We start from the raw sequence: 115,343 nt of genomic DNA on the forward strand, positions 1-115,343 counted from the left end.
TAACATAGCCAATAAAGGAGACACCAAGACAATTCATTTTAAAATTACACCGCCGGACAATGAAGATGAGGAAACCATGACACCTGTTATTAAAGTCAATGGTAAAGATTATAACAAAGAGCTTGTTACCATAGCATACGACCATATTCCAACACAATCGGTACTGCTTTCCGACAGTTTCAAAGTAGTGAGACTGAATATTAAAAAAATAGGAGAAAACATAGCTTATATAGCTGGTGCCGGTGATGCGGTTCCCGAAAGTTTACGGCAGATAGGCTACAATGTTACCGTTATTCAACCTGAAAACATAAACAGTGCTTATTTAAAAATTTTTGATGCCGTCGTGGTAGGCATCCGTGCATATAACATTCACGAATCGCTAAAATTTAAGCAACATATTCTTTTAGACTATGTAAAAAACGGGGGGAACCTTGTTGTTCAATACAATACCGCCGGAAGAGGTGGCTTGAACATAGATAATTTGGCACCTTATTTGTTGGAACTATCGCGAGACCGTGTTACGGACGAAAATGCCGAAGTAACCTTTAACGCACCTTCAAATGCATTATTGAATACTCCCAACAAAATTACCCAAAACGATTTTAACGGCTGGGTGCAGGAAAGAGGGCTTTATTTTCCTGATAAATGGGGAAAGGAATTTACGTCTGTTCTTTCCATGCACGACAAAGGGGAAAGCAAAAAAGACGGAAGCCTTTTAATAGCACCATATGGAAAAGGTTATTATATTTACACGGGTTTGAGTTTTTTTAGGGAACTCCCAGCCGGTGTCCCGGGAGCATATAAAATCTTTGCCAATATGCTCTCGGTAGGTAAAACAGCTAAAAATGATGCCAATTATATAAAAGGGTGATAACATGTTGAATAAGTTTGTTTGGAAAAGGGAATACACTATTGTATTGATACTAAATGCAATATACATTTTTGTATTTTACCTTATTATGATTTCTAATAAGTAAATAGCATTTATGGAAGTAATCGATTGGATCGTTCTCGCTAGCACTTTGCTATTTATTGTTGGTTATGGTTACTGGAGAACCAAGGGCAGTAAAGATGTAAGCGATTATATTCTTGCCGGGAAAGAAGCCAAATGGTATACGGTAGGTTTATCGGTTATGGCCACACAAGCCAGTGCCATTACTTTTCTCTCCACGCCAGGGCAAGCATTCCACGACGGTATGGGCTTTGTTCAGTTTTATTTTGGTTTACCGTTGGCTATGGTTATTATCTGCATTGTTTTTGTCCCTATTTACCATAAATTAAAAGTTTACACAGCTTATGAATTCCTTGAGAACAGGTTTGATATTAAAACGCGTTCTTTGGCCGCTATTTTATTTCTTATCCAACGGGGCCTTGCGGCGGGAATTACCATCTATGCCCCTTCCATTATCCTGTCGGCAGTATTGGGTATCGAGGTAAAAACCTTAAACATCATTATTGGAATTTTGGTAATTATCTACACTGTTTCTGGGGGGACCAAAGCAGTTAGCGTAACACAAAAACAACAAATGTTTGTTATTATGACGGGGATGTTCATTGCCTTTTATTTGGTAATGAGCTATTTGCCAAACGATATTACCTTTAGCAAAGCATTAAAAATTGCCGGCGCCAACGATAAACTAAACATTCTCGATTTTTCTTTAAACCCTAAAAGCAGGTATACTTTTTGGAGCGGAATTACAGGCGGGCTTTTTTTAGCATTAGCTTATTTTGGAACCGACCAAAGTCAGGTGCAACGCTATTTATCGGGCAAATCGGTTCGGGAAAGCCAACTGGGGCTTATTTTTAATGGGCTGTTAAAAGTTCCCATGCAATTTTTTATCCTCTTGGTAGGCGTAATGGTTTTTGTTTTTTATCAATACAACCATTCGCCTTTAAATTTTAACCCTGTTGCAGTTGAAGCTGTGGAGCAATCGGTTTATGCCGATGAATACCACGAACTGGAAAGAGAGCACAAAGCATTGGAAAAAGACAAAAAAATGGCTCAGGAACACTTTTCTGCCGTTTTGGACGTAAAAGATTATCATTTAATAGTTTCAGCAAAAAAACAGATACAGGAAATCAATAAAAAAGAAAGGGAAAGCCGTGAAGAAGCCAGGGCCCTTATTCAAAAGGTGGACAAAGATCTGGAAACAAACGACAAAGACTATGTTTTTATCCATTTTATATTGAACAACATTCCAACAGGATTGATGGGGCTCCTCTTTGCCGTTATTTTCTCGGCGGCCATGTCGTCTACTGCTTCCGAACTGAATGCCTTGGGAACCATTACCACTATTGACCTTTTTAGAAGAAGACAGAAAAAAGAAAGAGCAGATAAATATTATTTAAGCGCATCGCGCTGGTTTACATTGGCCTGGGGTATTATTGCCATCTTGTTTGCCAATTTTGCATCGCTTTTGGACAATTTAATCCAACTTGTAAATATTATCGGTTCTATTTTCTACGGAAATGTGCTGGGCATATTCCTTATTGCATTTTTTATAAAATTTATTCGGGGAAATGCCGTTTTTATCTCTGCAATTATTACGCAAATAGCCGTTATACTTATATATTATTTTGCCATTCACCGTTATGCCCCCGGACAGGAAAAACTGGGGTATTTATGGCTAAACTTTATAGGTTGCGCCATGGTGATAGCAATTGCCATTATTTTTGAAGCTATAAACAGAACAACCAATGTTATTAAAAAATAAAAAGATAAAATGGGGAATCTTGGCCCCCGGACACATTGCCAAAAAATTTGCCCATGACCTAAAAGCCGTAAAAGATGCCACATTATATGCCGTTGCTTCCCGGGACCTAAACCGAGCCGAAGAATTTAAAGAGGAATTTGGTGCCAAAAAAGCATATGGAAATTATATGGACCTTATAACCGATCCAAAAGTAGACGCCATTTATATTGCCACTCCACATACCTTCCATAAAACCTATACCATTGATTGCCTAAAACACAAAAAGGCCGTTCTTTGCGAAAAACCTTTAGCATTAAACAGTGCCGATGTGGCGTTAATGATACAAACAGCCAAAAATGAAGAAATCCTTCTTATGGAAGCTTTATGGACCTATTTTTTACCACATTACCAATATGTGCTCAATTTTTTAAAGGAAGGGCATTACGGAGCTGTAAAATCGCTAGAAGCCGATTTCGGGTTTTATCCAGAATTTAATGCATCATCAAGGTTGTTCAACAAGCAATTGGGCGGAGGGAGCCTGTTGGATATTGGCATATACCCTATTTTTGCAGCACTTTCAATTCTAGGTGTTCCAGATACCATCAATGCTAGTTGTACCTACTTTGAAACCGGTGCCGATTCTTCCTGCGATATGGTCTTTGGTTATAAAAACGGAGCAGAAGCCAAGCTTTCTTCAACCTTTTTAAAGAAAACCAATACCGAAGCGGTTATTTTATGCGAAAAAGGGACCATCCATATCCAAACACAGTTTCACAAGCCTACATCGGTTGTTTTTACAGATGCCAACGGAAATAGAAAGACCAAAAATTTTGAGGTCGCCACACACGGTTATAATTACGAAGCAGCACATTTTAACGATTTGCTGCACAAAGGAAAAACAGAAAGCCCCATAATGACTTTTAAATTTAGCCAACAACTTATGGAAACCATGGACAAGGTAAAAGAAGTAATTGGATTGAGTTATTATGAGTAAATCGGGGTTCGGGTTAATTTATTAGGATGGAAATAATTGGTGCATCAATTAATGACAATGAAATACTTACCGAATTGGTCATTAAATCTAAATTGCATTGGGGATATTCAAAAAAAGAAATGGATTACCTGTTAGCTTTTTATTTCATTCAAGCTTAAAAAGGTAAATCATCGTGTTCTTCTTCAACTTCTTCTGATGGTCTCGGTAATTTAATCTTGAAATAAGATTGTAAAAAAAGCCCGACTGTTGTAACTGCATTTACCACAAGATATGTGTATAGAGAATCAGTAATTAAATAATCTTCTTCAGTTTTTCCGTGAAAATAAGTTTTTTCGCTTCTCAATTTCTCTATTGATTGGCTTATTGATAATAGTGAACTTCCGATAGTTTTTATTTCTACAGGATGATTACTGTCCAAAAAATTAAACTCTTTTAAGATGATTGAGGTCAGTTTGTATAGAGTTTCTGTGCCTTTTATTTTGCTTTTTATTCTATCATCCTTCAGTATTTCCTTTACTATACTTTCCAAAGCGGAATTTGCTAAACCTATGGCGAGACTTGGGTCAGTTTCAATTTATTTATATGCTTTAGTAAAAGTGTTGTAAGCTGTTTTAAAGTCAGATTTCAATTCGTTTTTGAATATCGGAATGGAAGGAATGAAATCTGGCGTGTCAACTCCCATATCTATCGCTACTTTCAAAATATCACTTCCGTTCATTGAATGTAAAGTTCTCAATAAATCTATGTCTCCACTTTCTTTTTTTATAATTGAGAAATTCTCCCAATGATTATTCCAGTCTTCGTCTCCTTCGTGCCATTTGTCAATATATAGACTCACTTCCCTGTAAGTTTTATATTCTTCCCAAATAGCATCGTGAACAGATTTCACGAGTTTCATTTGGTATTTAGGAGAAATAAGTTCGTTCATATATTTTTAATTTTCCTTTTAAGTTAGGATTTTTTCAGTTTGCAGTCAACTACTAAACATCAACTATAAATACATAGAAACTTATGTTAATTATCTCTTAGGAGTTATTGTGTTCTATACTTTTATAAGAAGCGATAATCTCTTTTACCAATCGGTGACGGATTACATCCTTATCGTCCAGATATAAAATGCCTATGCCCTTAATATCCTTTAGCACCAAAATGGCTTCTTTTAATCCAGAGGTAATCCTACGCGGTAGATCGATTTGCCCGGGGTCTCCGGTAATCATAAATTTGGCATTTTTTCCCATACGGGTCAAAAACATCTTCATTTGGGCATGTGTGGTATTCTGTGCCTCGTCCAAAATAACAAAAGCATTGTCGAGCGTTCGGCCGCGCATAAAAGCCATTGGCGCAATTTGTATAATGCCCGTTTCTATATAATTCTGTAGTTTTTCGGGCGGTATCATATCGCGCAGGGCATCGTATAAAGGTTGCATGTATGGGTCGAGTTTTTCTTTTAAATCCCCGGGCAAAAAACCAAGGTTCTCCCCTGCTTCAACTGCTGGGCGGGTTAAAATAATGCGCCTTACCTGTTTTTCCTTTAAGGCTTTTACCGCCAGGGCAACCCCGGTATATGTTTTTCCGGTACCCGCCGGGCCAATGGCAAAAACCATATCGTTTTTTTTCATAAGTTCTACCAAACGCTGCTGATTGGCCGTCTGCGCCTTGATTAAACGTCCATTTGCGCCATGTACCAGTACTTCTCCGTTTATTTTGGCGTCTATTTCGTCCTGTCCGCCTTCACTTGTAAGAATACGCTCTATTGTATTTTCATCCAGCTTATTGTACTTCCCAAAATGCGTAACAAGCATATCCAGCCGTTTATCAAACTCTTCGAGCAGTTCTTCCTCGCCATATGCCTTTATCTTGTTACCCCGGGCCACAATTTTAAGCTTTGGGTAATACTTCTTTAAAAGCTCTATGTTGATGTTCTGGGTCCCAAAAAATTCCTTCGGATTGATTTCGGTGAGTTCTATTATAAGTTCGTTCAAAAGCTAATTTTTAAGTGAGTAATTTATCTTGATATACACGTATAAAAAGTACGTATTAAAATGGAAAAATCTATTACTTTTTAGTAGGTTTGTGCTAAACAAATACACAAACCTTAATTTGTTACCATTTCTAACAAACTTAAGCAAAAAAACACTTTCTTAAATTAAAAAAATATCAACATTTTAATAAATGGCTATAATTACATTAACTACAGATTTTGGTGAGCGGGATCACTTTGTAGGTGCCATTAAAGGTTTTATCCTTAGCGAAATAGATAATGCCACGATTGTTGATATCTCTCATCTGGTTAGCCCATTTAACATTATGGAGGCGGCTTTTATTTTAAAAAACGCCTATAAAACCTTCCCCAAGGGAAGTATTCATATTATTGGGGTCGACTCCGAGCTAACGCCCATTAACAAGCATATGGCCGTGCTTATTGACGGGCATTATTTTATTGGCGCCGATAACGGAATTTTATCTTTCCTTGCCTGTGAAATAAACCCCGAAAAAATGGTGGAAATAAATATTCACGACCGCATTGAAAGTGTTTTTCCCGTGCTGGACGTCTTTGTAAAGGTTGCAGGCCATATTTCCCGTGGCGGCACCTTGGAAGTTATAGGAAAGTCCATTACAAAGCTGAAAATGCTAAAAGACCTCTCCCCCATTATCAACAACGAAGAAACTCAAATTACGGGCAGCGTGATATATATAGACAATTACGGAAATGTAATTACCAACATTCCCATGCAATTGTTTGAAAGGTATAAAAGAGGTAGGAATTTTGAATTATGGGCACGCAACCATAAATTCACCAAAATATACACCAAATACAGTGAAGCGGTAAATTTCGACAAGAAAAAACCCAATAATAAAGATGGTGAAAAATTAGCTATTTTTAACTCGGCAAACTTAATAGAGCTTGCCATCTATAGAAGTAATTTGGATACGGTGGGCGGTGCTTCAACTTTATTGGGCCTAAAATATAGGGATACGGTAACCGTTAATTTTACGTAAAGTGAATGGTTAATGGTTAATGGTTAATGGTTAATGGTTAAATGTAAAAGAATAACGCTGAACAACAAACAATAAACAACGAAAAACGAGCAACGAAATAAATGACAGCAATAATAAAAAGGGAAATCAGCAGTTTTTTTTCATCTCCCATAGCCTATTTGGTAATAGGCCTATTTTTGGTGCTTAATGGTTTGTTTCTGTGGGTTTTTAAAGGCGATTTTAATATAATTGAAAGTGGTTTTGCAGATATGAATCCGTTTTTTCAATTAGCGCCATGGATTCTTTTGTTTTTAATTCCGGCAGTTACCATGAAAAGTTTTTCTGAAGAAAAAAAAGCCGGAACGTTGGAATTGTTGCTCACACGCCCCATAAGCAAAACACAAATTGTTATGGGCAAATTTATTGGCACATACCTGCTCGTTGTTATTGCCTTGGTGCCAACATTACTTTATGTGCTTACCATCTGGAACCTGGCAGATCCCGTGGGCAATATAGACATGGGAAGCATTGCGGGTTCTTACTTTGGACTTTTATTTTTAATTGCGAGCTACACCGCCATTGGCATTTTTATGTCTTCTCTTACCGATAACCAAATAGTGGCTTTTATTGCGGCCGTACTGGTTTGTTTTTTGTTTTTTTATGGTTTTTCTGGATTTTCGGGGCTGGGTAATCTTTCGTTTATGGAGAAATTCAGTTTAAAATATCATTTTGATAGCATTGGAAGGGGGGTAATAGACTTTCGGGACGTAATTTACTTCGTGAGCATTTCGTTCTTCTTTTTAGTAGTAACCATTTTTAAATTGAAGTAATTATTTTGATTTCAACTAAAAAAAACAGCGGAAAAATTATCTTAACAATTCTGGTTCTCATCGGAATTAATTTCTTGGCATCATTTATGGTTTTACGGTGGGATCTAACAAAAAATAAACGCTACACCTTATCTGATGCATCAAAGGAAACCGCAAAAAATGTCGATGAAGCAATAATTATAGATGTTTTGCTTAATGGCGATATGCCACCGGAATTTAAACGCCTACAAACAGAAACAAAACAGTTGCTGGAAGAATTTACGGCAGTTAACAACCATATCCGGATAAATTTTGTAAATCCAATGGATACCGGTGCCCCCAAAGAACAAACAATCCAATCGTTGCAAGAATTGGGCCTTACCCCGGCCACGGTAACCATTGAAGAAGGAAACAGCATGTCCCGCGAACTTATATTTCCCTGGGCTTTGGTAAACATGGGCAAAAAAACCGTAAAGGTATCGCTCCTTCAAAATAAATTGGGTGCCAACAGCGAACAGCGCATCAACAATTCGGTGCAACAACTTGAATATACATTTGCCGATGCCTTTAAACAATTGACCATTCAGCAAAAAAAGAAAATAGCAATATTAAAGGGCAATAATGAAATGCCCGACAAATATTTGGTAGACTATTTAATAAGCCTTCGTAATTATTACCAATTGGGTCAATTTAACCTGGACTCGCTTAAAAACCAGCCCCAGAAAGTACTGGAAAACCTTAATCGTTTTGATGCTGCCATTATTGCCAAGCCTACCGAAGCGTTTACCGATAACGAGAAATATATTTTAGATCAATATGTCATGAACGGCGGGAAGACCCTGTGGTTGCTCGATGCCGTTGTAGCCGATCTGGACAGCCTTCAGAATGAAAAATTTACATCGTTTGCCATTCCCCGTAACCTTAGGCTGGACGATATGCTCTTTCGCTATGGGGTACGTATTAACAAATCGCTGGTCCAAGACCTTATTTCAACACCGGTAACGGTTACCAACCAAAATGGTGAAATTCCCATAAACTGGTTTTACTCGCCAATGGTGGCACCGCCAAACAATCACCCCATAAACAAAAGCTTAAATGTAGTAAAGCTGGAATTTGCCAGCCCGATAGATACTTTGCCCAATGATATTAAAAAGACAATTCTTCTAAAAAGTTCTCCACAATCTAAAGTGGTCGGGGTTCCTACAATGTACAGTCTGGATGAATTTGACACGCAACAGCACATAGAAACTTTTAACGACGGAAACAAAACCTTAGGCGTTCTTCTCGAAGGAAAATTTGTTTCGGCATTTAAAAACAGGGTCAAACCTTTTAAACTTGCCCAAAACAGAGATGCTGATGCCAAAGAGAATAAAATAATCGTAATCTCGGATGGCGATATTGCAAACTACAATTATGTAAACAAAAAGCCATTAATTAACGGTGTGGATAAATGGACCAAACAGGTTTACGGAAATAAAGAATTCCTGCTAAATAGCATAAACTACCTTTTGGACGACAACGGACTTATAAACATTCGGTCCAAGGAGATTGCCCTCGCTTTTTTGAACAAACAAAAAACCTACGAACAAAAAACCTTCTGGAAAGCTATAAACATTGGTGTTCCCATAGTTTTAATCCTTTTGTTTGGTATTGCTTTTTATTATTTTAAAAGGAAAAAATACACGGTTTAAATGTTGATAAGTTATTTTCTGTAAAAAAATCAATTAAGATATCTTTGTAAGTGTTAGAAAATTGAGAATTCAATGAAATTTATAGTATCAAGTTCATATTTATTAAAACAACTTCAAGTATTGGGCGGCGTTATTAACAATAGCAACACACTGCCTATTCTTGATAATTTTTTATTTGAATTAAACAACAATAAACTTACCGTTTCGGCATCCGATCTGGAAACTACCATGAGCGCAGTTCTGGAAGTAGACTCAGAATCTGAAGGGAACGTTGCAGTTCCTGCAAAATTGTTGCTGGACACCTTAAAAACATTTCCCGAGCAGCCGCTTACATTTGTAATAGAAAACAACAATACCATTGAAATAAGCTCCAACCACGGTAAGTATGCCCTGGCGTATGCAGACGGGGCCGAGTTTCCCAATTCGGTAGAATTGGCAGACGCAAGCTCAACCACCATTCTTGGGGATATTTTGGCTACGGCCATCAGCAAGACTATTTTTGCATCGGGTAACGACGACCTCCGTCCGGTAATGAGCGGAATTTTCTTTCAATTTTCTCCGGAAAGCCTAACATTTGTAGCAACCGATGCCCATAAATTGGTAAAATACCAACGTAATGACGTTACAGCATCACAAGTTGCTGAATTTATCATGCCAAAAAAGCCGTTAAATCTTTTAAAAGGAATCCTAGCAGGAAGTGAAAGCGATGTTACAATTGATTATAACGAAAGTAACGCCAAGTTTACTTTTGACAACATAGAATTGGTTTGTAGGCTAATTGATGGAAAATACCCCAATTACGAAGCGGTAATCCCGAAGGAAAACCCAAACAAGTTAACCATAGGCCGTTCTCAATTTTTTGGTTCGGTAAGGAGGGTTTCCATTTTCTCAAACAAGACCACGCACCAAATACGGCTAAAAATTGCCGGGGCCGAATTGAATATTTCGGCAGAAGATATAGATTACAGCAATAAGGCAGAAGAACGTTTAACTTGCGATTATCAAGGAGACGATATGGAAATTGGTTTTAATTCCAGGTTCCTGAACGAAATGTTGAACAACTTAGCTTCAGACAATGTTTCGCTTGAAATGAGCCTGCCTAATAGAGCCGGAATTTTAACCCCCGTTGATGGGCTGGACGAAGGCGAACATGTTACCATGCTCGTAATGCCGGTAATGCTTAACAATTAAGCCTAGAAAAGCAACTAACTAATTATATATTTATAAACCCCGTCTAAATTGTGTGTTAATTTAGAACGGGGTTTTTATATTTTATGCCCTTTCCTTCTTTCTTTGCTATTTTAAAATAGACAGACTAAGTGGATAATTTGCTTCTTGCCCATTGGAAACACGGATCGCATTCACTATTGGAAAAACAAAAGCCATAATACCGATAACTATCAATGCCAATATCCCGAAGCCAAAAAACAATATAAGCGGAATGCTTAAAATCGAATAAATAAGGATGCTTAATTGAAAGTTAATAATAGATTTTCCATGATGGTCCATGTCTATTACGTTTTCCTTATTAACGAGCCATAAAATCAACGGAACGATAAGTCCGCCGAACCCGGTAACATAATCTAATAACTGACTTAAATGTGTAACGACTAATAATTGATTGTCTGATCTTTGCATAACTGATTTCTTGATTGATGGTTTATACAAATAAGACGAGCCAATTGTAGTTTTGTTACAAAAAATAACAGATTCCCCCATCCTATAAAAGAAAAAAGACCCACAATTGATTAATTCTTCAATTTATGAGTCTTTTTTGTATGTATTCCAACCCGCTTAAAACGGGATCGGTATATTATTTATGACAAAGAAGATTTTTTAACCCCCTCGCTTGTTTTCATCCTCCATGCATCCAACATCCAAGAAGTTTTTTCAAGTTCCCGTATGTAGGCGCCTATTAAATCTATGGTACCTTCGTCGTCCCCTGCTTCGGCAGTTTTAACAACTTTGCGCATTTGTTTAAGGATGGTTCCATGATCTTTCAATAAAATTTCGATCATTTCAATATCAGTCTTATCACTACTGGATTCCTTTAAATTTGAAATCTCAAGGTATTTCGATAAGTTGCTGACCGGTTGGTGCCTCAATGTCAAGATGCGCTCTGCAATTTCATCTACCTTAAGTTTGGCATCGTTGTATAGTTCTTCAAATTTTTCGTGCAGGTCAAAAAAGTTTTTTCCGAAGATATTCCAGTGAAAATTTCTTAATTTTTGATAATACACATGATAATCTGATAATAAAACATTCAGTTCAAAAACTGTTTTTTCGGTTTTACCGTTATCTAAATCTAAATAGCTCATTCTTTTTTTGATTTTTAATTTATATCCTAAATATACAAAAATGCTGGCCTAAAAAGGGCTTTTTAACAAGGTTTAACTCTCAATGTTAAGCATATTAATAAGTATATATTTACAACCCATCTTACTTTAAGTATTTGTATTTTTGTTCAAAATAAATGTATGAAGCTTCAGGACACAATTATAGCATTGGCTACCCCGGCCGGTGCAGGCGCCATTGCAGTTATTAGGATCTCGGGAAAAGATGCCATTGACATAACAACTCCTTTTTTTAAATCGGTAAACGGGAAAAAGCTTTCCGAACAAAAATCGCATACCATACATTTAGGCCATATTATCGAAGCTAAAAAAACGCTTGATGAAGTACTGGTCTCCATTTTTAAGGGGCCAAACTCGTATACAGGCGAAAATGTAATCGAGATTTCATGCCACGGCTCGCCTTTTATACAGCAGGAAATATTGCAGTTATTTTTAAGGAACGGATGCAGGATGGCCGATGCAGGCGAATTTACCTTGCGCGCCTTTTTAAACGGCAAATTGGATTTAAGCCAGGCCGAAGCAGTTGCCGATTTGATTGCCTCAGACAATGAGGCAAGCCACCAAATAGCCATGCAGCAAATGCGGGGAGGGTTTAGCGGTGAAATAAAAAAATTACGGGAAGAACTCCTCAACTTTGCTTCGTTGATTGAGCTGGAACTCGATTTTGCAGAAGAAGATGTAGAATTTGCCAACCGAACCGAATTTAAAGCCCTCCTGGATAAAATACAGCTTGTGTTAAAACGCCTGATCGATTCTTTTGCCGTGGGAAATGTAATTAAAAACGGAATCCCGGTAGCAATAGTCGGGGAACCCAATGTGGGAAAATCTACCCTGCTAAATGCCCTTCTCAACGAAGAACGCGCCATTGTAAGCGATATTGCCGGGACAACAAGAGATACCATTGAAGACGAGATAAGTATTGGCGGCATTGGGTTTCGCTTTATAGACACCGCAGGGATCAGGGACACCAAAGATGTGGTCGAGACCATTGGAATTAAAAAAACATTTGAAAAAATAGAACAATCGCAAGTAGTTGTATACTTAATAGACAGCTTAAAACTTGCCCAGGACAAATCTGAAATAAAAAACATCCGGGTTGAGCTTGAAAAAATAAAGAACAAATTCCCGCAAAAGCCATTGGTGATCATTGCCAATAAAACAGACCAAATACCCGATACGTTAAAACAATTTATTGAAAGTGAAATAAACGACATTGCCGGCCATAACGATAAAACAAAAGCTTTGCTCCTAGCTGCCAAGACCGGTTTGGGCGTAGAAGAACTAAAAACCATCCTCCTAAACTTTGTAAATACCGGGGCATTAAGGAACAATGAGACCATTATTACCAATTCCCGGCATTACGACTCTCTACTGAAGGCTTTGCAGGAAATAGACAAAGTTCAAGAAGGCGTTGCCCATGAAATTTCCAGCGACCTTTTGGCAATAGACATCCGTCAGGCAATCTATCATTTTGGCGAGATAACGGGCGAAATTACAACCGATGATTTATTAGGAAATATTTTTGCTAATTTCTGTATCGGGAAATAAGTCACTTCCAAAAATTAAATATTTTTAACATCAAAGGAAACGATTATAGATTGGTTGCCATTATTTCGTTCAATGCCAAAAAGGTTTACATAAGGTTTATAGGTACGCACTCGGAATATGACAAGATTAAGGACATTAAAAACATTTAGCAATGATACAAACAGAAAAAGAATATAATACCATTGTTGAACGAATAGAAGAACTTATACAAAACCCTGATAATATAGAAAACCAAGATGCTAAAGGATATGTGGAGTTAAATCTATTGTCCGACCTTGTTGCAGATTATGAAGTACGCCATTATCCGGTTAAAAAGCCCTCGTTGGTAGAGGTTGTTAAGTTGCGTATGGTAGAAATGGGATTGAACCAAAAGCGTTTATCCGAGCTTTTGGGCGTAAGCACGTCAAGGGTAAGCGAGTACCTCAACGGAAAAAGCGAACCCACTTTAAAAGTTGCAAGGGATATAAGCGTAAAGCTCGGTATCGATGCTTCAATAGTTCTTGGGGTATAAACCCTATAAGTAAATATTGATATAAGGCATACATTTCCGTATGCCTTTTTTTGTTTTCATATAAAATTATAGCTTGTTCGTACCTTTAAAATATAACTAATTTCTGTATCGGGAAATAAGTCTTACTTTTAGTGTAGCGTAAACGGCTTTCACAAACCAATTTTAATTTAAAAGCTATTTATAATGAATAGTAACAAAATCAACATTGTAGAATTCCCTTCAAACTTAGGCCTTAAAAAAAGAATTTTAGATGTCGAGCCGGGCGTGAAAATGCTTCCTGAATGGTTAAAAAAGCATCATTTCCAACGAGCTTGTCAAACCATGTAACACCTATAAATTACCACCGCCCGCATATACCATGGACCTGGACTCTACACTGCAAATGATGAACGTGGACAAGGTGGTTGTATATGCCAAGGAACAGGCTAGATTACTTGCCAATGTAATTAAGGACGATCATTTTCTAATTATTCTCGGGGGCGATTGCAGTATTTTAATAGGCAATGCCATTGCGCTTAAGCAAACCGGTACTTATGGCCTCTTTTTTCTTGATGGACATACCGACTATATACCACCCGAGCTTTCCCAGACTGCTGCAATTGCGGGAATGGACCTTGCCATAGTAACCGGGTTTGGACATGAAAAGCTGACCAATATCTATAACTTTGCTCCTTATTTTGATAAAAGCAACGTATTTTGTGTGGGCAACCGGGAGTACGGTCCCGATTATGTACAGCCTATTTTGGAGTCCGGAATACCTTATTACGACCTGGATAGGCTTCGTGCTAACGGACTAAAAAATACTGCGGACCTCTTTATTGACTTGGTTGAAAAAAACAACCTTGATGGCTTTTTTGTTCATTTGGACCTGGATGTTTTAAACGATACTATCATGCCTGCCGTTGACAGTAGGCAGCAAGACGGGCTTTCTTATAGCGAACTTTCTGCATTATTGGTGCCCTTGCTCCAACATAAAAAGGCTGTTGGTATTGAAATTACCATTCTTGACCCTAATCTGGACAAGGACGGAAAATATACCGCCGATTTTGTAAACAATTTTATGGGCATATTGAACACTTCAAGACGCTAAAGCCATACTGCCTGTCAAGACCACACCATAAAACCACTTGCCAAGGGTTATTGGCAGTAATTGGTTCCTGCTTTGTAACAATAAAGGCATGATTTTACCGTGGGAACACTTCCTTTTTTAAGCTCCTTTATTACTTTGTATGTTACTATGGCTTCTTGACCATGTGTATGTGTTATTTTTATTTTTGCAAGACCTATTTTACTACTTTCACCTATTACTTTGGTCTTTTCACGTTCTACTTTGATGCTTTCACTTCGTACTTTGGTCTATTCACGCTCTACTTTGACGCTTGCACTTCGTGCTTTGGTCTTTGAAGTAAGTACTTTCTCACTTTATCATAATACTTAACTATTTTCAGTACATACTTCAATAGACGTTTTCTATACTACAGGGCTTGTCATAGATAATGCTCAATGATAATTGTTTACTTTGGTAGATGTTTTCTATACTATGAGGCTTGTAATAGATACTACTCTATGATAAATGTTTATTTTGATAGGTAAAATCTATAATTTATCACTTATAATGCATATTTCTATTGCTGAAATGAATATTTCTTCACTTTGATTTTCTACTTTGATTGATGAAGTTGATACATTTTGATGAATAAATACATATTTTTCTTATTTATGGTGCATTTGTTCTGCAGGTTTTTTGGTTTAAATAAGTCTTCTGGATGGTTTATTTCCTACCTGTATTATTGAGTATAAATAGCTGTTTATTGCGCCTACATTTCCATATGCTATTTCCTCCTACATGGTTTTAGTTACCTATTGGTTTTCTATTGCATACGGATATATATCTGCTTGGCCCCAAAAACTATTTTAAAGGGATAGTACTTCTTTTTATAATGGAAAAATTACAATGCCCTGTAGCTTTTATAATTGTATTTCTATGGGTTGTATGCTATTTTTTAGGGGAATTAAAAAGGCTCCTTTATCTTTTTTAAATGGTAATTCAATTTTTTTGTTGGTCCTTATGTATGCATTGGGCGTATACTCATTTTTAGGGTTTAAGTAAATTATTACCTTTCTTTTTTCTTCATTATAAATTACTTTATCCATGCTCCCCGCATCCAACGTTATCAACAATGCTTCTGGTGCTATAAAAACTTTGTTCCTTGCTGCCGTTGTAAGGATCATTTCAACTTGTTTCTTTTCGGCTTTTATATTTCCTCCAAAAGAAACCCATCCAAAATTGGCTGTTTTGGTTAAATAGGAAGCCGAATTGACCGCATAGCCAAAAAACCCGGAGCCATAGTCGCCCGATAGGTAATCTATTGCTAATGTTTGTGGAAACGAATGAAAAGCTGCCGGACCAAAACCGTCTTCTGTAATATTTGCTATGCCTCCCATTAACCCACCGTACCCAACTTTTAACAGGTAAAAATCGTTTGGTGAGTTTTGGTATGCTTTTAGTACGGGAATGGCGTTTAATGCCGACCCGTAATGGTGTATTTGCCGTTCTACCCTAGATAGTTTCCCGCCGTAGAGAAAGTCCCAATAACGTCGTGCATTTCCATTATATGCCCAATGCGGTATGGTGGGCATATAGGCCAGTATTGCATTTAATGTAACGTTGGCTTTGCCGGTATATCCAAAATAATCTGACCACATAAAAACTTCTTCCTGCCCTGTGGAATCCCATGGCATTTCGCTCCCAAATGGATAGTTTAACGATTTCCAATGATCGGCACGTGCTTTCATTTTTTGTTCCAGGTCCAGGGCAAGTTCGTCCAGCCCTTCACGTTGTAGGTCTATTAAAACGCAAAGAAACACGGTTCCTTCCATTTGTCCGAACTGTGCATAATACGGTGCCAATTTTGTCATGGCAATTGCAGTATGGTATGCCTGCTTTAAATACCAGTTCCAAGGTTTCTCTGTAACCAGTTTGGTATGGTATCTTGCCAAGCGGTACATAACCCAGTAAGCCGCGGTTACATGGGGGTAGTTGTAAGACCTCCCGGGGTCGTTGGCATGTTTATGGTTCCAGGCGGCCCAGGTTTTATAGTTAACCGTATCATTATACGTATTCTTTGGCATGCTGTCGGGCTGGTAGTAAAACATACTTTTTTTAACGCCATACTTGTTTTTACCGTCGGCATATTGTATGCCGCCCCAAAGTGTTTTATGTACAAAGCCTGAAAGCTTTTCTATTTCTTCTTTATCGGGTTGTGCATACTGCTTCATCATGGCTGCCAGCCAACTTCCTGACCCTCCTTCATCGCTCAGGCCTGCTATCCATGCACGGCTGTCTTGTGTTACTTGTTGTTTTGCTTCATAGTCGTAAGAAATTACAGATGGAGCACGGTTAAAGGGGTCTTTCTCATTATCGAACCATTGTTTGGTGGTTAAAAAGTTTCCCAGATTGTCTATTACTTCTGCTTCGGGCTTGATTATTTTGTAATTGATTGTTTGCTGCTTTCCGTCTTTATACTCGATAACAATACGGGCACGCCCCCATTGTTGTCCTTTTACCATGTATTCTACGTAGCCGTTTTTCAATGTTTCTTTTTTACGAATTGAAACTGCTCCTGCTGGCTTTACCGTTATTTTTTTTACTTCCGAAGGACTTTTTACAAACAGGCGTCCGTCTACATCCTGCGGTAGTACATATCCGGGAATACCAACGGCTACCGGCATTTTATTTTTTAATACTGTTTGCTGGATTTCCCTGATATTTTTGGCCAGCACAAATTTTATGGCAAAATCTCTTTTTTCTCCCGGTTGCAACACGGTAGATGTGGGCGTGTTCCATTGTTTAACGCCCTTCCATTGGGTTTCTGCATAGGCTTTGCTCAATGGCATCCATTCATGGAAACCTTCAAAAACGATACTTCTTCGGGTTGGGTCGTTCAACAAGGGCCTATAGGCCTGAAAAGGCATGTTTTCTTGTGGAAGTACAAGTAATGCCGCGCCTTTTCCGTTTAAATGCTTTACCTCTAAATACCCTGCGTCCATGCCTATATAGGGGTCGAAGAACACATTGTCTGCATGTGCTTCGTCCAGCGATTTTCCTTCCAATATATTATTGAAAACCATAGGAATGCCCAATGCTCCTATTTCTACGCTTTCTTTTCCGGGATTTGTCAATACAAACCGTAATACCAAGTCTCCGTTATCATTTTCGTAATAACGTTTTATGCTTAACGGAATATCTTTTGGGAAGGTGTTTGCCATGTCTGAAGCTGCCAAAACGTTTCCTTCGGAAGAAATTTGGCTTACCGGCTTTCTTGTATATGCCGATGAATAATCTTTCCATTGACCTTGGCCCGTTTTGAGCATTAAATTGATATCGCCCAGGTGGTATAGGCTGTCTTTGTCCCTAATTTTTAACCGTTCCCCGGGTGTAAAGTTAAATGTGGTATCTTCTACGGGAGCCAATCCCGCCACTGTTTGTGATGCCTTTACCAATTTTAAATAAAACTGGGCAGTTTTTACTTCAACAAAACCTTTTTCGACCCCCAAAGTGGAAGGTCTGCCGGTAATGTTATCCCAATACTCTTGAGAGTGCCCTTTAAAAGCAAGTACCATAAATAGTATAAGAATAAGGCTTTTTTGTAACCGCTGGTTTATCATTGTTTTGTGGCTTAGGTGGTTAACTTTATAGTTTTATTGCTCTTTTAGGGAAACATCCAAATATACCGAGTAACGGCCATAGGTTTCGTAGAAAGGTTTGTAAAGAACTCCGTCTATGGTAAATTCCAGTTTTTCTGGATTTCCTTTAATGGCTTTGCCCATTTCTTCTACATTAAAAGTTACTTTACGCCATGCTGTACGGGGTTCTGTTTCTTGGGCCGCGAGCAAAACGGGTCCGTAAAACAAACTGGCAATATTTTGTTGGTCCATTACTGGTTCTAAATGAAACTGGAACGGCATGCGCAACTCGACGGTATCTCCATCCTTCCATTTGCGGTTTATGGAAAGATAGGTTCCCGGTACTGCCCGAACCTTTTCTTGTTTTCCGTTTATCTTAACAAAAAAGCCTTTGGTAGCCCAATGTGGCACACGGACATTTAAAGCAAAGCTTCCGTTGCCCTTTATTGTCAACTTGGTAAAATCTTCTTTTGGAAAGGCAGTTGTTTGTTGCACGGTTATGCTCTTTTCTGTCCATTTTAAAGTAGAAGGAACATACAGGTTAACGTACAAGGCATTGTTGTCTTTGCTTTTAAAGTAAATTGAATTTTGAAGTTTTGTACTGCTTTCAAGGGCTGTGCCGTTGCAGCACGTAAACCCGGTCATGTTGGGGTTTCCAAAGTGCTTTACCGAGCCTGGCCTTAACGGAACGTGGTATGTATTGGCAGGCGTGTTTTTTGCTACCGAAGCAAGGATGTGGTTATAGAGTCCGCGCTCGTAATAATCCATTAATTCTCCACGCTGGTCGAAAAGGAAAAGGTTTCTAGTTAATTTAAGCATGTTGTACGTGGCACAAGTTTCGTTTTGTCCACCTGCCGAGAACCCGTTTTGGTATAGGGTGGCCGGCTGGCTTGTAAAGCATTCGGCATTTGCCGGGTTGCGGGCGCCTGCCACACCCCCGATACTGTACATATAGTCGTTTGTGGTTTTATACCAAAAGTTATCGGCCACCCGATAGTATTCTGGGGCATGCGAATCGCGGTACATTTCAAGCGCCCCCATTATTTGTGGGATGTGCTGGTTGGCATGCAGGCCACGAAAAGTATCGACGTTTTTGGCCAATCCATGAGAATGCCCTGCATTGCCATAAAATACTTTGATATTGTCGAACAATTGGGCCGTTTTTAAATAATTATCGTCTTTTGTTATTCTGTACAAACGTGCCATAGCCTCGTTCATCCCTCCAAATTCCCCTGCTATGTACCTGTTCCACATGCTAATAAGGGTACTGGTTGGGAGTTTGCTCAATCTGGCATAGACCCAGTCTCCCATTCCCTTGGCTATCTCTAAAGCCTTTTCGTTGTTGCTTACTTCGTAAACATCCATCAACCCGGCAATGATTTTGTGCAGCGTATAATAAGGTGCCCATACTTGAGTATCCTGCCCACCATAGGTAGCCCCGTTCTCCAACATGATAAATTGGTCGGGCGGATAAGCACTGATATAGCCTTTTCCCCAATTCCAGTAATCGGTATGGATACCATCTATGCTTAAATTGGAATTATAGTCTGTTTTTCCCGGACCCGGTGGCACCGCTGTTGGATCTACTACATGCTCGCCCCCTGTTGTTTTAGGGTTGCCGGACATTTGCGATAATTGGTACAAGGTATTTACCATATACTGCATTTTATTGGCAAAGTTTTGCTGTAACTCTTTATTGTACCCCGTACTGGCGTATGCTTGGGCAATGGCCGTTAAATAATGCCCGGTTGCATGACCACGTAGTTTTGTTTCTTGAGAATCCCATACGCCCAATGGCTCTGCTCCTTTTGGTTGTTCCTGCCCAAAAGCATTACGGAACATGTACAAAAAGGCGTCTGGATTGGTATTGGCCAAAGTATTTATAAACTTGTCCCTGTTTTCAATAAATTTTGTGCTATGTCCATGAAGATCGGCATTTAATGTAACCTGATTTAAGTTAAAAGCCGCTAGTGTACGTTTTGGTGTGGCAAGATTTCCTGTTTCTTTTACCGTTACAATGGCTTTGGGCGTTATGGCGGTTCCTGCAATATGCCCTGTTACCGTATATTTACCTGCTTTTAGTACTTTATTGTTGTCTTTGGGTGCCGGCCAAAGAACCCGTGCCCTTTGTTCTTGAATCCCGTCTTGATAAACGGCCTTTACATAACGCGGTAGCCTTGGAAGGTACCCTACCGTAGTTTCTACTTGAATATCTGGGACAGTGGTTATGTACTTATTGTATAGTTGCGGGGTATCCTTGGAAAAAACCGGAAGGTTGTCTTCGGGCTCTTTCCTTTCGTTTACAACGGTTTCTTCGTTATGCAGGGCGTTGTTGTAAATTCTTTCAGCTTGTTGTTGGCTTAAAGGAATGCGGTACACCCTAAAATCATGCAATTTTGCTTCTAAAAGCGATTCCCCAATGTAAAGTGCGTTTTTTTTGGCCGAATTGCCATTGAAAACCTCTTGTAACTCTAGTGCTATGGTATTGGTTTGGCCGGCCAATTTCCCATTGACATAGGTGCGCAAGGATTTTGAAGGGGTATCTAAAACTATGGCAATATGGTACCATTTATTAATCTCCAGGGCCGGGGAATTGGTTTTGTATTTTTTTCCAGTTGAAGTAGTAATTTCGGTTAAAAAACCCTTTTCGTTGTTGTTTCCAACAGGTGCAACAAGAAAATGGGCGTTTTTATGGTTTACAAAATTAAAAAAGTATTGCACTTTTTGGTCGGAATGTAAGTAAACCCAACCTACAACACTGATTGACTCTTCGGCAGATACTACTTCTCCGGGAATTGAAACATATGCGTTATCTGCTAAAGAAAGTACGGTTCCAAACTTTTCATCATCAACAAAGGCATGCTTTTCTCCATGTATTTCACCATGTAGATTGTTACGGGACCAATCTTTTGCATCGCCGTTAAAAACATAACGGGCAATCAATCCTGTTTCTCCAATACCATCCAGTATCTGGTCTCCGCTTTGGGCTTTTGTTATGGTTGTATTGAACACACAACTGCATAACAGCAAGTAAAATAGTAACTTATATGGTTTCATAATGTTAGCTTGGTTTTCTTTAGTTCTTTATAAATGGTTTCATTTTTATTCTTCGTTTGCATATACCTTGTCCCAAGAAGGTGGTTTTACGTCCAAGAGTTTTTCTACAAAAAAGTCTTTTCGTTTTTTATCGCCAAATGTACCTCCTGCGGAATGAGACATTCCCGGAACGACCACCAGCTGGAAGTCTTTTCCGGCTTTTATCAATGCATTTGCAAACTGATAGGTAGATGCGGGGTCTACATTATCGTCTACTTCACCTACAATCAACATTAAATCGCCTTGCATCTTTGAAGCGTTTTCAATATTGGAACATGCTGCATATTGTGGTCCTATTGGGTAGCCCATCCATTGTTCGTTCCACCATATTTTATCCATTCGGTTATCGTGACAACCACAAGAAGCTACGGCTACATCGTAAAAATCGGAGTTAAACACCAATGCTCCCCCGGCGCTTTGCCCTCCGGCAGAAGTTCCTCTAATTCCAACCTTATCGATATCCATATACGGGTATTTTTTGGCTGCTGCTTGCATCCACAGTTTTCTATCGGGGAAGCCAGCATCTTTAAGGTTTTTCCAACAAACATCCTGGAAAGCTTTCGATCGGTTAGAGGTCCCCATGCCGTCTATCTGTACCATGATAAACCCTAACTCTGCCAATGGCGACATAGACCAATAGTAACTTTGAAAGCTTTTTGGCACAAAAGAATCGTGTGGACCTGCATAAATGTATTCAATAATGGGGTATTTTTTTGATGGGTCGAAATTTGTAGGCCGGACGATGATACCCCAAATGTCTGTTTTGCCATCCCTGCCTTTAGCGTTAAAAACTTCGGGGTACTTCCATCCCGTGGCCAAAAGCTTGGATATGTCTGCCCTTTCCAATTCTTTGATCAACTCCCCGTTTTTGTCTTTCAGCAAGGTTATTGGCGGTGCATCGACCCTTGAATATTGGTCTACGTAATAACTGTTCTTTGCTGAAAAGTATACTTTATGGTTGCCATTTTCGGTAGTGAAACGTTTAAAGTTCCTGCCATCAAAATCTATTCTACAATAATGTTCGAAATACGGATCCTGGTCTTTGTCCAAGCCGCTTGCAATAAAATATATTTGTTTTTCTTCTTCGTCTACCTTTACAACTTCGCGAACGGGCCAATTCCCTTTGGTAATCTGCCTTATTAGCTTGCCGGTCTTTCCATTGTATAAGTATAAATGGTTCCACCCATCTCTTTCGGAAGCCCAGATAATCTGTTCGCCATTATTTACATCGTACCTGTATTTTTTCCCGCTGTAATCAATAAAAGTTGGGCTTTTTTCATCTACTAAAACCTTCACGTTTCCAGTATTGGCATCAATGTTTATTATACTGTAGCGTTGGTGACCACGCTCATTGTATTCGAAAGTAAAGGCACTGCTGTCTTTACGCCATGTTATGTTCCCTAAATGGAATTGCTGCTGAAATAAATCGGTAGGGATATATAAATGTTTGCCATTTTCCACATGAAATAATTGCGGACTCTTAAAAGCCACCTGATCGCCGGGTTTTAAATAATCCCTGGATTGTAATTTTGGCTGTAATTGGTCTTTGGGACTTGACTCGACAAAATAAATTTTATGGTCTTCTGCCGGTCGCAATTTATACGCCATGATTTTTTTACTATCGGGCGCCCATTTTATTTGCCATGAATAGTAATACCCTTTAGACCCATCAAAGCTGAGCTGCTTTTCTTCTTTTGTATCGAGGTTTTGCACGTATACGTTATAATTTTTAATAAATGCGGTATACTTTTTATCAGGAGAAATTACCGGTTCCCCCTTTCGTTCATCATCCCTATCGCCCCAATAACGGTTGGTGGCTTTCTTTTCAAGTTTCTTTATGATTGTTAATTTATAATTGACAAGGTTGCAAGAAAGCTCTAAACTATCTGTTTTAAAATTAAGTCGGTCTTCTTTAAATTTTAAGTCATGTATAGTGATGGCACCCGGTTGAATAGTGTCTTTATTTAAAACAGAAAGGCTTTTTGCCAATTTTGTATGATCGAAGGCCAGTTCTTGTCTGTTTTTTGAAGCGTTTACCTTTATATACTCATCTCCTTTTTCTGTTTTGTTGACATACCAAAATAGATTGTCATCTTGCCAATGAAAATCTGTTGGCGCATTATATACTTTATCCCTAAACAGCGTATCTACAGCCACAGATCTTTTATAATCGGCAATTGATCCTTGGGCATTTGTCCAAAAAGATGTAAAAAGTGTTATTATAACACATATTTTGCGGGCACAAGTTTTTATTGTATACATAAGCATAAAACTATGCATAAAATGCATAAGAAGTTTGAAGAATATTAGCAAAAAGTCATACTATCTTAACCGTTGAAACTCTAATTGTAAGTTTGATGAGGTATTCTGGTATTATAATTTTGAACATATAAATGCTTTTTTTCTACATATGAATCAATAATTAACCATTATCAATAGTATATTACCCAAATATGATATATGAAGCCTTTTTTTGATTAATATTGTTTTAAATACAGCCTAAAAATGAAAGTCCTCCCGTTTAAGATACCAAAACCCGAGCAAGAAGCATTGGTATACCAAGAAGATCATGAAGTGGTTTTTTACGACCAATTGCACCAACATGAAGAAATCCAGATCAGTTTTATTTTAAAAGGTAGCGGGACTTTGGTTGTTGGAGACTCTATTAATACCTACCATAAAAACGACATTTTGATTATTGGGGGCAATGTTCCGCATGTATTTAAAAGTGATGTTGAAGCCTCTGACATGTCTATTATGTACACACTATTTTTTACAAAAAACGCTTTTGGAAAGGAGTTTTTCCATATTAGCGATATGGAGACTGCAAAAGATTTTTTTACAAACGCAGCATACGGTATGAAAATTTCGGAGGATCATAAAAAGATTGTCAAAATCTTCAAAAAATTACAATACCAAAGTAAAATAGAGCGCATTGCCTCTCTTTTAAAAATAATAAACCAAATTATAGCCATTGAGCATGCTCCGCTTTCTTCTTTTATATACGGAAAAAAATATACCGACGACGAAGGAAAGCGTATGCGTGCCGTTTTTGAACATGCCATGGAAAACTACCACAACCAAATAACCTTAGAAGAAGTGGCCGATAAGGCCAATATGACCAAAAATGCGTTTTGTAGGTATTTTAAAAAGCGTACCAATAAAACCTTTTTTCAGTTTTTAATTGAAATACGTATTGAAAACGCCTGTAAACTTCTTTTTAGGAACAAAGAAATGTCTATTGCCACTGTTTCTGAGCTTTGCGGTTTTCAAAACATTACAAACTTTAACAGAAAATTTAAAGAACTTAAAGGTATAACGCCTTCTCAATACAGAACCCAATATTAAACGTTTATTTAATGCAAAAAGACGGATGAAACATCCGCCTTTTGGTGTGAAAAATCTACTTAAACTAACTCAATTATTATAAAATTAATATCCCGGGTTTTGTTTTAGGTTTGAATTGGTATTTAATTCTTCCAGACCTATAGGAAAAATAATGGTATGATCGCCTTGCGGTGTATGGTTGTACCAGTTCTTGGTTTGAAATACCCCAAAACGGATTAAGTCGGTTCTTCGGTGTGCCTCGGCAGCAAATTCCCAGCCCAGCTCATCTAGAAAACGACCGTATTGCACCGGCGATTGATTGCCCGGGGCATCAATGCTTCCATCTTCTGCCAAGGTTCCGTATTCTACGGTAGTATCTCCTTCCAGTTCTGCCCCGGTTACAGTGGCATCTGCCGGACTGTTGAAAGAACGCATACGTACATCTGTTACAATTTGAGCAGCTGCGCCACTTTGTCCGGTTCTCAACAAACTTTCGGCTTTCATCATTAATACTTCGGTGTAACGTAAAAAAGGAAAGTCATTATTAAGTGCGCCTGTGGCTCCCGGTTCAATTTCGTATTTGCCACAACGGAAACCATCGGTAAAATCGCAATTGAATATACTAGGCATTTCCTTCACCAAGGTCATAACCACGCTACCATCTGTAGCGTTTAGCTGATCGCCCATAAGCCAAGTGTCTGCCAATCTGTTATCGGTAGCTTCATAACTATCAATAAATTGCGGGTTACAACTGGAGCCGCCCCATGGTTGGGCTTCCATATCGAACACCAAACGATGATCTGGCAACAGCATCTTCATATGTGCACTCCATTCCTGCGCATATATTTGATCGTAAGGAACTGCAAAAACCATTTCGGGGTTTCCTTCATTTTGGGCACTAAATATATCTCGGTAATTATCTGAAAGTGTGAATTCCTGACTGTTAATTATTTCATTACAGGCTGCAATACATTTTTCCCATTGCGGCGTTCCGGTATAGACTTCGGCATTTAAATATACTTTTGCCAACACGTGATAAGCCGCCCATTTTGTCATACGTCCATATGTAGACCCGTCAACGGTTTCTGTTAACGAAGGAATGATTTCTGTTAGCTCGGATACAATAAAATCGTACACTTCCTGACGTGTGTTCTGTGTTGGAATTTCGTCGCTATAACTAGCAATAATGGGCACGTTGCCATGAGTATCTATCAACATAGAATAATACAAAGCCCTTAAAGCCCTCATTTCTGCAATAATGCTAGCTGCCTGTTCTTCTGAAACGGGCAGGTTTCCAGATTCTATCTGTAAAATTACCCTATTGGCACTATTGATACCATTAAAACAAGTAATCCATGTATTTCTGGGCTGCCATTGGGTATTGTCCCATTGATGGAAGTGCATACGTTTATACGTTCCGCCATCGTCCCAACCGTTGGGTCTTGTGGGAGTTACAATCATATCGGCAGGTTCTTCCTGAACATCAAAATATCCTTGCCAACCCATAATAAATCTTAATGGCGTATAAGCCGAAGCCATTACTGCAACGATATCGGAGTCGGCCGGAACAAAAGAATCTTCGGTAACTTCTGAAAATACTTCTTCATCTAAATTGGTGCACCCTATAGTTGTACAAGAAACGATTAGTGCAAGAGCCAAAAATTTTATGATAGAAGGAGTTAAATAACTTGTTATATTTTTCATCGTTTTAAATTTTATAATGTGAAATTAATTCCTAGTGTAAAGGTTCTTGTAGAAGGATATTTGTCCCGCTCGTCGTTGCCTGGTGCAAGTCCACTCCTATTCACTTCTGGGTCTATCCCCTTGTATTTGGTAAAAGTAGCAAGGTTGAGTCCCGAAAAGTAAATCCGGAAACTATCGGTAAATTTAAGTGCATCCTTTGGCAAGGTATACCCCAGGGTAACATTGTCTATTTTTAAAAAATCGCCGTCTTCCACATAATAGCTTACATACCGCTGTACATCGTTTAAAACAGCTTTTCCGTATACTTCATCAAAAGCAGAATCCAATACATTGTAGCTCACTGTTGGGTTTTCGTAGAACATGCGGGAGAAGTTCAGGATTTGATAATCCATTGCCCCGCGTAAATTAATGTTGAAGTCCCAGTTTTTATACCTTACCGTATTGTTCCAACTGTAATAAGCGGTTGGAAGGCCGTTTCCTAAAACCTGTCTGTCTTCGGTGGTAGCCTCGGTGGCTGGAATAATGTCGCCTTCGGGAGTTTCAATAAGGAAAATTCCATCATCCGTAATATCCACACTTTTTAAACCGAAGAAATTCCCGATAGGCTCTCCTTCTTTTACCCGGTGTGTTTCAATTTGAATGGGCTCCCCGGTATATCCCTCATCAAAGAAATCGTTGGTTAGCTGAAATTCATCATTAGACAACGAAATAACTTCGTTTGTGTTTTTTGAATAAGTAAAATTGGCGGTCCATGTAAAATTTTCCGTTTGGAACGGTATTACGTTGAGCAAAACTTCCAAACCTGAGTTTTCCAGCTCGGCAACATTTGCAGCTATGGTTCCATAAAAATATGGAGGTGTTGGTACGCTATAATCATATAAGGCGCCTTCTGTCCTTCTTTTATAATAATCGATAGCACCGCTTATACGGTTATTTAAAAACCCAAAATCCAACCCGAAGTTGAGTTCTTTTTTCTTTTCCCACCGTAAGTTCGGGTTGGCGTTTCTAGAAGGCACCAACTCACGTATCCAGTTTCCGTTGTTTAAAAAGTAATCGCCATAAGTTAGCCCACTTAAAGATTGGTAATTTTCTCCTGCATTAATCCCGGTAATACCATAACCTGCACGAAGTTTTAAATTGTCTACCCAGTCAACATTTTCCATGAAAGCCTCTTGGTCTATGCGCCATCCGGCAGAAATTCCCGGGAAATTCCCCCATTTATTGTCTTCTCCAAAACGGGAAGAACCTTCGTGGCGTAAACTGGCAAGCAACAAATAACGATCATCATAATTATAAGTTACCCGCCCAAAGAAAGCGATTAATTTATCTGAATATTTATCGCTTCCCATTCCGGCTTCACCGAGTTGCAAGCCTTGTCCGGAACCAATATTGTTATAGGTAAAACCATCGGTTGGGAAACGCCTGTTGGTTGCCCAAAAGCCTTCGGTTACATTATCTTCATAATTGTACCCAGCCAAACCTGTTACGGTATGCTTGCCAAAAGTTTGTTTATAATCGAGCGTTAATTGCCCGTAATTTCCCCTATAATCATTTGTGCCCCTTGATGCAAAACCGTCTTGTGCATATTTTACAGTAGAAACATGGTTTTTGGTTTGATAAAAACCACGGATGTTCGAGTTCCCTTTTCGTGTATAAAGTCCTTTTAAGGTGAGGTTATCATTAAAATCGTAACTCATGCTAAAATCGAAACGTACATTTCTATAACGGTTCTCCCCAATGGTTTCTTCAATATAGCCTACAGGATTATCGTAAAAATAAACATCCCTTTCGTACCAATTTCCATTTTCGTCATAAATTGGTTCGGTGGGATTGCGTATAATGGCCTGTCTGTATATGTAAGGATCGAAACTGGTGCCATCGCCAAGGGCATTGTATACCTGTTCACTGGCGATCATGGCTATATTTGTCTTCAATTTATTATCGAACATGGCATGGTTAACACTAATCCGACCCGTGTATTTCTCTGTTTCAGATTTAAGAAATATTCCTTCCAAATCACGGTAATTTACAGAAGCTGTAATATTGGTAGCATCGTTCCCTCCTCTAAAAATCACGTTATGTACCTGGCTAAGTGCATCTCTGGTAATTTCATCGAGCCAATCAGTATCAGATCCAAAATCTTGCAGGTTTGCCCCCACAAAACTATAGCCTTCGGCATACTTTTGCCGTAATTCATCGGCATCAAGAAAATCCATCTGCCTTGCTATAGTAGACAAAGAAGAATACCCATTGTATTCTATGGTAGGTTTGGCATTGTAATTCCCTTTTTTGGTGGTAATGATAATAACGCCATTGGTTCCCCTTGTACCGTATATTGCAGTAGCAGAACCATCTTTTAAAACATCAATAGATTCTATATCTTCCGGGGCTACAGTGCTTAGGCTCCCAGGAACGCCATCTACCAAAACCAGCGGATCGGTGCCCCCGGTAAGCGATGAAATTCCCCTTAATTTTACCTGAGACCCTTGTGTTGGGTCTCCGGAAGGCGCAGAAATGGTCAAACCGGCAACTTTACCCTGAATAAGTTGTGCGGCATCTTTTACGTTCCCCTGTACAAAATCTTCAGATTTTACCGTTGCAACAGCACTGGTTACATTGGCCTTTTTCTGGGTACCATAACCTATGACCACCACTTCGTCCAGTTCCTGTAAATTTTCTTTTAAAATAATATCGAGTGAAGTTTTATTTCCAATTGAGGCTTCATAAGTTTCAAAACCAATATATGACACCACAATGGTTGAATTGGCAGCACTTACATTTAGTTGAAAATTCCCATCAAAATCGGTTACAACCCCGTTTGAAGTATTTTTTTCTGAAACCGATGCCCCAGCTATGGGAATTCCGTTTTCGTCTCTTACAATTCCCGTTATATTTTGTTGTGAAAAAGAAGAAAATGAGGTCAAAAAGAAAGCCAGTACATAAAGCAATTTGTATTTGTTAAAATTACTTCCATGTATAGCTCCAATGGATGAATTGGTTTGTTCCATAATTAATAATTTTACTGGTTAAATTGTTAGTTTTTAAATAGATAAAACAACCTATGCGATATGCATAAACTGCATTTTTTTATTACGTGTTAGTTTAACACTTGTAAAATTATGACTATAAATGTTAAAGAATATTTAAATATTAGCATATACTAATACTATATTAACTAATATATAAAGAAACATACATAAAACAGAAGAAAATACATTAATCTATAATAAAAACAAGGAATATATCAAAGTAAAAAACAAGCTGATAATATTTCATTAGTTTTGGTTAATATCGACCGTGTTTTATATAAACCCAAACATTATATTTACAATTTCCGGCACACTTAAACCAATTTACATTAAATGAAGAAACCTTATTACCTCCTGATATTCCTTACAATTATTGCAAATAATTTAAGCGCTCAAAAAGGCAATATCTTAATTAATTATACGGTATCCATAATAAACCCGGAGCATCATACATTCCAAATGGAACTTGAGCTAAAGGATTTTGCCAAAGATACCATACAACTTAAAATACCAAATTGGACACCGGGTTATTATCAATTTAAAGATTACGCATCGACCATAGAAAACATAAGTGCGGAGCGTAAAGATGGAACTGCCATTGTAGTTGAAAAAATCAACAAAAATACTTGGCAGGTCATTAAAAAAGTACAGGATGCTGTTTCTATAAAGTACAGTATAAAAGCCGAAAAACAGTTTGTTGCCGATAGCTTTATGGATACTACGCATGCATATATAGTACCTGCAAACAATTTTTTGTATCCCGAAGGCTATTTAAACAATGAAGTACAAATAAATATCAACCGTGGAGACCCTATAAAATGGCAAAACATTGCTACGGGCCTTACATTGGTAAACTCTAAAACAAGCATATACCGCGCAAAAAATTTCGATTTTTTATATGATTGCCCAATTTTAATTGGTAATCTAGACGAGTTGCCTTCATTTAAAGTAAAAGGAGTTCCCCATAAATTTATAGGTTATAAACTTGGCGATTTTGATGGTGCAGGTTTGATGAACAGGCTACAAAAAATAATTGAAGCTGCCGTGGACATTTTTGATGATATTCCGTACAATCAATATACTTTTATCGGGATTGGGCCCGGTCGGGGTGGAATAGAGCACTTAAACACTACTACTGTAAGTTTTGACGGAAACCAGCTTACATCGGAAGAAAGCATTAACCGTACCTTAAATTTCTTGGCACATGAATATTTCCACCATTACAATGCAAAAAGAATTAGACCATTCGAACTGGGCCCGTTTGATTACGAAAATGGCAGTAAAACAAACCAGTTATGGATAGCCGAAGGCTTGACCGTTTACTATGAATATATAATATCGAAAAAATCGGGAATTATAGATAAACAAATATTTTTCAACGACTTAGAATCACATATCAATGCAGTGGAAAGTAATCCCGGACGGAAACATCAATCTTTGGCTCAGGCCAGTTTTAATACATGGAAAGATGGCCCATTTGGAAACTTAAAAGATGAAAAAGGTAAAACCATTTCTTATTACGACAAAGGCCCCATTGTTGGGCTTTTCTTGGACTTTGCAATTAGAAACGCTACCCATAACGAGAAATCCCTTAACGATGTAATGAAAACATTGTATTGGAAATACTACAAAGAACTTAATAGGGGCTTTACCGAAGCAGAATTTCAAACTGTATGCGAAACCATTGCCGGGGTCTCACTAGCAAAAGAATTTGAATATGTTTATACCACCAAGGAATTGGACTACAACAAATATTTAAACTATGCCGGTCTAAAAATTGAAAAATCCAGTGATGCAAATGGTAAGGTCTCACTTTATAGAATCATGGAAATAAAACAACCGTCAGCGCTTCAGAAAAAAATACAAGGTGCATGGTTGCAACAATAACCATACACCTTCTGTTTTGTCTATTTTTATACCGAAAACCAATTATTCAGGCGAGATAATCCCTATCCAACCACCCCCAGAATGCATGGAAATATCCAATTCGTCGGTTGATGAGATTATTTGTTTTTTAACCGAATAGTCTTTGGCAACTTTATCAGAATTTATGCCATCTTCAAACCAAACAATGTTGTATTTCCTTTTTGAATCTAAAAAAGACATGTCTATTTTAAAGTCGCGCGGGGTTTCATCTGTTAGTCCGGCCACATACCATATGTCTTTGTTCTTTCTGGCCAAGACCAAATAGTCCGAAATTTTTGCTTCGATCACCTTTGTATCTTCCCATGTGGTTGGTATTTTGGAAATAAACCCGGTACTTTCTGGATTGTTGTAATAATTAGATGGGCTGTCTGCCAACATTTGCAAAGGGGCCTCGAACATTATGTACAAGGCCATTTGGTGGGCACGGGTGCCCAATGTCATTGGCCTGTTAAAGCGAACGGCATAATTATCTTCATGTGCATTGTCCATACCTCCTGGCGTATAATCCATTACCCCGGCTGTCATTCTTGTAAAGGGAAGGGTTAGGTCGTGCTCGGGAGTAATTTTATCGGTCCACTTATTATTTTCCAATCCTTTTACAGCTTCATAATTAATGATGTTCGGGTAAGCCCTGCGCATGCCCGATGGCTTCATTCCTCCATGATAATCTACTAGTAAACGGTGCTCGGCAGCCGTTTTGGCCAAACGCTCGTAAAAATTGGTCACGTATTGGTCGGCTCTTTGTATAAAATCGACCTTTACCCCTTTTATCCCCCATTTTTCGTATTGGGTTAAAAGGACTTCCATATTGCTGTCTAAAGGCCGCCATAGACTCCAAAGTATAATGCCCACATTTTTTTCCTTGGCATAAGCCGTTAAAGATTCCATGTCTATATCCGGGTTGGGCTCCATTACGTTTAGAGTAGATTTAGACCATCCTTCGTCCAATATTATGTACTCCAAACCAAATTCAGCTGCAAAATCTATGTAATATTTATAGGTCTGTGTATTTAAACCACTTTTAAAGGGCACATTGTAAACATTGTTTGCATTCCACCAGTCCCATGCTACTTTTCCGGGTTTTATCCATGAAGTATCTTTTATTTTTAAAGGTGATGCCAACTGGTAGACCAAATTGTTTTCTACTATTTGCTTATCGTTTTCCGAAATCATAAACAAACGCCAAGGAAAAGTCCTGGCCCCGGAAGTTTTTGCAATATATGGAGCCGCTTCTTTTATTTTTTCCAACCGGTCCTGATCTTCTTTTAATGGTTCGGTGCTTAAAACATAGTTGGGAAACAAGCTTTTAAATCCTTTGTCTGATTTTTCTAAAAACAGGTTTGGGTAATCGTATAAATCTGCCTCTGTTATGGAGACACTCTCGCCCCGTTTATTGGTGAAAAGTGTTGGTAGTGCCGCAATTGTTTTAGGTTTTATTTCAGAAACTTGTGTTTTTGTGTAGTAATTTTCAAAATGCGAAATCAATTGTTTTTCTTCAGGCAAATAGCATTGATAATCTGACGGGAAAGAAACATCCATGCCTTCGTCCATTACTTCATCATTGCCTTTAAGCTTGGAAACAAAACGGTATGCTACACCATTGTTGTATGCCCGGACCTCAAAATTAAAATCATCATAATTTAAGGTAAGTAAGTTATAATGATCCGTAATCCTGCTGGATTTGGTAGGCACAATGGCAGTAATTTCATTGCTGATTTCTTCAACGGTACTATCGTTAGGCTCTTTACCCTGTCCAAAAGTTTTTCCGGAAGCGAAATCCATTTTCGGACTAATATTTTCGACTAAAACATTTCCGTTAAGGTAAATCTTTAAATTAAGGCCTTTCTCGTGTGTTACAGCTACTTTAATGTGGGTGTTTGGGGAACTGAGGTTCTGCTGGGCAGCGATTGAACCTATAAAAAGCCACCCAAAAAGGCAGCATAAAAGTGTTTTCATTATAATTATAAGTTTTAAGTGTGGTTATTGGCTGGCTAAATTTATTAATTTTAAAATTAAACATTCAATATTTGCATTGGTTTATATTTTTCATAACATGCCTCATGCTATACCCCACGACAAAAAATTGTTGATTATCAGTTTATTAAATATTTTGAAAATATTTTAATAAGCTACATAATCTGTACGCACAAAAAAAGGCAACCCTTAAGTTGCCTCTTTTAATAATTGTTTTTTAATAAATTAGTTTGTTAAATCAAAGCGGTCAAGGTTCATAACCTTGTTCCAAACAGCTACAAAATCGTTTACAAACTCTTTTTTGGCATCCGAACTTCCATAAACTTCGGCCAAGGCACGAAATTCGGAATTAGAACCAAAAATCAGGTCGGCCCGTGTAGCAGTCCATTTTAATTCCCCCGTTTTTCGGTCGCGTCCTTCAAACACTTCTTCATTATCTTCCGAAATTTTCTCCCAAACCGTACCCATATCTAGCAGATTTACAAAAAAATCGTTTGTCAATGCTCCCGGACGTTGGGTAAACACACCGTGCTTAGAATGGTCAAAATTAGTATCGAGAACCCTCATTCCGGCAAGTAAAACCGTAGCTTCTGGAGCTGATAAAGTTAAAAGCTGAGCCTTGTCTACCAACAATTCTTCTGTTGATACTGAAAATTTAGTCCTGCGGTAATTACGAAAAGCATCTGCATAAGGTTCCAGATATTCAAAAGCTTCTACGTCTGTCTGTTCTTGTGATGCATCCATACGCCCCGGCGTAAATGGTACGGTAACATCGTGCCCGCCATTTGCGACAGCCTGCTCCACTCCTACGCATCCTGCCAGGACAATAAGATCGGCCAAAGATATTTTTTTGTCTCCGCTATTAAATTCTTTCTGAATTTTCTCGAGTTCTCCCAACACTTTGGCCAATTGCGATGGATTGTTAACTTCCCAATCTTTTTGAGGCATTAAACGTATACGCGCACCGTTTGCACCACCGCGCTTGTCGGAACCACGAAAAGTAGAAGCCGATGCCCATGCGGTAGACACCAATTGTGGAACGGTTAATCCCGTGGCTAGTATTTTAGTTTTTAAAGCGGCTATGTCAAGGTCGTTTACCAATTTATGGTCAACTTCGGGAATTGGGTCTTGCCATAAAAGTTCTTCAGTAGGCACTTCCGGGCCAAGGTATCTTGCTTTTGGCCCCATGTCTCGGTGCGTTAATTTATACCATGCGCGGGCAAAAGCATCGGCAAACTCGTCTGGATTTTCATAAAATCGTCTGGATATCTTTTCGTATTCTGGATCAAACCGTAACGACAAGTCGGTAGTCAACATGGTAGGCAAGTGTTTTTTTGTTGAATCGAAGGCATCGGGTATTATAGCCTCTGCATCCTTGGCAACCCATTGTTTGGCTCCGGCCGGGCTTTTTGTTAATTCCCATTCGTAACCAAAAAGGTTTTCAAAAAAATTATTGCTCCATTTGGTCGGGGTTTTTGTCCAGGTCACTTCGGGGCCTCCGGTAATGGCATGAGCACCAACCCCGGTCTCAAAACTGTTTTTCCATCCAAATCCCTGAGCTTCAATAGGGGCCGCTTCCGGTTCGGCACCCACATAATCGGCAGGGCTTGCAGCACCGTGGGTCTTTCCAAAAGAGTGCCCTCCAGCAATTAATGCTACGGTTTCTTCATCGTTCATTGCCATCCGTTTAAATGTTTCTCGAATATCTTTTGCTGCCGATACTGGATCTCCATTTCCATTAGGTCCTTCTGGATCTACATAAATTAACCCCATAACCACGGCCGCAAGCGGGTCTTCTAAATCCCTTTCACCAGAATAACGTTTATCTTCGAGCCACGTTGTTTCAGACCCCCAATATACATCTTCATTTGGTTCCCACACATCCATACGGCCTCCGGCATAACCAAAAGTTTTGAATCCCATGGATTCTAAAGCAACGTTTCCGGCCAGCACCATCAAGTCTGCCCAAGAAATCTTTTTACCGTACTTTTGTTTAATTGGCCAAAGCAAACGTCGTGCTTTATCAAGACTGGCATTATCGGGCCAGCTGTTTAACGGGGCATAGCGTTGTTGTCCAGAGCCTGCGCCTCCTCGGCCGTCACCAATTCTATAAGTCCCCGCACTATGCCATGCCATACGAATGAACAAGCCTCCGTAATGGCCAAAATCAGCAGGCCACCAATCTTGGGAGTCTGTCATTAAATCATTTAAATCTTTCTTTAGGGCCTTGAAGTCAAGTTTAGCAAACTCTTTTGCGTAATCAAAATCGTCTCCCATTGGATTTGATAGCGGAGAATGTTGTCGCAATACATTCAATCTTAATCTATTGGGCCACCAATCTTTATTGCTTGTTCCTCCACCGGCAGAAAATTTTGGAGCACTGCCCAAAAAAGGACATTTACCTTCGCTTTTTGAACCATGGGATAAGTTATTCCCGGATGTTTTGTTTTCCATTTTAAAGATTTAGATTTTAGAATTTATAATACTTTAAACATAAAGATACATAATGCTATCCTATAGGTTGGTTAGTTTTCGATAGATTAAAATTATAGCATAATAATTATTATTTTTTTTAACCCAGTATAATTTACGGAATAATTATCAAGCTACAAAAATCAATTATCACCATATATTTATTTATTCGTAAACTAAAAATATCTTCATGTTTCTTTTCAGTAATTTATGCTATTCCGTTTATATTTGCTCATTCGTTCATACTTAAAAACAACGTGGCAAAAAAGAAGAAAAGTTTATTTAGAAAATTTAATGACCAGATACATCTTTGGCTTGGGCTAATTTCTGGTATTGTAGTTTTTATGTCTTTGAAAGGGAAATAAAAGATGCTATGAAACCTTGGCGGACCGTAAAAGCTCAAAATAAGCCTTTTGTGCCCCCAAGCTTATTAGTTGGATACTGCCAAAATATACATACCGCACATAAAACCTACTGGCTTGACCTACGGCAGCAAAAAAGGAGCAGCAGCTGTTGGTTACAGTTATTTTAAAGATGACAAACAATACTTCTCGGTAGTATTTTTAAATCCATATACAGGAGCCTTTATAAAAAAGCAACAGCCTATTGGCGGGAATGAATTTAATTTTTTTCAATTTATTATTGACGGTCATCGTTCTTTATGGTTGCCATATACTATTGGAAGGCCCATTGTTGGCATTTGTACATTGATATTTATAATTCTTCTATTTACCGGATTAATAATGTGGTGGCCAAAAAAGTGGAACAAAACTAATTTGAATAACAGTTTTAAGGTAAAATGGAACGCTAAATTTAAACAACTTAATTACGACTTGCACAATGTTGTGGGATTCTATGCCCTTGTTTTTTCCTTTATATTGGCAGTAACCGGTTTGGTATGGAGTTTTGATCGTCGAAATTAACTTCCGGCGAACCGCTCAGCATTTGCTCACCGGTTATTCCGGCACCCTGAATACGGATCTGGACCTTGCTTAATTCGCTGGTTTGAAGCACAATATTTGAAACTTCACTGCTAAACGTAATCTCGACTATATCACCATTAAGGGTTGGCTGTGTATTTATACTAATTGATTCCCCTGTTGACGCAGGGGTATAGTAAGTATCGTCTACAAAAAGGCAATTTTCGGGAGAAGTACCACTATTAATGACCGAAAAGTACATATTATCGCTGCTTTCTGAAAACGTATAGGTTTTTCCATCAGGCATTTGCCCTTGTACCGAGGTCGTCCCGGGATAATTTGTGCCAAGGTTTGAACCCGTAATAACGGAATATCCTTCTGTACACTGCAAATTGTAGTTATAGTTTAGAAACGACCATACATAAGGATTTTCACCTGCTTCGAGCTCCCAATCACCATCCTTTCCGGTAAGGTTTATAGAGGCTGCCACAGAAACATTGAGCTTATTTTCAAGGTATTTTAAGGCTTCTCTTCCTTTAGGCCCTTTGGCAAATTCGCAACCGTAAATATTGATGTATTTTATAGTTGAACTGGCTTGTTCTATCTTTGGTTGTAAAAATTTTACAATTTCTTTTGGGCCTAGCCATTTTCCATCAATAAAAAGCTCGCCTGATTTTCCATGAGAAAATAGGTGGTAAACCGAACTATCCATATTATGCGTTACGGCCGCATGGAAAATTTCTTGATCTTGAACGGCCATATCTACATATACATTTTGTATTGCATTTGGGCATATGGGTTTACTCATATTCCCTTTTACGACAAATGGAAATATATAAAAAAAGAAAAGGTTGGGGAGAAGGTACATGAGTAATTTTATGTTCATCAAATTGCTTTTAGATTAAACAATAAGAAATGACTTCTCTTTTTCTTTCTATTAATATGTTTGTTTGGGAGGGATGTACTTACATTGCCATAAAAAAATGACATTCTGTAAAAAGATACATAAATATAAGAATTTTTTCCTTGCATTATCTATTTTATTAAAAGCCCAAAATTAGAACGGCTTCTAATTAGATAACATGACATTTGTCATATATTAAAAACAAAGAAAGTATACTGAAGGGAAACAAAAGGTATTAATTGTCTTTATTACAATCTTCACAAATCCCTTTTGCCATAAGACTTAACTCCAATACTTTATAATTATTTGGAAGAGCTACTTTTGGTATTTTATGGTCGGTTAGGCAAAAAGTTTTTTGGCATGAGGTACAATAAAAATGTAAATGCATATCGCTATGGTGCTCATCGTCGCAATCATTATCGCACAATGCATATTTAACAATCCCACTCCCTTCTTCAATGGCATGGACAACGCCTTTTTTCTCAAAGGTCTTTACGGTCCTGTATATTGTGGTCCTGTCTACCGGAATGGAAAGGGACTCATCGGTAAGAAAAGCTGTTTCAATATCGGTCAGGGAGATAGCCTGCTGTTTCTCTTGCAATAAATTATAGACCAACAACCGCATGGCTGTTGGTCTAATTTTTTTGTTTTTTAATTTATCTTCAATATTCGCTGTATCCATATTTTATCATTAATGGCTATGAGAGGTACTCCCCTTTTTCATTTCTGCAATCAAGTCAAAAGCCCTATTGTAGCTAAATTTTGTTCCGCCGGGTATGGAGTCTGCCAAATGTATTTCGGTCCATCCGTCAAACGATATTCCTGTTTCTACTTCCACGGGAGTGAACTTCCATATTTCCTTGCCGTTCTCTTCGGCCTTTTCACCCATAAAGATAATGGATTTATTCTCATTTTCTACAATAGCGGCCTCGGGAAGTGCATAGGCTGTTTCTTCACCGGTTTGTATGCGTCCGTTTATGTACATCCCCGGTATTAGGTTTTCGCCTTTGTTTTCAATCTCTGCATGTACGTGCACTGCCTTGGGTGATGTTTCAAATTGTTTTCCAATGGAGCGTATTTCACCTTTTAAGTGTTTTCCGGGAATGGACTGCACCGTAAAATCAATTGGCTGGCCTTCTTTAACCTGAAATACATCTTTTTCAAAAACCATTAAATCGGCATGCACATGGTCGTTATCTACTATAGAAAACAGTTCGTCTTGCGGATTTACATATTGGCCTAAATTTATGCCAACCTTTTCTACATACCCCTTGATTGGTGCTACAATGGAAACTGCATCAACAATGGTCACGTTTTTTATTTTATCGGGAGAAACGTTTAAATGGCGTAGTTGCGACTCGTACCCTTTTGATAGTCCAAGTGCCGATTGATAAGCCGCCTGGCTTCTTTGTATTTCCTTGCCGGAGCTCACACCTGCATCATAAAGCCGCTTTTGCCGATCGTATTCCTGTTCCTTAAAAACCATATCGTTATATGCTTCTATATATGCCGTTTGCAAATTGGTAATATTGGGGTGAGAAACCCAAGCCAATACCTGCCCCTTTTCAACTTGGTCGCCTTCTATTACATTAATACGTTGCACGTTTACGCCCAAAGAAGCGGTTACCGTTGCCTCATATTGGGGCGGTACTTCCAGTTTTCCGTTAGCTTCAACATATTTTGGGATAGGACGTTTTTCCAAGCTCCCAAGCTCAATTTCGAGTTGGGCAATTTGTTCTTTGGAGAGTTCAAGCACATTTTCTTCTTCATGCCCTCCCCCTACTTCATAGGCTTCTTCTTCTTGATGGCTTTCTTCGGTTTTTTCCTTATTTCCGCATGACGTAAAAAAGGCTAAAAACAATGCTGCACCTATTACTATATATCTATTATTTTTCATCTGTTTATCTTTATTTTTATTCTGAATCTTTTAAATAGTACTCCAATTGACTTTTACTTGAAAGGTAATTTCCAAAAACGTTCCAAGAATCCACTTCAATTTTAATGGCATCGCGTATATTCTGAAGAAAACTTACATAATCGGCAGCACCTTCCCTATACGAAACAATGCTTCCCTTTTGTTGTTCCTTGGCCAAGGGCAATGCGGTATCTTTATAATAAAACCAGGTTTCCTGCCATTTTAGGTATTCTTGTAGCACACTTTGGTATTGGGTAGTGAGTTCCAATTTATTTTGAAGGAGTTTTTGGCGGGCAATATCTTCTTGAATTGCGGCCTGTTGCCTTTTCCCGTACACTGCCCCCGAAAGCAAAGGAACTTGTAACCCTACCTGAAATTGATAGAATCCCGAGTTTCCCTGAATTTCCTGCCAAGTGTATTGGCCTTGCAATTTTGGCAGAAAAACGGAAGTCTGTACTCCTTTTTGTGCCGATGCAACTGCTACTTCCTTGGTCGATGCTTCCATTACGGGATGCGCATCCAACGAAATCTGCATGTTTGGCAATGGTATGCTAAGCGACTCGGGAACGTCGTCTGGAACTGTATACAGCGTATCGCTTACCAACCACATATTTAATCGTTTAAGCGAAATAACATAATCCCTATATGCTTTTTTCAACTCCAATTGTACCTGATTGGACTGGTTGGAAGTAGCTAAAAATTCCAATTTTGAGGTCGCCTCTACTTCATAGCGTAACTTGGCTGCATTTTGAATGTTAGAGAATACAGAATCAAGGCCTTTGTATACCCTCAATATTTGCTTTTTAACCAACACATCTGCCCAAGCCAGACTTGCTTCGCGCTCTATTTGGGCTTTGTTGAGCTCAAGTTGGGCCTCTGCCAATTGCACCTTCTCTTTTTGCAGTTTCATTTTTGAAGGAATCCCTAATAGGTCTATATTGCTCTGCTGTATCCCGACCTTATTGAAAACTCCATCAGAATTGTTACCGACTTCTTCCTTGCCCGTAAATACCTGCGTGTCGCCAAAATCGAAAGCACTTTTTTTCATTACCTGTTCGCTTTTTACTTGCAATTCGGCAGCCTTTAATTGCGGGTAATTTTCAATGGCCATTGTCTGTGCTTTTTCCATGCTGATTGTTGGCAACGATTGTAATTCTTGAGCATTTCCTACAGAAACCACAGCCAATAAAACCACGAACAGTGCTGGTTTTATTAATTTATTCCTTTTCCACATATTTTTTAGCGATTTTTCTTCCATAAGCATGTAAAGCCCCGGTAAAACAAAAAGCGTTAGTATGGTTGCAGAAATCATCCCGCCAATAACTACAGTGGCCAACGGGCGTTGCACTTCTGCCCCAGCCGATACCGAAAAGGTCATTGGCAAAAAACCAAAAATATCGGTGGTTGCCGTAAGGAAAATAGGCCGGATACGTTCTTTGGTGCCTCTTTTTATAATATTGAGTATGTTATCTTCACCTTCGGCTTTTAAATCGTTAAAACGGTTGATTAACACCAGTCCGTTTAGTACCGCCACGCCAAACAACACAATAAACCCTACTCCGGCAGAAATGCTAAAGGGCATTCCACGCAACCACAAAGCCCAGACCCCACCAATGGCAGCCAAAGGAATAGCGGCATAAATCATTAAGGTTTGGCTAAACGATTGAAGTGCAAAATACAGCAAAATAAAAATGAGCGTTAGTGCAATGGGCACAACAATCAATAACCTGTTTTTGGCACTTTGAAGATTTTCAAACTCCCCGCCGTATGTTACGTAATAGCCGGGCGATAAATCGAGTTCGTTTTCCAGTTTTTCCTGAATATCCTTTACAACCGACTCTACATCCCTGCCACGAACGTTTACGCCCACATAGGTACGCCTAAAAGTATTTTCCCGGGAAATCTGCATCGGCCCGGGCAGGTAACTTATATTGGCAACTTCGTCAAGGTGGATTTGTGTTCCGTTGGGTAAATCGATGTATAGGTTTTCTATGTCTTTAATTCCCTGCTTTTGTTTTTCGGCCAAACGGACCACCAAATCGAACCGTTTTTCACCCTCAAAAACTTTCCCGGCCACGCCTCCGGCAAAAGCAGTGCTTATATAATTGTTTACCTTTTCAATGCTTAAGCCATATTGCGCAATTTTTTTCCTGTCGTATTGTACGGTTATTTGTGGCAGTCCCGAAATACGTTCGGCACTTGCATCTCCAACGCCGGGAATTGTTTTTATAAGTGCCTCCATTTTTTCGGCTTTTTCAGAAAGCACCTGTAAATCTTCACCATACAATTTAACGGCTATGTCTTCGCGTACCCCGGTTACCAGTTCGTTAAACCTCAATTCCACCGGTTGGCTAAAAATAAGGTTCACCCCAACCAGAACCGAGAGTTTTTCTTTCATTTTCTCGATAAGTTCTTCCTTGGACGTAGCCGAAGTCCATGTGTCCCTGTTCTTGTTCAAAATAATGTACATATCGGCTATATCCATGGGCATGGGATCGGTGGGAATATCGGCAACCCCGATACGGGCCACCACGGTTTTTACCTCGGGAAAATTCTCTAAAAGTATTTTTTCTATCTTTTGAGAAACATCTACAGATTCGCTCAATGCACTTCCAGGGCGCACCAATGCCTGCATGGCAATATCGCCTTCATCGAGTTGGGGGATAAACTCGCCTCCCATCCGGGAAAATAGCACCCCGCTCATCAACATCAATAAAAGACTTACACCAACAACAGCTGTCTTGCGTTTCAACACCCATATTAAAATTGGCTCGTACACTTTTTGGATGCGCCCAAAAATACGGTCGCTAAACCTTTCCAAAGCCATTTCCATTTTTGCCCAACGGCTGTTTTCGTTTCGCGAAGATTTCATAAAAAGCGAAGCCATCATGGGAACATAGGTTAAACACAGCACAATGGCACCAATCATGGCAAAACCAAAGGTATATGCCATTGGTTTAAACATTTTTCCTTCAACTCCGGTAAGAAAAAGTATGGGCGTGAATACAATTAAAATAATCAACTGACCGAAAAAAGCCGAGTTCATCATTTGGCTTCCTGCGGTATAAGTGAGCTCGTCCATTGTTTTTTGACCGATCAACATTTTATTCTTTTTCAGTTTTTGCTGAATCTGAAAAACGGTGCCTTCAATAATAATTACAGCTCCGTCCACGATAATACCAAAGTCGATGGCGCCCAAGCTCATTAAATTTGCCCATACGTTGAACTGCTTCATCAAAATAAAAGCGAACAAAAGCGATAACGGAATGGTAGTAGCAGTAATAAGCCCGCCACGGAAGCTTCCCAACAAAATTACCAGGGCAAAAATTACAATCAATGCTCCTTCCAAGAGGTTTTGCTTTACGGTATCGGTCGTTCGGGCAATAAGCTCGCTCCGGTCCAAAAAGGGTCTAATCTCGATTCCTTCGGGAAGCGATTTTTGTATTTCCTTCATACGTTCCTGAACGTTCGTAATTACTTTACTGGGGTTGGACCCTCGCAACATGAGCACCATGCCGCCAACAGCTTCCTTTCCATCCTGAGTAAAAGCACCGTAACGAACTTGTTTGCCATACGCTACATTTTCTGCAACGTCTTTAACAAGCACCGGAACACCATTAACGTTTTTAATAACAATATTTTTAATATCGTCTAAAGAGGCTATCAAGCCATCGCCACGAATAAAGTTGGCCATCCTGTTTTTTTCAATATAAGCGCCTCCTGTATTGATGTTATTTTGCTCCAAAGCTTCGAATACTTCAGAAATGGTTACTCCATTGGCATTTAGCCTATCAGAATCTATGGAAACTTCATATTGTTTAACATGCCCCCAAAGGCATTTACCTCAATAACGCCTTCGGTAAGTGCCAATTGACGTTTTACGATCCAATCCTGAATGGTACGTAAATCTGTAGGCGAATATTTATTTTCATATCCGGACTCGGTCTCCAGCGTATATTGATATATTTCTCCCAGACCGGTAGTAATAGGGCCCATGCTAGGTTTCCCAAAAGATTCGGGCAGGGTTGCGCTTACCTCGTTAAGTTTTTCTTGTACCAGTTGGCGCGGCAAATAGGTGCCCACATTGTCTTCAAAAACAACTGTGACCACCGATAGACCAAAACGCGAAATAGAGCGGATTTCCTTGACATCGGGTAAATTGGACATGGCCAGTTCTACCGGGTAGGTAATAAACTGTTCCATATCTTCTGTGGCAAGGTTTTGCGATACGGTAATAACCTGTACCTGATTGTTGGTAATATCTGGGACCGACCCCAGATTAATAGTTGTCATGGACCATAACCCTATGCCAATTATAGCCACGGTGAGCAAACCTATAATAAGTTTGTTCTTAATGGAAAAGAAAATGATTTTATTAATCATAACATAATTCAAAAAAATTAAACACATGCATATACCTGTTCAAGGAACAAGTATTTAACTATTATCTGTATTTTGAATTATACTCTGGGGGGTTGTAAAATATCTATCGGAAAATCATCGTCTACTTGTAAATAATGAAATTCTATTTTTGATGAAATTTCCGTTGTTGACAAGTAATATTTTTCTGAAGTATTTTGAACTATATGTACATGGCAACAGTGACATTGGCAAAAAGGAGAACATAAATCTGCATCGGCATGGTCTGCACAGGAATCGGCAGCAACCATTTCATGCGTTGTTTTGTTAGTTGGCTCAACCCGGTCGTTACAGACCATAAAATTGAGTGCCAAAAAATAAAAAGATAGTATGTAAATAATCCATTTCACAAAACAAAAATACAATAATTAACATGCAATGCCATTGCATTTTTGAGTTTTTAATTTCAATTTTGGTCTTTTGAGAAATAGTAAATTTGTACATCTCAACTCGTTAATTATTCTCTAAAAAAACATCATATATGTAATTTTTATTATTTTTGCATTTGGAATGAAAACCGTTTTGCAAAATATAGCAACTTGTTTAATGGCACTTGTCGTGCTGTTTTCTACCATGTCTTTTACCATAGATATGCACTATTGTGGAAATAAATTGGTAGATGTAGCTTTATTGAAACCTGCCAAAAACTGTGGTATGGACATGCAAAACGATGCTTCTTCCAGCAATACGCTTACTAAAAGCCACTGTTGTACCGATGAACATTTGGTGGTTGAAGGACAAAAGGAGTTAAAAGTATCTTCTTTTGATAAACTTACCTTCCACCAACAAGTTATCTTGGTATCGTATGTTTTTTCTTCTATAAATCTTTTTGAAGGTTTGGAAGAAAACGTTATCCCGTTTAAAGATTATGCCCCACCACTTCTCGTCTCGGAAATACACTTGGAGAACGAGACTTTTCTTATTTGATATTGAAACAGTTTTAATCAATCTGTATTGAAAGAAATTTCAACACGGAATGAATCGGTTATGTTGCGTTTTAGCAACGTTCAATCTATTATTTAACTGTATTCAATATGCAAGATCATGCTCAACAAAAGCATCAAGTTTTTAATCGAAAACAAATTAGTGGCCTTACTGTTGCTCATTCTTTTTATAGGATGGGGAATTATAAATGCGCCCTTTAATTGGAATACCGGATTTTTGCCAAACAATCCAGTGGCCGTAGATGCCATTCCTGATATTGGCGAAAATCAACAAATTGTTTCCACTGCTTGGGACGGGCGTTCGCCTCAAGACATTGAAGACCAAATTACATATCCGCTCACCTCTGTCCTTTTGGGTATTCCGGGCGTAAAAACCATACGGAGCTCTTCTATGTTCGGGCTTTCCAATATTTACATCATTTTTGAAGAAGATGTGGAATTCTATTGGAGCCGGAGTCGGATTTTAGAAAAACTCAATTCCCTTCCCGCCAATTTACTCCCCGAAGGAGTTAATCCAGCTTTAGGTCCCGACGCCACAGGGCTTGGACAAATATTCTGGTATACATTAGAAGGTAGGGATGAAAACGGAAACGTAACCGGTGGATGGGATTTGAATGAACTGAGAAGTATTCAGGATTTCTATGTAAAATACGGTTTGGCTTCTGCCGGAGGGGTTTCCGAGGTGGCTTCCATTGGTGGTTTTGTACAAGAATACCAAGTGGACGTAAACCCCGAACTGATGCGTCAATACAATATCTACCTTTCTCAAATAGTCAAGGCCGTTAAAAACAGTAACCGCGAAATTGGTGCACAAACATTGGAAATCAATAAAGCCGAATATTTAGTGCGCGGACTTGGGTATGTAAAATCAGCCAGCGATATCGAAAACGCCGTTGTTGCTTCAAAAAACTACACGCCCATACGCGTAAAGGATGTGGCAAATGTTTCCCTTGGCCCTGAAGCACGCAGGGGCATTCTCGATAAAGAAGGTGCCGAAGTTGTTGGTGGCGTTGTGGTGGCCCGTTATGGGGCCAATCCATTGGAGGTCATTAACAACGTAAAAGTCAAAATAGCTGCCATAAGCAACGGGATGCCTTCAAAAAAATTAATGGACGGACGCACATCCAAATTAACCATCGTTCCCTTTTACGACCGTACACAACTTATCAACGAAACATTGCACACGCTCGACGAAGCGCTAACTTTAGAAATTTTAGTTACTATCTTGGTTATTGTAGTAATGGTCTTTAATTTAAGGGCTTCCATCCTTATTTCGGGCTTACTTCCCATTGCCGTCCTCATGGTTTTCATTGCAATGAAAGTTTTTAACGTAGATGCCAATATTGTAGCGCTCTCCGGGATTGCAATTGCCATCGGGACAATGGTAGATGTAGGCGTAATCCTTTCAGAAAATATTATTCGCCATTTAGATATTTCTGATGATAAAACACCCATAAATACAGTTGTTTACAATGCCACTTCCGAAGTTTCGGGGGCTATTCTCACGGCGGTTTTAACGACCATTATTAGTTTTGTGCCCGTATTTACCATGATTGGAGCCGAAGGTAAATTATTCCGCCCATTAGCTTTTACCAAAACCATGGCGCTCACCGCTTCCATTTTGGTAGCATTGTTCCTCATTCCACCATTTGCAGCCTTTATTTTCAGAAAAAAACAATGGAAATCGTCATTGACATTTATTGGCAACACACTATTAATTGCCATTGGCATTACGGCAATTATTTACGGGTTTTGGCTGGGCTTGGCACTTATTGCATTCGCCCTTGTCAACATTTTTAAAAAGCGCAATAAAATAACAGCACAGTTGGCAAATAAATTAATGGTTATTATTACCGTATTAACCATTACTGCCTTATTAGCGGCATATTGGCGACCCTTGGGAGTTGACAAAAATTTAATCTTTAATTTCTTGTTTGTGGCCCTTATCTGCTTTGGTCTGCTAGGCATTTTTATAATTTTCAGCCGTTATTATACCCGTATTTTGCAATGGGCATTGGCAAATAAATTAGCCTTTTTGTCCATTCCATTGACTATTGTTGTGTTAGGGATTTCAATTATGCTGAATACTGGAAAAGAGTTTATGCCATCGCTTAACGAAGGTACTTTTTTGCTCATGCCTACTTCCCTACCGCATGCCGGGGTTGAAGAAAACAAAAAAGTTTTACAGCAACTTGACATGGCGGTAGCCCATATACCAGAAATTGAAATGGTGGTGGGGAAAGCTGGAAGGACCAATTCGGCGCTCGACCCTGCCCCGCTTTCCATGTATGAAAACATTATTCAGTACAAACCGGAATATATAGAGGATAAAGATGGTAAACGCCAACGTTTTAAGGTGAATGAAGATGAACTGTTTGTTCTAAAAAACGGAAAAACGATTGCCGATGGAAAAACAAACGGGCAATTACAAAAAATTTCTTCAGAAGAATTAATTCCTGATGAAGATGGGGAATACTTCCGTAATTGGCGTCCAAACATACAATCGTCCAACGATATTTGGGACGAAATTGTCAATGCCACCAAAATTCCCGGCGTAACTTCTGCACCAAAACTACAGCCCATTGAAACACGGCTGGTCATGCTTCAAACGGGAATGCGTGCGCCCATGGGCATTAAGGTAAAAGGAAACGACCTAAAAACCATTGAACACTTTGGGTTGGAGTTGGAAAACATCCTTAAAAGTACAGAAGGTGTAAAACAGGAAGCCGTTTTTGCCGACCGGATTATCGGGAAACCGTATTTGCTGATCAACATTGACCGAAATCGACTTGCGCAATACGGAATTTCCATTGAAGATGTACAGGAAATCCTTCAGGTTGCCATTGGTGGAAAAGTGCTTACTAAAACTATTGAAGGCCGCGAGCGCTACAACATTCGGGTGCGTTACCCACGGGAACTACGCGACGGGCCGTCAACATTCGAAAATATTTACGTCCCCATTGAAAACGGAAACCCCGTTCCGCTTAAAGAGCTGGCCACTATACGCTACGAAAAAGGGCCACAAGTAATTAAAAGCGAAGATACTTTTTTAGTAGGTTATGTTTTATTTGATAAATTGGATGGTTTTGCCGAAGTAAATGTTGTTGAAAGTGCCCAAAAAGCAATTAAACAGCATATAGCGTCGGGCGACCTTAAAATTCCGCAAGGTATTAGTTACGAGTTTACGGGAACATACGAAAACCAAATCCGTGCCGAAAAAACCTTGTCGTTTGTCGTTCCGTTGGCGTTGCTTATCATTTTCCTTATTCTCTATTTTCAATTCCGTTCCGTAAGCACTTCTTTTATTGTGTTCTCGGGCATTGCGGTAGCTTTTGCAGGAGGTTTTATATTGATATGGCTTTACGGTCAAGATTGGTTTATGAACTTTGGCTTCTTCGGGAAAAACATTCGGGAACTTTTTCAAATGCATACCATTAACCTGAGCGTTGCCGTTTGGGTCGGGTTTATAGCCTTGTTTGGTATCGCTACCGACGATGGCGTGGTCATGGCCACCTATTTAAAGCAAACATTCGAGAAAAATACCCCCGAAAATATTAAAGACATTAGAGCATCGGTAGTAGAAGCAGGTACCAAACGTATCCGCCCGTGCCTAATGACCACGGCAACCACATTATTGGCATTGCTTCCGGTTTTAACATCGTCCGGGCGCGGAAGCGATATTATGATCCCGATGGCCATTCCCAGTTTTGGCGGAATGCTCATTGCCTTGATTACCCTTTTTGTGGTTCCGGTGCTGTATGCATGGACAAAAGAAGCTAAAACCCCCCAAAGGGAAGGAGTTAATTGATTATAAAAATCTTGTAGGTACAAGTAATTAGAAAACAAATGAAAAATTTAATAACAAGTTTTATTTTAATCATGGTCGGGTTTCTAGTGAATGCGCAAACCCTAAACGATTATATCGATACAGCGCTTAACAATAACCCGCAAATAAAGGCTTATAATCTTAAATACAACATTGCCGAAGAAAAAACCAATGAATCGGCTACGTTGTCCAATACCGAATTTGGCGCGGGCTATTTTGTAAGCGAACCCGAAACCCGAACAGGACCGCAGCGGTTTAAACTCTCTGCCAAACAAATGTTGCCTTGGTTTGGAATCATTACGGCCAGGGAAAATTATGCAAATTCGCTCGCCGAATCGGTTTATGCCGATATTGCCGTGGCCAAATGTAAATTAAGTCTTTCCGTTGCGCAATCGTATTACAATTTGTACGCCTTGGAGGCCAAGCAAACCGTTTTACAAGAGCAAATAGAACTGTTAAAACATTATGAACAAATTGCCTTAACGGGGGTTGAAGTTGGAAAAACATCGGCTGTAAAAGTATTGCAACTACAAATACGCGAAAACGAGCTGGAAGAACAGGAAAAAATATTTGAACAGGACTTTTTGGGCGAACAAAGCCGTTTTAATTCGCTATTAAACCAGCCCAAAGACTATCAAATAACCATTGTTGAGAAGTTGCTTATCCCAACGGAAGCGGAAGAAATTAATATTGACAGCCTCTATGTGCATCCGGAATTATTAAAATATGATGCCATGTACGCATCTGTAACAGAAGCCGAATTGTTGAACCAAAAAAGTAGCGGACCAAATCTGGGGGTTGGTCTGGATTATATCAACGTTGCCGAAAGAACCGATATGGACATGCCCGACAACGGTAAGGATATTGTAATGCCCATGGTGTCGGTATCCATTCCTATTTTCAATAAAAGTATCCGTTCAAAAACCATTCAAAATAAATTACAGCAAGAACAGTTGTTAGCAGAAAAAAATACCAAAACCAACGAGCTTGAATCGTATTTGGAAATTGCCCTCAAAAAGAGAAAAGCGGCCAGAATTAGCCATGAAACACAAATAAAAAACTTAAATCAGGCAAAAAATGCAGAAGAAATATTGATAAAAAACTACGAAACCGAAACCATGAACTTTAACGACCTGCTCGATATTTTGGAGCTTCAATTAACTTTTCAGCTCAATAAAATAGAAGCCGAAAAAAACTATTACGTACAAAGTGCAACCATTAATTACCTTACAAATAAATAATAACTCTTAAATTTATAATATCATGAAAAAAGCAAGTTTTAAATTATCGATTATCGTCATTGCCCTTATTGGGTTTATTGCTTTAGGCTGTAAAAACCAGAACAATGAAAGTTCGGCAAACGGGAAAGCACTGGCGTTTAAAAACGACCTTACGGAAAAAGCATTTTTGCATTACCAGGAAATAAAAACAGCCCTTACCAAAGGCAATGTAGACGCCGCCAAAATTGGGGGTAAAAAGCTATCGGAAACCATTAGCAACAACTATATGGACGTCTCCAACCTTAGCAAAGAAATTGCTACCGAAGACGACATTGAAAAACAAAAAGTTTCATTCTCCAAACTTACAGAGGCCATTCAACCTATTTTTGAATCCAATATTTCTGAAGGGGCTTTGTACAAGCAGTTCTGCCCCATGGCCTTAAACAACGAAGGAGGTTATTGGTTTTCTACTTCAGAAACTATTGAAAATCCTTATTTTGAAGGTAAAATGGATACCTGTGGCTCGGTAAAGGAAGTTTTAAAGCAATCCTTTCTAAAATAAAAAAAGGAAGATGAAGATACTGGTTAAAAATATGGTCTGTGAACGTTGTAAAACAATTCTAAAACAGGAACTGGAAGCATCGGGCATGAGTATTAACGCAATTGAACTGGGCGAAATTGATATTCAAGCTGCCCAAGCAGCCGACATGCGAACCATTGAAAATATTATTATCGAAAATGGTTTTGAAATGGTGAAGGACAATACCGACCTACTTGTTGAAAACATCAAGGCTCAACTGCTTCAGCTGGCAAACGAGCCAAAAAATGTAGCTTTATCTTCCTTTTTATCAAACAAACTCCACAAGGATTATTCGGTACTGAGCAAGGTATTCAGCAAACACCAAGGCATTACCATCGAAAAGTATTTTATCAACTTAAAAATTGAAAAAGTAAAAGAGCTCATTCAACTCGGAAGGTTAAATTTCTTAGAAATTGCTTATCAGCTCAACTACAAAAACAGCAGTCACTTAGCCCAACAATTCAAAGCTATTACAGGAATGTCGATGAGTACGTACAAAGACCTAAAAAACTGGAATAGGAAACCTTTGGACCAAATACTATAAAAATTGCCCATAATTCCAAAAAGCGCCAACGCAATGAAAAGGTAATTTTGTTTATAAACAGATAAAGATGAAACATATATATAGCGTACAGGGAATGAGTTGCCAAGGTTGCAAAAACCATGTAGAAAAGGTTTTAGGTGAAGTAAAAAACGTTTCTAAAGTTACCGTTGACCTTGAAGAAGCCTCGGCGACCATTGAAATGAACGAGCACATACCAATAGAGACGTTGCAAGAAGCTTTAAAGAAAGACGGTGGGCATTATAGCCTTTATCCAAAAGAAGAAGCGCATACAGCTTCGTGTTGTGGCAATCATTCAGAAAAAACATCAAAAGAAAAAAGCAAAAAGCAAGGTACAGGGGTGTTTTATTGCCCCATGCACTGCGAAGGCGATAAAACATACAACGAGCCGGGAGATTGCCCCGTTTGTGGGATGGATTTAGTAGAAGAACAAAGCATTTCGAGCTCTCAAGAAACCGTTTACACTTGCCCAATGCACCCGGAAGTTGAAAAAGACGAACCCGGCGATTGCCCCATTTGTGGTATGGAGCTCGTACCAAAAGCCCCAGATGTTTCTGCCGAAGAAAAGAATTATCGGGCCTTAAAAAAGAAATTTTGGATAGCATTGGCCTTTACGCTTCCCATTTTTTTAATTGCCATGTCCGAGATGCTGCACAACAATCCGCTGTATGGAATAGCCGACCTAAAATACTGGAACTGGATACAATTTGGCCTTTCCATTCCGGTAGTTTTCTATGCCACATGGATGTTCTTTGAGCGTGCCTATAAATCCATAAAAACATGGAACCTCAATATGTTTACCCTTATTGGCATTGGTGCAGGCATTGCGTGGATTTTTAGTGTTGTTGGCATGTTGTTCCCCAATATTTTTCCCGATCAGTTTAAAACCGAAAGCGGTACCGTGCATGTTTATTTCGAATCGGCTACCGTTATCCTTACTTTGGTGCTATTCGGGCAATTGTTGGAAGCCCGTGCACACAGCAAAACAAACTCGGCCGTAAAAGAACTGTTAAAATTGGCGCCCAACAAAGCCATTCGTGTAGTTGATGGAAATGAGGAAGAAATTGCCATTGAAAAAATTAACATCGGCGACATTCTACGTGTGAAACCGGGCGATAAAATTCCCGTTGACGGAAAAATTACGGAAGGAGAAAGCTCCATAGACGAATCCATGATAACAGGAGAGCCCGTTCCGGTAGAAAAGCAAAAAGGCGACACTATAAGCAGCGGAACCATAAACGGCAACCAATCCTTTTTAATGGAAGCCGAAAAAGTGGGAAGCGATACATTGCTCTCGCAAATCGTTACCATGGTAAACAGTGCCAGCCGCAGCAAGGCACCCATACAAAAACTGGCCGATAAGGTTTCGGCTTATTTTGTACCCATTGTTGTGCTTATTTCCCTTGTTACTTTTATCGTATGGGCCATTTGGGGGCCCTCGCCTGCCTATGTTTATGCACTGGTAAATGCCATAGCCGTGCTTATTATTGCATGTCCGTGTGCCTTGGGCCTGGCCACGCCCATGTCGGTTATGGTAGGTGTGGGAAAAGGAGCTAAATCGGGCGTACTTATTAAAAATGCCGAAGCCCTGGAAACCATGTTAAAGGTTACCACCCTTATTGTTGATAAAACAGGAACGCTTACCGAAGGAAAACCCACCGTTGAAAAAGTAGTGGTTAGAGAAAAAGATATTCCTGAAGAAGAAGCATTAAAATACCTGGTATCCATTAATAGTAACAGCGAGCATCCTTTGGCCAATGCCACTGTATACTACGGAAAGGAAAAAGGCATAAAACCCGAAAGTACAAAAGATTTTAATTCCGTCACCGGAAAAGGGGTTGAAGGAACAGTAAACGGTAAAAAGGTTAAACTGGGCAACCAAAAGCTTTTTGAAAATGCATCGGTTAATTTTTCAGAAAGCATTCAAAAAGAAGCTTCAGATTATCAAGCACAGGGAAAAACTATTTCTTATTTGTCCGTTGATGATAATGTGGTTGCTTTTGTGGTCATTTCAGATAAAATAAAAGAAAATAGTAAAAAAGCCATTCAGCAATTACATAAAAAGGGAATTGAAGTAATCATGCTTACCGGAGACAACGAAAATACCGCCAAAGCTGTTGCCAACGAATTGGAAATTGATGGATTTAAGGCGCAAATGCTTCCGGAAGACAAGCTTAACGAAGTAGAAAGGCTCCAAAACAAAGGAAAAACAGTAGCCATGGCAGGAGATGGCATTAACGATGCCCCGGCCTTGGCAAAAAGTAATGTGGGCATAGCCATGGGAACCGGAACCGATGTGGCCATAGAAAGTGCTGCCATAACTTTGGTAAAAGGCGATATGCACGGTATTGTAAAAGCCCGCACTTTAAGTGAAAAGGTGATGGAAAACATTAAACAAAACCTATTTTTTGCCCTTATATACAATACACTGGGCATTCCCGTGGCGGCAGGCGTATTGTTTCCGGTGTTTGGCTTGCTGCTCTCGCCCATGATTGCCGCCTTGGCCATGAGTTTTAGCTCGGTGTCTGTAATTGCCAATGCATTGCGGTTAAGAACAGTAGCCGTTGAATAAACATATTTATGAACAATAAAAAAGAATAGAAATATGCAAACAAAGAAAAAAATGACAGGGAATTATACAAAGTTCTTTTTAATGTTGGGCTTTTCGTTTATAGCCATGTACATAACCATGTACCTAAACAGTTATGCAATGGACCATGTTTATTTTAGCCTTACGCGTTTCTATATGGCCTGTTTGGGAATTTCAACAATGGCAATTATTATGCTCTTGTTTATGTTTAAAATGTATAAAAACAACCGGAAGAACATTAGTATTGTATTGGGGAGCGTTGTACTTTTTTTAACAGCATTATTTTTGGTGAGAGCCCAGAAGCCCATTATTGGAGATATTTTATGGATGAAAGCCATGATACCCCACCATTCCATTGCAATTTTAACCAGTGAACGCGCAGACATTAAAGATCCGGAAGTAAAACAATTGGCAGAAGATATCATTAAAGCTCAAAAAAGAGAGATTGAAGAAATGAAGGCAATGATTAAACGCCTTGAAAGCAAATAGCAACATTCCTCCTATTTAATTATATACAAAACATGAAAAAAAATACAATTTATATCATCATTGCCGCCATAGCGGGCTTATTATTGGGCTATGTTTTATTTAGCGGAACTAATGCCGTTGAAAAAAAGGAAGAACACCTGCATTCTAAAAACGAACAAATGTGGACCTGCTCCATGCATCCGCAGATTATGCGGCCCGAACCCGGCGATTGCCCCATTTGTGGCATGGATCTAATCCCGGCAGGACATCAAGATAAAGATTCTATTAATGTAAACCGGTTTAGCATGACCAAAAATGCCATGGCCCTGGCCAATATTCAAACTACCATTGTTGGAAATATTACGGCCAAAGCAAATACCATTTCTCTTTCAGGTAAAATTCAACCCAATGAAGATGAAACCTTTACACAACCGGCGCATTTTAATGGAAGAATTGAAAAGCTGTACGTAAAATCGGTTGGGGAAACTGTTAATAAAGGGCAAGCCATTGCAGTTCTGTATTCGCCAGAGCTTATAAGCGCCCAGCAAGAGCTCCTTACCGCTTATAAAATGAAGGAAAGCCAGCCCGGACTTTATACCGCCGTGAGAAATAAATTTAAAAACTGGATGATTCCCGAAAAGGAGATTAACGAAATAGTGAGCTCGGGAAAGGTTAAAAACCGTTTTACCATTTATTCGCACATATCGGGAGTTGTAACAAATCTGGAAGCCACTGAAGGGTCGCACATTATGGATGGAAAAGCCATATTCACTACCGCTAACCTCAACTCGGTTTGGGCTGTTTTTGATGCCTACGAAACACAAATCCCCAACATAAAAAAAGGTCAGAAAATACAAATTACCACCAATGCATATCCCAGTAAAACAATTAATGCCACCATTAACTACATAGACCCCATACTTAATACCGAAACAAGGACCGTAGAAGTACGCGCTGTATTAAAAAACCAAGACAGTGCCCTAAAGCCCGGCATGTTTGTACAGGCTACCCTACAAAATGTAGGTACAGAAAGCAATATGGAAATAAGTATTCCTGCAAGTGCCGTTATGTGGACAGGTAAACGCTCTGTTGTATATGTAAAAGATACTGCCGGAACTCCTACTTTTGAAATGAGGCGTATTGAAATAGGCTCCAAAAATGGCGAATATTATACTGTTATAAATGGCCTGCAAAATGGTGAAGAAGTAGTAACGCAAGGAACTTTTACCGTAGATGCCGCCGCACAATTACAAGGCAAAGCCTCTATGATGAACGGGGAATAGGTTGGTTAGAGTTGAGAGTTCAGAGTCCCGGTTTCATTCTGGTTTAAAGTATAAAGTCACAACAACCAATGAGCAACAATCAACGCCCAACGAACAAGGTTCCAAAAACCTTAACCCCAGAAAACATTAAAACAAAAGGCTAAAAAGAAAAGAGGTGAGCCGTAGCCTAAGGTTTTTTAGGGCGTGGGAGATATGTGTTTCTACTGTTCGTTTGGAGATGTTAAGCTGGTGGGCTATTTCGGCATTGGTGAGGTTTTCTTCCCGACTGAGTATAAATATTTCCCGGCACCTATCGGGTAGTTCCTGGATGGAGTTTGTTACTATGTTGTTGGTCTGGTCGAATATTAATTGGTGGTCGGTTTCTGTTTCTGCATGGACGTGCAATAAGTATTCTTTGTGCGCATTGGTTAACGGCAGTTTTTTTAGTTCTTTAAAGACCCTAAATTTTGTGGCCTGTTTTAAATAAGCTTCTATATTGTTGTTTTCTATTTTATGGCGCCGCTCCCAAAAATCCAGCCACACGTCCTGCACCAGGTCTTTTGCATGGGCTTCGTTGTCTATAATAGCCCTTGCCATGACAAACAGAGGCTCCCAATACCGGTTAAAGAGTTGCTTAAAGGCTTTTTCATCGTCGCGTTTTATGCGGTTTACGAGTTGGGCAATGGTTTCTTTGGAATGTGTGTTCATTGCCATCAAAATAAATAAAAGTCTTTTCTATTGGGGTTAAGTTAAAGTAAATTTAATGCAAATAGAAAGCTATGAAATAGACAAAACCCCGATAATTTTACCGGGGTTTGCTGGAATTAAATCAATTTAATTAAAACAATTGATTATAAACACTTACTTGGTCTGCGTTTGGGCATCCGGTTGGGTGTCTATTTTGTAAGAACTGGTTGCCGTATAGGTATTGCCGTACATATCGGTAGCTTTAATTTCTATTGGGTGTTCTCCTACTTCTAGTTTGGTATTGATTTTTCCCCTCCACAAATGTTTGCTGTCTATGGGGTTGGAAGAACGCCTGCCGGGCATTAATGTATCGGTAAGGTCCCACTCAAAAACCAATGCTTCATATGATGGATCCTGTTCCTGAACGTATTCCATTGGTTTCCAATCGCCTTTATCTATTCTATATACTACTTCGTCGTTTTCACTTCCTATAAAAAAGTTGGCATAAATACCTGCTTTGGTGTTCCTTCCTTTGGCCACAACCTTGGGGGCAAAGATTTTCATCTGGTAGTCTTCGGGCTTACCGGCCACTTTGTACTTTACGTTGTATTGGTTTCCGTTGAAATGTATGTATGCGTAGCCTTTTGGAGTTCCATCGCGCATTACGGAAATAGGGATGCCCTGTTTGTTTAACTTTCCAGAATACCAATCGCCCGAGGTTGTCCCCACATTGTAATGATGGTGTGGTTTATCCTGCTTCCACCCCTGCTCTTTCCCCAGAAAATCCTGTCGCTGTATATGGGTGTGCGCCGACAGCGACAGGGTGTTTGGATATTTTTTTAAAAGATCGAACAAACGCTCGCGGCTGTCGTCCTTAAAGGGATCGCCTTCGGGTTCGCTAAGCGGGATATGGAATGCCAATACTATTAAATGGTCTTTAGGCACGAACTTTAGGTCGTTTTCAACAAATTGAAGTTGATCGTCACGAAAACCGCCCCAGTAACTTTTCCCGTCACGCGGATCGGGATACAAAACATCGTCCAGGACTATAAAGTGAACCTTCCCATAGTTAAATGCATAATTAGCGGGGCCAAAATGCGCCTCATAAGTTTCGTCTGCCAGATGGTCTTCTTCGGCATCGAAATTAAGGTCGTGGTTGCCCAGAAGGTTGTACCATGGAACGCCTACATCTTTCACGGCCTTAATGTATGGGTTGAAAAGCGAGAGGTCGTTCCCTACCAGATCGCCCATGCTCAAACCAAATGCTACATCTTTAACACCTTTTAATTCGTCTACAATACCACGTGCAAAGAAATCTACTTCTTCGAGCGTATATGGTTGCGGGTCTCCAAATATAAGCGAGGTAAACGCTTTGTTTTCTTCAGAGGGCATTAAACCAAAATCTACCGATCTGGGCAATTTTCCCGTTGGGGACACGCCCTCGAACTTAAATTTTGGGGAACCGTTGGGTTTATGAATGTAAAAGAACTGCGATAGGTTGTCTTTATTTGTATTGATTGCATATCCCGATGGTTTTATTACCGAAATAATGGCATCGTTGCTTATAGGAAGCTCGTATTTACCGTTACCATTGGTTACCACTACTTCTACCCCATTGGTTACGGAAACTCCTTCGAGGCCTTTTTCTTTACGGTCTTTTTTTCCGTTCTTGTTGGTATCGTTGTATACATAGCCTTTTACGGTATCCTGGGCAAAGGAATATCCGGCCAGGAAAAGCATACAGCCGAGCGTACATAATGTTTTGTTTTGCATGTTTATATTCTTTTAGGTTAATTTTCTGTGTCCCACCAAACTTTTATATTGATTTCATCGCCTCCCATGGCTTCTACAGCCTTTTGGTAATTTTCGCTGTTCATTGTCCCGGCCGATATTGGATAGTAAAAACGTGTTGGCATTTCTCCATTATTAAGCATATCGGGAGATTTGGGCAATACCGGGAAACCAGTCCTTCTATATTCAAACCACGATTGATAATCGGTAAAATATAGGGCGTAGTATTTTTGAAGCATAATACGCTCTAAAGTTCCATTGTATGCTGTAAATTCGTTCTCAAAATAGTCTTCTGGTACTTCTGCCCCCCATAATTCAATAGCGGCCTTGGTCCCGTTTTGGTAATGCAGTTCGGCATTGTTTAAATAACCGCGCTGTGCCAGTTCTGCCTTTATAAATTCTACTTCGCCATAGGTAAGCATTGGTATAATCATTGGTGCGACTACTTGTTTGTTGCTTACGCCCGATGGTGTTGCTATACTATCTGGCAACGGGTTGTTTCGTTGATCTATTGGTTGGCCTATGTACGCGTAATCTTCATCGTTCAGGCCTCTTGCCACAGTTGCATAAATTTGTCGTCTGGGGTCGTTAAAATTATTTAGGTTGTTCATAAAAAACTCGCAATAATACCTAAACACATTAAAATCTGAAGCCCTGTCCCAAGGGGAAAGATTGGGTGCAACTCCTGTTACCTGCAATACTGCCGCATCTTCATTTGAAGTAAATATAGGATATTTAGATGGGTTATTGATAATGCTCGTCATTTTCTGGAACGAATTCATTTCCGCCCTGTTAGATACTCTTAACAATAACCTTAAATGAAGGGAATTGGTAAACTTTTGCCATTTGGAGACATCGTTGAAAAAGAGAATGTCCTCGGTATAGACCATTCCCACGGAAGCATCGTAAAGATTGTTTGCCTTTTCCAGATCTTCTAAAATGATTTTATAAATTTCTTCCTGCGAGGTATATTCCGGAAAGAAAACATCTTCTTCGCCTTTTAAAGCTTCAACCATTGGTACATTTCCAAAAACATCGGTAAGCATGGAAAACGCATAGGCCTTTAATGTTAGCGCAATGGCTTGGTAGTTTACCTTTTCTTCGGCAATGGCAGCCTGTTCCATTTCCATGATATTGGGGAGCCATCGGTAATATTCGTTCCAGAAGCCCGCTCCCACATCTTGACGTAAATCGTACAGAAACGGTTGGTCTGTAGTTTGGTCTGCTCCATAAAACACCTGCATCAAGCCAAAGGTTTTATCCCGTGCTTCGTGTGCGTTTTCGTTTGCCAAGGCATATATTGTTGGGTTCAACGGACTTGCGGCCGTTATTTGCTCCAATTGATTGGGATGGGTGTTGATTTCTTCAAAATCTCCCGTACAAGCTGTAACTACAACTAGAAAGGTTATTAATATAATTGATCTAATTTTCATCATTTTATTATTTTTCACTTAAAAGTCTATTTTTACGTTCATGCCAAATTCTGTTGGTACTGGCATTTGCCCTACTTCTACTCCCTGATACAGTTTAGTGCCTCCAGCCTGACCGGCTACTTCTGGGTCATAAATAGGAAAATCTGATATTACTGCAAGGTTTCTTCCGTAAATAGAAAACTTTGCCGTTTGCAAGAACGTGGGTGCCAAGAATTTCTTCGGAAGGGAATACTCGAAACTAATTTCCCTCAATTTTACAAAGGAAGCATCAAAAGAGTTGGCTTCGGTATTTGCCAGTTTATAGTGCTCATCATAATAAACAGCAATGGGTAAAGGCGTTGTGTTTGGCGAATAGGTCCCGTCTCCGTTATCTACAACACCATCTCCAACAAGTTCTCCTTCTTCCCTTCCCCTTAAGGTATGTTTTAATTTTCCCTGTTGGGTAAGTTTATGGTGGGTATGCGAATAGATTACGCCCCCATAACGCCCATCGATGGTCATGCTGATTCTAAAATTGTTGAACTTGAAATTATTGATAAACCCGGCCTGCCATTTCGGCGTTGTTTCTCCAATATAGATATCGCTATCGGTCATTTGTGGGTGTCCGTTTTCATCGTATAAAACCTCGCCATCGGGGGAACGCTCAAATCCTCTTCCGTACAAAGCCGTAGCCGAACCACCTTCTACCCCTACCAATCTAGCGCTTGAAGAGCTTAACATTTGTAGTTTTCCTTCAAGTCTTGGGTCCAGGCTTAAAACCTTACTTCTATTTAAGGACCAATTAACTATGCTTTCCCACTCAAAACTATTGTTCTTTACAGGTTTAAAGCTAAGCATGGTTTCTGCACCAATATTCCTTACTTCTCCAGAGTTTATCCATGCGGTGCTATATCCGGTAGAACGGGTAAGCGGCACCCTCAATATTTGATTGACCGTTAAGGTTCTATAGACCGCAAAATCCAAATTGATACGGCTATTGAACATACGCATATTAAAACCGGCCTCTATACTTTTTGTAAGTTCCGGCTTTAGGTCGGCATTGTACAAGGTTGTTGGTGCCACTGCCGAGCTCGGGAAAGGGTAAGGCCCTTTTCCATAATATTTACTGGTGCTATAGCGTGGCGCATCGTTTCCAACTTCAGCGTAAGAAAACCGCAACTTTGTAAAATTGATTACCTCTGGGAAGTTAAGCAGTTCGCTTAAAATAACACTTGTATTTACTGATGGGTAAAAGAAGGACCAATTGTTTTTTGGCAATGTGCTCGACCAGTCGTTTCTTCCGGTAATATCTAAAAAGATCCTATTTTTATATCCAAAAGATGCCAGTCCATACAAACTATTTACCTGTTCGTTACCATCATAAGCACTGGTAAACAAATTGGTTCCATTAGCAAGATTATAAATCCCGGGGGTTTCCAGACCTTCTGTCCAGGAATCCAATCTTCTGTATTTGTATTTCATTACATTGCCCCCAAGCGATCCAGAAACATCGAAATTGGAAAATTTATTGGTATATGTCAACAAGAAATCGGTATTGACTTCTTCACTGTAAATATTTGTTTTCTTAAAAAACCCGGTACTATATCTGTTTATATCGTATGGGCGTTGTTGTTCTGTTCCTTTGGAATAACTGTTAAGGGCACCACGCAACATTAGGTTAAGTTTGGGTGAAATTGCAACGTCTGCTTTTACATTTCCCGTAACCGAATTTTGATCCAAAGAGTTGGTCATTTCATAAGCCATGGCATATGGGTTGTCTATGTAACCACTAAAAGGGCGGATCATGTCTACTTGTTCCTTTCCTTCTTTCCAAATGGGTTCGTACCAAGATAGGTCTACACTAGGGTTCTGAAAGATCATGAAATAGGCAATTGAGTGATTATTGTACCCATGGCCGGGGAGATTGTCACTTTGCCTGTTTCTATAATTTATAACAGAACTTAACTTTATTGCATTGGAAACCTGATAATTTCCGTTAAGGGAAACCGACATCTGTTCGTACCCAGTATTGGGCATGATCCAATCGTTTTTTAAATGGGTTATGGAAGTACGCATAGACCCCTTTTCGCCACCCCCTTGAATAGATACATTTTGTGTATAGGTTGTACCGACCCGCCAGAAATCCTTACGGTTGTCTTTATAGGGTTGCCATAATTGACGTTCGGCAGATTGCCCCTCCAAAGTTGGGTCGTATTGATAGTAATATTGCCCGTCAAATTTTGGCCCGAATGCAGAGCTGCTTCCTCCGGTACTTTTACCATCTTCTGAGGCGCCATACGAATAATAAAGCGTACCATCGGGCTTAACGTAGCTGCCCTTACCGCTTCCCTGTCCATATTCGTATTGCCAGTCCGGCCAACGCGTAATTACATCAAAACGGGTATTGGAACTTACGGAAACCCCCAAGCCTTTTTGCTTTTTCCCCGATTTTGTAGTAATGATAACAACACCGTTGGCGGCACGGCTACCATAGAGTGCCGCGGCCCCGGCTCCTTTCAGTACCGATATATTATCGATATCGTCGGGGTTTATATCTGCTATTCCGTTGCCGAAATCTACCGGTGTATCGTTGGAAGCGTCTCCGCCCATGTACGAATTGGATGCCCCGGAAGTTGAAAGCTCACTGGTTACCGGCACCCCATCTACCACTATAAGTGCGGCATTGGCTCCGGGATCTAATGAATTATCGCCCCTCAATTTTATTTGTTGAGAATTTAATGGGCCGCCCAAAGATTGTATGGACAAACCCGGTACCTTCCCCCTTAGTGCTTCCGACCAGTTATTGGTCCGGGCATCGGTTAATTGCTCCGACTTAACCGTTTGTTGGGCATAGCCCAGTTTCTTTTCTTCTCTTTTTATTCCCAATGCGGTAACCACTACTTCGTCCAGTTCGGATACATCCTGCAATAACTGAATTTGGTATTCTTCTTCGTCTCCAATGGTTATGGTCTGAGAAATAAAGCCAATGTAGGTAATGGTTACTTCATCTCCTTTTTGTGCCGTAATGGTAAAGTCTCCGTTAAAATCGGTTACCACGCCCAAGGTTTTACCGTTTACTTGAACGGAAGCCCCCGGTAGCGGAACTCCATCTTGGTCTACAACTTTTCCATGGATGGTCATTTGCTCTACCACCTGTACCTTTTTGCGGATAGGAAAACTTTTAATCTTGGAGACGCTTATAAGTTCGTTAATCCTATAAAAACGCAATTGGTTTTCTTTTGAAACTTTTTCCAACAATTCCAAAAGATTTACCTCTCCCGAGAAAGTTCCAACAGAAGTGCTTAAATTGATTTGGTCTTCTGATATTATAAAATTGTAATTGGTCTTACTTTCTATTATACCGAATAATTCTTCGAGATTGTATGCCTTGTTATTTAGCATTACATTAGACCTCTTTAATGCCTGCCCGTTTATTTCGGTAGCAAACAAACTATGCAATCCTAAAACTATTATTATATAAAATGAGGAAATACGCATAATTAATTTATGACATTTAGAAACGTTTTTTTTCATATTTTTATTCCGATTTAATCGATTAGCATTTTTGATTTGTGTTTGACTGATACATTTTTAATTTGTTGCGGTTATTTTACAGAGGAAGTGTTGGCGCACTTCCTTTTTTTGGGCACAAACTTTAATGGCCCAATATTTTTTGTTTACATATTATTTTTCATCTATTGGCAGTGTTTTAAAGATTAGTATTTGGTTTTTAGTTGTTTTCTTGAACTTTAAATTGGCCGTGTTGGTAACAGCCAAAAGAATGGATGTAAGGCTTTGGCCTTTAAATGTTCCCGTTATCCTTACTTCATTAAGATCGGGCTCCTGTAACTTTATGGCAACCTTAAATTTATTTTCAAGGACTTTAATGATATCCAAAAGCCTGTCGTTGTTGAAACTTAAGTTATTGGTCATCCATAAAAGTGTAGTCTTTGGGTCGAACATTTGGGTTTGCACCACGCTGTCCGTTAAATTAAACTCAATCTGTTCCTTAGGTTTTAATACTTTAGAAGTCCCTAGTCCCCGAACATCCACAGAACCTTCTACCAAGGAAACAGAAACCTTATGGGCCGTCATGTCCACATTAAATTTTGTCCCCAAAACCGTCGTTGTAACATTGTTTGCAGCCACCGTAAAAGGACGGTTTTTATCTTTTGAAATTTTAAAGAACGCCTCGCCCCTTAAAGTTACCTCCCGTTTATTGGACTTAAATTTTTGCGGAAAACTAAGACTGCTGTTATGGTTGAGCGTTACGGTACTGCTATCGGTAAGCACAATGGTTTTTATTTCATTTTCTGAAGTGGCAATGGTGGTATACAAAACTTTTTGAGGGCCATAAAAGCTATACCATGCCGAAAAACCGACGCCCAAGGTTACCGCTATAGATGCCGCTATTCTATACCAGTTTGCCTGCTTGGCAGTTATTTTACGCTTTATGCTTTTATAGATATCTGATTGTACCTGCTTTTTATGCTGAACGGAATCAAAGACATTGGCCTTGTTTTCTTCGGTAAAATATCTGTTAAAATCTTCAACAATATTCTTTTCACCTTCAGAAGCAGTTCCGTTTATATATCTACTTAATATTTTTTTGAATGTTTTATCCTTCATACGGTATGTCTAGGTATTCAACTATATATACCGCATATCCATACCTACACGTAGTGAGAAAACTAGAAAAAAGCCCTATTTAACCTTTTGTTTAAATAACAGGATTGTGTTTACAATAATGTAACAGTAGGTATTGATTAAATTAAAAAAGGAAGGGTTCTTCTTTCTTAGGCTGAAAAGTTATTGGACGGGGTAAAACAGTTAAATAAAGCAATTAAAAAGACATCAAGATTAAGTCTCTATAGCAACAGAAAGAACTTTGTGAACTATGAATTTGATTATATAAAATCGTTTCAAACACAAATCTGAAATTTAAATACCTAAAAGAAAATGCTTAATATAAGCTCACAAATTGTTCAAAACCACAATTAACAGTATTATAAACTATCTAAAAAACAAAAAAGCTGCTATTTACCTGTGTAAAATAGCAGCTTTTTTAAAATATTATACCTGAAGCTGGTTTTAGTCGGTTGTTGGAACAATTTTATCTATTATATGGATAATCCCATTGGTGGCTTTTATATCTTTAATTATAATTTTGGCCTCCCCGTTTATAACAATGTTTCCACTGCCGTCTTCTGTTATGGTAAGATCTTCGTTTAGCCCATTTGTAACAATTGCTTCGGCAATTAGTTCCTGTGCTGTAAATTCCCCTTCAACTACATGGTTAACAATTAGGCGGTTAAGCACAAATCCGCCGGGAAGGGTTCCATAGGCAGTAAATGCTGCATTATTGGGCGCAAATACCGTAAACGGACCATCTTCTTCCAGATTTGCCGTCATCCCGGTGCTTTCCAGTACCGTTTGCAACGTAGACAGATCATCGCGGGCAATAATAATGTCTATGACAGAATCGGTTATGGGCTCGGCAGAGGTGCTTGCAGTATATACATCACTTAATTCTGAAACATTTCCAGACGCATCCATTGCCTGTACGGTAAATTCATATGAGTTGTCCGGGGCTAAGCCGGTAACTTCCATGGTTGTGCCCGAAACCCTGCCAATACTGACGTCGTCTTGAAAAACTTCGTATTCGCTAACTGCTTCATTGTCGGTGGAGGCTGTCCATGTTAAGGTTAGTGTTGTAGAAGCAATATCGGTTGCTTGTATGTTGGTTGGTACGGTAGGCGCCTCGGTATCTTCACCAGACAGTGTCGTGGCCGTTATGGTCGCGCTTTTTTCTGATAGGTTCCCTGCAAGGTCCTCGGCAACGACATAAAATTCGTATTCGGTTCCTGTCGCAAGATTGTCTACCGTAAATACTACTTCACCATTGGTTTTACCTATACTGGTTCCGTTCTGGAAAACTTCGTAATCGGTAACTTCGTTGTTATCGGTGGAGGCTTCCCAAGAAAGTTCCATGGAAGAAGCTGTAATATTTGTTGCCTGCAAATTGGCGGGAGCACTTGGTTTTTCTGTGTCCTCTTCATCAGCAGTTGTTACGGTTAAAGGGTCGCTAATGGAGGATACATTATCTTCTCCATCCAACGCTTGTACGGAAAATTCGTAACTGGTGTTGGCCATAAGTCCGCTTATTTCAAGGGATATATTCCCTCCGCTAAGTCCAATACTCTCGCCGTCCTGAAAGACTTCGTAATTGGTTACCTTAACGTTATCGGTGGCGGCTTCCCAAAATAATTGTAGCGATTCGGTTTTTACGTTACTGGCGCTTAGGCCCGTGGGTACGGTTGGTGCTTCGGTGTCGCTTAAAAGTTGGTCTAATGTTTCCCTGTCGTCATTACAAGAAATTGTAAATAAAATCATTACGGACAAGCATAGTTGCCCGAACTTCATGGCTGCGTTTTTCATTAGATTTAGATGTAATTTATATTAATGGTACAATTGATAAATTACATACGTTTAAAAAGGGGAAATAAGACTATAACACCCATTGTTTTAACATATTATGATTAGTTATCCCGCTAATTATGGATAGAAAGCGTAAAAAATCATTCATTTTTTTTATTGCGTCTCTTTTTTCTCCATGTTAAATAGAAGATTATAATTAAAACGGGGATTACAATATAAAAAGTAACATCAATCCACGAACTCAGGTCAATGGGATCGTTGTTTCCCGGTTTCGGAATGCCGTCTGGCGTTTGTAATATGTTGCTTAATCTCATCATTCTATGTAAAATTAACTACTAAAATATACAATTTTAAAATGTGATAGATAAGTATTTTTTTACATTTAACTTTTTTATTGGGGTTAAAATTACAGAGAAAGGAATTTCTTTATCCATACAATATATTTAATATAAAATTGCCTCAATAAAAAACATAATTGTTATTTTGGTACTGTAAATTATTAACCCCTATGCTATTATTTCCCAAAAAAAGGAGGCTGGCAGACCGTTTTAAAGACTTTGTAGACATCCATTGCCATATAATTCCGGGCATAGACGATGGTGCGAAGAATCTTTACGAATCTTTTTACTTAATAAATAGGGCCATGAATATGGGTATTACCGGCTTTATTGCCACCCCACACGTATTATCGGATTTATACCCAAATACCCCGCAAACTATCGCTAATGGTTATGATGAGATAAAAAAGTATTTGGAAGAAAAGAAAATAACTCCTTCGGTTTTTAACGTGTCGGCAGAATATATGGTAGACAGTGAATTTGAAAAGCTTTTGGAAGATAAAAATCTCTTGTTTTTAAAAGACCGCTATGTATTGATTGAGTTGCCCTTTTTACAGGTCCCAATGAACATGGAACGAATTATCGAGCAGCTTACGTCAAACAATTATATTCCAGTTTTGGCACACCCCGAACGATACCGTTATTTTCACCATCAACAGTTTTTGCTTAAAAATTTAAAGGAAATGGGGTGCCTATTGCAACTAAATGCTTTATCCTTAGGAAATTATTACGGAAAGAGTATCCATAAAATGGCCATAGACCTTGTAAATTCGGGTTACATTTCTTTTATAGGAACAGACATACACAACCAGCAACACATTTCTAAGCTGGAGGAGATTGTTTTAACAAAGGCGATCGATCATGAAATCAGTAAAATTATAGAGAATACCAAAAACACTTTCGGTACCGTTTAAAACCATTTCTTCTTTTTGTTATCCTTTTGAATGTATCCGTACCCCATTTTGGCTCCATACCCTAAATTGGCTGCCTTTACGTCGTTAATAATCAACGATATGTTTTTTAGCTTTTTATCAATATAAAGTTCCTTTACGAAGCTCAACAATGACTTTTCGGTATAGTTGGCACGCGTAACATATATAGTCCTGTCGGCATATTTGCTAATCAAAACGGTATCTGTAACAGGCAATGTCGGTGCCGTATCGACCAGAATAACATCGTATTTGTCTTTTACCGTTTTAAACAAGGTATCCAACCGATTGTTCATTAATAATTCGGCCGGATTGGGCGGTATTTTTCCCGATTGAATAACATCCAAGCTGTTAAAAGATAAAACTGGCTTGATAATATCATCTATTTCGGCATCTCCATGAAGGTATTCTGAAAGCCCTATTTGCGAACTATTTGTAATAAAATTGGTCAAGCTTGGCTTTCTAATATCGGCGCCAATAAGCAAGACATTTTTATTTGAGTATGCATAAATAGTAGCCAGATTGTACGATACAAACGACTTTCCTTCACCCGGAATGGTAGATGTAACATAAATTACCTCTCCTTTACCACTGTCCTTTTTGTTAAAAAGATAGTCAATGTTCGTCCTTAATATCCTAAAAGATTCTGCAAGGACAGAACGGTCGTTTACCTGTATTGTAAGCTCTTTTTTATGTTCAATATGCGGTAATTGAACCAAAACGGACATATTGGGAAGTGTCTCTGTAATATCTTCCTTTTTATGAATTTTGGTGTCCAGCAATTCTTTAAAATAAATAAAGCCAAAAGGTAACAGCAAACCTAAAAACAAACTGGCAAAATATATTTTTGTTCCAGACGATATTGGCCTATAGCTACTGTATGCAGGCTCTATTACTTTGGCACTTGGAGAGGTAGCTGCCATGGAAATGGCAGATTCTTCTCGCTTTTGCAATAAGTATAGGTAAATGGTTTCCTTAATGTTTTGTTGTCGTTGGATATCCCTGTTTTTCCTTTCTTGGCCTGGTACAGAAGAAATCCTGGAATTGATAAGGTCTTCTTGAGCCCTTAAATTGCTTGTTTGTATGTTAATCGTGCTTTTTAAATTGTTTAAACTTTGCTGCATGGAAGACCTAAGGCCGTTTAATTGCTGGTCTAGTTGAACCACTATGGGGTTGTTTTCCCCCGATGTTTTTAACAGCCTCTGACGCTCCAGGACAAGTTCATTGTACTTGGTCGTTATGGACGAAATATTAGGGTCGGACAGCCCAATGTTCGTGGGCAAGAGTTCGTTGTTTTCCTGAGACCCAATATAATCGCTCATATAGTTTACCGTATTGAGCTCTGTCCCTAATTGGATTAAATTTTGTTCGTTTTGGGCACCGCTCTCTAAAAATATCCCCGCTTCCGAAGTAATATCCGTTAGTTTGTTGCCTACCTTAAAACGTTCCTTGGTTAAATCTACTTCAGAAAGGTCGGTAGCTATTAAGTTTATACGTTCGTCTATAAACTCGGATGTGGCTTTGGCCACCTGATTTTTTTCTTCGATGGAAGATTGGTTATATACTTCCGTTAGTTTGTTTACAATATCTTTAGCCTTATCCTGTACCGGATCTGTTAGGTATATTGAAACAATATTTGATCCTTTTGAGATGGACGACACCGAAAGTTTGTTTTTATAGTGTTCCCGCACGCTGCTTACAGGTTTTATTACAACTTTTAATGGTTCTCCTGTATATTTTTTAAAATACTGCAAATTGGGTATTACAATAAGGCTACCTAAACTGGTTGGTACGTTTTCTCCAAATAAATATGTCTTTGGTTGCCCATCGTTAATGGCATAACTAAAACTTGTCTCAGAAATAATAGTGATGGTAAAGCGTAAGGAAGATTTATTAATAGCCGAGTCCTTGGCCAGAAAATTTAGTGTAAATGGCTGATTTTGATATATTTCAACATCGCTAATACGGCCTTGTGCAAAAATTTGAAGGTTAAGCTTTAAATCTTCAACCACGGTTTGCATAAGTTCCCTTGACTTGAGCACCTGTATTTCCCCTTCTACTTTTGTAGAGCTAAAAGGGGTTTCCGACAATCCTTCCAAAACAGAAGCCTCGGGAGAAAGTTTAGTTTCATCGGCAATTAAAATAGTGGCTTCGGCACCATAAATTGGTTTGGAATAACGAAGAACCGCAAATGCTATGGCCACGCATACCAAAAGACTAAAAACAAACCAATACCATTTCTTTAAATAAGGTTTTATAAACTCTTTAATGTTGACCTTGGATGGTGTTTCCTGTATATCTTGTAAATTCATTATCGTGTAATTGCAATAATAGCAGTAAGCATGATAGAAAATAACGAAAGCCCTATCGTTAACCTACTGTCCAGGTTAGATGTTTTTACTACTGAATTGTTTGGCTCTATGTAAACCACATCATTCTGTGTTAGGTAATATACCGGAGAATGTATAAACTCCTTGGTAGTTAAATTGATACGCGTATACGTTTTTGCCCCGTTAAAGTCTCTTATTACCAATACGTTATCGCGCCTTCCTTTAATATCCAGGTCTCCTGCCAGGCCAATGGCTTCTAAAATGGTTATCCTTTCGCCGGCCACGTTGTATGTTCCCGGTTGCCTTACCTGCCCTAAAACCGTAACCCTAAAGTTTTTTATCCTAATGTTAACAATGGGGTCTTTTAAATATCCGCCCTCTATCAACTTTGTCCTGAACAGTTCTTTTGCTTCAGAAGTAGATAACCCCAATAATTTTATCTTCCCCAAAACGGGAAAATCAATAAAACCTTCTTTATCAATTACATATTCCAGTTCCTGTATATCTTCGCCGGAACCCTTGGTTAAATTAAAGGGCGTTGTTGCGGCCATGTCGAAACTGGAAATATAAATACTTAAAATATCGTCTATTTTAAATTTTGGCTCGAAAGTATTGGTTTCTACCTCTGTTTCAAATTGTTGGGCATTTTGCAAATAAACAATATCCTTACGCGATCCGCAGGAAATTAAAAACAGCATAATAAAGAGCGTAGTTATCTTAATGTAATTATTTATTTTACTAATAATCATTTCGTTAGGTATTTAGCAAGTATTATAAATTGTAACTATGGGGAACAAAGTTTAGCGATTGCAATATGGTATAATTGGGCATGGTGGTTTGCAGTACCTTGGTGTCCAAATGTTCGTAATCGGAGTTTTTGGATACAAATTCGGGCACAATCTCCTTGAGTTTCTTTACAATAATATTTTTGTCGTGATATAAGTTTAAAATACAAAGGGCATCTATTCTGGCTTTTAGTTTTTCGTAGTCCATCTCTTTTACCTTGCTTATCATAATTTTTTCGTGGTATGTCGGCAAGGTATTTTCGCCATTGGCCAAAAGTTCTTCATAGAGTTTTTCCCCGGGCCTAAGTCCGGTAATTTTTATGTCTATATCTTCCGGATAGCGTAGTCCAGAAAGACGGATCATGTTTTTTGCCAGGCTCATGATCTTTACACTCTCGCCCATGTCGAAAATAAAAATCTCTCCTCCCTGTCCCATTGTTCCGGCCTCCAAGACCAATTGCGAGGCTTCGGGGATGGTCATAAAATACCGGGTTACATCTTTATGGGTAACGGTTAACGGCCCGCCTTTTTCCAATTGTTTTTTAAATAACGGGATTACCGATCCGTTAGACCCCAAAACGTTTCCAAACCTTGTGGTTATAAATTTTGTATGCTTGGACTCTTTTTGGAGGCTTCCAATATAAATCTCGGCAGTACGTTTGGTAGCGCCCATTACATTGGTTGGGTTTACGGCTTTGTCTGTAGAAACAAATACAAATTTGTCCACTTTATATTTTAATGCCATTTTAGAAACAATGCGTGTCCCGCCAACATTAATTTTTACGGCCTCATAAGGATTGTGTTCCATTAAGGGTACGTGCTTGTATGCTGCTGCATGAAAAATAATATTGGGTTTATAGGTTTCAAAAACACTTTCCAGTGCGTGTTGGTCCCTGACATCGGTTACAATGGGATAGAAATTGTTTATCCCGCCCTGCTTTAATTCCTGCTGAAGGTCGTATAGGGCAGATTCGGCAATATCTACCAAGATGAGCTTCTTAAAATTAAAAGCCGATAATTGTCTGGATATCTCGCTCCCTATGGATCCCGCCGCCCCGGTAACAAGCAATACTTTTCCGTCGAACTCCTTTTTAAGCTCCTTGTTTTCAATATTAATGGGCGTTCTGTCTAACAAATCTTCCAGTTGAATGGGTTTTATTTGATTGACGCTCAGTTCGCCGTTCATCCATTTGTCAATGGGCGGCACCACTTTTATATTGGGCACAACATCGATTAATTCATCTATGTTCTTTCTCAGTGTTGAAGATGAAGTATTTTGAATGGCTACTATAATTTCGTTTATTTGATGCTTTTTTATAAAAGCTTCGTTTACAGAAGTCCTTCCTATTATTTTGGTCCCATTTATGCTGTTTCCTATTTTGTCTTCGCTATCTTCTATAAACGCTACTACTTTATTTTTTTGGTCCATATTATTAACCAGCGCATTGTGGGTCATAATCCCCGATTCTCCTGCACCGTATATCAATATATGCTTTGTAGACTTTAACTTACAGTTAATGTATTGGTAGGCTATTTTAAAAACAAGCCTGGTTTTTGCCAGTACAACAAAGTTTAAAAAGGCGTGCATTATTATAATGGATTTAGGGATGGTAATTCCCGGAACCATGGCCAGTTCTTTATTGGTTACTACAAAAACCGATGTTAAAACGGCCAAAAGCATTGTGGCCAAAAATATTTTCATTAAATCTTTTACACCCGTATACCTTATCACTCCTTTATAAGACCCTGTAATTAAAAAACTCATAAGTGCCAGAACCCCGACAATTGGCATTTCTTTTAAAAAACTGCCTACATTAAAATTTAACGTTAAGTGAAAACGTATAAAATACACCAAAAAGAACGTAATCAATACCAGCATTATATCTATAGCCAGTACCAGCCATTTGGAGGCATATCTCGGGGCTTTGGAAATTAGGTATTTGTAAATCATCTCAGTAAGGTATTTTTAATTAGGTTGGTTACTTTTTCCAGGTCTTCTTCAACAAGGTTAGAACCACTGGGCAAGCAGAGGCCCCTGTCGAAAAGCATTTCAGATACACCGTTGGTATATGCAAGGGCATTTTTAAATACCGGTTGCAGGTGCATGGGTTTCCATAAAGGCCGGGAATCTATGTTTTCATTTTCCAGGCACAAGCGTACTCTTTCCCTTTCTTCGTAGGAATTTAAAAGAATTGTGGTCAACCATCGGTTGGACTTCGTTCCTTCCGGTTCCCTTAAAAAATAAATACCCGGTATATTTTCAAGACGTTCACGGTAATATTGATAATTCTTCCTTCTTGCCAATACGCGGTCGTTAAGCACTTCCATCTGTCCTCTTCCTATTCCGGCTACAACATTGCTCATACGGTAATTGTAACCAACCACGGAATGCTGATAATGAGGTGCATTGTCCCTAGCCTGTGTTGCCAGAAAAACGGCTTTTTTCTTTAATTCCTTATTTTGCGTAACAAGTGCCCCGCCCCCGGAAGTTGTAATAATTTTGTTTCCGTTGAACGATAAAATGGATATATCCCCAAGTGTTCCGCATTTTATGCCAAGATATTCGCTCCCCAATGCTTCTGCACTGTCTTCAATTACCGGGATATTGTATTTCTTGCTTATTTGGTTAATGGCCAAGGCATCGTAAGGCATTCCATATAAATGGACTGCCACTATTGCTTTTGGTTTTTTGTTTTTTTGTATCCCTTTTATAATTGCTTCTTCCAATAATGCTGCCGAAATGTTCCAGGTATCCGCTTCGCTGTCTATAAAAATGGGGTTGGCACCTTGGTACAAAATCGGGTTGGCAGATGCCGAAAAGGTGAAACTCTGGCAAAGCACATCGTCTCCAGGACCAACGCCTAACAGTACAAGCGCTAAATGAATTGCAGAAGTACCCGAAGCTACAGCGGCCACATGCACATCTTCTTTTAAATATAAGGCTATGGCTTCTTCAAAAGCATCTACATTTGGGCCCAAAGGCGCTACCCAATTGGTTGAAAAAGCTTCGGCTACATATTTTTGTTCGGTGCCGCCCAAGTGTGGTGACGATAACCATATTTTTTTGTTTGTTGCAATCATTTTACTCTTATCTTTTTCATAAGAGTTAAGCGAGAAAGTAAGATTTTGGTTGGTTGGCAAAAACAAAAAAGCAATTGCCCCTTGTTTTTTAAATGCACCGAAATAATAAGAATAAAAACTTAAGATGAAGTTACATAGCAATTTGATTGCTAGATAAGTATAAGCTTTTTCAATATTAAATCAATACGTTGCTATTAATCAATTAAATATCAAAAAAGAACAGTGTAAAAGTAATAAAGTATTCAATGAACAAATTGCTAATTCGGTGAACGACGGGTTAAATTCGGTTAACTACTTTTTTGTAAACAAAACGTTAAAAAAATGGTATTTTATCGTCTTTATATGCATTTCTTCTTGCTTTATTCGCATTGATATCGTAATTCTCTTACAGAAACGCCATTTAAAGAACAAATGAAGTTCATTGTCGATTATCATAAATTTAATAGAGTAGTTTCCAAGAAGACTTTATATTTGTATCGTCTTTTTTATTTGTGGCAATGTAAACTTGTTGCAATTATTATAAAACCCACGATTCTATAATAAATTACTTTCAAAAAAAATAACGTGAAAAAAATAAATAAAATCTGCTGTATCGGTGCAGGATATGTTGGCGGGCCCACCATGTCTGTAATTGCTTATAAATGCCCAGGTATAGAAGTTACCGTTGTAGACATTAACGAAAAAAGAATTGATGCATGGAACGATAAAAACCTGGATAATTTACCCGTTTACGAACCCGGACTAAAAGAGATTGTTGCCGAAACCAGAGGTAAAAACCTATTTTTTTCTACCCAAATAGACAAGGCCATTGATGAGGCAGACATGATATTTATCTCGGTAAACACTCCTACCAAAACCTATGGTAAAGGCAAAGGGCAGGCAGCAGACCTTAAATATATCGAGTTGTGTGCCCGCAATATTGCCAAAGTTGCAAAAACCGATAAAATTGTAGTTGAAAAATCTACCCTACCGGTACGCACGGCCCAAGCCATAAAAAACATTTTGGACAATACGGGAAACCATGTAAATTTTGAAATTTTGTCAAATCCCGAGTTTCTGGCAGAAGGGACTGCCATTAACGATTTGTTGTATGCAGATAGGATTCTTATTGGTGGAGACGATACCCCCTCGGGAACAGAGGCCAAAGATGCCCTTGCCGCTATTTACGGGCATTGGTTGCCCGACAATAAAATTTTAAAAACCAACATATGGTCGTCCGAGCTTTCCAAGCTGGTAGCAAATGCCTTTTTGGCACAGCGTATCTCGTCTATTAATTCTATTTCTGCACTTTGCGAAAAAACCGATGCCAATGTACAAGAAGTCTCTAAGGCAATTGGCCTAGATAGTAGAATTGGCCCTAAATTTTTAAATGCTTCTGTTGGATTTGGCGGTTCTTGTTTTCAAAAAGACATCCTCAACCTTGTATATATTGCCAAAACATATGGTTTAAATGAAGTTTCCGATTACTGGGAGCAGGTTATCCTTATAAACGACTATCAAAAAAGAAGGTTTGCCAATAATATTGTTAGCTCCCTGTACAACACCGTTTCCGGTAAAAAAATTGTTTTCTACGGATGGGCCTTTAAAAAAGATACAAACGATACCCGTGAATCGGCCGCTATTTATGTAGCCGATGCCCTGTTGGATGAACAGGCCGAAATTGTGGTATACGACCCAAAAGTATCCGAAGAACGTATTTATGCCGACCTGGATTACCTTAATACCCGTACCGAAGAAGAAAACCGGAAACTGGTTACCGTTGTAAAAGAACCCATTGAAGCTACCAAAGAAGCACATGCCATTGCCGTTTTAACCGAATGGGACGAGTTTAAAAAATACGACTGGGAAACTATCTATAAAAACATGTTGAAGCCTGCCTTTGTCTTTGACGGAAGAAGGATACTTGACAAAGAAAAACTCAACACATTAGGCTTTAATTATTACCGCATTGGCGAAGGAGCTTGAGTTTGTTGATATGCTGTTATGTTGTTACGATGCTATGACGCTATTTTGTTGAGAGGTGAGAGAATCAAAGTTACAGAGGGACAGAGTTGCAAAGATTCAAAATTCAACTAACAACGAGTAAAGTTCCAGTCACTTCGACGAAGGAGAAGTCACATAAAGTAATGAGTCAATAAGTTAATGAAGAAAGGGTTTTTCTAGTTTAGAGTTGAGAGTTTAGAGATTAGAAGGTTCAAGTTTCAGGTTTTAAATATCGCTAACATAAAACAATTAACTAACCCCTCATCACTTTTCCCTATTCCCTAATAACCATTAACAATTAACAATTAACAATTAACAATTAACTAACCCCTAATCACTATTCAAGGTTTGGGGAGGCTTCGTTATTTACAGATATCGCTATATGTAGACAATGCTTTATTCCAAAGAGTTTTTTGATCGTATTTGTTTATAACACAATCTCTTGCCTGATTGCTTAAAATTGTTATTTTTTCAGGATGGGTTATAATTTCTTCCATGGCCTTCATCAAGGCTTCCATGTTTTTTGGCGGAATTAAAATTCCGTTATAATCATTTTGTATAATTTCATTACAACCCGTAATATCTGAAGATATGGCGGGCGTTTTCATGGCGGCAGCTTCCATTAATACAATTCCAAAACCTTCTCTGTATGATGGAAATGTAAAGATGTCCATTAATTTTAAAAAGGGTTTTACATCTTTTTGGTACCCTACGTGAAATATTCCGGGATGTGTTTTTATTTGATCCTTTATTTTGTGTGATACAGGATCCTGAATATCTTCATATATACCTACCAATAACAGTCGGATATGTGAGTATTCGTCATAAAGGGAAGAAAATGCCGATACGAGCTCGTTAATGCCTTTGTCGCCCACAAGTCGGCCTACATATCCAAAAATAATGTTCTCCTTTGTAAATTTTACTCCTTCAATTTGGGCTGTTACTACATTATCGGGATTAAAAACCTCTGTATTGATTCCGTTAATGCTCCCATTCCATATAATTTCAACCGGTTTGGAAGTTATTTTATCCTTGTATAGCGTACTTTTTACGCCATGACTTACAGAAAATACATGTGTGGCACAATTGCAGGCAATCCGTTCCATGCACATTAAAAATTTTCTTTTAATGCCCGATGTGCCTTCGTAGCGCAAACCGTGTAAAAAGTAAATCCTGATCGGGGTTTTATTAAAATACGATGCCAACATACTAAGCAACCCCCCTTTTGGGGTATTGCCATGAACTACTTTTGGTTGTATTTTTTTTATGAGCCTATATAGTTTGTACAAGCTTTGAATATCGTTTAATAATGAAATTTCTCTTTTAATAGTTATGGCGTATGTTTTTACCTTTTCGGTTTCTTCAAAATTTTGCAATCGTTCTCCGGGGCTTGAAACTGCTTCTACATTAAAACGTTTTTTTAACACCTGAACTTGCCCCCTAAAAAAATTTAAAGACTGTGGAACTGTGGTTACTATTAAAAAAGTATCTTTCATTTTTTATGAGGCTTAGCTTTGTAAAATTGGCTAAAAAGCCATTCATTGTTAGAAAAAACTTTAAAAAGTTCTCTTTTTTTATTTGTAGACCTAAACTGCAAAGGATATAGATCTATATTTTTTAACTGACAGATTATTTCTTTAAAAAAGGAATAGTCTTTGGTTTTTGTAAAAAGTATCTTTAGTAATGTAATAGTTTGCTCGTTTACCTTTTCCCTACTTTTTTTATAAGCAACGGAATTTTTAGTGATGATATCTTTGCTAAAACAATCTATTTTTTTAATTGCATCTAAAATATCGGTGACCAATTTTTTGTTTTTTAACTCATTGTGGCTTCTGGTAATAGATCCCGTGGTTTGCACAAAACTGGAAACAATGGTGTTTACTCCCATAATTTTTTCTGCCAGAAAAACAGCTTTAAAGTTAAACTCAACATCTTCTACATATACCTTTTCCCTAAATTGAAGTTTGTTTTTTTGTAAAAACGCCTTTTTATAGAGCCTAACGCAAGCCGATTGATGATAGCCGTGGCTAAAATATTCGGCTCCAGAATAGGCTTTGCCTGTTAATAGTTGTTTTACGGTATAGATTACCTTGCCATCTTCCTGTATTCCCTGTGCGCCAAAATCTAAGATGTCCAAATTGTTGTCAAGGGCTGTTGTAATAATCTCTTTTAAAACATTTTCGTTTAAGTAATCATCAGAATCCAAAAACAAAACATACGTTCCTTCGGCATGGTTTACCCCCGTGTTTCTTGCACCGCCAAGTCCCTTGTTTTTTTGGGAAACAGTTTTAATATTGGTATGTTTTTTGGCCAGCTTATTAACTATTTCCATGCTGTTGTCAGGGGTTTCGTCATCAACTACTACTATTTCGTAATCGTTTTTGTCCAAATTCTGCTTCAGCGTAGACAGTATACATCTTTCAATATACTTTTCAACATTATAAACAGGTATTACAATACTTAAATGCATAACTAGACTATAGATTAGGTTTTACAAAATTCAATAAATAGGTAAAGAGGAAATACATCAATAAAACAATACCTAAAACCTGATGTTGATAATTAAAAAACCTTTTTTTAAGAAAAGGATAAAAAATTACCACGGCCAACATAAACCAAGACAAATAGGCAAACCTGTTTGAAAAATTGGCCGTAATTACCAAAATCCAAAAAGCATTAGATATTAAATAGGTGCCATAAATACGATGATACATTTTGTCGGTAAACTTTTTCTTGAAAATAAAATACCATCCGGCAAATGTTCCGGTGGCACTGTACAATAAAAAATCCCATCTAAAACCTGTATTCGAAAAAGCACTTTTATCAACATCGGCCAATAAATATTGACTTAAGCGGTCGTCGGCAAAACCCAAGCTTGTAAATATCATAATAAACAGTGAACCAAAGACCAACGAAAGTGGAATTGCCGCAAACCATGCAATTAAATATGCCTTTGGAAAATTTAAAAAGAATGTAATCACATAAGCGGCGGTAGGCAAGTACATAGATTGATGGAAGGTACACGATAGAAAAACAATTAACCCCGAAACAATGGGCTTTTTGTGGTATGAAAGCCCCAAAATAAAAATTGATGTGGCCATTCCGTTTCTAATGCCGTTTACACCATAGGCATAAAATGAAAATGAAGCAACGAGGGCAATAAAGCAATAGATCCAGTAATTTTTAAAAAACCTCCCGCATGCTACGGCCAATGGCAAAATATAAATACAGGCACAGATAAAAAAGAAACCATTAATCGTGGTAACCAAGGCCGAAAACTTTACTAAAAAGCCAAAACCAAAATCGCTACCGATATCTATGGGACTTCCGGAAATTTCCCGTTGAAACATATATGCATAAGTGGTCATGTCTATAAATTCCCCGCTTATGGGCCTTAACCCAATAAAGAATAGTATAAACAGGGCATATGGCCAGCCAATAAGCCCAAGGTATTGTTGAACCTTTTTATCCTGATAGTCCATAATCTGCGTATGGAATACCGTAAGGAGTATTACGGCCGCCTGCATATTATAAAAAACGGTACCATATTTTTCTATGGGAAAAAGGTCGAACATAGTTGGTTATTTAATAAGGTCTTTAAAATCTTTGTAATTGTTTATCAGTGATATTTGTTTGCTTTCTTCCCCGTTAATGGCCAAATCCATGGCTTTGGGTATTGCGGCAAAATCATACTCTTTTATCAATGTTATTTTTTTATTGTGTTTTATCCATTCGTAAGACTGGATTATTTTATGGTTGTTGTTAAGGAAAACCAGGGCAGGGGTATTGGTGATATGACAAAAAATCATTCCGTGCAGCCTGTCGGTAACAACAAGTTCTGCCTTTTTAAAGGCCTCCCAGATAGCAAAAAGTGCTGTCAGCCTTTTTTTCATGGAAAGCTGCGTTCCGCCTACATGGGTATCGTAATAATTATGGAGTTTAAACCTTTTTTTAGTGTACTCGATTAATTGTTTTTCTTGTGCGGGATTTAGTTTCTTTTCTTTGTCTTCCCGTAGGCAAATAATAATTCCTTCCCTTTTATATTTGGGAATTGTCCTGTTTAATGTCATAACAATATCGGGCAATAGCAATACTTTGTTGTTGGGAAAGTTGTCTTTAAAAAAGCGATACGATTTTTCTTCTCTTGCTATTAAGGTTAAATGTTGGTGAGAGCCATACACCTTTTTTGCGGTGTCCAACTTTTTTCTTCCGTCGGGAGCAATAGAAAAATCTATTGTTTGAGGAAAAGACACTATTTTGTTGTTCGGAAATGCTTCTATTACCAACTGCCTAAAATATTCTATTTGGTGGTAAAGGTCGCCCATGTTCCCACCGCCAACAGTGGTTATTATATCGTTGGGCGTAACCAGTTTTTTTAGCATTGTTAATCCTTGCAAGGTTTTGCTTATGGGAATTTCAATAACCTGCCGTTCCGGGAAACATTGCTTTAAAAATGCATGTTGGGCATAGGTAATGGCCACATCGCCAAGGTTTCCGTAATCGGCTGCCAAAAAAATATAAACGCGGGACTTTTTATTGTTGAAACGAAAGAAAGGTTTTTTTGAGCCCGAATATTTTAGCTTTGCCAAGTGCAACCGTACTTTGGTCTCAAAAGAAATCCCCTTTTTTATTTTTTTAATTATGCTGTCTTTTTCCATGTCTTTAGATACATTGTTAAGGTTACCAATCTGTATTTGATTATTTTTTTGTAGATGAAATCAATTTTAGACACCGGGACATACCAGTTGATGTATTTCTTTGTTTCGGTATTTTGAAACATTTGGTCGATGTACATTTTTTTTTCTGAAGCCGTTAAGTTATTTTCATAGAGCAACAGGTTGTTAATGCAATATTGTATACCAAGAACGAGGTTATGGGCCAGTGCTTTGTTAACAGCTGCTTCGGTATAGTTCCAGTTGTTAAGAAAAGCTTCAATGGCCTTGTGTTTTTTCAAAATAAGGTCGAAAGAATCTTTATGGTAGGTTTTTATAAGTGTTTCTACATTTCTGTTGATATAATGATATAAATGTTCTTTTATAATAATTACCGCACTTGCTTTACAATAGGCCCTAGAGTTAAAAAGCATATCTTCTACAAGGGAAATTCCTTTATCGAAGCGGAGATTATACGTATCTATTATTTTTTTAGAATATACTTTGTTCCATGCATAGCCCAATAAATTGAGGAGTTCCGCCGATAATTCCGGAGGCGATGTCAATGTCCTTAAAAAATGAGCATCTTTGTAGGCTATTTTTTGTTGCTGAAGCAATTTGCCGTTATCGGTTTCGGTATCCAGAAAATAGCCAAAAACATATATATCGGCAGGTGAGACGGTTATTTTGTGCACAATGGTCTCCAGCAGATTGTTTTCAATCCAATCGTCGCTGTCAATAAAATATAGGTAATCTCCTTTTGCACGGTCAATACCGTAGTTCCTTGCATCAGACAAGCCACCGTTGGGTTTGCTCAGGATTGTTACCCGGTCATCTTTTTTTGCATATCCTTTGGCTATTTCCCTGCTTTTATCCGGCGATCCATCATCTACAATAAGCAGCTCAAAATTTGTATATGTTTGGCCAAGGACACTTAAAATACACTTTTCAATATATTTCTCGACCTTATATACGGGCATGACAATAGTAAAAAAGGGATGTTTCATGGCGTTACATATTTAAAGTCGATATAGTTTTCGGTTGCATTTTCCTTTGGGTGTATACTACATTGGCTACTTATCACCACGGCATTGTTGGGCACATCAAAATTCACAAAGCAGTTGGGGGCTATTAAAACATTGTTTCCAATGGTTATGTTTCCAACAATTACCGTATTGGCACCAATCCATACTTCGTTACCAATTTTGGGTACCCCTTTTTTTTGACCCCTATTTTCTTGGCCAATGGTAACCCCTTGTGCAATATTGCAATTGTTACCAATAACAGCATCGGGATTTAATACAATATTGCCCACATGGCCAATAAACAGGCCGCCGCCTATTTTGGTGGTTGGCGGTATTTGTACTCCATATAAATATCCAAAATGGCGTTTTAATATTCTAAAAAAGATGCCTTGTATTGACGAACCACTATATTTTGCCGTTTTTCTGTATAAGAAGGTATACAAAAATGCAGGGTTCAGTAGTTTTTTAATCAACTGTTTACGGCCGGTACTTGCTTGGTACCTATATAGGTCGGCTTTTATTATTGCATCCATTTTAGTATCATTTTAGCAGTGTATCAAAAAGCATTTCTACTTTTCCGGCATTGTTTAGATTTTGGTAGTATGTAGATTTTAACTGTGTTTTCTCTTTAAAAAGATTTATTAAATCTGGGTTTTCCAATAGGTTCAACAAACCGTTATGCAAACCATCTTCGGAGTTTTCCACAATCATTCCCGTATTCCCGTCGTCCAGTATTTCGTCCATTCCGGCACAGGCGGTGGTTAATACCGGGGTGCCCAATATAACCGACTCTGTAACGGCCGTACTGTATCCTTCCTCAAAAGAAGAACACACAAAAAGGTCGCACTTGGCCACATATTTATGCGGGTTGCCCTGAAAGCCCAATAGATAAACGTGGTCTTGCAATTTATTTTCGGCAATAAGCTCAAGCAGCTCATCTTTTAATTCGCCATCACCAATAATATATAGTTTAACATTGCTATGTACCTTTACTATTTGGCCCATTACGTTTACCAGTCTTTTATAGCCCTTTTGGCGGGTAAGCCTTCCAACGGTGCAAAGGTTTACCGTTTGGGGATCAAGCTCGATATTGGTTACTTTTTCCTTTCCGTTATCCAGTATCCACTGTGTTTCCACGACATTATGGATAACATATCCTTTAGAGCGGTCAATGTCTGCTATTTCTATTAAGGAAGCCAAGGAGCGCTTGGAAACGGCAACAACGGCATCGAATTTTTCATAGCAATGAACCATTTCTTTGGTTGATTGAAATACCTTTTCAATGCCAAAATTTTCAAGGTCGATATGCAGCCACGATATAAGTTTTGTTCCCTGGTGCGGGCAACCGCTTACCATGCGGGTTGGAACGCCTTCCAGGTATGCAACGATTACGTTGTATTTGCCCTTTATGAACAATTTGAACAATTGCCTTGGCGTAAGTATTTTTTGAATGACCGACCACCCCCTGAAGACTTTCTTGAAAATAAACTTTTGCTTAATTGCTGGATCGAGCCCGTTTCTATTGATGCCTTCTTCAAAATAAGTCAACAGCGTTACATCGTACTTGGTTAAATCTATGGAATTCAATAAATTAACAAGTACCTTTTCGGCACCGCCACCCCTTAAGTCGGGATGAACAAATAATATGGTTGGTTTATGTATCATATTAAAACTTTAGTAATGGCTTTATGGGGAAGTATATTTTATTTTTAAAGCAAAAGATAACGAGCCTCAACCTGATCGGGATGTTACCGGAAGCTTTATAAAACCGAAAACAATATTGGTACATTTCGTTGTTACGTAATGCTTTTATCCTTTTTAATTGATAGCCATCGGGGTGGTTTAGCTCGTTTGCCAATATAAAAAACAAGCTATGCTCTATATAATATCTTGAAAAATCAACTGTATATTCCCTGTCGGTCAATCCATAGTGCCGGTATATGTCCAGCTTACTTTTAAACTGATTTAAAAGATGCTTGGTAAGGTTGGGCTTAAAATGCCTTTGTGTAATAGACAATGGGTTGTTTACATAATGATAGAAGGCATCTTCAATGGCATAAATTCCATTGGCGTTTAGGTAACAGAGTAAATTGAAGGTAGAATCTACGCCGACCCTTAAATTTTCGTCATGGCGGATGTTGTTTTTATCCAGAAGCTCCTTCTTAATTAGGTTGGTCCATGTAAACCATAACAATTTAGAAGCATGGGAATCTTTTTTTAAAAGCGACAAAAAATCGTTTTTGGAAAGAACGTTGTTCTTGGGGAAAGGAGTGCTCCTTTTTTCAGAGCGACCGTTTTGCTGGTAAAAGTAATTGTAATTTACAATATCTACATTTTGTTCCTTGGCTATTGCAAGGGCTGTTTTGCATAAGTCGGGTTCAATATAATCATCGCTGTCCAAGATTAGAACATATTCCCCTTTGGCTACCAAATAGCCTTTGTTAACGGCAAATGGTTTTCCACTGTTTTTTTGTGTTATTAATTTAAACCTGGCATCTTTTTCTTTAAATTTCCCGCATATGTTATTAGAGTTGTCCGTAGAGCCATCATCAACGGCAATAACCTCGATGGTTTTTAAGGTTTGCGACAATATGGAGGCAATGCATTTCTCCAATTGCTTTTCGGCATTGTAAACAGGGACTATTATGGAGATATCTACGGGGTTCATTTTAAGAACTTTTAATAGTGTTTAATTTTTTAAATGAAGTTTTTATCAATTCCTTTTCAAAATCATCAAGAGAAAAGTATATACATGTAAAATAGATCATGGAATAAATAAGTACTTTAACTGAAAAAATGTACCAGCCCGAACCTTGTATTTGGGCAATGCATAGATATCCCACGGCAATGGCAACAAGAAACGATATAAAAAGTGGCAATGTTCTGGAAAAGTAATGTGCCATATTAATAGCGAGGCTCTTTTTTAAATACCACCAAATGCAGGCCCTTTCTATAAACATAAAAACAACCGTGCAGACTATAAGCCCCAATGCCCCATAAGTAAGGGAGTAATACCACCCCAGCATAAAGCCCAGCAAGGTGGTAACAATTAGGGTTACCCCCCTGAACGTCATTTTGTTGTGTGCCTGTAAAATATTATTGGCAAACCCCTGGCTTAGAATAAACGTAAGGCCGATCATGATAAGCAGGGTGTAGCTATAAGCTTCTGTAAATTCGCTGCCTACCCAAAGTATAATAAATTGCTTTCCGGTAAGTATAAAACCGCCAAAAACAAACAATAAAACCAACAGTAGGATTCTAGATATTTTTATAAACGTATCGGTAACAATAACGCTGGGCTCGTTTTTTACTACCATTTTCATTGCCTTAGGCTGAAATAAAGAAGAAATGGCCCCCGAAAAAGCGCCATAATAAGTCCCCAAGGTTACCCCTACCGCATAAATGGCCACAATGGCCGTCTCGTAGTTCAGGCCAAGGATAACCTGCCCAAATTGCCACCTAAGCTGATTAACGATACTGAAGATAAAGATCCAAATGGAATACCCTAAAATTGTTTTCAGCAAAACTTTATCAAACTTGTACAAGCGTATTTTTACTTTCAGCTTTTTAAAAACAACATAGGCCACACTGGCCATAAAAAGCAGGTTCATACACGTATCTACTATTACAATGCCAATAGAATTTGCTCCCATGAGCAAAATGGCAACAATCAATACCGAGCGGATAATGTAGCGTATAATGCTAATTGTTTTTGGTGCAATAAATTCTTCATATCCATTACATATTCCGGTAAAGGCGCCCCCGGGCAGGGTAATAGAAAGGTTGAATATTAAAATACCGGCCATTATTTTGGCTTTCCTTAGTTCTTCGGCATTCATGGTATCTCCAAACAGCCCGTTAATGTTAAAGTATAATACAAGGCCAACAACTACAATAATCAATGAGATAATGGCATACATTATAAAGCACAGGGCCAGAAAGTTGGCTTCTTCCTTTTTGTTGTTTTCGGCACGGTACTTTGCCACAAACCTTATTATGGTATTGTTAAGCCCTAGGTCCAATACGCTCATATACCCAATAAAAGCACCTATCATGGTATAGAGACCATACTCTGAAGCACCTAAGGACCTAATGATAAATGGAGTAAGCAGGATGCCAACAATATTGGTTAGAAATATTGTTGCATACGATAGAATAGCACCACCTTTTATTTGCTTTGATAACATGTTGTTATTGTAAATTCAATTAACATTTATGGTTGCTATTAATCCTATTTAATGACAATTGAATTACCGTAAGCCGGGGGTATAAACATGTGCATAATTAAGCGACCAAGCTTAAAAGGGTTGCCGTGTTTATGTTGTTAAAGATCAAAAAAAACTTCTAAACTGTGTAGATAATAATTTGAAATGCAAAATATTTAGGTTGAATGGCACTTTATAATATACTGAGTTAAAAATTGGTTAATGAATAATTAAAGTTCTGGTTTTTGGTATTGATTAATTGTTAATAGGTTTTCTGGCTTTATGTTTAAAGGTTGAAGTTGAAAATTCATGGTTGCAGTTGACACAATGTAAGTGGCGGCCGGTAGTTTTGGGTTTGCAGTTGGCAAAATGTAGTTGGCAGTCGGCAGTTCTGGGTTTTGGGACGGCAGTTCTAGGTTTTGGGACGGTAGTTCTGGAATTGCAGTCGGCTGAACTCAGTTGGCAGTTTTTTATCAATTGATAATTGTTGTTAGGGAAATTGTTAATTGTTATTAGTTAATAGGCTAACTAATGCTAACAACGAAAAAGTGACTAGAGCTCTACTAGTTAATCATTGTTAGATGAATTTTGGAACTTTGAAACTTTGCAACTTTGAACCTCTGCAACTCTGAACCCTCAACCCTCAACTAGAAATACCCTTTTCCTTATTAACTTGTTAGTTTATGCGACTTCTCCTTCGTCGAAGTGACTGGAAATCTACGAGTTAATTGTTGGCATACGAGTTAATTGTTGGCAGATGAATTTTTAACTTTGAAACTCTGAATCCTCAACTCTAAACTAGAAAAACCCTTTTCTTATTAACTTATTGACTAATTGCCTTATTAATAATATGCAACTTCGATCCCGACGCTATTATTGGTCGGGATCGAAGCGACATTAAACATTATTTTATGATATGATTATAGTGGGCAATCCAAATAAAATTTATTCCATTTTATTATTCTGCAATACTATATTCTCGGAATTGATTTGCTCGACCTCCGTATTCATACTACTGTTTTTTATGGTGATGTTTTTACAGTTATCCAGATACAGCTCTCTAGAAGATGAAAATTTACATTCATCAAAAGTAATACGTTCGCTGGAGCTGCCAATAGCATCGTTCAAATTGGTCAAGTATAATGGGCGGTGTGTCACGCTAATATCTTCACCTTTTATGGTTACGTTTTTTGCAACCGTAGTTTTGCCCATTGCAAAATATGCATAACTCACGTCCCTGTCGCTAGCAAATACATTGTTTCCTATTTCGGCATCTTCTATATTGGTAATGTAAATGGCTTGCTTAAAGTCATAAAATTCGTTTCCATTCACTTTTACATTAAAGCTTCCTACACGGATAGAAGTATCGTATCCCGCTATTTTGTTGTTGCTTGCCTCGATATTATATGTCAACTCTTCATTTGCAACGGTATAATGGTCAAAACCAATACCTACATTTGTTTGGATATCCGGTTTTGCTTTCATGGTATTTCCGGTAATCTTCACATCATGACCTGCGTTGATCCCTATTCTGTTATCCATTGTATTGTTTTCTATGTTGATAAAATCAGCAGTAAAAACAAGTACATCGGCCACATGATTGCCCGTAAATTTATTATTTTTAATGGTAACGTTTTCCAACTGCTCATATGCATAAAGCGAGCCGTCGTCTTTTCTCTCCCTGTATGCTTCAAGGTCGATTCCTATTTCCGGGGCAGTCCCCTCGTAATCTTTACCAGAACCGTGTTCGCCCCCGGCTCCCGAAATGGTACAGTTTTCTACCGTAATACCACTCCCGTCGGTTATTGAAATATTGTTTCTTCGGCATTTATCTATAAAGCTGTTGCTTATCACCACATTTTCAGATTGAAAGTTTCCATCCTTAATAGAACCGTCCCTTTCCCGTATAGAAGAACCTTGTACCATAATTCCGTCGCCACTTCCTTCGTAAATATTTACATTATCAACAACTACGTTATGCGAACCCAATATCATGAGTAGGCCACCATATTCATGGGTATTTCTTGAAACGCCAACTTCATCTACAACCGCAGAATAATCGTGTGTGTAACGGTCTCCTACTAAATTCCCACCTTCAATGGTTATATTTTGGCCTTTAAAAGTAGTAAGAAGCCTGCTGAAGGGGTTGTTAGTAGGTTGTACCCTAAGAAACGTATTGTCGCTCATAAGAATATGTGTATCCGTAGGTACTTTAATGGAATTATCAGCATAACTATACGGAGGATGATTTGTAAGGCGCTTTCCATAGAAATAGGCATCCAATTTATCAATTTCAAAAACCTCGCCGCCAATTTCATGAGTAAGTTCTAATGCAACATTTATATGTTCTTTATTCTGAAAGGCATTTTCATCAGAAGTTTTTCCTTCCACCATATCCCATCGGGAAGGTTCGAAAATAAAATGGGGGTGTTCTATTTTTACATCGCCGTCTATTTTCAGGTCAATATTTAATAACTGACCATCGATTACCCCGTCTCCGGAAAAATCCAAACTTCCGTTTACTATTTCTCCACCGTCGAAATTTAATTTTACACCCGATGCCAATTGAATGGACTTACCGCCCAAATCGTAATCGCAACTAATGTTAAGGGAAGCATTTGCCTCTGTAGCGGCAAAATCGTAATCACAGGGAATATCTACCGCATCTGTAATTACATTATAGGGATCGTCTGAATCTTCAGGATCCGGATCGATTATTTCCGTATTATCATCCTCTCCATTAATTAAAGACTCCAAAGCCTTATCATCTGTACAGGACGTGAAAAAAATCATCAATAAAATCAACAGCATCGACCAGCTATTTTTTTTCATGGTTAAGTTCTTTTAAAATTAATTTTAGTATTGAGGCTTGTTTAAAAACAATAGACGAAATGCATATATTACCGACAAAATACCTCTTTATGTATACGTTGTATAACTCCGTTTGGACTACAAGTCGTACAATAAAAATGTTAAATTTTATCAATACATCACAAAATACTGTTTTTCAACGATTTAAATATAAATATTAATTTTATATTAAAACAAAAAAAATAATAGCGACCCTATAAATTACTGATTAACAAGATTATATACTTCGCTTTAAAGATTTATTTTGCAGAAAATGAGTCTATTTACTAAAATACTGAAAATTAACAAGTTCTGATTTTATTAACATTTTAATGATTTCCAATTTAAAGTGGACTGAAAATGAGAAAGGGATACCTAATGATACCCCCTTTTTCTTTGAAAGCATATTAACAAAATACCTCTCTTTTTATTTTAACCGATGCTTCTTTTAAAAAAACTTAATTTAGTTTTTTAAATCGAATAGCTGTTCCTCCACTGGCACCCAAATGGAGTTTTAACACATTGGAAGTGGTTACTTTTTTCTTTGAAATAGCAATAGCATCCGGGTTATGGGTTTCATCGGTTCCTTCGGAATCGGCATAAATTTGTGCTTCATAAGTGGCATTTTCGTCTAAAAAGGATAATGGAATATCAAAATCTCTAGCCTTTTCATTGGTCATGCTCCCCAGATACCAATCGTCGCTATTAATATCTTTTCTAACGGTTGTAATATATGAGCCAATTTCTCCGTTCAAAATTTTGGTATCTTCCCAATTGGTAGGTACTTCTTTTAAAAATTGAAAAGCCGGTTGTCCTTCGTAATTTTCAGGAAGATCTGCCAACATTTGTATAGGCGAAAAAACGGTTACCAACAAAGCCAATTGTTTGGCTGCTGTACTGTGCACCCGCCGTCCCGGATATCCTTGCTTTACTTCCACATCGAGAATTCCGGCGGTAAAATCCATGGGGCCCGATAAAAGCCTCGTAAATGGCAAAATGGTGGTATAACTCGGCGGATTTCCTTCGCTCCATGCATTGTATTCTTGCCCGCGTGCCCCTTCCCGGGCCATCATGTTCGGGAATGTCCTTCGTTCCCCGGTGTCTTTAATTGGTTCGTGATATAAAACGGTAAGGTGATATTCGGCCGCTTTTTCTAAAACATATCTAAAATAATTCACGCCAAATTGACCATGATGCCATTCTTTCATTTTTAACAACGAACCTACATGCCCAATTTTTACATCGTGAATACCTACTTTATTGTACAATGCAAAAGCACTGTCAATTTGCTTTAAGTAATTATCGATGTTCGAACCTGTTTCGTGGTACCCGATAATGCGAACATTATGTTTGGCAGCATAATCGGTAACCGTTTCTAAGTCGAAATTATCGGCTTCATTGGTAAAACTAAATTGATGCATGGCATTTTTGTACCAATCGGGCGTCCAACCTTTGTTCCAACCTTCAATCAATAAATGGTCTATGCCTTCTTTTTCGGCAAAATCAATATATTCCTCGGCATGTTTGGTTGTAGCTCCTTGTTTTTCCCCTTCCCAAAAAGTATATTTTCCAATATGCATCGCCCACCAAATTCCCATATATTTAAAGGGCTTTATCCAACTGGTATCTTCAATTTTATTGGGTTCGTTTAAGTTTAAAATAAGGTACGAAGTAATTAAATCAGTTGGTTTTTCACCAATTTGCAAAGTTCGCCAAGGTGTGGTAAACGATTTTGTGGTTCTCACTTTTACCCCATCTGCCCAAGGCACTAAATCGGTTTTTAAGGTTGTCTCTTTGGTATGTGCCAAAGTAGTACTTGCAAAATCTACCAAATTGGCCTCGTGAAAGCTCAATGCCAATCCGTTTTTGCTTTCTATTGTTAATGGAGTATGAACGGTATCTAACGTGCTCACCGGCGAATCTTTAAAAAGATATTCATAACGCTGCTCGCCATAAGCGGGGATCCACCATGCTTTTCCATCATCTGAAAGGCTGAAAGTGGTCAACTCGTCCATGATAAAAATGCTGTCTTTAATTCCCTGTTCCGGAAATACGTACCGAAATGCAACCCCATCGTCAAAAGCCCTGAATTCAATATTCAACTTTCGGTTCTTTGTTCCTTTTTCCTTCAATTCAACTTTTAATTCGTTGTAATGATTTCTGATCTCTTTTTTTTCACCCCAAACCTGTGTCCAGGTATTATCAAAAGATTTTTCCTCAATATTTACAATCTCAAAATTTTTATATAGAGAATCGGCATCCTTAAATACAAACCCCATTTCTGAAGGGTTTAAAACCTGTGTTTCTCCGTGCAAAACCTGGTATTGTGGAATGCCATTGTTTGATAATGAAAATGTTATTTTATTTACATTCCCGGGTGATGAAACTTCTATTGGTTTCTGTTCTTTGGCACATGCAATTAGAGCACATGCACAAATAGTGGTTATACAGTATTTTAATTTTATGAGCATAGTTTATTATTTAGTCCATTCTAACTTAAACGATGTTTTTCCTTGAAGTGGATTTGATTCAACTTCAAAAGTATTTCCGGTTTTTTCAACAGTAACAGTATGTAATTTTTCCCCTGCCGGAAGGTACACTTTCCCTTTAGCAGTTGTCGTTTCAGCAGTAGCATATATGTTAAGCTTCAACTGTGTCCAATCCATATTTTTAGTAGATTGTGCCAATTTAATATGAGGGATTACCGTTCCGTTTTTTACCAACACTACAATGGGTATTTCACCAGCTTCAATGGTATGCCAACCACTTTGGTATACTTTTTTAGTTTGATAGTCTATCCAGGTACCTTCGGGAAGGTATACTGCTCTGGATGTTTCATTTTCAAACAAAGGAGCTACCAACATGCTAGCACCAAAAAGGTATTCATTATCCACAAGCCATGCGCCCGGATCGTTTGGAAACTCTATAAAAAGAGCCCGCATCATTGGCAAGCCGTTTTCCGAACTTTCTTTGGCCTGCGTATAAATGTATGGCATTAATTCGTAACGCATGTTGTCTGCCTTTCTAAAAGCATCGAGAAAATCTTTATCGTACAACCAAGGTTCAGTTGGTGGTTCGCCATGACTTCTTACATGCGACGAAAGCATCCCGAATGGGGTCCACCTTCTATACAGATCTTCAGGAGATTTTGTAACAAATCCTCCAACATCGTGGCTCCAAAAAGAAAAACCGCTCAACCCTAATGAAAGTCCGCCGCGAAGTGTTGCAGACATTGCCGTATTGGTAGTTGCGGCATCTCCTCCCCAATGCAATGGGTAACGCTGACTTCCAGCCCAGGTACTCCGTGCCCAAATAAGCGTATATCCTTTTTCTTTTTTAGTGATTTCTGCAACTGCTTTGTTGTATCGTAACGGATATAAATTATGCTCGTAAAAACCGGTACGTCCTGAATGATAAATTCCATTTGCCGGTGCTGCTTCTCCAAAATCAACTTTAAAAACACTCACGCCCAAATCGAACAAATGTTTCAGTTTTGCCTGATACCACTCCACTGTTTTTGGGTTGGAAAAATCCAGCACGGCATCTTCATAAGGAATGTTTCCTTTTCTATCTTTTACAGCCAAACCATTATCGACAATCTCATTAAACAAGGTATTTTTGGGCGTAAAATATGGCAATTGCCACAAACATACTTCAAAACCTTCGTCTTTAAGGTCGGATAACATTTTTTTAGGATTATTGAACCTTTCTGAAGCAAACTCATAATTGTTTCTCCAATCTACATCAAACCAACCGGTGTCGAAATGAATAACATCGCTCGGAATTTTATTCTTGCGCAGTTCTTTGGCCACTTCCCTGCCCTCTTTTTCAGAAAAATAGGTAATCCTGCTCATCCAAAAACCAAACGACCATAACGGCGGCATTACAGATTTACCGGTCAAATCTGTGTACTCGTCCAAAATATCTTTAGGTTCGCCCAAAAAGATAAACAAATCGGCTTCATCGTCGCCAATCATCATTTCGTTGGCGCCACTAAAATACTTGCCGAAATCGACCGTAATTGGTGTTGAATGATGCATAAAAACACCATAACCGCGACTGCTCATGTAAAAAGGAATTGGCTTGTACATGGTTTCGTTTTGTACTCCGTTGGCATCATCTGTATATAAAACCACCTTTTCTCCACGCTTGTTGAATTGTATGAAAGATTCTCCGCAACCAAAGATTTTCTCATCCGGTTGAAGCGAAAAAACCGCCGCCATGCTTCGGGAATAATCGCTGTTCCTTCTTACATAAGAAAATGGCAGCACCGGTGTGTATGTATTGGTTACATCTGTATTGTGCAAAGTACTGGTTAAAAGTTTTCCTTTTCCGTCATAAATCTTAACATGCCAAGGGTTTTCAATAATTACGACTTTTCCGTTTTCATTGGAATATTGATAACCGCCCTCTATTTTTTTATACGTCCATGCATCGGGATTGTTGGGTGCTTTTCCATTAACCAACATCAACGATTCTTCCTGCGGATGAAATTGCGGTCCCGATGTCATTTTTATACGAATTGTTCTATCTGACACAAACTGAATTTGAAATGGCAAATGTGGTGCCGCCTCATATTCGGTGGCCGGAAATTCGTTTGCCGGAACCGTATCTGGTTTCATCAGCATATTGTTGAATGCTTGCCTACTTTGGTATTGGTACCTTTTATATTCAAGGGTTCCCTTCCCCGATTTGGGATCGAAATCTGTTAAATGATCTGCAAAATAAAACGTGTTTTCGTAATTATAAAAATCTTTGCTTATATCGATCGGCGCATTCAATACATCGGCATGTTGTATTTGCGCATCGGTTTTGGTAAACATCAGCAAGGCAAGAACACTTCCTGCAATGTACTTGTAGATACTACTCTTTTTAATATGATATTCTCTTTTCATTGTTTTTAGTTAATTGTGCGCTCGTTTTTTAGTTGAGTTGAATATTGATGGTTGCTTCTTTTAAACCCGGTGACGTAGCTGTAAACTTTACTGTTGATGCTTTATCTCCGGCTTGAACAATTACCAAACATTTTCCATTCAATGCACTATGTTTTGTTCCTTTAAATGATTCGTGATTGGTTGGGTCGCCACTGGAAACGCCCACAATTTTGCCATCTCCTTCCAACTTAAAAGAAATTTTATTATTGGCCGTAGGAACAAATATGCCCTTGTTATCTTGAATGTCTACCGTAATGAAAGAAAGGTCCTTTCCGTCGGCTTTAATGGTATTTCTATCGGCATGCAATTTTAACTGCGCCGCTTTTCCGGCAGTTTTAATTTCTTTTTCCATAACAACTGCTCCATTTTTTCTAGAAATTGCTTTTAACGTGCCCGCTTCAAAAGGAACGCGCCACATAACATGAAGATCGTCTCCTTCTTTGCGCTTCGTTCCTAAAGATTTTCCATTTAAAAAGAGCTCTACCTCATCAGCATGATTGTAATATGCCCAAACATCCACTGTTTGACCTTCTTTCCAGTTCCAATGCGGAAATAAATGCAACACGGTTTTATCGGTCCATTCGCTTTGGTACATATAATACACATCTTTTGGGAAACCTGCCAAGTCTACAATTCCAAAATACGAGCTTCTGGAAGGCCAAGTGTATGGCGTAGGTTCGCCTATGTAATCAAACCCTGTCCAGATGTACATTCCGGAAAGATAGTCGTGTTTTTTAATGATTTTCCAAGCCGTTTCGTGCAACGAACCCCAAGGCGCCCTTACTTGATCGAAAGAAGAAACCGTATTGTCCGGATTTCCTTCCGTAAAAACCTTGTCCCAGCGCACGGGCCATATTTTGGTGGTATCCGAAGGAAAATCATAATGTCCCCTTGTCTGCAAAGTCGAGGTGGTTTCGGTGGCAATAAAAGGTGTATTCGGGAAATTCTTTTGATGCTGGGCATACGTTTGATGCGCATAATTGTACCCAATAATATCCAACGCACCCGATCCTGCCAAAGCATTGGGTTCGGCTGCCGTATCTTCAAACTGAAGGGTTACTTCCTTATTTTTTATATGGATTGGAGGATTCATTCCCGCTGTTACCAAGCGTGTTGTATCAAGGGTTTTTACAATTTTTGATAATTCCCTTCCTATTTCTGCACCACGTTCGTTCCATTGTTCCGGAATCTCATTTCCGATGCTCCACATAAAAATGCTGGGGTGGTTACGGTCTCTTAAAATTTGGGCTTCCAAATCTTTTTTATGCCATTCTTCCCAAACATTTCCATAATCGAATTTAGTTTTGCTTCGCTCCCACATATCAAAAGCTTCGTCCATAACGATAAAGCCCATTTCATCGCATAAATTCAAAAGTTCGGGTGCCGGTGGATTGTGGGAAGTCCTAATTCCATTTACCCCCATTTCTTTTAGAATTTCTAATTGACGCTCGATAGCACGAGTATTGATGGCTGCTCCTAAAGGTCCCAAATCGTGGTGCATACACACACCTTTTATTTTTGTTTGCTTTCCGTTTAGCATAAAACCTTTATCCAGATCGAATTTAAAGCTTCTTACCCCAAAATTTGTTTTGTATTGGTCTATCAATTCGCCATCAACAAAAATTTCGGTATATGCCCGATACAAATGTGGATGCGCGTCCGACCATAGTTTGGGAGCATCTAAAAGGATATTTTGAGTTATTTTTTGGTTTTGACCCGCACCAATGGCAAACGCTTCCTTAATGGTTTTAACCATAGTATTTGCGTCGAAAATACGTGTACGCAACATGGCAGTTTTTTCTTGCCTATCTGAATTTTGAACAGCAGTTTCTATTTTAACAACTGCGCTGTCTTTAGACACTTTTGGAGTGGTAATGTACGTTCCCCAAATATCCACATGAAGTTTTGCGGTTGTTTTTAACCACACATTTCGGTATATGCCCGAACCAGAATACCAACGTGAATTTGGTTGTTTGGAGTTGTCTACTTTTACAAGAATCACGTTTTTAGTTTTTCCGTAATTCAAAAAAGGTGTCAGGTTGTATTCAAACCCGATATATCCATTTGGCCTTTTTCCAAGATAATGCCCATTGATCCAAACTTGGCTATTGCTGTAAACTCCATCAAAAACAATAGAGATTAATTTATTTTTACCGCTTTCATCAATAGAAAATTCCTTTTTATACCATCCCAAACCTCCAGAAAGATAGCCTCCGCCATGACCTGTCGGGCTGTTTTCGTCAAAAAGCTTTTCAATACTCCAATCGTGTGGCAGGTTTAGTGTACGCCATTCTGTTGTTTCAGAAATTGTATCGTTATCACGAATACTATCGTTTAAATAAAAACTCCATTTATCGTTAAAGTCGGCTTTTCTATCAAAGTCCAACGCTTCGTTTTTTAATGAAGAATTGCATGCGCCGAACAACCCGACGCATGCAATATAAAAAGCTAACTTAAACTTTCTGTTTAAAAATAATTGCATTGTTTATATATCTATAGTTACAACAGCAAGGAAAGTAACATACGCTACTCTCCTTCTGTAATTTAAAATAATGCCTTACGGAATGATGTAATGGAAAACCAACCATTCGTCGCTATCTGGATTATAACTGGTACCAAACCAAATACCTTGCGTGTCAAAATCGTCAAACGCTTTAACAACTGTAATTGTATTGGTAGTTGGGTTCATCCAATGTCCTTCATTTTGAATTAAGGTTTCGCCATCTAAAGTAATTTCGTTGGTTGCCTCGTTAATGGTAAACGTACCGGAAGTTTCTACGCCATCTTGATTTCGGGTATACGTTTGTGTCCCGTTCCATTGATCGAAACGAATCCAAGAATTGGATGCAATGGCCGCCCAATTATCGTCCCATCCCCAACTATACGAACTGGTATGGTCTACCGTCCAACCGGCACCAGAAGCCAGCCAATCTAGAGGGTTTCCGTTTCCATCGAGCTCCCAAATCCTGCCCGAACCAATACCGCCTGTTAGCATTTCAAGCAATTCACCGGGCTCGAAAGTAGGCTCAAAGCCTTCATCAACTTCAGGCTCTGTTTCTTCCGGAACATAGTTATCGGCATATTCTTTAGAGACATAATTCCATATATACCACCATTCGCCTTCATCATTGGTCCGCAAAGTGGCTATTCGCAACTGGTCTTCTGTCAATGTCAATATTTTAAGATTATTATTCCAATTGCTTACATTCTGAATAAAATTATCCGGTCTTAAAATAGTGGCATCGGTAGTTGTTAAGGTATGTACTTCCTTGTCTAAATAGTACGTCCCGCTTTCTAATTCATTTCCTTCGCTATCGTGTGTGGTCATGTACGGTCCTCCAATTAAGCTAAAGGTCATGTAATTTCCCCAATGCATATCTTCATCTGTACTTCCGTTTGCATTACCTTCGGGTTCCCAGTTTGGCGTAAAATCGTTCCATTCTACAACTCCAGACGGGTCTGCATACGACATTGCCCCGGGAGCCAACCCATATTGGCCGTTATCAAAAACCCATGACTTTTCATGTCCGGGCCCTCCAGATAAAAATATCCAAAGTTCGTCGTTTACATAATTCAGGTTGTCTTGTGTTACCGAAACAGTTACCGGATCTGCATCCACCAAACCGCCATCGGTCATTGCCGAAAACTGGATGGTATAATCGCCTGCAAAAGCAAAATGAATGGTATCCACGGCCCTATTGGAGCGTCCTGTTCCATAATTCCATACAGGCACCGTTTCTGGAGTATTATTGGTGAGAATTACTGTATTACCCCCTTCGTCTATGGAATAATCCTGCTCAATGGTATATTGAAGTTCAGATGGGTCTAATTTATCCCCCAGGCTATTTTCATGATCATCGCACGAAGCAAAAAATGCCGCAATGCACAATACCATGAGACCAAATTTATATATAGTTTTCATTTTTCTATTTTTTAAATTTAATAATTACCATCCTGTGTTTTGCTTCAAAACATTGTTTGATAATGTAATTTGCGTATTTGGTATTTGTTGCAAACCTTCTGTGGTTTGAATATTTCCTGCCGAAATGGTTTTCTCGGTCGTTACTCCACCATTTAAAACAGTAGTGCTTGTTGCCAAGGTTGAGGCTGCTGTGCTTACTCCTTGGCGAAGCAGATCCCAATACCTGATGCCTTCCATGGCAAACTCTTTGTGTCGTTCCTTCATTATGTTGGTTTTGTTTGCCGTTAGCGAAACAAAATTATCTCCAAGGGCCCTTTGCCTTACTTCATCAAAGTATTGTTGTGCATTGGAGCTTCCCAGTTCTGCGGCCATCAATAAAACATCGGCATAACGCATTACGTAATAATCTTGAAACTGGCCTATTTGAAAATTGAGTGCGCCTAATTGTTCTGCTACGCTTCCCAGGTTTCCGTCTTCATCATAATCCGTCATCGGACTGTACTTTTTGTTGTAATAACCGGTATATTCCCTTTGTTTGTCCTGATTTTCAAATGGAATTTCATCTTCATCAATGGCAATTATGGTGGCTGCTCTCCTTGCGTCGCCTTCTTCATATAAATTATACAATTCCGGGTTCACGGTAACTCCCCATCCCCTTCCAAAAGGATAATAATCAAATTCACGCATACCGAACATTACCATCCAGTGGTTTCCATCAGTATTCCCATCATAATCACTTGTATAGGTGAATTTTATTGAAAAAACAATTTCCTTGTTATTCTCTCCTTCAAAATTTTCAACGGAAGCAGCAGGCCATAAAGTACTAAAATCGTCTACCAAACCATGACCGCTTTGCGCTATGACATCTTCTAATTGTGCCAATGCTGAAGATTGATTAACCAAACCAACCAAGTCTGAAGCTCCATAATATCCTGTATAATACAGGTAAACTCGTGCCAACATTGATTTTGCTGCCCATTTGGTAACCCTACCGGCCTGAACCGAAGTGTAAGGCTCAGACGACATATTTTCTGAAGCAAAAAGCAAATCTTGAGCAATTACCGCATAAATTTCTTCGGGTGCAGATTGTGGAATGTTCTCATCTGAAGGTTCGGTTAATAATGGAACTTGACCAAACAAGCGCACCAAATCGAAATATAAATAGGCCCTAATGAACCGGGCTTCCGATTCGTATGTTAATTGTAACTCTTCATTTCCAGACCAATCAATTTGATCCATTTTTTGAAGCAAGGTGTTGCACCTAAAGATGGCCTGATAGTATTTTATCCAAGTATCGTTGTACAAATCTACATCAGACGGTGACCTGCTCACATCAAACTCATCCAACATTTGGTAGCCAAATCCATCTGAGTTCCCTGTTCCTCCAAAACAATCGTCTGATAATACTTCGGAAGCAATCGGGAACGACAATCCCGATGCGCCCACTGCTATCTGCATTCCGTCGTAACATCCAACAAGTGCATCGTATGCATCTCCCGGATTTTGATAAAAGCTGTCGCTTGTAAGCTCTGTCATTGGTTCTGTGTCCAGATAATCCTTGGTACAGGAACCCAATATCAACATTGCTAATGTTATTGTGTATATGCTAAGTTTTTTCATTTTTTTAGAATTTAATGTTTAGTCCCATCATATATGTTGTTGGACGTGGGTAATATCCAACATCTACGCCTGAAGAAAAGTTGTATTCGTCTGAAGAAACTCCAAACCCAACTTCAGGATCCATCCCGTTATAATTGCTAAACGTATATAAGTTCAATACAGAAAAGTAAACCCTAAGCTGGCTGGCAAAAAAGTTTTCTTTGTTCACTCCTTTGGCGATATCGTAACCAAGTGTTACATTATTAATTCTAAAGAAATCGCCGTCTTTTACATAAATATCAGAGAATTTGGTATAGTTTCTATTATCCAGCGTTAATCTTGGAAGCGTATTCGACGATCCCGGCCCATGCCAACGGTCTAAAAATTCTGCCGTGTAAGTGCCGTAGGCACCCGACATATTTCTGTACGACTGCACCAATTGATTTCCGGCAACGCCACTTGTTTGCACCGAGAAATCGAGTGCTTTGTAATTGGCACCAAGAGAAATACCATAGGTTAAATCGGGGTTTGGATTACCAATTTGTGTTTTATCGCTTACATCAATAACCCCATCTCCGTTTCTATCTACATATTTTAAATCTCCCGGTACAGCTGTAGGCTGAATAACTGTTCCATCTGTATTTCTATAGTTTTGAACGTCTTCTTCGGTTTGAAAAACACCATCGGTTTCATACCCCCAGAAATATCCTAGCGGATGGCCATTTTCGGCCCTATAAAATTCTGGTGAATTGTCCCAAAGTTGTGCTGTTTCACCATGAATAATGCCGTCTTCAGTAGGAATACTTCCTACTTCATTTTGGTTATAGGCTCCGTTAATTCCAATGTTGTAAGAAAAATCTTCACCAATTTGGTCTCTAAAGGCAAGTGCCAGTTCAACCCCACGGTTGGTTACATCTCCTCCATTAATCCATTTGTTCTCAACTCCGGAAGTTGGTAAAACAGGAATACTGATTAACCAATCTTTGGTTGTTTTTTCGTACCAGTCGAAATTAACGGTCAACTTTGATTGAAAAAACCTGGCATCAAAACCAATATCCAATTGTTCTGAAGTTTCCCAAGTAAGTGCCGGATTTGCTAATCTGTTCGGGTAAGCTCCCGGTGTTAACACTGCTTCTTCGTTTCCAAAAATGTAATTTGTGTATCGATAAGTAACCGGGGCCAAATACTGAAAGTTCCCAACATTTTGATTACCTACTTGCCCCCAGCTTGCTCTTAATTTAAAGTAACTTAACCAATTGCTTGCGCTGTCCATAAAGTTCTCGTTGGTAACAATCCATCCACCTGAAACAGACGGAAAATACCCCCAACGGTTTCCATTGGCAAAATTAGACGAGCCATCGGCCCTAAAGGTAACATTCAATAAATAGGTTTCTTTAAAGTTATAGTTTAACCTTCCAAAATACGACATACGCTTCACTTGGGCATCAGGGCCGCCCTGTAAGGTTATTTGCGCCCCTTCGGTATTAGTGGCATTGCTTAGCCAGGCATGTTCCAGATCGTCAAAGACTAAATTTACATTACTTCCGTACATCGAAACCCCTTCATAATTAAAAGAGGAAGACCCCAACATGGTCTCGAAATGGTGATTACTGTCAATATCAAAAGTATAGGTCAATAAATTATCCCAAATAAGGGTTTTACCTTCATTCATACTTTGTGTCGCCGTGGTAAAGTTGTTGAAGTTGTAAGATGACAATTCATAAATAGGGCTAAACGAATGCCCTTGTGAAGAAAAATAATCCAATCCTAAACTGGTTCTGAACTTTAAATTTTTCAGCAATTCAAATTCCATGTATACATTTCCCAATAACTTTTGGGTTTCATTCCTGTTTTGGTTCCCATAGATCATTGAAGCATACGGATTTGACATTCCTGCCAACCAAACTTCAGCATCATCAGCTGTGTTGTAATAATTACCATCTGCATCATACATCGGGATCAACGGATTGGCCTGAAAAGCCCCGCGCAATGCATTATTGTATTGATTACCTACGCCAATACCATTATTTTTGATATATGCAAAACTTAAATTCTCCCCAAACGTTACCCTGTCGTTATAAAATTTATGTTCTGAATTAAACCGGAAGTTGTAACGTTCGTAATTAGACAAATCGGCACCGCCAACAACACCCTCCTGATTGGTATAAGACAATGAAGAAGAATACGTAGAGGCATCGCTCCCCCCGGTTAGGCCCAATGTATAGTTTTCGGTTTTTGCGGTAGCGAACATTTCGTCCATCCAATTGGTACCTTCTCCCATTTGGTCGATATCGGCATTGCTAAAAATCGGGGAGCTTCCCGAGTTGATTGCCTCCTCATTCATTAAAGTTGCATATTCGGTTGCATTTAGCATATCAATTTTTCTCGTTACTTCTTGCAAACCGTAATAATGATCGAACGTAATTTGTGCATGTCCTTTTTTACCCTGTTTGGTGGTTACAAGCACAACACCATTTGCTGCCTGCGAGCCATAAATAGCGGCTGATGCGGCATCTTTTAGAATGGAGATATTTTCTATATCTGCATTGTTTAAATAAGAAATATCGTTGGTCAATACCCCATCTACAACATATAGCGGAGCATTATTTCCCGTTGAGCCCAAACCACGGATAACCACATTGAGCCCTTCGCCGGGTTGCCCGGAAGTTGACGTAATCTGTACCCCGGGTGTTTGTCCCTGTAGTGCCTGTAATGCATTGGTGGTGCTCTGCCTTTCTAGATCTTCTCCCGAAACTTGCAGGTTGGCACCGGTTACCAATTCTTTCTTTTGGGTTCCATAACCCACCACTACAACTTCGTCCAGTTGTTGGGTGTCTGTTGCCAAAGCGACGTTTATGGTTGACTTACCTCCTATGGAAATATTCTGGCTTACAAACCCAATATAACTAAATTGTAATGTAGCATCTGCTGATGCATTGATTGTGTAATTCCCATCAAAATCTGTAGTGGTACCGTTATTGGTACCAACAACTACAACATTTGCACCGGGAATTGGCATTCCATCTTCTGCAGAAGTTATTGTTCCCGTAATTGTTCCGCTTTGTGCGTGAGCATAGCCCATTTGAAAAAGCAGAACAAAGAAGAACAATACAACTTTTAGAAAATGATTTTCTAAAAATCGATTTGATTGTTTTTCCATAATAAAAATTGTTAGTTTTAATTAATTAGCTAAATAGCACAGGCTGTTATTTTTACAATGTTTGCCATGTACATAATTATTGTTGTGTCTCCTTATTATAATTGTAAATTTTACATTAATAATTTTAGACAAAATAAATTGACCAGCACCGTACCTATTTCACGGTGGGCAAACCCATTTTAATATTTAAAATTTTATTATATAGATATTTACAGCTACATACAAAACCAGTCAAAGATGCTTCGTTATGTGGCCATAAATGTTATACTTTAAACCAAAAAATGTATTATTTTGGATTTAAAGTTGTCGAAGGTTTAATGACAATTAAAAAATGTCATGTTACGGTATGCTAATATGCCCTATGACGAATTAGCAAAACTTGATTTTAGTTGTTTTTCCATAATAAATAATTGTTAGTTTTTAATTAATCAGCTATATAGCATTGGCAATAATTTGCTCGTATAATTCTTGTTTGCCACTTAATTGTTGTGGTTCTCCGTTGGAAATGGCTATTTGGCTTAACGCCTCCAAGGTTAGTTGCCCTTTTTCAAATTTGGCACCGTTTCCACCGTCAAAACTTTGGTAACGTTGCAATCTCAACTTTTTATAGTTTGTATCGTTTAAAATTTTATCAGCACATATAAGTCCGCGCGCAAAAGCATCCATTCCGGCAATGTGTGCGATGAATTTATCTTCCAGATCGGTAGAGTTTCTGCGCACTTTGGCATCGAAGTTTATTCCCCCTTTTTTGATACCGCCACCTTGTAGTATTACCAACATGGCTTCTGTAATCTCGTAAGTGTTTAATGGAAACTGATCTGTATCCCATCCATTTTGATAATCTCCCCTGTTTGCATCGATACTGCCCAACAATCCATTATCTACAGCCACTTGAAGTTCGTGCTCAAAAGTATGTCCCGCCAATGTTGCATGGTTTACTTCTAAATTCAGTTTAAAATCTTTTTCCAAACCATATTTATTGATAAAACCTATAGTTGTTGCTGCATCGTAATCGTACTGATGTTTTGTAGGCTCCATGGGTTTTGGCTCGATTAGGAATGTACCATTGAATCCCTGTTTTCTTGCATAATCCCTACAGGTGGTCAAGAACATGGCCATATGGTCGAGTTCACGTTTCATATCGGTATTCAACAAACTCATATAACCTTCCCTTCCGCCCCAAAAAACATAATTTTCGCCACCAAGGGCAATGGTTGCATCTATGGCAATTTTTGCCTGTCCGGCCGCATATGCAACCACATCGAAGTTTGGATTGGTGGCCGCTCCGTTCATGTACCTTGGATTGCTAAACAAATTGGAAGTTCCCCAAAGCAGTTTTATACCGGTTTCTTGTTGTTTTTGTTTGGCATATTCAACCATTGTTTCGATGCGCTTTTCAAATTCGGCCAAAGTAGGGGCCTCATCGACTACATCTACATCGTGAAAGCAATAAAAAGGAGTTCCAAGTTTGTCCATAAACTCAAAGGCCGCGTCCATTTTTGCCTTGGCACGGTCTATAACGTTTTCGGATTGATCCCAAGAAAAAACCTCGGTTGGCGCTCCAAAAGGATCGCCTCCTTTGTTGTTGAATGTATGCCAATATGCGGTAGCAAAACGCAAATGCTCTTTTAGTGTTTTTCCTGCCACAACTTTATTTTCGTCATACCATTTAAACGCCAATGGGTTGTCGCTTTCTTTTCCTTCAAATTTTATCTTATCGATATTCTTAAAATAGCTCATTTTTTTTAGTTGATTTATATGTTATTCTTCCAAGTTTGATATATTTCCTGATATTGACCAACCTTTTTGGTGTCGGGAGAAACCCGCTCCAAACAGGCAAGCCCACTAAAGGCCTCCTCTAGTTTTGAATAAAACCCATGTCCGTATGCAGCTCCCCTTGCCGCGCCATCGGCCCCAGAAGTATTGTACAGCTCCAAAGTTGTATTGGTGGTGTTAACAAATATCTCCCTAAAAACGGGGTTTAAAAACAGGTTTGCCTTTCCGGCCCGAACCACTTTGCCTTCCACACCAACATTGCGCATTATTTCAAAACCATAGTTCATTGCAAACACAATGCCTTCGCATGCCGCACGGACAAAATCTGCTTTTTGGTGAATATTAAAATTTAGGTTTTGAATCCCCGAAAAAGTAGGTTTGTTATTAAAAATACGTTCTACACCGTTCCCGAACGGGTAAAAACGGAGCTCGTTGCTCCCAATGGGGCTCTGTCCTGCCAATTGATTTAAAAGCTCGTAATCAATTAATTCGTCTTTAGAAACCGACATAATTTTACGGATCCACTGGTATAGAATCCCCGAACCGTTAATACATACCATTACGCCATTTCGCTTTTCTTCAAGTTGGTTATTCACATGCAAAAAGGTATTAATACGGTTGTTTGCATCGTAATCGTCTGTGCTACTTACTCCATAGATAACCGCCGAAGTACCTGCTGTTGTTGCTATTTCTCCCGGATGGAGCACGTTTAACGACAAAGCATTGTTGGGCTGGTCTCCGGCCCGGTATGTAACTTCTGTTTCTTCACTCAACCCAAGCTGTCCCGCTATTTGTTTGCTTATTTTAGCCTGTTTGCCAAAATTTGGAACCACTTCCGGTATTAATTCGGGTGAAATTTCCATGGCATTCAAGATTTCTGTGGCCAATCTATTTTCCTTAAAATTCCATAGTGCTGCTTCTGAAAGTCCAGAGGTGCTTATCTGGGCAATCCCGGTTAGTTTGGCCGCAATAAAATCTCCGGGAAGCATTGCGTATTTTATTTGAGCATATATTTCCGGTTGGTTTTCTTTTACCCATTTCAATTTTGAAGCCGTAAAGTTTCCGGGGCTTCCCAAAATTTGTTGTTGGCATTTCCCTTCTCCTATACTTTTATATGTAGTTTCCCCTATTTCGGCAGCACGGCTATCGCACCAAATAACGGAAGAACGTACCGGCTCTAAATTTTCATCGACCACCACCAACCCATGCATTTGATAGGCTATACCAATGGCTTTAATTTTCTTTGTATCTATATGATGTTCCTTGCGGATTTTTTCAATTCCTTCCTTTACATACTCCCACCACATATTGGGATCTTGTTCTGCCCAACCATATTCTGGAGCTGCCATTTCCATTTCGTGGTCCGGCACCGTTAAAGCACAAACAGAAGCATTTTTATCGGCATCAAAAACAGCCAATTTTATAGAAGAACTCCCCAAATCTATCCCTAAATAATACATGTTACAGTTCTGCTTTTTTGGTGGTTATCACAACTTTTTTCTTTATTTCCCATAGGCCTTCCATTTCCTCCAAGGTTTTTTCTTTGGTTTCAGGCACAAACTTCCATATAAATATTGCCGAAAGCACTGCCATTATTCCATATACCCAATAAGAAAATCCATGATGGAAAACTTCTGTTAAATAGGTATTGTTATTCATCATCGGGAACGTCCACGAGACAATAAGGTTGGCCAACCACTGAATTGCAACAGCCACGGCCATGGCCCCTTTTATTTTATTCGGAAAAATTTCTGAAAGCAATACCCAAGTAACCGGCCCCCACGAAACAGCAAATGCCGCTATATAAAGCAACATTAGCAATAAAGCTGGCATCCCGTTGTTTTCTGCATACAGAACAGTACCAAGGCCAATCATGCTTATGGCCATAACAATACTACCGATGAGCATTAAAATTTTTCTTCCGAACTTATCTACCGTAAAAATCGCAACAATGGTAAAAAGAAGGTTAATGGCTCCCACAATAATGGTTTGCAACATAGAGGCATCTGTTTTCATGCCCATACCTTTAAATATTTCGGGAGCATAATAAAGCACAACATTAATCCCTACAAATTGCTGAAAAACAGACAATAAAAGTCCAATAACAATAATACCCCAGCCATAGCTTAGCCAAGGGGCTTTTTTTATATTAAAAGATTTTTTTATTTCGGTTAAAATAATTGTTGCCCTGGAAGCCCCGTTATACTTTATGAGCGTATTAACCGCGGCTTCATCATTTCCTTTAAGCACTTGAAAGCGTGGCGTCTTCGGAACAAAAAACAGCAACAGTAAAAAAAGCATAGCCGGAATACATTCCGATAAAAACATATACCGCCAGCCAATGCCATTAATCCATTCTTCGGCCTGGCCCTTTACTATATAATAGTTCACGAAATAAACAATAAACATACCGCCCACAATAGCCAATTGATTGCAAGATACCAGCTTGCCACGAATATTGGCAGGAGCCATCTCGGCAATGTACAATGGTGCCAGCATACTGGCCAGCCCTACTCCTATTCCACCAATAATTCTATATAAAATAAATACGGCCAAACTGCCGGAGGGTAAAAAATTAAGAGTGTCTGGATAAGCAGAACCCAACGCCGACACAAGAAATAATATTGCAGAAAGCACCAATCCGTTTCTCCTTCCCATAGAGTTTGCAACCCTGTCTCCCAAAGCTGCACCGATTATACAACCAACCAAAGCGCTACTTACCATGAAGCCCAAAATGGAATTGGTAAGGTTTTCGGTAAGTGCATTTGCTTCTGATAAGAAATTGGAAAAAAGAAAATAGGCACCAAATATAAAAAGTACCGTCAAGCTTATAATTGCCGTTTGCTTTTTGAAAAACTTAAAGAAAAAAGAACCAAATAGCGCAAAAACAGTAATGCAGCACAAAACAATTACAGTCTTGAACTGAAAAATAATGTTTTGTGCATCGGCAGTGTTAGCCCCAATCTGTTCAATAAAGAAATTTCTTAATGCTCCTACTGCGCCAGAGATTACCGCAGTGTCATATCCAAAAAGTAGTCCGCCCAAACTGGCTACGGCAGTTATTAAATATACATTCTTGGCTTTTGAATTGGTTTGGTTCATTATAATAGTCAGTTAAACTATAACTTATAGTTAATTTGACTACAATACTAATTAATTAATTTCATTTTATCAAAATTTTAGATTTAAAAATAAATAATCGTCAATAATAAACACAATAAGGTGACGTATAGGAATTATTTTGTATATATGCAAATTGAAAACAACCGTACACAAACAATGATGGTTAAAAAATTCATCGACGAGGAATCAGGAAAAGTTATTGAAGAAAAGGTAATGAACGCCATTACTATTGACTGTGTAATATTTGGTTTCGACGAAGGCAAGCTGGAAGTTCTTTTAATAGAGCACGCAGAAGGTATTAGCAAGGGAAAATGGGGTTTACCGGGCGGTTGGATCAAAGAAGATGAAAGTATCGATGAGGCCGCAAACAGATTGTTAAGGGAACTTACCGGAATCTCTAATCTATACCTTGAGCAATTAAAAGCCTTTGGAGACCCCAAACGTTTCCCTTTGGGCAGGGTTATTACCATTGGGTATTATGCCCTGATAAAAAAAGAAGATTATGATGTAAAGGCCGGGTTTACTGCATCGGATGCGAAATGGTACAAAATGGACGATGTTAAACATTTAATATACGACCATAACGAAATTTTAAACTACAGCTTAAAGCATTTAAGGAACAGGGTACGCCAGGCACCCATTGGCTTTAACCTGCTCCCTGAAAAGTTTACGCTTTTGCAGCTTATGCAACTCTACCAGGAAATTTTAAACGTGGAATTGGACAAGCCTAACTTTAGAAGGAAAATATTGAAGATGAAACTCTTGGTAGACCTTAAGGAGAAAGAGCAAAATGTGTCGCACAGAGCTGCAAAACTCTATAAATTCGACCCGGATATTTATAAAAAACTTACCGAAAAGGGATTTAATTTTGAAATGTAGCCGACCCTAATTTTTGGCTCCCTATTCTTCCCAAACTCCAAACTTCCCTGATCGATAATCCTGAAATGCCTCCCTTATTTCCTTTTCCGTATTCATCACAAAAGGTCCTTCGGCCGCTACCGGTTCGTTAAAAGGTTTGGCATGCCCCAGTAAAATCTTGGCTTCGGTAAGTGCTTCAATGGTTAATTCTTCGGCATCGTTATTAAATTCAACCAGGTAATGCTTTTCTGTATTTTTTCCATTTACAAGTACATTTCCCTTTATTACATAAAAAATATGTTGTTTACCTTCGGTATGGTCAACGAATACGTAGCATTTTTCTTAATTTCTATGGTAGCCAAGGCAATATCGGTTAATGTATCTATTCCTCCTTTTGTGTCTTTCCACATTCCCGAAACCGCATTAATAACAACGGTTTTGTCCTTATTATCAAGCTTCGGTATGCCTTCTTTTTGGACACCTATATATTTTGGTTCCACCATTTTATATTTGGCGGGCAAATTAACCCATAATTGCAATATTTCCAGGTTACAGCCTTGCTCTTTAAATTTATCCGAAGAAACTTCTTCATGGATCAACCCTTTTCCGGCAGTCATCCACTGCACGCCTCCTGCCGTTATTGTACTTTCGTATCCATTAGAATCTTTATGTTTTATGTCGCCTTCCAGTATAAAGGTAACGGTTTCATAACCTCTGTGCGGATGCGGGCCAAAAGGCAAACCATTATTGTTTTTGCCGTATTCCTGCAACCCATGATGGTTTAAAAATAAAAAAGGATCTAAGTACATAATACTTTGCGTGGGAATTGCCCTATATGTCGCTAAATCGTCAATTGGTGCATAAACTGCTTCGTGGATTTTCTATATAGTCCTCATGAAAGTTTTTTTAGGGTTATAAATTTAAGGATTATTTTCAACAAAAAAAGGGACTAAAATAATTTTAATCCCTTTTGTTCAACCAATTATATATAGATTTATTTTCCGTTAAAAAGTATCATCACCCCAATTACAATGGCAATTATAAGTACAGATACCAAAATATCGATCCAATTATAACTGTTTTTATTGTTATTTTTTTCTTCTTCTGAAATGGTATTGAACGTAAGGTTTTCTACTTTTTCTTCTGAAGGAGCCTTACTGAGCAAGCTTACAACAATAGTGAGTATTACACAAAAAAGGAAGAACCATGCGCCAAAGGTCAAAAAGTTCATATCGCCCAATTTGAAAAGGAATCCGTTGGGGTCCAGCGAACCTTTTACCAGTTCTAAAATGATGCGAATAGCGCCCACAACAAAACCGGTAATTAAGGTAATAAATGCCCCTTGTGCATTGATGCGCTTATGGAAAATCCCCAATAAAAAAACTGCCGTAATCGGTGGAGAAATATACGATTGTACTTTTTGAAGATATTCGTATAAAACTCCCGATATATTTGCCATGATGGGGATCCAGATAATTCCGATAACGACCACAATTACGGTAGCAATCTGTCCGGTTCTTACCAGTTTTTTCTCGGGCGTATCCGGCTTTAATTTCTTATAAATATCAACGGTAAAAAGTGTTGAACACGAATTAAATACCGATGCCAACGAACTCATAAGCGCGGCAAGCAAGCCTGCTGCTACCAAGCCACGCAACCCGGAAGGCAATAAATTGCTCATTAAAACCGGAAACGCCTCATCGGGGGTATCCCATTCCAGTTCGCCCCTCATTTTTAAAGTAAGCGCAATAACCCCGGGGATTAAAAATAAAAATACAGGAAGCAGTTTAAGCAGGGCGCCAAAAATGGTCCCCCGCCTCCCTTCTTTTATATTTTTGGCCGTTAAGGTACGCTGAACAATGTATTGGTCGGTGCACCAATACCAAATTCCCACAATAGTGCTTGTTATAAACAGTGTTGGCCAAGGAAATTCGGGATCGGATGCCGAACGCCACATATTTAAATATTCTGGGGTAACGGTCTCCTTCATACTCTCCCAGCCGCCAACATGATCCAGACCAATAATTGTTAATGCCGCTGCGCCTATTACCAATACAATGGCCTGCAAGGTTTCGGTGTAAACAACGGCACGCATTCCGCCAACAACGGTATACAGGCCCGTTAAAACCACCGTTGAAAGGGCCCCTGTCCAAAAATCAATGCCCAAAAGAGCCGAAACCACTATTCCCCCGGCATAAATAGTCACCGAAATTTTGGTAAGGACATAAGCTATAATGGAAAAAACCGAAAGCACCCAACGCGAACGCGCATCAAAACGCTTTTCTAAAAATTCGGGCATGGTAAATACGCCGCTACGGGCATAAAAAGGCAGGAATACCCAACCGAGAATTAATACCACCCAAGCTTGGATTTCGTAAATAAGCATTGGCAGTTTGTTTCCAGCCCCGGCACCGGCCAGACCAACAACGTGTTCCGAACCAATATTGGAGGCAAAAATAGAAGCACCAACAACAAACCAGCCCACATTACGGCCGGCAAGAAAGTAATCTTCTGTGTTGTTTTGTTTTTTTCTGATGATCCATATTGCAATCCCAACCAAAATCAAGAAATAAAAAGCAATACAAATCCAATCGAGTGTATCTAAAGTTTTCATTTTTAAGTTATAACAAGTTTATAATAGCTATTTCACGGAAAATTTAAAAGAAGTTTCGGTTTGGTATTTTTCCCCTGGGCTTAACAATACCGATGGAAAGTCTTTTTGGTTTGGCGAATCGGGGTAATGTTGGGTTTCCAAACAAAAACCGGTACGTTTTGCGTAGGTTCCGCCTCCTTTGGCCGGCAAGGTGCCGTCTAAAAAATTTCCGGTGTAAAACTGTATGCCAGGTTGATCGGTAAATACTTCCATAAACCTGCCACTTTTAGGATCGTATGCCGTTGCCGCCAATCGCTGTCCTTTGTCTTGGTCTTTTAATACCCAACAATGATCGTACCCCAAACCACGTTTTAGTTGTTCGTTTTCGCTATTGATTTCTTTTCCGATGGCTTTTGCCGAAGTAAAATTGAACGGGGTTCCTTTTACCTTTCGAAATTCCCCGGTTGGAATTAAAGTGGCATCAACAGGTAAAAAAGCATCAGCATTAATCATTATTTGATGATCTAATATCTTCTTTGAAAAATCCCCCGATAAATTAAAATACGAATGCTGGGTTAAGTTCACTACCGTTTTTTTATCGGAAGTAGCTTCATACTTCACCTTCAAGGAATTAGAATTGTCGAGCGTATAGGTAACCGTGGTTTTTAAATTCCCTGGATAGCCTTCTTCCATATCCTTGCTTAAATAAGATAATTGTAGGGAAACCGATTTTGAATTAGAAATTTGGGTTGCTTCCCAAACCACTTTATCAAAGCCCTTGTTACCCCCGTGCAAATGGTTTTTTCCATCGTTTAACGCCAAGGTATACTCTTTACCATCGATTACGAATTTCCCGCCGGCAATCCTATTTCCGTAGCGACCAATAATAGCCCCAAAATAAGGAGATGGGGTTAAATATCCATCCAAAGAGTTAAATCCTAAAACAACATCTTTATTAACTCCATTTTTATCGGGAACTTTCAAATTGGTAATAATCCCACCATAATTGATAATATCCACTTCCATTCCATTTTCATTAACAAGTCGATATTTTGTTATTTTTTCTCCGGACGGAAGCTTACCAAATTCGGATGTTGAAATTTGATGCTTTGTAGTCATTTCTTTGGTTAAATTTTGTTCTTGGTTATCAGATGCATTTTCTGTTTTTGTTTTACACTGAGTGAAAACAAGTGCCAAGCACAAAAGCGGAACATATTTTAGACTTCGTTTAGACATATTCATAATTTATTTTAGGTTTAGGCGGTTACATTGCATGTTGAAACAAGTGATAATATGCTTCGTTGGCATTAAGTGTATTTTTAAATTCCCGGATATTGGTATTGGCATCAATTACCAAGAGTTCTATTCCGGCAATATCTGCAAAATCTTCCATATAAACCGTTGAAAGTGCCTGCGAATATACCGTATGATGCGCGCCCCCTGCCAAAATCCAAGCAGTGGTGGCCGTTTCCAGATTGGGCTTACAGTCCCAAAGCACTCTTGCCACCGGTAATTTGGGCAGATCGGCCATGGGTTTCACGGCTTCTACTTCGTTGACGATCAACCTAAAACGGTTCCCCATATCTATCAACGATGCATTAATGGCAGGGCCGGCCGGTGAACCGAACACCAAACGCACGGGGTCTTCTTTCCCGCCGATCCCCAACGGATGCACCTCGCACGAAGGCTTTCCGTCGGCAATCGAGGCACAAATTTCGAGCATGTGCGAGCCCAGTACATACGATTTTTCGGGCGTGAAATGGTAGGTATAATCTTCCATGAACGAGGTCCCCCCGTCCAGTCCCTGTGCCATCACTTTCATGGCCCGCAACATAGCTGCCGTTTTCCAATCGCCTTCGGCGCCAAAACCATATCCGTCGGCCATTAACCGCTGTACGGCAATTCCCGGCAATTGTTTTAAAGCCCCCAGATTTTCAAAAGTATCGGTAAAGGCCTTAAATCCACCTTCGTCCAAAAAGGCACGGAGCCCCAATTCTATTTTGGCGGCATCGATAAGCGATTGCCGTTTTTTTCCACCTTTTTTAAGCGGTTCTGTCAAATTGTACGTTGATGCATAGACATCGAGCAGTCCGTCTAACTGTTTTTCGGTAACAGCATCGATATGTTTTATCACATCGGACGGATCGTAACCGTTTACCGCCATCCCAAAACGGACCTGCGCCTGCACCTTATCGCCTTCCGTTACGGCAACCTGCCGCATGTTATCGCCTATCCGGGCAACTTTCATGTGCCGTAGCTCGTCCCAGCCCAAGGCCACACGTGTCCAGACCCCTAATTGTTTTTGTACGCTTTCCGACTTCCAATGGCCTACGATCACCTTCCTCTTTTGGCGCATCCTGGACATCATAAACCCAAACTCCCGATCGCCGTGCGCCGATTGGTTCAGGTTCATAAAATCCATATCGATGTCTTTCCAAGGGATTTCCGCACTGAACTGCGTGTGTAAATGGCACAATGGCTTTTTTAGGATGTTGAGACCGGCAATCCACATTTTGGCTGGGGAAAACGTATGCATCCATGTAATGATCCCGATGCAATTTTCGGCCGTGTTCGCCTCGATGCAAATGGCGGTTATCTCGTCGGGCGTGGTTACAATTTTTTTGCTTACAATGTTTATGTGTATATTGTGCGATGTATCCAGGCCTTTTGCAATACTTTCAGCATTCGATGCCACTTGTTTAAGTGTTTCTGCACCGTATAAATGTTGACTTCCGGTGACGAACCAAATTTCTTTTTTCGTTATTTTCATTTCTGAAGTAGTTTTTTGTTACTGACCGTAATAGGCGTCCTTGCCATGCTTACGTTCGTAATGTTTTTTTATAAGTGAATCTTTTAACCGTGGCGCGTTCGGGTTGATTTGAAGTGTTAAATAGGCCATTTTGGCCACTTCTTCCAACACTTTGCTGTTGTAGACTGCCTTCGAGGCCGAATCTCCCCATGTAAAGGGTCCGTGGTTGCCCAACAAAACCATTTGCACTTCCTTGTGCGAGATGTTCTTGTGCTTGAAGCAATCTAAAATCTGGATCCCGGTATTGTGCTCGTAGTTCCCTTCGATCAATTCATCTTTCATTGGTGGTGCGCAAGGGATATCGGCTACCAAATGATCGGCATGCGTCGTGCCGAAAATAGGAATGTCCATTTGCGCCTGTGCCCAGGCCACCGAATAGGTAGCATGCGTATGCGCAATGCCGCCAATATCCTCCCAATGTTTGTACAGATAGGCATGGGTCTTGGTATCGGAAGAGGGGCGCATTTCCCCCTCGACAATATTGTTGTCAAAATCGACAATTACAATATCGCCCGGTTTCAGTTTTTCATAGGGAACACCGCTCGGCTTTATGGCAAAGACCTTGTTCTTTCTGTCAACGGCGCTCACATTTCCGAAGGTATAGATTACCAGGTCCAGTGCATTCAGTTCCATATTGGCTTCATAACACTCCCTTTTCAATTCTTTGTATTTAGATTCCATAACTACTGATTATATCTATTGGACGTACTGTTTTCTATATATGCCGAAAGCCCCGAATAAGAGGCCAATAAGTTTTTATAAACTTCCACTTGACCTTCCTGCGGATGGTATTCGGCCTCAAAATCGCTTCCCAAATGCTTACTCGCTTCAATTACATCTCTATAGATACCTGCGGCTACCGAGGCGTATATGGCGGCCCCCAGAGCAGGTGCCTGATCGGATGCCGCTATTTTTATGGGCATGTTCAACACATTGGCAAGCGTTTGCATGATAAAAGGGGATTTCCGGGCAACCCCGCCAATCCCGATAACGGTATTGATCTTGACCCCTTCTTCTTCAAAACGGTCAACTATTTTTTTGGCGCCAAAGCAGATGGCGTTTACCAGTGCCTTAAAGACATGTGGTGCCTTGGTCCCCAGACTCAGATTCATCATGGCGGCTTTTAATCCCTGATCGGCATCGGGCGTCCTCCTGCCGTTAATCCAATCCAATGCGGTAGGTATACTTTCTTCCAACGGGATATTTTCAGCGGCTATAGACAGTTCCTTGATAAAGTTCCCCTCTATTTCTTTCTTTAGACCCGCTTTTTGAATTTCTGAAATACTTTCTGCGGTGTACACCAAATTGCTCAAAGGCCATGAAAGCACGTCCTTAAACCAGGCCAACAAATCGCCGAACGCCGATTGACCGGCCTCCAGCCCCACCATTCCGGGAATTACGGAGCCGTCTACCTGGCCGCAAATACCTTTTACAGCTTTCTCTTTGATCAAATTTTCATCAGCTACAATAATATCGCAGGTCGAAGTCCCCATAACGCGTACAAGCGTATGTTTATCTATTTTTGCGCCAACGGCTCCTGCATGGGCATCAAAGGTACCCACGGCTACGACCGTTTCGGTTGTTAACCCCAACCTTTCGGCCCATTCGGCGTTCAGGTTTCCCGCAACCGTATCAGAAGTGTAGGTTTCGTCATAAAGCCGTCCCCTTAATTCGGCCAGATAAGGATCCAGCTTCCCCAAGAATTTTTCTGGTGGGAGCCCGCCCCAGTTTTGGTGCCACATGGCCTTATGCCCGGCTGCGCAACGGCTCCGCTTGAAACTTTTCAGGTCTTTTTCGTCCGACAGTAAATAGGTAATGTAATCGCAGTGTTCCATCCATGTATAAGCGGCATTTTTAACTTTTTCATCTTCCCTTGCAACATGGAGTATTTTTGCCCAGAACCATTCGGAAGAATATATGCCCCCTTCGAATTCGGTAAAATCCCAGCCGCCCCAACTTCTGGAAAGCCCGTTGATTTCGTTGGCCTCTTCTATGGCGGTATGGTCTTTCCACAGTACCATCATGGCGTTTGGGTTCTCGGCAAATTCCGGCAACAACGCAAGGGGGGTGCCATCTTTGGAAAGCGGCATGGGTGACGAACCCGTGGTATCGATACAGATGCCTTTTATAGTTTTGGGGTCGACTCCAGTAGTTGAAACTACCGTTTTTATGGTCTGCTCCAACCCTTCGATATGATCTAAAGGATGCTGGCGAAACCGGTTCTTGGATGCGTTACAATATAATTTTTGTTTCCATCTTTGGTAGTATGCAACATCGGTGGCCATTTCTTCGCCATTGGTAGCATTTAACAGTACGGCCCTTACGGAGTCTGTACCATAATCCAACCCGATTACGTATGATTTGTTCGCGCTCATTGCATCAATTAATTTTCAATTTGAAACGTTTATAGAATAGGGAGCCAATTTAACTCCTTGCTTTATTTAGATTCTCCTAAAGATTGTAACGGTAGCCACACCTTCATCTTTCCAATTCCTCGATTTGACCATGCGTAGTATGGAATGGCTTTTAATTTTTCATTTTCTAGAACATTCACCCCGCCTAACAGGTTATCTTCCTTTTTTACCTGAAAACTTTCATTTTCTGAAATTGAAATGGCATCAAAATTTTCTTTGTTATCAATCTCTTCCACAGCATACACC

79 protein-coding genes and 2 pseudogenes (2 of these 81 cut by a window edge) are annotated in these 115,343 nt (G+C 39.0%); 26 read left to right on the plus strand and 55 right to left on the minus strand.

The genetic code is table 11. From position 1 onward, the window contains the following. From UXI14_RS00180 to UXI14_RS00190, 3 genes are all read left to right on the plus strand, one after another. Window positions 1-871 carry the end of a PIG-L family deacetylase gene (locus UXI14_RS00180; RefSeq protein ID WP_335964257.1) on the plus strand. It extends 1,658 nt beyond the left edge of the window, so only the last 871 of its 2,529 coding nucleotides appear in the window; the start codon falls outside the window, past its left edge; its stop codon occupies window positions 869-871. 115 nt (window positions 872-986) lie between these two features. Then, a complete protein-coding gene (locus tag UXI14_RS00185; protein ID WP_335964258.1) occupies window positions 987-2,714 on the plus strand; it encodes a sodium:solute symporter in 1,728 nt (575 codons plus the stop codon). Continuing rightward, a complete protein-coding gene (locus UXI14_RS00190; protein WP_335964259.1) occupies window positions 2,698-3,687 on the plus strand; it encodes a Gfo/Idh/MocA family oxidoreductase in 990 nt (329 codons plus the stop codon). Before UXI14_RS00185 ends, UXI14_RS00190 begins: the two co-directional genes overlap by 17 nt. A 154-nt stretch (window positions 3,688-3,841) precedes the next feature. Here UXI14_RS00190 and UXI14_RS00195 read toward each other — a convergent pair whose 3' ends face one another. The 3 genes from UXI14_RS00195 to UXI14_RS00205 all read right to left on the minus strand — a co-directional run bounded on the left by UXI14_RS00195 (window position 3,842) and on the right by UXI14_RS00205 (window position 5,669). Beyond that, window positions 3,842-4,216 carry an abortive infection family protein gene (locus UXI14_RS00195; RefSeq protein WP_335964260.1) on the minus strand — a complete coding sequence of 125 codons (375 nt, stop codon included), beginning with the start codon at window positions 4,214-4,216 and terminating at the stop codon, window positions 3,842-3,844. 45 nt (window positions 4,217-4,261) lie between these two features. After that, window positions 4,262-4,585: a hypothetical protein gene (locus UXI14_RS00200; RefSeq protein WP_335964261.1), complete on the minus strand. Its 324-nt coding sequence runs from the start codon at window positions 4,583-4,585 to the stop codon at window positions 4,262-4,264. A gap of 127 nt (window positions 4,586-4,712) precedes the next feature. Next, window positions 4,713-5,669 (minus strand): PhoH family protein, encoded by a 957-nt coding sequence (locus UXI14_RS00205; RefSeq protein ID WP_335964262.1) that lies wholly within the window; start codon window positions 5,667-5,669, stop codon window positions 4,713-4,715. A 190-nt stretch (window positions 5,670-5,859) separates the two neighbouring features. Here UXI14_RS00205 and UXI14_RS00210 point away from each other — a divergent pair, with 190 nt between their 5' ends. From UXI14_RS00210 to dnaN, 4 genes are all read left to right on the plus strand, one after another. Further along, window positions 5,860-6,687, plus strand: coding sequence for an SAM-dependent chlorinase/fluorinase (locus tag UXI14_RS00210; RefSeq protein ID WP_335964263.1), 828 nt, complete (start codon window positions 5,860-5,862; stop codon window positions 6,685-6,687). Window positions 6,688-6,788: 101 nt separating this feature from the next. Next, entirely contained in the window at window positions 6,789-7,496 is a 708-nt protein-coding gene (gene gldF, locus UXI14_RS00215; RefSeq protein ID WP_277899069.1) for a gliding motility-associated ABC transporter permease subunit GldF, read from the plus strand. Between the two features lie 5 nt (window positions 7,497-7,501). Then, window positions 7,502-9,166 carry a gliding motility-associated ABC transporter substrate-binding protein GldG gene (gene gldG / locus UXI14_RS00220; RefSeq protein WP_335964264.1) on the plus strand — a complete coding sequence of 555 codons (1,665 nt, stop codon included), beginning with the start codon at window positions 7,502-7,504 and terminating at the stop codon, window positions 9,164-9,166. A 72-nt stretch (window positions 9,167-9,238) separates the two neighbouring features. Then, window positions 9,239-10,357, plus strand: coding sequence for a DNA polymerase III subunit beta (gene dnaN / locus UXI14_RS00225; protein WP_335964265.1), 1,119 nt, complete (start codon window positions 9,239-9,241; stop codon window positions 10,355-10,357). A 105-nt stretch (window positions 10,358-10,462) separates the two neighbouring features. Here the strand turns inward: dnaN and UXI14_RS00230 are convergent, their stop codons facing one another. Continuing rightward, window positions 10,463-10,804 carry a DUF4870 domain-containing protein gene (locus UXI14_RS00230; protein WP_335964266.1) on the minus strand — a complete coding sequence of 114 codons (342 nt, stop codon included), beginning with the start codon at window positions 10,802-10,804 and terminating at the stop codon, window positions 10,463-10,465. A 179-nt stretch (window positions 10,805-10,983) separates the two neighbouring features. Next, window positions 10,984-11,484, minus strand: a complete 501-nt coding sequence (locus UXI14_RS00235; RefSeq protein WP_335964267.1) for a DNA starvation/stationary phase protection protein — start codon at window positions 11,482-11,484, stop codon at window positions 10,984-10,986. Window positions 11,485-11,643: 159 nt separating this feature from the next. On the opposite strand from UXI14_RS00235, the gene mnmE reads away from it, so the two are divergent. The 5 genes and pseudogenes from mnmE to UXI14_RS00260 all read left to right on the plus strand — a co-directional run bounded on the left by mnmE (window position 11,644) and on the right by UXI14_RS00260 (window position 14,669). After that, window positions 11,644-13,068 carry a tRNA uridine-5-carboxymethylaminomethyl(34) synthesis GTPase MnmE gene (gene mnmE / locus UXI14_RS00240; RefSeq protein ID WP_335964268.1) on the plus strand — a complete coding sequence of 475 codons (1,425 nt, stop codon included), beginning with the start codon at window positions 11,644-11,646 and terminating at the stop codon, window positions 13,066-13,068. A 20-nt stretch (window positions 13,069-13,088) separates the two neighbouring features. Continuing rightward, window positions 13,089-13,217, plus strand: a pseudogene (locus UXI14_RS00245) (type II toxin-antitoxin system HigB family toxin); the annotation flags it as partial. Window positions 13,218-13,219: 2 nt separating this feature from the next. Further along, on the plus strand, window positions 13,220-13,579 hold the full coding sequence (locus UXI14_RS00250) for a helix-turn-helix domain-containing protein (RefSeq protein ID WP_335964269.1): 360 nt from the start codon (window positions 13,220-13,222) through the stop codon (window positions 13,577-13,579). Window positions 13,580-13,762: 183 nt separating this feature from the next. Beyond that, window positions 13,763-13,906, plus strand: coding sequence for a hypothetical protein (locus UXI14_RS00255; RefSeq protein ID WP_335964270.1), 144 nt, complete (start codon window positions 13,763-13,765; stop codon window positions 13,904-13,906). A 31-nt stretch (window positions 13,907-13,937) separates the two neighbouring features. After that, window positions 13,938-14,669, plus strand: a complete 732-nt coding sequence (locus tag UXI14_RS00260; protein WP_335964271.1) for an arginase family protein — start codon at window positions 13,938-13,940, stop codon at window positions 14,667-14,669. Between the two features lie 878 nt (window positions 14,670-15,547). Here UXI14_RS00260 and UXI14_RS00265 read toward each other — a convergent pair. The 3 genes from UXI14_RS00265 to UXI14_RS00275 are packed head-to-tail and all read right to left on the minus strand — an operon-like array spanning window position 15,548 to window position 23,623. Continuing rightward, complete coding sequence (locus UXI14_RS00265) at window positions 15,548-18,247, minus strand: DUF5695 domain-containing protein (RefSeq protein ID WP_335964272.1); 2,700 nt, start codon at window positions 18,245-18,247, stop codon at window positions 15,548-15,550. Between the two features lie 33 nt (window positions 18,248-18,280). Further along, on the minus strand, window positions 18,281-21,322 hold the full coding sequence (locus UXI14_RS00270) for a beta-L-arabinofuranosidase domain-containing protein (RefSeq protein WP_335964273.1): 3,042 nt from the start codon (window positions 21,320-21,322) through the stop codon (window positions 18,281-18,283). Between the two features lie 45 nt (window positions 21,323-21,367). Then, window positions 21,368-23,623 (minus strand): DPP IV N-terminal domain-containing protein, encoded by a 2,256-nt coding sequence (locus tag UXI14_RS00275; RefSeq protein ID WP_335964274.1) that lies wholly within the window; start codon window positions 23,621-23,623, stop codon window positions 21,368-21,370. A gap of 243 nt (window positions 23,624-23,866) precedes the next feature. Here UXI14_RS00275 and UXI14_RS00280 point away from each other — a divergent pair, with 243 nt between their 5' ends. Next, window positions 23,867-24,709, plus strand: coding sequence for an AraC family transcriptional regulator (locus UXI14_RS00280; RefSeq protein WP_335964275.1), 843 nt, complete (start codon window positions 23,867-23,869; stop codon window positions 24,707-24,709). A gap of 84 nt (window positions 24,710-24,793) precedes the next feature. Here the strand turns inward: UXI14_RS00280 and UXI14_RS00285 are convergent, their stop codons facing one another. Further along, entirely contained in the window at window positions 24,794-26,392 is a 1,599-nt protein-coding gene (locus UXI14_RS00285) for a RagB/SusD family nutrient uptake outer membrane protein (RefSeq protein ID WP_335964276.1), read from the minus strand. An 11-nt stretch (window positions 26,393-26,403) separates the two neighbouring features. After that, window positions 26,404-29,400, minus strand: coding sequence for a TonB-dependent receptor (locus tag UXI14_RS00290; protein WP_335964277.1), 2,997 nt, complete (start codon window positions 29,398-29,400; stop codon window positions 26,404-26,406). Between the two features lie 354 nt (window positions 29,401-29,754). Between UXI14_RS00290 and UXI14_RS00295 the strand changes: the two genes are divergently transcribed. Then, the gene (locus UXI14_RS00295; protein WP_335964278.1) at window positions 29,755-31,308 is read left to right on the plus strand and encodes a hypothetical protein; all 1,554 of its coding nucleotides are present in this window, start codon (window positions 29,755-29,757) and stop codon (window positions 31,306-31,308) included. 42 nt (window positions 31,309-31,350) lie between these two features. On the opposite strand, the gene UXI14_RS00300 is transcribed toward UXI14_RS00295, so the two are convergent. Then, the gene (locus UXI14_RS00300; RefSeq protein WP_335964279.1) at window positions 31,351-33,303 is read right to left on the minus strand and encodes a glycoside hydrolase family 97 protein; all 1,953 of its coding nucleotides are present in this window, start codon (window positions 33,301-33,303) and stop codon (window positions 31,351-31,353) included. A 243-nt stretch (window positions 33,304-33,546) separates the two neighbouring features. Then, window positions 33,547-35,775: a catalase/peroxidase HPI gene (gene katG, locus UXI14_RS00305; protein ID WP_335964280.1), complete on the minus strand. Its 2,229-nt coding sequence runs from the start codon at window positions 35,773-35,775 to the stop codon at window positions 33,547-33,549. A gap of 452 nt (window positions 35,776-36,227) precedes the next feature. Here katG and UXI14_RS00310 point away from each other — a divergent pair, with 452 nt between their 5' ends. Beyond that, complete coding sequence (locus tag UXI14_RS00310) at window positions 36,228-36,716, plus strand: PepSY-associated TM helix domain-containing protein (protein WP_335964281.1); 489 nt, start codon at window positions 36,228-36,230, stop codon at window positions 36,714-36,716. Here the strand turns inward: UXI14_RS00310 and UXI14_RS00315 are convergent. From UXI14_RS00315 to UXI14_RS00335, 5 genes and pseudogenes are all read right to left on the minus strand, one after another. Beyond that, on the minus strand, window positions 36,667-37,521 hold the full coding sequence (locus tag UXI14_RS00315) for a DUF4347 domain-containing protein (RefSeq protein WP_335964282.1): 855 nt from the start codon (window positions 37,519-37,521) through the stop codon (window positions 36,667-36,669). The two genes, UXI14_RS00310 and UXI14_RS00315, sit on opposite strands and share 50 nt — an antisense overlap. A gap of 331 nt (window positions 37,522-37,852) precedes the next feature. After that, on the minus strand, window positions 37,853-38,299 hold the full coding sequence (locus UXI14_RS00320; RefSeq protein ID WP_335964283.1) for a transcriptional repressor: 447 nt from the start codon (window positions 38,297-38,299) through the stop codon (window positions 37,853-37,855). Window positions 38,300-38,308: 9 nt separating this feature from the next. Next, complete coding sequence (locus UXI14_RS00325) at window positions 38,309-39,514, minus strand: efflux RND transporter periplasmic adaptor subunit (RefSeq protein WP_335964284.1); 1,206 nt, start codon at window positions 39,512-39,514, stop codon at window positions 38,309-38,311. Window positions 39,515-39,530: 16 nt separating this feature from the next. Beyond that, window positions 39,531-43,915 (minus strand): annotated as a pseudogene (locus UXI14_RS00330) (CusA/CzcA family heavy metal efflux RND transporter). A gap of 77 nt (window positions 43,916-43,992) precedes the next feature. Beyond that, on the minus strand, window positions 43,993-44,301 hold the full coding sequence (locus UXI14_RS00335; protein ID WP_277899015.1) for a DUF6660 family protein: 309 nt from the start codon (window positions 44,299-44,301) through the stop codon (window positions 43,993-43,995). 160 nt (window positions 44,302-44,461) lie between these two features. Here UXI14_RS00335 and UXI14_RS00340 point away from each other — a divergent pair, with 160 nt between their 5' ends. The 8 genes from UXI14_RS00340 (at window position 44,462) to UXI14_RS00375 (ending at window position 55,424) form a co-directional block, all read left to right on the plus strand. Beyond that, a complete protein-coding gene (locus UXI14_RS00340) occupies window positions 44,462-44,878 on the plus strand; it encodes a hypothetical protein (RefSeq protein ID WP_335964285.1) in 417 nt (138 codons plus the stop codon). Window positions 44,879-44,995: 117 nt separating this feature from the next. Then, on the plus strand, window positions 44,996-48,703 hold the full coding sequence (locus tag UXI14_RS00345) for an efflux RND transporter permease subunit (protein ID WP_335964286.1): 3,708 nt from the start codon (window positions 44,996-44,998) through the stop codon (window positions 48,701-48,703). 38 nt (window positions 48,704-48,741) lie between these two features. Further along, window positions 48,742-49,962 (plus strand): TolC family protein, encoded by a 1,221-nt coding sequence (locus UXI14_RS00350; protein ID WP_335964287.1) that lies wholly within the window; start codon window positions 48,742-48,744, stop codon window positions 49,960-49,962. 22 nt (window positions 49,963-49,984) lie between these two features. Then, entirely contained in the window at window positions 49,985-50,503 is a 519-nt protein-coding gene (locus UXI14_RS00355) for a DUF3347 domain-containing protein (RefSeq protein WP_335964288.1), read from the plus strand. A 10-nt stretch (window positions 50,504-50,513) separates the two neighbouring features. Then, window positions 50,514-51,065, plus strand: coding sequence for a helix-turn-helix domain-containing protein (locus tag UXI14_RS00360; protein WP_335964289.1), 552 nt, complete (start codon window positions 50,514-50,516; stop codon window positions 51,063-51,065). A 67-nt stretch (window positions 51,066-51,132) separates the two neighbouring features. Next, a complete protein-coding gene (locus tag UXI14_RS00365) occupies window positions 51,133-53,655 on the plus strand; it encodes a heavy metal translocating P-type ATPase (protein WP_335964290.1) in 2,523 nt (840 codons plus the stop codon). Between the two features lie 33 nt (window positions 53,656-53,688). Beyond that, window positions 53,689-54,162 carry a DUF305 domain-containing protein gene (locus UXI14_RS00370; RefSeq protein WP_335964291.1) on the plus strand — a complete coding sequence of 158 codons (474 nt, stop codon included), beginning with the start codon at window positions 53,689-53,691 and terminating at the stop codon, window positions 54,160-54,162. 32 nt (window positions 54,163-54,194) lie between these two features. Further along, window positions 54,195-55,424, plus strand: a complete 1,230-nt coding sequence (locus UXI14_RS00375) for an efflux RND transporter periplasmic adaptor subunit (protein WP_335964292.1) — start codon at window positions 54,195-54,197, stop codon at window positions 55,422-55,424. Between the two features lie 126 nt (window positions 55,425-55,550). On the opposite strand, the gene UXI14_RS00380 is transcribed toward UXI14_RS00375, so the two are convergent. The 7 genes from UXI14_RS00380 to UXI14_RS00410 form a co-directional block, all read right to left on the minus strand. Further along, window positions 55,551-56,111: an RNA polymerase sigma-70 factor gene (locus tag UXI14_RS00380; RefSeq protein ID WP_335964293.1), complete on the minus strand. Its 561-nt coding sequence runs from the start codon at window positions 56,109-56,111 to the stop codon at window positions 55,551-55,553. Window positions 56,112-56,264: 153 nt separating this feature from the next. Beyond that, entirely contained in the window at window positions 56,265-57,863 is a 1,599-nt protein-coding gene (locus UXI14_RS00385; RefSeq protein WP_335964294.1) for a calcineurin-like phosphoesterase family protein, read from the minus strand. A 17-nt stretch (window positions 57,864-57,880) separates the two neighbouring features. Next, window positions 57,881-59,317, minus strand: a complete 1,437-nt coding sequence (locus UXI14_RS00390; protein ID WP_335964295.1) for a SusD/RagB family nutrient-binding outer membrane lipoprotein — start codon at window positions 59,315-59,317, stop codon at window positions 57,881-57,883. A 15-nt stretch (window positions 59,318-59,332) separates the two neighbouring features. Beyond that, a complete protein-coding gene (locus UXI14_RS00395) occupies window positions 59,333-62,827 on the minus strand; it encodes a SusC/RagA family TonB-linked outer membrane protein (RefSeq protein ID WP_335964296.1) in 3,495 nt (1,164 codons plus the stop codon). Between the two features lie 150 nt (window positions 62,828-62,977). Next, entirely contained in the window at window positions 62,978-63,922 is a 945-nt protein-coding gene (locus tag UXI14_RS00400) for a FecR domain-containing protein (RefSeq protein ID WP_335964297.1), read from the minus strand. Window positions 63,923-64,384: 462 nt separating this feature from the next. Further along, window positions 64,385-65,731: a fibronectin type III domain-containing protein gene (locus UXI14_RS00405; RefSeq protein ID WP_335964298.1), complete on the minus strand. Its 1,347-nt coding sequence runs from the start codon at window positions 65,729-65,731 to the stop codon at window positions 64,385-64,387. Window positions 65,732-65,871: 140 nt separating this feature from the next. Continuing rightward, window positions 65,872-66,048 carry an adenylosuccinate synthetase gene (locus UXI14_RS00410; RefSeq protein WP_335964299.1) on the minus strand — a complete coding sequence of 59 codons (177 nt, stop codon included), beginning with the start codon at window positions 66,046-66,048 and terminating at the stop codon, window positions 65,872-65,874. A gap of 191 nt (window positions 66,049-66,239) precedes the next feature. Between UXI14_RS00410 and UXI14_RS00415 the strand changes: the two genes are divergently transcribed. Continuing rightward, window positions 66,240-66,983 (plus strand): CpsB/CapC family capsule biosynthesis tyrosine phosphatase, encoded by a 744-nt coding sequence (locus UXI14_RS00415; protein ID WP_335964300.1) that lies wholly within the window; start codon window positions 66,240-66,242, stop codon window positions 66,981-66,983. On the opposite strand, the gene UXI14_RS00420 is transcribed toward UXI14_RS00415, so the two are convergent. From UXI14_RS00420 to UXI14_RS00435, 4 genes are read right to left on the minus strand one after another with little or no spacing between them, the layout of a single operon-like run. Further along, window positions 66,980-69,310, minus strand: a complete 2,331-nt coding sequence (locus UXI14_RS00420; protein ID WP_335964301.1) for a polysaccharide biosynthesis tyrosine autokinase — start codon at window positions 69,308-69,310, stop codon at window positions 66,980-66,982. The two genes, UXI14_RS00415 and UXI14_RS00420, sit on opposite strands and share 4 nt — an antisense overlap. Then, a complete protein-coding gene (locus UXI14_RS00425; protein WP_335964302.1) occupies window positions 69,310-70,077 on the minus strand; it encodes a polysaccharide biosynthesis/export family protein in 768 nt (255 codons plus the stop codon). The genes UXI14_RS00420 and UXI14_RS00425 overlap by 1 nt, the downstream gene beginning before the upstream one ends. 22 nt (window positions 70,078-70,099) lie before the next feature. Next, window positions 70,100-72,064, minus strand: coding sequence for a nucleoside-diphosphate sugar epimerase/dehydratase (locus UXI14_RS00430; protein WP_335964303.1), 1,965 nt, complete (start codon window positions 72,062-72,064; stop codon window positions 70,100-70,102). Continuing rightward, window positions 72,061-73,194 carry an aminotransferase class I/II-fold pyridoxal phosphate-dependent enzyme gene (locus UXI14_RS00435; RefSeq protein ID WP_335964304.1) on the minus strand — a complete coding sequence of 378 codons (1,134 nt, stop codon included), beginning with the start codon at window positions 73,192-73,194 and terminating at the stop codon, window positions 72,061-72,063. The genes UXI14_RS00430 and UXI14_RS00435 overlap by 4 nt, the downstream gene beginning before the upstream one ends. 564 nt (window positions 73,195-73,758) lie before the next feature. Between UXI14_RS00435 and UXI14_RS00440 the strand changes: the two genes are divergently transcribed. Beyond that, a complete protein-coding gene (locus UXI14_RS00440) occupies window positions 73,759-75,159 on the plus strand; it encodes a UDP-glucose 6-dehydrogenase (protein WP_335964305.1) in 1,401 nt (466 codons plus the stop codon). A gap of 380 nt (window positions 75,160-75,539) precedes the next feature. On the opposite strand, the gene UXI14_RS00445 is transcribed toward UXI14_RS00440, so the two are convergent. The 19 genes from UXI14_RS00445 to xylE form a co-directional block, all read right to left on the minus strand. Further along, window positions 75,540-76,673 carry a glycosyltransferase family 4 protein gene (locus tag UXI14_RS00445; protein WP_335964306.1) on the minus strand — a complete coding sequence of 378 codons (1,134 nt, stop codon included), beginning with the start codon at window positions 76,671-76,673 and terminating at the stop codon, window positions 75,540-75,542. Further along, complete coding sequence (locus UXI14_RS00450) at window positions 76,670-77,647, minus strand: glycosyltransferase (protein WP_335964307.1); 978 nt, start codon at window positions 77,645-77,647, stop codon at window positions 76,670-76,672. Before UXI14_RS00450 ends, UXI14_RS00445 begins: the two co-directional genes overlap by 4 nt. A gap of 7 nt (window positions 77,648-77,654) precedes the next feature. Beyond that, window positions 77,655-78,752, minus strand: coding sequence for an EpsG family protein (locus UXI14_RS00455; protein WP_335964308.1), 1,098 nt, complete (start codon window positions 78,750-78,752; stop codon window positions 77,655-77,657). A gap of 6 nt (window positions 78,753-78,758) precedes the next feature. Beyond that, window positions 78,759-79,835, minus strand: coding sequence for a polysaccharide pyruvyl transferase family protein (locus UXI14_RS00460; protein WP_335964309.1), 1,077 nt, complete (start codon window positions 79,833-79,835; stop codon window positions 78,759-78,761). Beyond that, complete coding sequence (locus tag UXI14_RS00465) at window positions 79,817-80,836, minus strand: glycosyltransferase family 2 protein (RefSeq protein ID WP_335964310.1); 1,020 nt, start codon at window positions 80,834-80,836, stop codon at window positions 79,817-79,819. The genes UXI14_RS00460 and UXI14_RS00465 overlap by 19 nt, the downstream gene beginning before the upstream one ends. Further along, complete coding sequence (locus UXI14_RS00470; protein ID WP_335964311.1) at window positions 80,833-81,387, minus strand: serine acetyltransferase; 555 nt, start codon at window positions 81,385-81,387, stop codon at window positions 80,833-80,835. Before UXI14_RS00470 ends, UXI14_RS00465 begins: the two co-directional genes overlap by 4 nt. 7 nt (window positions 81,388-81,394) lie before the next feature. Beyond that, a complete protein-coding gene (locus UXI14_RS00475) occupies window positions 81,395-82,519 on the minus strand; it encodes a glycosyltransferase (protein WP_277898951.1) in 1,125 nt (374 codons plus the stop codon). 1 nt (window position 82,520) lies between these two features. Next, complete coding sequence (locus tag UXI14_RS00480; protein WP_335964312.1) at window positions 82,521-83,522, minus strand: glycosyltransferase; 1,002 nt, start codon at window positions 83,520-83,522, stop codon at window positions 82,521-82,523. Window position 83,523: 1 nt separating this feature from the next. After that, window positions 83,524-85,041, minus strand: a complete 1,518-nt coding sequence (locus tag UXI14_RS00485; RefSeq protein WP_335964313.1) for an oligosaccharide flippase family protein — start codon at window positions 85,039-85,041, stop codon at window positions 83,524-83,526. Window positions 85,042-86,004: 963 nt separating this feature from the next. Further along, the gene (locus UXI14_RS00490; RefSeq protein ID WP_335964314.1) at window positions 86,005-87,891 is read right to left on the minus strand and encodes a right-handed parallel beta-helix repeat-containing protein; all 1,887 of its coding nucleotides are present in this window, start codon (window positions 87,889-87,891) and stop codon (window positions 86,005-86,007) included. 476 nt (window positions 87,892-88,367) lie between these two features. Next, a complete protein-coding gene (locus UXI14_RS00495; protein WP_335964315.1) occupies window positions 88,368-90,380 on the minus strand; it encodes a glycoside hydrolase family 97 protein in 2,013 nt (670 codons plus the stop codon). 6 nt (window positions 90,381-90,386) lie between these two features. Next, window positions 90,387-92,732, minus strand: coding sequence for a TIM-barrel domain-containing protein (locus UXI14_RS00500; protein ID WP_335964374.1), 2,346 nt, complete (start codon window positions 92,730-92,732; stop codon window positions 90,387-90,389). A 100-nt stretch (window positions 92,733-92,832) separates the two neighbouring features. Next, window positions 92,833-95,325: a beta-galactosidase GalB gene (galB, locus tag UXI14_RS00505; RefSeq protein WP_335964316.1), complete on the minus strand. Its 2,493-nt coding sequence runs from the start codon at window positions 95,323-95,325 to the stop codon at window positions 92,833-92,835. A 75-nt stretch (window positions 95,326-95,400) separates the two neighbouring features. Next, window positions 95,401-96,765, minus strand: coding sequence for a hypothetical protein (locus UXI14_RS00510; protein WP_335964317.1), 1,365 nt, complete (start codon window positions 96,763-96,765; stop codon window positions 95,401-95,403). Window positions 96,766-96,789: 24 nt separating this feature from the next. Beyond that, window positions 96,790-98,385, minus strand: coding sequence for a RagB/SusD family nutrient uptake outer membrane protein (locus UXI14_RS00515; protein ID WP_335964318.1), 1,596 nt, complete (start codon window positions 98,383-98,385; stop codon window positions 96,790-96,792). Between the two features lie 4 nt (window positions 98,386-98,389). Continuing rightward, the gene (locus tag UXI14_RS00520; protein ID WP_335964319.1) at window positions 98,390-101,524 is read right to left on the minus strand and encodes a TonB-dependent receptor; all 3,135 of its coding nucleotides are present in this window, start codon (window positions 101,522-101,524) and stop codon (window positions 98,390-98,392) included. 432 nt (window positions 101,525-101,956) lie between these two features. Beyond that, window positions 101,957-103,264 (minus strand): xylose isomerase, encoded by a 1,308-nt coding sequence (gene xylA, locus UXI14_RS00525; RefSeq protein ID WP_335964320.1) that lies wholly within the window; start codon window positions 103,262-103,264, stop codon window positions 101,957-101,959. 14 nt (window positions 103,265-103,278) lie between these two features. Then, window positions 103,279-104,760: an FGGY family carbohydrate kinase gene (locus UXI14_RS00530; RefSeq protein WP_335964321.1), complete on the minus strand. Its 1,482-nt coding sequence runs from the start codon at window positions 104,758-104,760 to the stop codon at window positions 103,279-103,281. A 1-nt stretch (window position 104,761) separates the two neighbouring features. Next, window positions 104,762-106,402, minus strand: a complete 1,641-nt coding sequence (gene xylE / locus UXI14_RS00535; RefSeq protein WP_335964322.1) for a D-xylose transporter XylE — start codon at window positions 106,400-106,402, stop codon at window positions 104,762-104,764. Window positions 106,403-106,582: 180 nt separating this feature from the next. Here xylE and UXI14_RS00540 point away from each other — a divergent pair, with 180 nt between their 5' ends. After that, a complete protein-coding gene (locus UXI14_RS00540) occupies window positions 106,583-107,302 on the plus strand; it encodes an NUDIX domain-containing protein (protein ID WP_335964375.1) in 720 nt (239 codons plus the stop codon). 21 nt (window positions 107,303-107,323) lie between these two features. Here the strand turns inward: UXI14_RS00540 and UXI14_RS00545 are convergent, their stop codons facing one another. The 8 genes from UXI14_RS00545 to UXI14_RS00580 all read right to left on the minus strand — a co-directional run. Next, window positions 107,324-107,578 carry a pirin-like C-terminal cupin domain-containing protein gene (locus tag UXI14_RS00545; protein ID WP_335964376.1) on the minus strand — a complete coding sequence of 85 codons (255 nt, stop codon included), beginning with the start codon at window positions 107,576-107,578 and terminating at the stop codon, window positions 107,324-107,326. Beyond that, window positions 107,566-108,090 carry a pirin family protein gene (locus UXI14_RS00550; RefSeq protein ID WP_335964323.1) on the minus strand — a complete coding sequence of 175 codons (525 nt, stop codon included), beginning with the start codon at window positions 108,088-108,090 and terminating at the stop codon, window positions 107,566-107,568. The genes UXI14_RS00545 and UXI14_RS00550 overlap by 13 nt, the downstream gene beginning before the upstream one ends. Window positions 108,091-108,275: 185 nt before the next feature. After that, window positions 108,276-109,895, minus strand: coding sequence for a sodium:solute symporter (locus UXI14_RS00555; protein WP_335964324.1), 1,620 nt, complete (start codon window positions 109,893-109,895; stop codon window positions 108,276-108,278). A 27-nt stretch (window positions 109,896-109,922) separates the two neighbouring features. Further along, window positions 109,923-111,116 (minus strand): aldose epimerase family protein, encoded by a 1,194-nt coding sequence (locus tag UXI14_RS00560; protein WP_335964325.1) that lies wholly within the window; start codon window positions 111,114-111,116, stop codon window positions 109,923-109,925. A 22-nt stretch (window positions 111,117-111,138) separates the two neighbouring features. Beyond that, window positions 111,139-112,644: an L-arabinose isomerase gene (gene araA, locus UXI14_RS00565; RefSeq protein ID WP_335964326.1), complete on the minus strand. Its 1,506-nt coding sequence runs from the start codon at window positions 112,642-112,644 to the stop codon at window positions 111,139-111,141. An 18-nt stretch (window positions 112,645-112,662) separates the two neighbouring features. Next, window positions 112,663-113,364: an L-ribulose-5-phosphate 4-epimerase gene (locus UXI14_RS00570; RefSeq protein WP_335964327.1), complete on the minus strand. Its 702-nt coding sequence runs from the start codon at window positions 113,362-113,364 to the stop codon at window positions 112,663-112,665. Window positions 113,365-113,366: 2 nt separating this feature from the next. Further along, window positions 113,367-115,058, minus strand: a complete 1,692-nt coding sequence (locus UXI14_RS00575) for a ribulokinase (RefSeq protein WP_335964328.1) — start codon at window positions 115,056-115,058, stop codon at window positions 113,367-113,369. A 62-nt stretch (window positions 115,059-115,120) separates the two neighbouring features. After that, window positions 115,121-115,343: the 3' portion of a glycoside hydrolase family 127 protein gene (locus UXI14_RS00580; protein ID WP_335964329.1), read on the minus strand. The gene runs 1,763 nt beyond the window's last position; the window shows 223 of its 1,986 coding nt (coding positions 1,764-1,986); its start codon lies beyond the right edge, outside the window; it ends in the stop codon at window positions 115,121-115,123.

This window comes from Galbibacter sp. PAP.153 (assembly GCF_037029175.1).
GTDB classification, from domain to species: Bacteria; Bacteroidota; Bacteroidia; order Flavobacteriales; family Flavobacteriaceae; genus Galbibacter; species Galbibacter pacificus.

Coding starts and splice junctions, on each gene's coding strand:
- UXI14_RS00375 (WP_335964292.1), top strand. CDS start 54,195: ATGAAAAAAAATACAATTTATATCATCATTGCCGCCATAGCGGGCTTA.
- UXI14_RS00325 (WP_335964284.1), bottom strand. CDS start 39,514: ATGAAAAATAATAGATATATAGTAATAGGTGCAGCATTGTTTTTAGCC.
- UXI14_RS00255 (WP_335964270.1), top strand. CDS start 13,763: ATGAATAGTAACAAAATCAACATTGTAGAATTCCCTTCAAACTTAGGC.
- UXI14_RS00570 (WP_335964327.1), bottom strand. CDS start 113,364: ATGGAATCTAAATACAAAGAATTGAAAAGGGAGTGTTATGAAGCCAAT.
- UXI14_RS00450 (WP_335964307.1), bottom strand. CDS start 77,647: ATGCATTTAAGTATTGTAATACCTGTTTATAATGTTGAAAAGTATATT.
- UXI14_RS00290 (WP_335964277.1), bottom strand. CDS start 29,400: ATGGAACAAACCAATTCATCCATTGGAGCTATACATGGAAGTAATTTT.
- UXI14_RS00365 (WP_335964290.1), top strand. CDS start 51,133: ATGAAACATATATATAGCGTACAGGGAATGAGTTGCCAAGGTTGCAAA.
- katG (WP_335964280.1), bottom strand. CDS start 35,775: ATGGAAAACAAAACATCCGGGAATAACTTATCCCATGGTTCAAAAAGC.
- UXI14_RS00530 (WP_335964321.1), bottom strand. CDS start 104,760: ATGTATTATTTAGGGATAGATTTGGGGAGTTCTTCTATAAAATTGGCT.
- UXI14_RS00500 (WP_335964374.1), bottom strand. CDS start 92,732: ATGTTTACCAAAACCGATGCGCAAATACAACATGCCGATGTATTGAAT.
- mnmE (WP_335964268.1), top strand. CDS start 11,644: ATGAAGCTTCAGGACACAATTATAGCATTGGCTACCCCGGCCGGTGCA.
- UXI14_RS00315 (WP_335964282.1), bottom strand. CDS start 37,521: ATGAGTAAACCCATATGCCCAAATGCAATACAAAATGTATATGTAGAT.
- UXI14_RS00470 (WP_335964311.1), bottom strand. CDS start 81,387: ATGGATGCAATAATAAAAGCCGACCTATATAGGTACCAAGCAAGTACC.
- UXI14_RS00250 (WP_335964269.1), top strand. CDS start 13,220: ATGATACAAACAGAAAAAGAATATAATACCATTGTTGAACGAATAGAA.
- UXI14_RS00385 (WP_335964294.1), bottom strand. CDS start 57,863: ATGCAAAACAAAACATTATGTACGCTCGGCTGTATGCTTTTCCTGGCC.
- UXI14_RS00340 (WP_335964285.1), top strand. CDS start 44,462: ATGAAAACCGTTTTGCAAAATATAGCAACTTGTTTAATGGCACTTGTC.
- UXI14_RS00520 (WP_335964319.1), bottom strand. CDS start 101,524: ATGGAAAAACAATCAAATCGATTTTTAGAAAATCATTTTCTAAAAGTT.
- UXI14_RS00360 (WP_335964289.1), top strand. CDS start 50,514: ATGAAGATACTGGTTAAAAATATGGTCTGTGAACGTTGTAAAACAATT.
- UXI14_RS00420 (WP_335964301.1), bottom strand. CDS start 69,310: ATGAATTTACAAGATATACAGGAAACACCATCCAAGGTCAACATTAAA.
- UXI14_RS00260 (WP_335964271.1), top strand. CDS start 13,938: ATGGACCTGGACTCTACACTGCAAATGATGAACGTGGACAAGGTGGTT.
- UXI14_RS00280 (WP_335964275.1), top strand. CDS start 23,867: ATGAAAGTCCTCCCGTTTAAGATACCAAAACCCGAGCAAGAAGCATTG.
- UXI14_RS00400 (WP_335964297.1), bottom strand. CDS start 63,922: ATGAAGGATAAAACATTCAAAAAAATATTAAGTAGATATATAAACGGA.
- galB (WP_335964316.1), bottom strand. CDS start 95,325: ATGCAATTATTTTTAAACAGAAAGTTTAAGTTAGCTTTTTATATTGCA.
- UXI14_RS00405 (WP_335964298.1), bottom strand. CDS start 65,731: ATGAAAAACGCAGCCATGAAGTTCGGGCAACTATGCTTGTCCGTAATG.
- UXI14_RS00430 (WP_335964303.1), bottom strand. CDS start 72,064: ATGATTTACAAATACCTAATTTCCAAAGCCCCGAGATATGCCTCCAAA.
- UXI14_RS00200 (WP_335964261.1), bottom strand. CDS start 4,585: ATGAAACTCGTGAAATCTGTTCACGATGCTATTTGGGAAGAATATAAA.
- UXI14_RS00415 (WP_335964300.1), top strand. CDS start 66,240: ATGCTATTATTTCCCAAAAAAAGGAGGCTGGCAGACCGTTTTAAAGAC.
- UXI14_RS00575 (WP_335964328.1), bottom strand. CDS start 115,058: ATGAGCGCGAACAAATCATACGTAATCGGGTTGGATTATGGTACAGAC.
- gldF (WP_277899069.1), top strand. CDS start 6,789: ATGACAGCAATAATAAAAAGGGAAATCAGCAGTTTTTTTTCATCTCCC.
- UXI14_RS00495 (WP_335964315.1), bottom strand. CDS start 90,380: ATGCTCATAAAATTAAAATACTGTATAACCACTATTTGTGCATGTGCT.
- UXI14_RS00435 (WP_335964304.1), bottom strand. CDS start 73,194: ATGATTGCAACAAACAAAAAAATATGGTTATCGTCACCACACTTGGGC.
- UXI14_RS00295 (WP_335964278.1), top strand. CDS start 29,755: ATGAAGAAACCTTATTACCTCCTGATATTCCTTACAATTATTGCAAAT.
- UXI14_RS00465 (WP_335964310.1), bottom strand. CDS start 80,836: ATGAAACATCCCTTTTTTACTATTGTCATGCCCGTATATAAGGTCGAG.
- UXI14_RS00480 (WP_335964312.1), bottom strand. CDS start 83,522: ATGAACCCCGTAGATATCTCCATAATAGTCCCTGTTTACAATGCCGAA.
- UXI14_RS00370 (WP_335964291.1), top strand. CDS start 53,689: ATGCAAACAAAGAAAAAAATGACAGGGAATTATACAAAGTTCTTTTTA.
- UXI14_RS00235 (WP_335964267.1), bottom strand. CDS start 11,484: ATGAGCTATTTAGATTTAGATAACGGTAAAACCGAAAAAACAGTTTTT.
- UXI14_RS00210 (WP_335964263.1), top strand. CDS start 5,860: ATGGCTATAATTACATTAACTACAGATTTTGGTGAGCGGGATCACTTT.
- UXI14_RS00185 (WP_335964258.1), top strand. CDS start 987: ATGGAAGTAATCGATTGGATCGTTCTCGCTAGCACTTTGCTATTTATT.
- xylE (WP_335964322.1), bottom strand. CDS start 106,402: ATGAACCAAACCAATTCAAAAGCCAAGAATGTATATTTAATAACTGCC.
- UXI14_RS00355 (WP_335964288.1), top strand. CDS start 49,985: ATGAAAAAAGCAAGTTTTAAATTATCGATTATCGTCATTGCCCTTATT.
- UXI14_RS00230 (WP_335964266.1), bottom strand. CDS start 10,804: ATGCAAAGATCAGACAATCAATTATTAGTCGTTACACATTTAAGTCAG.
- UXI14_RS00550 (WP_335964323.1), bottom strand. CDS start 108,090: ATGTACTTAGATCCTTTTTTATTTTTAAACCATCATGGGTTGCAGGAA.
- UXI14_RS00410 (WP_335964299.1), bottom strand. CDS start 66,048: ATGATGAGATTAAGCAACATATTACAAACGCCAGACGGCATTCCGAAA.
- UXI14_RS00490 (WP_335964314.1), bottom strand. CDS start 87,891: ATGAAAAAAAATAGCTGGTCGATGCTGTTGATTTTATTGATGATTTTT.
- UXI14_RS00265 (WP_335964272.1), bottom strand. CDS start 18,247: ATGATAAACCAGCGGTTACAAAAAAGCCTTATTCTTATACTATTTATG.
- UXI14_RS00350 (WP_335964287.1), top strand. CDS start 48,742: ATGAAAAATTTAATAACAAGTTTTATTTTAATCATGGTCGGGTTTCTA.
- UXI14_RS00475 (WP_277898951.1), bottom strand. CDS start 82,519: ATGATACATAAACCAACCATATTATTTGTTCATCCCGACTTAAGGGGT.
- UXI14_RS00395 (WP_335964296.1), bottom strand. CDS start 62,827: ATGAAAAAAAACGTTTCTAAATGTCATAAATTAATTATGCGTATTTCC.
- UXI14_RS00425 (WP_335964302.1), bottom strand. CDS start 70,077: ATGATTATTAGTAAAATAAATAATTACATTAAGATAACTACGCTCTTT.
- UXI14_RS00460 (WP_335964309.1), bottom strand. CDS start 79,835: ATGGAAAAAGACAGCATAATTAAAAAAATAAAAAAGGGGATTTCTTTT.
- UXI14_RS00555 (WP_335964324.1), bottom strand. CDS start 109,895: ATGAAAACTTTAGATACACTCGATTGGATTTGTATTGCTTTTTATTTC.
- UXI14_RS00390 (WP_335964295.1), bottom strand. CDS start 59,317: ATGATGAAAATTAGATCAATTATATTAATAACCTTTCTAGTTGTAGTT.
- UXI14_RS00560 (WP_335964325.1), bottom strand. CDS start 111,116: ATGAATATGTCTAAACGAAGTCTAAAATATGTTCCGCTTTTGTGCTTG.
- UXI14_RS00445 (WP_335964306.1), bottom strand. CDS start 76,673: ATGAAAGATACTTTTTTAATAGTAACCACAGTTCCACAGTCTTTAAAT.
- UXI14_RS00455 (WP_335964308.1), bottom strand. CDS start 78,752: ATGTTCGACCTTTTTCCCATAGAAAAATATGGTACCGTTTTTTATAAT.
- UXI14_RS00510 (WP_335964317.1), bottom strand. CDS start 96,765: ATGAAAACTATATATAAATTTGGTCTCATGGTATTGTGCATTGCGGCA.
- dnaN (WP_335964265.1), top strand. CDS start 9,239: ATGAAATTTATAGTATCAAGTTCATATTTATTAAAACAACTTCAAGTA.
- UXI14_RS00485 (WP_335964313.1), bottom strand. CDS start 85,041: ATGTTATCAAAGCAAATAAAAGGTGGTGCTATTCTATCGTATGCAACA.
- UXI14_RS00320 (WP_335964283.1), bottom strand. CDS start 38,299: ATGGATACAGCGAATATTGAAGATAAATTAAAAAACAAAAAAATTAGA.
- araA (WP_335964326.1), bottom strand. CDS start 112,644: ATGAAAATAACGAAAAAAGAAATTTGGTTCGTCACCGGAAGTCAACAT.
- UXI14_RS00345 (WP_335964286.1), top strand. CDS start 44,996: ATGCTCAACAAAAGCATCAAGTTTTTAATCGAAAACAAATTAGTGGCC.
- UXI14_RS00285 (WP_335964276.1), bottom strand. CDS start 26,392: ATGAAAAATATAACAAGTTATTTAACTCCTTCTATCATAAAATTTTTG.
- UXI14_RS00540 (WP_335964375.1), top strand. CDS start 106,583: ATGGTTAAAAAATTCATCGACGAGGAATCAGGAAAAGTTATTGAAGAA.
- xylA (WP_335964320.1), bottom strand. CDS start 103,264: ATGAGCTATTTTAAGAATATCGATAAGATAAAATTTGAAGGAAAAGAA.
- UXI14_RS00190 (WP_335964259.1), top strand. CDS start 2,698: ATGTTATTAAAAAATAAAAAGATAAAATGGGGAATCTTGGCCCCCGGA.
- UXI14_RS00270 (WP_335964273.1), bottom strand. CDS start 21,322: ATGAAACCATATAAGTTACTATTTTACTTGCTGTTATGCAGTTGTGTG.
- UXI14_RS00515 (WP_335964318.1), bottom strand. CDS start 98,385: ATGAAAAAACTTAGCATATACACAATAACATTAGCAATGTTGATATTG.
- UXI14_RS00380 (WP_335964293.1), bottom strand. CDS start 56,111: ATGAACACACATTCCAAAGAAACCATTGCCCAACTCGTAAACCGCATA.
- UXI14_RS00275 (WP_335964274.1), bottom strand. CDS start 23,623: ATGTATACAATAAAAACTTGTGCCCGCAAAATATGTGTTATAATAACA.
- UXI14_RS00300 (WP_335964279.1), bottom strand. CDS start 33,303: ATGAAAACACTTTTATGCTGCCTTTTTGGGTGGCTTTTTATAGGTTCA.